The sequence below is a fragment of the Flammeovirga sp. AWQ4_249 genome (assembly GCF_056161045.1).
On record NZ_JBSWYJ010000003.1, the window covers coordinates 230,686 to 324,725 of the forward strand.

Consider the following 94,040-nt stretch of genomic DNA (forward strand, 5'->3'; position numbering starts at 1 on the left):
ACTAAAGTCTATAATTTCATTGATAAATATATTGAGAAATATCTTGGTGCGCCAATGGAAAATATCAAACAAAAAGTCAATGAAAATTTAGGTGATGAAGATGTTATTGCAATCCTTCAGAAAATAGACATGAAGGAAATACCAACTGCTGAAAATGTCATTAATTTCTTGGATCAATACGAAGAGAAAATAGCCGCAGCCAAAGAGCAAGTTTTAATGCTTCTAAAAATGAAATTGGAATTAGGTTTAGAGTATTCGTATCGTAAATCTGTTTCCGAAAGTAGTATGTTAGATGCGTATGTTTCCTCTAAAATATTAGCAAAGCATATCGGTAATATTCTTCGTTTAGATATTAGTACTTTATTGAAAGAAAAGAATATTGAAATCAATCAATTCTTAGCCGGTAAAGGACTTTCAATTCGTAAAACAATCTCGGTAGGTTTAAAAATTGGCAACTGGGGAACAGGACGTTCAATCACTCATAATGAGGAGTTTATCGACATTCAACATGGTACTGATGTCATCAAAAGAGAAGTAGTATATGGCTTAGAGAAAAAAGTCGTAGCAGATATGTTTGGAAAGAAGGATGCTTCATTTGAATTAGTTCTTGATGTAGAAACACCTACACCAAAAGAAGATTTAAATTATAATGACTTAAACTATAGTTTAACTCTCTTAAATACTTTTCGGGATGAAAAAGTAAAAAGCAACATAAAAGAATTACAAGGTATTGAACGTCTGTTATTTGTCGCGATTATTTGGGGTATAATTGAAGAGGAAGAGTACCAACCTACGTTTGATGAAATTATCAAAAAGATAAAAGGAGCGGATTATTACGAGATCGAAACATTATTTCATGTGCCTCCATCAGTTTTGGGTAAGTTATTAGGAATTCTTGGACAAAAGGTAACTCCTGAAGATTTTTCAAAATCACTTGCTGCTGCTATTTTACCAAACGATAAAGTGGAGAAAAGTAAATATATGGATAACCGTAAAGCATATTATGCTCCTCTCCTTTTACAAAAAATGCATTTAAAATCCGTTCAAGAACTATTGAACACACCTTATTATAGAAAGGAGAATAAGACTTGGACCAATAAGGATAGATTTATTCACGCCAACACCATTGAGAAGACTTTCTTTGATTATTATCATGCAGTGGTATCTTCTTTAAAAGGACTATATGTGGATTTTGAAAACAATAAACCCATACCAAAGGAATTAAAAAATTCTCAATTAGATCAAGCTTTTGACCGTATTAAGAAAATCTTTAGCAAAGCGAATTCAGGAAAGAAAAATGGGTATGAACAAAGATGGTTTGGACATCTACTTCATGAAGCCTGTATTCAACATGCACCTGAGTTAGCTGATGAAATTGAAAAGTCCTTTATCGTAAAGTATAAAAAAGGGAATCAGCAAGAAAAGACCATTATCATTGGATAACAAAGAGGAAGAGATAGTATGTATTTGCTATCTCTTTTTTTATATTGCACAAACTAAATAAATATCATATTACGATATACAATCCAAAACAAACAACTAAATCATGAAAACGATTTTACTGGTATTCATTACTTTTTCTCTACACTTCAATTAAATGCTCAGGAAGTAAAGTTTTACACTGAAAATTATTTTCCTACAGATAAAGGAAATGCTAAAATCTATTCTGTAGAAACAGGTGATTCAATTCAATATATCACCAGAAAAGGTACATTATTACTAAAGAAAGAATATTATAATCAAGGAACAAATATTCTAACAGAAGAACATATTTTATTCTCTGATGGGAGTATAAAAGAGAAATTAATTTTTAATGGACAAACAAAAGAATCAGGTACAATAACACGCTTCTTTAAAAATGGGAAAATTCAATATAAAGGTCGATTTGAAAAATATGACACTCTATATGATGAGGCTTTTGACTTAGAGGGAAAACAAATAGTAAAGGATGGAAATGGTCATTTCAAAAGGTTTGATGTAGAAAATAACCTTATTGAAATGGGAAAGTTAAAGCATAGCAAAAAAGATGGAGAATGGATCGGATACAACAGTCAAGGTGAAATTCTCTACAAAGAAGAATTTAAAAATGGGAAGTTCAAAATAGGCTTTAATCGATCAGGAGTTGGCATCAAAAGATATGATCATGTATATACTGTAGCAACTCGACCTGATGGGTTTGAAGGATTATACAAAGGTTTCCAAAAATATGATATTCTTAAAGGTGAAAGAATTGACCCAAATATGAATATGAAAGTACACATTTCATTTACTATTGATAAAGAAGGAAATGTATACAATGTCATACCATTATCAAGAATTGGGAATGGTATCGATGATAAAATACATTATGTCTTTTTTAAAGTAATTGGTACATGGACACCAGCATATTACCACGGAAGACCAATAGAAAGCAATATTGTGTTACCTATTAAATTAATGTAATTTAAGTAGCTACTTTGGTAAACTATCAAGGTAGCTTTTTTCTGTTCCTTCTAGCAAGTTGCTATTGTAAGGATAAAAATTACCATCTACCTCTACTTCTTGGTTTTCTCCATGAAATCCACTTCCTACATACCCAATATTTTTTCCTTTGAGGATAATTCCTTTCCAACCACCACATTGATTTTGCGTAACAAAAATCACTTTTATTGCTTCTTCTTTATGAGGTAAATTTTGATAAATATCATTCAAAAAAGTAAGTACAAAACGATCCTGTTTCTCATCATATTGGTTGACACCATCCAACAATAGATAGGAAAGTAAGTTATCATAATATCGATAATTCTCTTTATCATTCAACTCTATTTCTTCCATTATAAAACTTAACTGACTTTCCTCTAATTGATGGTATTTAGAAACGATTTCTTCAGCAAAAGATTCATCAATCTGAATAACAAATGAAGCTGGAATTATCTCATCAATCACCCCTAGAACAGTTCGCATGAATTCATCTTCTTCTCTATCTTGATCTATATAATAAGCTTTAATATCATCAGGAATAGTAATTTCAATGATTTTTTCAAGTTGATCAAATTGTGATTTTTGGATTTTCATATCATGATATTTTAAAGGTATAAATCTAATTTAAGGGAAAATAATGGATGATGCTATATGGTATAAGTAATATCTTCATAGAGCAACTAATTGAAAGGATATCCCTGTAGAGGCACGATTCATCGTGTCTCACGAACCAATTGCATTTCTAAAAGACTTTCAATTTAAATGGAATATCAAAAACATTAAACTACCTTTTGAAAACGCTCTAAACTAACGTGAGACACGATAAATCGTGCCTCTACAACGGTAGTTTTTCATAATAGAGTTGATACTAAATTAGGATTCTATCATTTCAGGATTAAAGATGTAGAACAAAAAATTGAATGGATACCCCTGTAGAGGCACGATTTATCGTGTCTCACGAACCACATACATTTCCGGAACATATTTTGAGGTTAAAACACTAAAAACTAGCATTAACGATTCAAAAAAATGGATAAATTTAAAGGTAAATATCTTATTTCTTCTCATAGATACAAAAATGCAGATTACACCGAAGAAGGTTCTTACTTCATCACATTTAATACTAAAAATCAAGCTTATTACTTTGGATCTGTCCACAATGGTAAAATGCTTTTGAACCAGCAAGGATACCTACTAAAAAGCCTCATAACTGAAATACATGAACGATTTCCTTACGTTGAATTAAATGCATTTGTTATTATGCCAAACCACATTCACCTTCTTTTAAGTATTTATCAAAGTGATTCTAATAATAATATAGAACCTATGAATAAAAAAGAGTTTATGAATAAAGAAGGGATTCCAAAAATCATTAGATGGTTGAAAGCGCGATACAGTTATGAGGTGAAAAAATTTAATCCTTATTTTTCATGGCAACCTAATTATCATGACCATATAATAAGAGATAAAGATTCTTTCATTAGAATTCAAAATTATATCGAACATAATCCTGAAAAATGGGAAGAAGATAAGTTTTACATTAAAGGCAAAAAGGGAATTCAACTATAATAAGACAAGGTTACATTATTTTACGCTCTATTCTCACGTGAGACACGATGAATCGTGCCTCTACAGCTATAGTTTTTCAAAATAAAGTAGGTACTAAATTTTAATTACATCATTTCATAATCAAAGAAGTAGAACAAAAATTGAAAGGATAACACTTGTAGAGCACGATTCATCGTGTCTCACGAACCACTTACATTTTACAAAAAACTTTCAATTAAAAAGTGAGATTAAACTCATAAAACTACCTCTTGAAAACGCTCTAAACTTACGTGAGACACGATGAATCGTGCCTCTACAGCTATAGTTTTTCAAAATAAAGTAGGTAGTTAATTTTAAATATATCATTTCAGACGCAAAAAAGTAGAACAAAAATTGAAAGAATACCCCTGTAGAGGCACGATTTATCGTGTCTCACGAACCACTTACATTTCACAAAAAAAATCCCCTCCTCGATTGCTCAAGAAAGGGATTTTAGTGTCTAAAAAGGTACTTAAATCAAAATGTAATAATTAAAATTTAAGCTTCTGCTTCAGCTTCTTCGTAATCACTTACAGGAATACATGAGCAGACTAAGTTTCTATCTCCAAAAGCACTGTCGATACGACGTACTGTTGGCCAGAACTTGTTGGCTTTAACATAAGGAAGAGGGTAAACCGCTTTCTCTCTTGAGTACGGTAAAGTCCATTCTTCAGTAATAGTCATTGCCTGTGTATGTGGAGCGTTCTTCATTACGTTCTCAATAGGATCTGCAACGCCATCAATTACCTCTTGGATTTCTTGACGGATAGAGATCATTGCATCACAGAATAAATCGATTTCTGCTTTGCTTTCTGATTCCGTTGGCTCGATCATTAATGTACCTGGTACAGGGAAAGATACTGTTGGCGCATGGTAACCATAATCCATTAAACGCTTTGCAATATCTTCCACTTCGATACCTGCTGGTTTAAACTGACGGCAATCCACGATCATCTCGTGTGCGTTGCGTCCGTTGGTACCTACATACAATACAGGATAGTGCTCTTTTAATCTTGATTGCATATAATTTGCGTTCAAGATGGCAATTTTTGTAGCATTCGTTAATCCTTCTGCTCCCATCATTCGGATGTAAGCATAAGAAATCGGAAGAATACTTGCAGAACCCCAAGGTGCTGCTGAAACTGCTGAAGAAGCTTTTTCTCCTACATTGTTATCAATCACAGCGTGTCCTGGTAAGTAAGGAGCAAGATCAGCTACTACACCGATTGGCCCAACACCTGGTCCACCGCCACCGTGAGGAATACAGAATGTTTTGTGTAAGTTCAAGTGACAAACGTCAGCACCAATGTTTGCAGGAGAAGTTAATCCTACTTGGGCATTCATGTTGGCACCATCCATATATACACGTCCACCATTGTCATGGATAATTTGACAAATCTCAACTACCGACTCTTCAAATACACCGTGAGTAGATGGATAAGTGATCATCAATGAGGATAGGTTTTCGCTGTGTTGCTCTGCTTTCGCTTTCAAGTCTTCCACATCGATGTTACCTGCTTCATCACATTTTACAATCACTACTTTCATACCTGCCATCACTGCTGATGCAGGGTTAGTACCGTGAGCAGAAGAAGGAATAATAGCAATATTTCTATGCCCTTCACCTTGTCCTTCGTGGTAAGCACGGATTGTCAATAGACCTGCATATTCACCGTTTGCACCAGAGTTTGGTTGTAATGACATCGCATCAAAACCAGTGATCTCACACAACCAAGCTTCCAAATCTTTGAAGATTTCTTGGTAACCTTGTGCTTGTTCTTTTGGTGCAAATGGATGTAATTGACCAAATTCTGGCCAAGTTACAGGAATCATTTCCGCTGTTGCATTCAATTTCATTGTACATGATCCTAATGAAATCATGGAGTGTACTAATGAAAGATCTTTGTTCTCTAAACGTTTCAGATAACGTAACATCTCGTGTTCAGCGTGATAAGCACTAAATACAGGATGTGTTAGGAATTCTGAATCACGTTGTAAAGAAGCAGGAACTGCAACTTCTATATTGTTCGCCAACGCTTGAACATCCACAGCTACATTTAATCCCAATGCATCTTGGAAGATATCAATGATATCTGCAATGTGCGTAATATCTGTAGATTGATTCATTGAAAGACCAATATTTCCATTTTCGAAGTAACGGAAGTTAGTCATTCTTTCTTCAGCTAAAAGACGAATTGCTTTCGCTTGAAGAGGCGTTGTGTTGATTTTTACTGTATCAAAGTAATCTTTGTTGACTACTTCTAAACCTAATTGCTCTACTCCTTTTACAAAAAGATTAGCCATACCATGTGTACGGTAAGCAATTGTTTTTAAACCTTCAGGTCCATGATAAATAGCATACGCAGCTGCCATAACACCTAATAATACTTGTGCAGTACAGATGTTTGAAGTTGCTCTTTCACGCTTGATATGTTGCTCACGCGTTTGTAATGCCATACGATAAGCTTCATTACCGTCCTTATCTTTAGAAACACCAATAATACGTCCTGGAATTTGACGTTTGTAAGCATCTCTTGTCGCTAAGAAACCAGCATGAGGTCCACCGTATCCCATTGGAACACCAAAACGTTGTGCTGAACCTACTACGGCATCAGCATCCATTTTACCAGGTTCTTTTAGAATTGTCAGTGCTAGAAGATCTGAAGCCATCGCCACTAAAACACCATTTTCGTGTGCTGCAGCAATAAAATCAGTGTAATCAGAAATACCACCATTTGTATCTGGATATTGAACCAATACACCAAATAATGTAGGGTCTGTTACATCTAATTCTGCAACATCTCCAATGACTAACTCAACGCCAATTGGAGTACAACGTGTTTTAAGAAGATCTAAAGTTTGTGGGTGACAAGCGTTTGAAGCGAAGAATTTGTGGGCTTGCTTCTTTTTAGCTCCCTTTCTTGCTCCGTAGAACATGTGTACGACTTCACCTGCAGCGGTTGCTTCATCCAATAGAGAAGCATTAGCTAATTCCATACCTGTAAGATCAGTCACCATTGTTTGGAAATTCAATAGCATTTCCAGACGACCTTGTGCGATCTCCGCTTGATAAGGAGTATAGGCAGTGTACCATCCTGGGTTTTCCATGATATTACGTAAGATCACAGGAGGTGTAATCGTATTGTAATAGCCCATACCAATGTAAGAACGGAAAATTTTGTTCTTCTCCGCAATTGTTCTGAATTGACGAAGGAATTGGTATTCAGTTAATGGTTCTGGGAGATCCAACCCTTTTTCTAGGCGGATTTTTTCAGGGACAGTTTGTGCGATTAGTTCATCAATATCTGAAACCCCTAACGCTTGCAGCATCTCTTCGATTTGAGTATTGTTGGGCGCGTTGTGCCTTGCCTCAAATCGCTCGAAGTTGTTTAAATCAATCTTCATCGACTATGGTTGTGTTGTGGTAATTAACATCTTGTATTGCAGGTTAATAGAAGAAGTGGTAAATTGAGCCCGCTACTTCCCTGCAATAGCACGGCAAATATAGTTAACTTTATTTACGAAATAAACTTAGACTTACTAATGAAAAGGATTTTACTGACAATAAGTCTCTTATTTTCATATTTTATAACACTTGCTCAAAGTGTTAACCCTTCTGATGGAATTTTGTTTCCTTCAGACGAGGTAAGTCGCGTAAATATTACGATGGACGCTGATGATCTTGCTTTTTTATTAGCACCTGGAAATGAAGAAAATCGTGAATATAAAAACTGTATTTTTGAATTTGAAAACTCAAATCTGACGGATTCTTTACATAATGTCGGTATTCGATTAAGAGGAAATACTTCTCGATATGCCCCCAAAAAGTCCTTTAAGCTATCATTTAACAAGTTTATTAAAGGAAGAGAATTTCATGAAGAGAAAAAATTTAATTTAAGAGCAGAACACAATGACCCTACACTTTCTAGGGAAAAGTCGCTCTTGAAAATGTTTAGAGAAGAAGAAATTCCTGCCGCAAGGTCAAGTCATGTTGCCCTTTATATTAATGGAGAATATTTTGGCTTATATCTTAATACTGAGCAAATTGATGATTTATTTTTGGCGTCAAGATTCCAAAATGAGGAGGGAAAACTATACAAATGTAGTTATGGTGCTGACCTTGTAAACGACCCAAATATCTATCTTGATGACGATATTTATGAGCAAGAGGAAGGTGATGAAGACCATAGAAATGAATTGTCTTCTTTCTTAGATAGCATCAATATTTTGACAAATGAGGAGTTTCATCGCTACATTGACAAAAATTTTGATATAAAAACATATATTAAAACGTTAGCGATTGAGCAACTTTCTGGACATTGGGATAACTATACCTACAATAAGAATAACTTCCTGATTTACTGGGATAATTCTACAAATAAATGGACTTATATTCCTTATGATTTAGACAATACTTTTGGTATCGACTGGATTGGTATTGATTGGGGGACAAGAGATTTGAATCATTGGATGCATCCGATAGAAGCTCGTCCATTAGCTAAGAAAATTTTAAATGACCCCGAGTATAATAATGAGTACAATGCTTATTTGCGTACGTTTATTGATTTGACTTTTAATAATGAAATTTTAGATCCTTATTTCAATACACAACATAATCTACTACGCCCTTATGTTGTCTTTGACACTGAATACACATCCAATTATGGATGGACTGTAGATGATTTTGATATCGCTTTTGATGAAGCAGTAGGTGGACATGTAGAATATGGATTGAAAGACTATATTTCAACAAGAGTTCAATCAGCAAATAATCAAATTATTGTGACTGACTTAGATTCAGAAATTACTCAATCTGAAATTAAAGTTTATCCTAACCCTACAAGTCATCATATGATTGTAGAGTTAGCTGAAATACCATACAAAAGATGTTTGATTACACTAGTAAGTCTTAATGGTCAAACCGTAAAACGTTGGAGTAAGAAATCAGGAAACATCATTGATCTCTCCATTGATAATGTTCAAAAAGGTACTTATGTTCTTTCTGTTGAGATCGAAAATCAACAAAGAAGTTGGATTAAATTACCTGGTAAAAAAGTAGTGATTTTATAATTTGATTCATTTTACTTCTATACCTTATTAGAGATATACACTCTGATTAGCTCTTATTTTTTTGACAGAAAAAATAATTCTGAAGATTGAGAATACAAACATAAAAATCAAAAATAGTTTACCTAGAATATAATCAATATTATTGCTCCTTATTTCCTCCTTCTTATTGAGAATCAATTCATCATTAATCATCAACCCAAACATTCTAATATTCTTTTTCTGAAAGTTATGATCAGATTTCTTAATCCAAACTGTAACTGTATTCTCCTTATTTAAATTTAAATTAGTATCAATGGATTCCAGATAATCTAATCCTTTTATTTCAAAAGATGTCTCATCATATTCATTTAAATTTAGAAGTACATAGTCATCAGTAAATTGATATTTACCTCCGCTTTTTCTCTGCGTTTGAATGTGTTCTTGATAGGTACCGTGTATAGTTTCTAAATCATCATTTTCTAAAAATTCAGTATCTATCAAACAAAACAACGAAATTGAAGCAATCAAAACAGTTGAATTAATCCATAAATTTATTTTCACTAATTTCTTTTGTTTATTGAGATAAGTAGACATCCATTAAATTTTAATGTAATAAATAGTGCAAATGTAGTTGAGAAGAAATGTTATCCATAATATGAAAGACACTTTTTATATCACAAAAAAAGTCAATATCTTATGAGATAAATGACATTACATCTTTCTATGAAAACTATACTACTCTTAATACTAACATTATTCGTAACTAATTTATGTGCACAACAACTTTCTCAGCTGCCTAGTATTCGTAATTTTCAAAAAAATGAATATGGTGCCCTTCCACAAAGTTGGGATATTGTCCAAGACAAAGAGGGTTTAATGTACTTTGGGAACAATCATGGATTATTACAATTTGATGGTGAAGAATGGAATAGATACCCTCTTCCCAATAAAAGTATTGTACGCTCGCTACTCTATACATACGATACCATTTATGTAGGTGGACAAGGTATTATGGGTTACTTTCCTTTGACAGGTGAAAAAAGATTGACATTTCATTCTTTGTCGGATCGATTGCATACCATCGACTTTGAAGATGTGTGGGATATTGTTAAAGAACAAGATGGAAGTATTGTTTTTCATTCTTTTCAAAATGATTACCGATATCATCACAACGTATTTCAAAAAATACCGCATTATCCTGGAGAGTTTTTATTTAATGTGGGAACACAATTAATTTCATCTGCATCCCTAGATTTTCAAAATGAACACCCACCCTATCAATTTATTGGGACTATTCAACCACAAAAGCTTCTTTTATTTACAAAAGACAATGGTATTTTCATCCATCATAAAGACAATACAAAACCTTTTTATCCTGAAAAAACAAAGGAAATCATAGAAGCTAGTATTTACTCTGTGATCTCATTAAATAATTTTGAGAACAATGCTCACTTTGCCATTGGAACGGTACGCAACGGAGTCTATATTTTAGATGAAAAGGGAAACATCAAAGCACATTACAATAAAGAAAATGGATTGGCTAATAATACTGTTTTGGCGCTCTTTCAAGATCAAAACAATGAACTTTGGTGTGCATTAGACAATGGGATCGCAAAGATTGATCTCTTTTCAAATGTCTCTTATTATTCTAGAAATATACATTTCACGCCCTCGGTTTATGATGCTCATTTGTTTAAAAATGAATTTTACATCGGTACTAACCAAGGCATCTACAAAAGGTCTTCGAATGCTCATCAACATGAAAAAGTTGCCGGAATCAATGATCAAGTATGGAATATTTTTGAATGGAATAATCAACTGTTTGTTGCACACAATAAAGGTCTTTCTATCTTAAAAAAGAATACATTCGAACTCCTCTTCGCGGAAGAAGGAATTTGGAATGGACAACCTTTGAGAGTTGCTAAAGGTCAGTTGTTATTAGGAACTTATAAAGGCTTTCGATTAATGAATTTGAACGGTGAAATCTCTCCTCTGATAGAAGGGTTAGATATTACTGCAAGGATTTTCATTCAACTAGCCAATGGAGAAATATGGATGTCTCACGGCTATAAGGGAGTCTACAAGTGCACTTTATCCTCTTCCTTAAAAAGTTTTTCAAATGTGACCTATTATAATCATGAAAATGGCCTTCCTTCTTCTATTTTCAACAATGTTTTTAAGGTCAAGGAGTCCTTGTATGTTGGGACATTAAAAGGCGTCTATACCTACGATGAACAGCAAAACTCCTTTCATCATTCAACCAATGTACAAGAGTTTTTGGTCAATGATACTACCCATATTAAGTACCTTAAAATAGATGCTCGTAATAATTTCTGGTTACTTTCTGAAAAGAACTTCACGACTTCTTCTCACAACTTTTCTTATGTCAATAATAACTTTTTGGGGAGCTTTGTCGCGGGATTTGAGTTTATTTATGAATATGATCAAAATAAATATATCATTGGGTTGGAAGAAGGATATGCACTATTTACCAACTATTTGTATCAACGTCAACACCAACCACTCACCACTTATATTACTTCGGTAAAAGTAGGTGAGCAACGTTCATCGGAAACAATTCACCAACAATACCAACGCAAGAATGATATTGAATTTGAAAACAACAGTTTGCAGTTTTCATTTTCTACACCCTATTTCAAAAATATCGATTACAATCAATATCGTTTTTATTTGGAAGGGTTTGATAAAGGATGGTCCAATTGGTCGAATCAAAGTACTAAGAGTTATTCTTTTCTTAATGAAGGAACGTATACTTTTTTTGTGCAAAGTAAAAATGTAAACAACCAACTTTCAACCCCAACTTCTTATACCTTCCATATCTTACCACCCTGGTATCGAAGTTTTTGGGCGTATAGTATTTACGTCTTTTTGTTTGTCGCTTTCTTCACTTTTTCTATCCTTTTGGTTCGTCATAGAGCGAAAAGAGAAAAGAAGTATTTGATGATCAAACAAGCCAGTGAAATGCAAGAAATGGAATACAAACTGATGAAAGAAGTTGTGGATTCTAAAGAAGAAATTGATAAGCTAAAAAATGAAGCGTTGCAATCTGAAATCAAAAATAAAAACCAAGAACTAGCAGCAGTTACGATGGCCATTATGCAAAAAAATCAAGGTCTTCAATCCATAAAAGAAGCCCTCTCTGACAAGTATTCTACCTCTAAAGATAAAGATCTCAAAAAGATCATCAAGCAGATCGACGAAGCAACGGATGTTGAAAACGATTGGGATGAATTCAGTATTCGTTTTGATCAAGTTTATGACAATTTCTTCGAAAAGCTAAAAGGGAAATATCCAGAACTGACACATCGGGATGTACAAATTTGTGCTTATCTCAAAATGAAATTGAGCAGTAAAGAAATTGCCAATACACTTAATATTTCTGTCCGAAGTGTAGAACAAAGTCGTTACCGTTTAAGAAAGAAAATGAATATCCAACACGGAGAAAACTTGCTGGATAGAATTTTAGGTATTTGATCAAACTTCCAACAGCAACAGAGTAATAAACTACACCCTATTACATCAAAAAAGGTTCTTCTATATCATCGTATAAAAGAACCTTTTTTAATTGATTACACATGTAATGGCTTAGTCATTACACTCGCATGGAGTTTTACCCAAAGTATTAATGAAATCGATAAGATTACAAAGTTGTTTCTCCATCTCTTTCATTTCCTCTTCCGTATAAGGTACTTTTGGAGCAATCGTCATATGGTAAATATTGATATCGAACTTAGTTCCAGAAAAAGCCTTTTGCACATCAAAGGTTTTGAAATCTGAATCATCGAAGAAGTAGATTTTCTTGAACTTGTTCTTCTTTACATAATCCAAAAGAATTTCACCTTTGTTGCCCCCTCTAGTATAGACTACATTGTCCTTTAAGATCACATGTGGCCCTAAAGTAGCAGAATCTGTCTCTAGAAAAGTATAGCCATTTTTTGTCAATTGAAATTCTGTAGAAGCAGCGATATTCGGTGTGAATGACCTTGAAGTCACCGCGATCGTTTTGCTTTTTCCTTTTCCTAATCCATCCACCAACTGAGGTTGTTCATCAAACAAAGCCGTTGCATTGAAAGTAGAATAAAATAATGGCGTTAAAACACCAAAAAGGCAATCATTAGAGATATTTAATTTTAACTCAGGATGTTTTTTCGTTTGTGTATACCACCAATCACTACCAAAACTATTTTCATTTGTAATGATCAGCGTATTGTCCACATCAAAAACAAACAAAGCATCACGCTCTGATTTTATTTCTTTAATGATCTTTTTAAAGGTAATACTATCACTTACCGTCTGTATAGGAATTAGCGTATCATCTTGTGCATAAACAGTACTAATGAGCATTGAAAGCACAAAAGTGATCAATTGTATTTTTAAGAATTTCATAAAATTATAGTTGTACTTTATTCCTAATATATAACACATTAGGTCTTCAAATCTTTCGTATTATAAAGGTATTAATGAAAAGAAAATAATAGAATAAAATAGTAATGTATTAATAATCGCTAACTAAAAATTCAGGAAATGTTATATAACTTTTAGGAATAGTTGAAATTAAACACAATTCACCATCAAGCCGAAAGTGTTAAAACGAAGTCGTCACTTGTGTCTTATATTTTGAAGAAATCTGTTGATTTTAAAAAATATCTAATTCGTTAACCAAAAATAGAATATTAAGATGGATAGAATTACATATAGAAAATCTAATCTGTTTCTTTTTACTACCAAATAAGATAAAATAATGATATGTATACTTGTCACTAATTCATAACTAAATGGTCGTGATTTTGCACTAGCTCCATTCCCAAAAACTAAAAATTGAAACAACACCGATGAATACACCAAAGCAACATAAATACATAAGTTTATAATTACTAAAATTGATGTGTTTAGACATTTATTCTTTGATAGGTTCATGTTGCTTATTGATGAGAAAATTCTACATTAACGACTATCACTGTTCCGTGTATCAGACCGAAAAGTGTCAATCGGAACTAGCTAAAATCGAAGTAAAGTCTATTAGTTTGAAACCACGAATAGTAAGGAAGATTACACCCTAAACTTTCCAAAATAAATGACTTTCAGTGAAAGATGAGAAGTATTTCCTTCCTAAAATTATTTTTTTGAATCAAATTAGAAGAGTAAAAAAGGTTGTAACGGTTCGAATGTGGGGCGTTTGGCATTTTAAATGCTCCGACCTTTCAAACCGTTATATATTTTATTAATTGTACTTATATTCAATTTTAGCACTATCCGCCAAATGACCTATATTTATTGTTAGGTTTTCGTGCTTTATTTTCCTCAGTCTGCCCGTGCGTTGGGGCAGCCATACTCTTTGACATGTTTTGGTTTGTGTGTCAGCTTATTTGAGCGACTTGGCAATGTGTATGGTTGCGTAGGATAGCTATTTCCTACTTTGTTTTCTATAATTCTCTACAGCTTTATTATAATCAGTTTTTCTATCTTTTTTATTCCACTCTGTCCAAAAATCAATAGTACTACTTAAAGGTCTATTCTCCTCTTTTGGCATATCAAGCATAATTCTAGAAGGTAAAAGAACTGCGTCACCAAGTACAATTGTTTCACCAACATCTAAAGTCGGTAAGATATCAGCAAATACTGTTAAATTGTCCGACATAAAAGACTTAACTGTACTTTGATCTTGTTTATTAGACAATCTTAATGACATAATATTATTACATTGGCTAAGAATTGTTTCACTAACATCTGAAGGTCTTTGACTAACAACCAATAAACTAACTCCATATTTTCTACCTTCTTTGGCAATCTTTTCAAAGTTCTCCAATGCTCTTTTTTCATTAGGACTATTTTCACCTTTCTTAGGCAGATACAAATGAGCTTCATCGCAAACAAGAGCAAGAGGGTGCCTTTCTTCTTTCTCAGTCCAGAATTGAATATTGTATAGAATCCTAGCGACCAAACCTATTATTATAGGCATAATATCAGTAGGAACTTCTGAAAAATCAATCACTTTTATTCCTGATTCATCACCTTCAAATTCTATTAGTTGCTGTATTATTTTAGTTAACGCATCATAATCATTAAGTTCGTCAGGATGTTGAAAAAGAAAACCATACCTTTTATCGGTCAGCTTTACACTGAGACGAGTTAACAATCTCCCAAAACTTCCGTTATAATCACCTTTCTTTAGTTTTCCATTTGCACCAGGTACCATTTCTTCATTTAAACGACCTAGTTCACTTACAACAGAGTTTAAGCAATAAGATACTGGGCTATCAATTGTGAATGTACTAATAACTTCTTGTTTATCATTGTCATTTAAGTGCTTTAACTTTTCATCACCAACTATTTTTTGAAACATCATAACTTGGTTATGAGCTGAGAATTCCGAGCGGTCAATGAACATAGCCTGCATTTCCTCCGAGTTTAGTAGCCAATATGGCAAAAACAATACTTCATCATCTTTAGAATCCAAATCGTCAGGACCAGCAACTCTTAATTGTTTTGCAAATTTTAGTGTTGAATATTCACCGTGTAAATCAAAAACAATCATTTTGGTGGTTGGCAATTCTGCTGCCTTTTCTAATATTGAAGCAACTGTCCATGACTTACCAGAACCTGTACTTCCTAGTATAGCTGCATGGCGCTGAAAAAACTTATCTCCATTCAATTGTGCACGAGCCTTTTCACTTAATGAATATTTACCTAAATCAAGTGAAACATCCGATTTTGATTTGGCAGAAAGTAAGCCCATGAAATTTTCTAAGTTTTCACTTTCAATCGAAAATGCCTCGGCATCAATATCTGGGATTTCTTGAATAGAACGTGAGAAGTAATTCGTTTCTGTTCCTTTCTTCCCTTTAAATGTCGCAACAATGGTAATAGTTACAATATTTGAAACTCTTTCAAGAATAGAATCTGCACTTACAGGGCTTGGTTCTTCATCATCATTTGGCTGAACAATGTTTTTTAACTGTTCAGTTGATGGATTTTTAATAACTCTTTCTACGATTGCAATTGCCCATTCTTCTACTGCAGATGAAATTTTTACTGCAACCAACCGACCGACTCTAGCAAGTTTAAGTTCTTTGGGTTTAACATCTAAACTCAATTTAGTTGTATCAACATATACAACTTTACCAACATAGTCTGTTTCTTCATTAAAATTAAAAAGCTTTACCATTATCTATAATATTTCATTTGCAAATTCATCAATTTGCCAAATCGGTTTGTTATGTTCTATTTCAGTTCCTTGGTATCTAATTATAGCACCTCCTTTATAATTATCACTTATTGCAATTATCTCTGGATTTTTATCGATTATTGTTTCTGCATTCCCGATTAAATCTTTAGTTACAATTATAGCCCTACGGCTTACCTGATTAATATTTTGACATATTTTTTTATCTATGTCGATGTCATTAAATCCGTATCCTATGAATAAGTAAGTTTGTGCCTTATCTATTGCGTTATCCATTTCACGATAGAAGTGTCTATTCTCGACAATTCTTTTATGTTTTGTTTCACCAGGAGTTATAATGAACCTTTCATAATCGTCAATACTTTCAAAGTAAGATAAGCTGTCATTCCGATAAACATTTTCATTCTTCACAAAATAGTTAAGTGAACCGTGTACTTTGTGTAACCTGAAATGTGGATATACTTTAGAGTAGATTTTTCCAGTTTTACTATTGTTTTCTAATCGGTTGAATATCTGCTCTGATTCTGCCCAATCAAATTTCTTTTGTATTCCACCATAAAATCCATCGTTATAATCTATACCGCAATGAGACAAGGCATTTTCAATAATCAAATCATAATTTGGTGTAATTAAATCAATTATTGGATTCGTATAAGAAAGTGCATTTTTAAGTCGTTCGAAAAGAGCTATAATTGGTATATTACCAATAGATATCTTTGAAATGTTCTTATAATTAACCCTCGCAACATGTTTACCAGTTTCAACAATTATACTTTCAAGTAAGAAATCTGACTTTACAACATTTAATGAGTTTTCAAAATCAATCTTCTTGTTTAAATTCTCTAGTACTAATTCCCACTCACTTTCAGCTTGTTTATCTCCATTTATTACAACAGGAACAACTGATTTTAAATGAGACTCTAAAGCCCCCATGCCAAAATCAAAGTCAACTGAAATTGAACTTCCTGTACCAATTATCAAAGCAAGTTGTTTTCGAAGTCTTTCTTGTATTTCTTGATATATTTTGTTTAAATCCATTCTATCTTAAAATATGTGTGTGTCGGCAAAAATTTGGCTCTTTTACAAGCTGAAGAATCAGCCTGTGTGTTGGAGCTTGTAAATGTGCCAAATGTACGTTGGCTTGTCGCTCTTTTCATGAAACCTAACGTTTTGTGTATGGTACGTATCCCGAAAGGGATACACTATACATTTTTTTGTTAGGCACAGTTTTTATGTATCATTTAATTCACTCAATAGCTCCTGTCTTGTTACTTCATTCTCCAAACTTTTGATAACCTTAAGAGTAATTTGTCGGAGACGAATAAAAGAGTCATTTAAGAAGCTGTCATCTGGTGTTTCAATACCATGCAGAAGTTGATTTCTGATGCGTCTAAATTTTTGAAGGTCATTTATATCTTGTTTAGAAAGAATCTGTAATTCAAACAATTTTTCCAATCGAGGCACATTGTACTTTCTAGTTCTATCAATTATACCATTTTCATTAAGGACTATTGAATAAGCCTTTTCAAGAACTATCCATGTTTTTACGAATGACTCGAACGCAGAAGTATCTTTATTAGGACCCGTAAACTTTATGAAATAGTTTTTCAGTGATTTGTCCTTCATGTCATCTTTTAAATAGTCCTTTAGGAACATATTTAGAAGTTGATCCGAAATCGTTTCATCTACACTTTGATTGATATTGTTGAGATATTTGGTAAAGGTATCTGTATCATAATTGTAGATATTCTTGAAATAGTTATTAAGTACTTTAGTATCTCCAAGTTTTAATTTGTTGATGTAGTTCTTATTCAGAGAATTTGTGATAAAATTGGTCAGTTCATATTTGTTAGAAATCTCTTTGGTTTCCTTTGTCCTTTTCGTCATTGCGTTTTGCAATCTCTCTAAGGCAATTTCACCAGTTAGTACTAGACCATTGATTTCATCTAAAATGGCCAATTCTTCTTCCCACAAGTTTCCAGATAAAGGTTTATAAACTAAATCATGTTCTACTTCTGACCATGCATGCATTAGAACAGAAGCAACTTGGATTTCAAATAAAGTATTTTGGTACCTTTTATTTGACTTATCAGACTTATCAATTTCTACGCGATAGTGTGTAGCCCAATAACCAGAGAATCTTTTCGTATGCTTAGGTTTATGTGAAGATACAGGAAAGACCTTCTTCTTTTTAACATTGAACAAATCATTTACGATTTCATCTACTATATCTCGATCAGACGGAAAATACAATGCAACTCTAATACCAGCTAAATCAACAATGTCGTTAAATACATCCTGAACTTTCTTGTATTGTTTTTCCTTATTCCTTTGAACAAGTTTGTCTTTTAGTCGATCATTACCTTTAGCCCGATATGAAACAATTGATTTTATTCCTCTTTTTCTTAATTCAGATTCCAACTTAGCATTGCCAATCCTGGCCAATTCCGTGTAGAAATCAAATTGCTTGTTGTATTGATTTAAGAATTCTTCGATTATTTCCATTCGTTCTTAATTGTGTCCAACATTCAATAAACAACATAGTCACTTTATCTCAATAATGTGACTATGTGTATATCCATTAAAAAATCACCTTCAATCTCCTTTCAAAAAAATATAGTTTGCTGTTAGATCATTGAAAGCCCTAACAATTTAAATCTTAAATTATCACAATACAACCAAAACATTACATAAGGCATTTTGAATTACATATTTTACATTATAATTAACAATCATTAATATTTCATTTTTCAACCACTGTGAACAAGAAGATTAAAACACTTCAATCGATTGCTAAAAAATAAATTTCTAAAATCAATTCGTGAGCAAATGCAATTTTTCTCCCTCTTCTACCAAAAATGAAAACAAAGCAGTCCACTAAGAAAATTTGGACATAAAAAAATCCCTAAAAGGGATATCAATTTCAAATAGCCGTAAGAAGTGTGGGGAATTTTTGAGGTGAAGAAGAAAATAAGAAAGCATTACACACACCTCTTCTGTTCCAACTGGGAAGCTGGGTTTTTCCAGAGTGTAAATGTTGTTTCGGTTTTGATAAGGGCACGCATCCAATAATATTTTGGGGTGGATGCTGATCTTTGTTCTTTGAAGAGTTTTAGGTGTTCCATCCAAAGGTCGTAGAGTTCCCAATCGTTGTTGTGATCGAAATACTTTTTACCGAGACGGTAAGCATATCTTTTGGGAACATGGAATTCATCTTTCCTTCTATTGGGTATTTTGAATTTATAATACTTATCAGAATACCAGTAAATAAATCGTCTTTGGGCGTAAAGTTGGTAATTGGTTTTTCTTCTTGGATGATGTTGGAAAGGGTTCTTTTTCTTTGATCCTGCATATTTCTTTCTAGCTAAGAATAGTTTGTGAGCATAGTCCGCATCATACTTTTTAGTTTTAGGATTTGTATTTCGCTTCAACTCACGATAGATCGTAGAAGGAGAAACTTCTAAGCCTTCTGCAATTTCTTTTACAGAATATCTCTTTTCTTCTATTAGACGTTGGATGATTTTTCTATGGTGCAGTTGAAGATTCTTCATTTTTTTATTGTTTACCACTCTTACATGAGACACGATAAATCGTGCCTCTACAAGGGGATATAGAAAGAAACTCCAAGATGTTTATTCCAAAACCTGTATGACTTATTACTTTAAAATACACCTTTGGAATTTCTTTACTATAATCATTTATTATTCTGAATTACGCAGTAATAGGATCAGGAAGTAGGTTATAATGATTGACTGTCCAGCTTTGTGTTTCAGCATAGTCAACAACCACTTTGATACTTTCACGAAGTTCCATTTTATGTGCATTTTCTACAGCTGTTTCGAATTTGTTTTTGATAAACCCGAAACCACATTTTGTTTCATAACGCTTACGAACTTCTCTTTCTCTTACATATGCTTTGTCACGATCAAGTTGTGTATCGTCTTTCAAATTGCCCTCTGATAAGGTAGCAAGAAGTTCATCTAAGCTTACAATTTCACTTTGGATTTTAGTTAACTCATTAAGCAACTCCTGTCGAGTTGTTTCGCCTTGATCGGCTTGATACTCTCCTTTGATGAATTCCATTTGAAGTTTTTTATACTCCTTACTCATCTCATCGATAAAGTATTGTGCTTCTTCTTGAGAGCTTACGAAAATTGAAACATTAGAATCGCTAAGTGTTTCGTTGAAATTTATTGTTTGCATTGTTGCAAATTTAGTTTTTGAAAAGTCATAGCAGTTTTTGGTTGTACAAATCTTGCAAAAAAATCTTTTAAGAATCACAACTACGGATTACTTAAACTTTATTTTCTTGAATAGTAAATAGTTTTTATTGAGATAGTTACATGTATATTAATGAAGAGTGAAAAGTGAAGAATGAAAAACTTAATATGTTGTTTTGGGCTTGGAAGTCTTCAAACTTCTTCAAAAGAATAGTTCCAAGTGACGCCAATCGGCTTAACACTTGAAACAGGTTTAATTTTAGAGAGTCATCTAAAAGAGATATAGTAGTCGATAGAATTATATTTATCACATTACTTCTACCACAAATAAACGAATCCTTTTTTATGATACTTATTGAATATTTTATGCTACTACAATGATGTGATATTTTTCATATTTGATAGAAAAGAAATTGAAATGAAAAGAGATAAACTATTACTGATATTTACAGCTTTATTGTTAAGTGTAAATTCATTCGGTCAAGAAAAAACTCCGAAATGGAGGTTTATAAATATTCCAGATTATCACAATGCAGAAGGATTGACAAGGGTTTGGAATAAGAGTAAAGACCCTGCCTTTAAAAATGCTAGAGAGGAAAGAATTGCGGCACAAACTGCTTCTTTTTTAGCCATGAGAAATGCGCATGGTGGTGAGTTGGTCATCCTTCCGGGGGATACAAATGGTGGTCATTGGTACAAAAGTAAATATCTTGGTCCTTTTAAATCGTATCCTGCCCATGCTGACTTTACGGAAAGAGAGGTAATTCTTGAATCTTCTCGATTGTGTTATCAAGGGTTGAAAGATATCGTTTATGGAGTGGGTTATGAGGAGTTTTTGGTCGCAGTCGGTGATCATGAATTGGGTGATAATCCATGGAAAAAGGGTTCAAAAGTAGTGAAACATTTACCTAATTTCAGAGAAGGTTTTGCAAGCGTTTTCACTTTAGATGAAAAAGGAAATTCTCGTTTTACAAAAAAAATTGGTAAGGCTGAAGCTAGACCTATCGGGACGAAATACGAACATACTTCTAATGCTATTCAATACAAAAACATCTTATTTGTCACGATAGATATGTTCCGTTTTGATGGTGCAAACATCAACTTAGGTGAAGAAGGTACAGTGGAAGGAGACATCACTGGAGAGCATCTAAAATGGTTTGAGTCTGTACTTAGTGAAGCACAAAAAGAAAAGAGCATTAAGCATATTATTGTACAATCTCATTTGCCGATTATCTATCCTGTGAGAAAGTATGCAAGTAGTGGAATGTTGGTTTCTAGACATGCTGAAGAAAAGGTTTTGAATCTGTTACGAAAGTATCATGTTGATCTTTATTTGGCAGGAGAAGTACATATGAATACGGTGACAAAAGATGAAAAATCAGACCTTATTCAATTTGTAGGAAGAGGGAATGATTTAAGCAATGTAACCACTGTGGATGTCGAAGATGACAAATTAAGTTTGGTGACTTATCATAAAAATGGTGATCAATTAGGCACTTTGACGATTGATAAAACGAATAAAAACACAAGCATTTCTTCATCAGGATTGCTTGCTCCTATTTCGCCTAAAAAACTACAAATCCATTGGAGTTTTGATCAAATAGTTCCTGCCGATGCATTTAAATTTAGCGTTACAGGAAACTTCCCGAATAAGGCAAAAGACAAAGTGCATTTCCAAGGTATCTCCTCCCCTGTTGCTTACCTCAACGACGGTGGGTTTGAGTATGATTATTCATTGCTTGGTGCATCTTCTAAAATAGAAAAAGGAATCATTAATAATGCGGTTAGAATTGATGAAAGTTCAAAGCTATTTGTGTTACCGATCGGTCCAATTGCGAAAGGATATGAACGTACTATTTCAGTTTGGTTAAAAACAAAAGCAGACGGTAGAAGAATCATTTTCAATAGTAGCTCATATTGGGGTAAAGGACAGTTTTACAACATCTCTATCAACGATGGACAATTGGAGTTAGCCCTTAAAGCCGACACTTATACGGCTACTACCAACCAAAAACTCAATGATGGACAATGGCATCATGTAGCAGTTGTGGTTCCTCACTATGGAGCACCCCTACAAGAGAATTTATTATATGTAGATGGAAAATTAATTTCGGAAAGAGATACAAAAGGCGGAGCCACTAATGTAAATACAAGTCAAGCCAATTGGATGTCGATTGCCACTCAAATGAAGAAGCATAAATCTAATTTGAAAGAGACTATGAATATGCAAAACTTCAGAGGGCTATTGGATGATATTTCGATGTGGACAAGAGCCTTAAACCATGAAGAGATTCAGCAGATTTACACTTCTGGATTGGAAGGTGTTAGTGCGTTAGAATTGGATCAAAAGCTTACGCAATAAGCTTTCTTTTTAAGGTAAAAGGTCTATATGTAATGGATTGATTTTCATCACATATAGGCCTTTTATTATTCTTGATTTTTAGTCGTTTTAAATTTAAAACTTAAAGAATAAGATAGTTTGTAGTTACGCCATCGCTTGAAACTACGAACAGAAATGCTGTGATTACTTTTTTACAATGTGTGTTACCTCTTTAAACGTAAGCACATCATTAAATACTAAAAGTCAACACTTTAACTAAAATACAACTATTTACTGTGAGGTAAAATAGAGTACTGTTGTGAGGTGATGTAGAGGTGGTTTATTACCCTTATTACCCTATTTCCCCCTAATATTGTGATACCAGTTATAAAACTCTCAAAACACTAACACAATTATTATTTACAACAACAGTATGAAACAGAAATTACTATTATGGAGTGTTACACTTCTCCTACTTTCTTTAGAATCTATTGCACAAATCGTCCCAGTTGGACAAGGAAGTTATACCAAAACTTTCCCGGGGCCTGCTGTACAAGGACGTAGAGAGCAACCTAGAGGTTTGGGTTTTGGCACAACTGCAACGCCTAAAATTTCAGACAATTTGCAAGGAAAACCAATCCCTACGAATGATTGGTGGTCGACTTTACTTTGGACCACTTACAATAGTTCTTCGCATGGATGGGGCTTCTATGCTTATCCTTTAGCGTATCGTTCAAGACCTGATGGTTTGGCCATTGAGTACACTGTTCCAATTTCTAGCCAACGTAACTACAAACAGCCAATGTCGGAAGTGTTTCCAATCGTGGTTGGTGTAGAAGGATTAGGGACTTCTGAATCATTGGTGGATGACTTTTCGGATTGGACAGTGACTGCTGGCTGGTTAGAAGGTAATCATCATTTCAAAGCAACTATCGGTATGGCAATGCCTTTTACTTACTTTGAGAAAGCGCCTAGTGAAGTGGCTAAAGTGAAGTTAAACTTCCCATCTCCTGTGACGGTACAAGGCAATATTTTGATTATTGAAGACAATTATAATGGTGCCGACTATGCTGTATTTGGTCCTGAGGGATCTACTTGGACACAATCGGGCAATGCTTATACTTCTGATTTCAATGGTAAAACGTATTGGAGTATCGCTCATCTTCCTGAAGGTGTAAACATTCAAACGGCAGTCAATGAAATGAAGAAATATGCATATGTATTCCCTGTCAATACTTCTGTGGATTGGTCATACAATGAAAGCAATTCGGTGATGACCACCAATTTTAATGTAGAAGTAGACGTCAAGGAAGGTACAGAAAATCAGGTTTTATTGGGGTTATTACCGCATCAATGGGAACATTTACCTTCGGAAGCACCTACATTGCATCCTTACAGTTATACCTCTGTAAGAGGTGATATTAAGGCAATGGCGGCTAATTCTTTTCAGATTGAACATGGGTTCCAAGGGATTTTACCAACACTTCCGAATTTAGGCAAGTACAGTGATTCTTATTCTCAATCAGAACTCTACAAAATGGTGGATGATGCCAGTGGTGGTTCATTAGCATCTTACACTGACTCATACAATGATGGCAAGAAGATGAATCGTCTAGCTCAATTGGCGCATATCGCTGATCAATTAGGAAATGAAACAGCAAAAGAAAAGTTAGTTAATACCGTTAGAGAGCGTATTGAAGATTGGTTATCTGCTGAACAAGGTGAGACAGATTTTATCATGTATTATGATGAAACTTGGAAAGCGATGTTAGGATACCCTGCCGGTCATGGTCAAGATTACAACTTAAACGATCATCACTTCCACTGGGGATACTTTGTACATATGGCGGCAATGATCGAGCAATACCAACCGGGTTGGGCAGAACAATGGGGTGATATGGTCAACTTACTGGTCCGTGATGCCAACTCTTATGATGCCAATGATCCTTTATTCCCATATTTAAGAAACTTCAGTCCGTATGCAGGGCACTCTTGGGCGAATGGTTCCTCTACAGATCCAAATGGTAATGATCAAGAGTCTAGTTCCGAAAGTATGCAATTCCACTCCGCTTTAATTCACTGGGGTGAAGTGACAGGCAACAAAGAAATCAGAGATTTAGGAATCTATTTATATACAACAGAATTATCAGCCATTGAGGAATATTGGTGGGATGTCAACGACAATACCTTCCAACCTGAATTAGGCTATGAAGCAGTGTCAAGAATTTGGGGTGCAGGATATGATGCTGAAACATTCTGGACCTTGGATATTGGACCGATGTGGGGCATCAACTTCCTTCCTATTCATGGTGGATCATTGTACTTAGGATACCGTCCTGAATTGGTTCAGAAGTTATGGGATGACATCACTGCGAATACAGGTATATTAAACAGAGAACAAAACCCTAATATTTGGTACGATATCTATTGGATGTATTTATCATTTACTGATCCTGAAAAAGCACTAGATTACTTTGAAGGATATCCTGATTATTCCATTGAATTTGGGGAATCAAAAGCACATACCTACTATTGGTTACACAATATGGTTGCTTTGGGACAAGTTGATGTGACGATTACGGCTGATCATCCTATTGCAAGTGTATTCAGCAAAAATGGAAATAAAACGTATGTAGCTCATAACTATTCTGATCAAACAATTTATGTCAACTTCTCAGACGGTTATCAGTTAGAAGTACCAGCAAGACAAACGGCAACCAGTAAGGATGTTCCATTGGATGTAACGATGACAAGCCCTTCTAATGGTCAGAAATTCCCTTCGGAAGCAAGCATTACTTTACAAGCCAATGTCGAAAGAGGTACACCTGATAAAGTAGAATTTTATGATGGAGAAACGTTATTAGGTACAGCAACAACGGCTCCGTATAGCCTTACTTTAGACAATGTTCCTGATTATGTTTACAACTACAATGCAAGAGCATTTTTAGGAGGAGATTATAAACAATCAAAATATGCAACGGTACAAGTTGGTTTGGGGATTCCACAAGATCCTTACAGCGGTTTTCCTGCTACAATTCCTGGTCAGTTGTATTCAGGTCAATATGATATTGGAGGACAAAATGTGGCATATTATGATGTAACGCCTTACAATGAAGGCGATGCAAGACAAGAAGATTATGTAGACGTATCAGCTTCTCAATCAGAAGGACTTTCAGTAGGTTGGATAGATAAAAACGAATGGTTAGAATACACTGTCAATGCCAATGAAACAGGCATGTATGATGTAGAATTTAGAGTAGCATCAGGACTTAATGAAGGAGGCGGTCCATTGCATTTGGAAGTCGATGAAGTGACATTGGGTACTCCAGCTTCGATCAATTATACAGGTGATTGGGGAGCATGGCAAAGTGTTTATATTCGAGATATTCCCATTCAGCAAGGAGAACATATTATACGTTTAGTCGCTGATGGCGGAGGATTTAATCTAGGCCGTTTTACCTTTACAAGAACAGGTGATATTGCCGATCAAGAATCCCCTTCTACTCCTCAAAACTTAGTTACAACAGCCAAAGAAATCGATCAAATTTCCATTGCATGGGATGCTTCTACAGATAATATTGGGATAACAGGTTATCAAGTCTCATTAAACAATGTAGTGGTGGCAACAGTCAATCAATTGAATTATACTTTCTCTGGATTAAACGACAATACGACTTACACAATCGGTGTTGCAGCAGTAGATGGAAGTAATAATATTTCTTCTTCAACAACTATTTCAGAGACCACATTACCGATTATCATTGATAATGAAGCTCCTTCAGCAATCTCTAATTTAAGTACTCTAAATATTGGTTTATCTTCTGCTGAATTATCATGGAATGCAGCCACTGACAATATCGGTGTTGCTGGCTATCGAATTCTTTCAGAAGGTACTCTTTTAGCGACAACCTCTAATTCAACTACAGTTTTAAGTGGTTTATCAGCAGACACTGATTATACAATAGAAGTGATTGCTTTTGATGCTTCCAATAATACATCAGAAAGTGTAAGTACTTCTTTTACAACCTTAGCGGATACAGAAGCACCTACATTTACAGCTCCTGTCACATTGGTAGAAAGTGGACAAGATTTCTTGACGGTAGCATGGAATTCAGCCAATGATAATGTAAGCGTTGCAGGGTATTCAGTGTATGTTGATGGAACGTTTGCAGGAAGTACTGTGGATACGCAATTTAATATCCCAGGCTTAACGGTTGAGACAAGCTATACTATCAGCATCACAGCAGAAGATTTTAGTGGAAACGTTTCTAATGCTATTGAAAATACATTCTCTACATTGCCAGAACAATTAATCTGTGAAGGTGGACCCGAATCAGGGGATTACACTTATGAAGTAGCCAATGAAAATAATGCTCCTACCATCACTTTTGTTCCGGGTAGAACAGGTGTAGGTAATTCTGTGATCATCTTATATTATAAAGTAAATAATGCGGATCGTGGTGGACATATCGTTACGCCAAATACACCTTATGGAATTAGTGCAACAGAAAATGATGAGATTGAATTCTATTTCACTTACAATGTTCCTGAAGGAGGTGAAAGAAATACGGCGGCTAATCCACATCAAGTAACACTGGGTGAATGTGGTGGAAGTAGTGGAGAAACCCCAGATACGGAAGCGCCAACGATCCCTTCTAACCTCACAGCAAGCAATATCACAACCTCTTCATTTGATCTAAATTGGAATGCTTCATCAGACAATGAAGGTGTAGAATACTACGAAATTTATCTTAACGGTACTTTAAATTCAACAACAACTATTACTCAAACTAACTTACTTTCACTGACTGAAAATACTAATTATACTGTTGGTATTATCGCTAAAGATGCGGCAGGTAATGCATCATTATCTGCCAGCATTTCAGTGACTACGTTAGCCGAAGACAATGGCGGTGGAGATAGTAGTATTTGTGGAGGTACAGATCTTAATGGAGATTATACTTATGAAGTGACAGCCAACAACGGAAAGACGTTTATTACTTTTAGTCCTTCAAGAGCAGGTGTAGCCAATTCAACATTGATTGTCTATTATGCAGGAAGTGAAGGTGAAGGTCATCCAGGTTATTTTATGAGCACTGATACTCCTTATGAAACCAACATTAATGCAGGCGATGATATTCATTTCTATTTCACTTATAATATTCCAGAAGGAGGTGAAAGAAACACTGCAAACAATGCTCACTTAGAAAACACTGGAAATTGTGAAGGTGGCGGAGATAATTCGAATCAAGACACAGTTGCTCCTAATGCTCCATCTAACTTATCTGCTAGTAATGTAACAACAAATAGTTTTACCACTACATGGAATGCTTCAACAGATAATGTAGGTGTTACAGGATATGATGTCTTTTTGAATGGTAATTTTGTAAGTACAATCAATACAACATCTTATGCATTTTCTGGTCTTCAAGATGATACACAATACCAAGTAGTTGTTACCGCAAAAGATGCGGCAGGCAATACAAATTCAGCATCAATGTTAGTCACTACTGATACAGAAATCATCAATAATGGTGATAATATTTGTGACGGTGAAGCAGGCTTTACTACTTCAGGTACAACAGATTATTTCTACACAGTAAACTATGAAGGAAATGATGTCATCATTGGTTTTGAACCGCAAAGAAGTGGTGTCGGTAATACATTGAGGTTAGCCATTATTAATGGAGCTGGATATCATATGAATGATGATGGAGATGGTACATATTCGTATAGAATTTCAAATACAAATGCTGTGAATTTCTACTTCGTGTATAACGTACCGGAAGGTGGAGAAAGAAACGGAAGTACTAATATGCATTCATGTGCTAACAGTAATGCAAGAACAATTGCGTTGGAGGATGAATTAAAAGAATTAGAAATCAACCTCTACCCTAACCCAGCACATAACAGTCTTCACTTATCAATTCCGAATACAGTTACAGATTCAGAGTTTACTGTTAGAATCATTAACCTAGGTTCAGGACAAATAAAAGAAGAACGTGTTCAAAAGAGTAATTTCTCAACATTTGACATTCACAACTATAGTTCTGGTATGTATGCCATTGAAGTACAAAGTGTACATTATAAAACAGTTAAAAAGTGGATTAAGCAATAAGCTAAAACCTATTTTTCAGATTCAGCCTCGGTGTAATGACCGGGGCTGATGATGAAATTCCTTACTATTTCTCTTTAAATAAATATAGTGCTGATTGTGGGCCGTGAGACACGATGAATCGTGCCTCTACAATGGTAGCTTTTCAATCATAGGTATCCCCCCCCCCCCGTAGAGACTCGATTTATCGCGTCTAACGAGCCATTTACTGAACTATTAATCCTTCCTACCTGTGAATAATTGTAAAAAGAGCATGTAAAATGTTTATTTAGTTAATGTTTTCAATCTAACTCCTTAATTTTGTAGAACTTTATTGATGGCTAACCGTAATTAGACCTTGATAATTCTATTATTTATTTAATAGTTGAAAAGGTTTTATAACCTTTAGTATATGTATTTAATTTTCGAAATATTTTACATTTGCTTCCTCGTCATTTGCTATTTTGTCCTAAGGAGAAGAGATAAAGAACTAAGAGTTGAAGTGTTTACCTTTGGGTTCATTTTTATGAATTTAGTGGTGGTCAACTATGTGCTTTTAGGTTTAATTATCGAATACTTTGGATTTGATTTCTCTGAACTATTATTGGCGATTATCTTCTCAGTCCTCCCTATTTTACTTTCTGCCCTCTTTTGTTATCTCCTTTGGCAGTTGTATTCTTTCATTTTAAAGAAGGTAAAAAAATTACGTTAGCTCAAAATTAGAAATCGTAATTATACCATAAATTCATAACATTTTACTGCAAAGGTAATAGCATTATGATTACCTTGCGGCTCAATTTGTTTATGAGCTATGGAAGAGAGAATAAGAAAAACAATAACAAGACAATTTAAGGCTATCTTTCCCAACACGTTGAATGCAAACAACACGCTGTTTGGTGGAGAAGCTATGAAGTGGATGGACGAAGTAGCTTACATTACAGCCACAAGATTCACAAGACAACGTATGTTTACGTTGAAAACAGAAGATATCAAATTCCTTAAAGCGGTATCTCCTAATACAATTGTGGAAGTTGTGGGCAAAGTTGAAAAAGCTGACCCTGTCAAATTAAGAGTCATTCTTGAAATGTATGCTGAAGATATGTATTCAGATACCAAAGAAAAGGTTATGGAAAGTGTATTTATTTTCGTTGCTTTAAATGAAAATAATAAACCTATACGTATTGACTACAGTCGATTTGAAAAAGAAGAACTAGTACTTGAATATGTATAATTAATAGATAACTAAAAAAGCCAACATAGATATTAAATTTATGTTGGCTTTTTGCTTTAATATGAATCTTATAGTTCACCTTTTTCTTTGGCTTTCATAGCTTTCATCAGTTTTGGACTAGGAAGAATCATCATAAGATTAATTCCCAATTGCCATTTATTATTTTCTAATACATCAGGTCTGATCGCATTATAATTTCCTACTACACTAAGATTGATTGGCAATTTCCCTCCAACTTTGAAAAGTTGACCTACACCTAATCCAAATGGTACTAACCATTTCTTATCTCCTGGAATTGCTTCATTGTACAACAACAATGGAGAAGAAATAATTTGAAAACCACTTTTGAAATTATACGAAAGCATATATTGAATCAAGGCTGTGTTTACTTCATCGCCCCCTACACCCCATGACGGTGAAGCAGAAATTAATCCCATAAACCCTTTATTTTTGTATACACCTAAAAATGCAAATCCAACTCCCCAATTGTCGTCCCCATAAATTTTATTTTCATAGGTATTTGTATTGAATAATATTGAAGGTCCTAAACCTAGAACCACCTCGCTGTTTGTGCCGACTTTAATCGGTTTTTGACCTGTGAAAATTCCTTGATATTGTAAATTTCCTAAAGCAGTCTCCTTTAAAGCATCTGATGGATTTCTAGTATCTACAGGTAGTAAAACCCTATTGACCATTCTTATTTTTTCTCCAAGTGAACTTGGTACCAATGCATTTATATATAGTGTATTTGAGTTACGATTACTAAAATTTACTACATCTTGGAAAAATACTTTATAAGCATTAGCCATAGGGTTATTGGCTATTTGAGCTAACTTCTGTTTCTCTTCTGCTGACATTTCATCTTGTCCATAAGTAGCAATTGATGAAAAGAGCAATACAATTAATACTAGTTTCTGAATCATATTCTTGAAAATAGAAAGAAAATAATTTTTAATAAAAAGTTACTATTAGGTGTTATATATCTTCTTTTTATATAAACAAAAAACTTTATGCATTCTCTAAAAAACATATCAAAGCCCCCATTTTTTTATGTATTTAAATATTTACATATCAATTCACTTGCATTTTGAAAGTATTTGCTTACATTTGAATACTTGCATTTCACAAGTGAATTAAAATTAACTAAAAAATCATTCTAAAAAGTACTCTTATGGAAACTCTTCAAATCAATTTAGATCACTTAAAAAAAGACTCATGGTCAGACGCAGAACTAGGTAATGCGAGCATTGTAGTGGACTTCATTCAAAATATAATGAACAACCATAATTTTGATTATATCAAAGAGAAATATGGAAGTAATCCCTACAAGCAACACAATCAAAGTATGACAGATGGTCTAGATGGAGTATTGAAAGTGGTATCAGATTTTGCTAAAAAGTATCCTGATTATCAATATGATGTCAAACATATGTATGTAGATGGTGATCATGTAACGGTTCATTCTCATGCAACTAACAATAAGAAAGATCGTGGTAACCCTAAGCGAGGACTAAACATTATTGATGTTTGGAAAGTAGAAGATGGAAAAATTGTAGAACATTGGGATGCCGTTCAACCTATTAATGGTTTTATGCGATTTTTCTTCTGGATGGTAGGTGGAAAATTTATGAATAGTAATACCTATTTTTAATATTCAAATAGAAAAATCTTAGATGAAAGTTTGCAATTGTAGAGGCACGATTCATCTTGTACTTCTAAGTTAGTACACGATGAATCGTACCTCTATAGAGATATCTTGAATATTTAATGAGAAGCTTTTAAATTGCAAGCTTTCTAACTTCTAATTATATAATTATGAGATCTGCTTGTCCTGTTAGTTTTGCACTTGATTTTTTTGGAGATAAATGGACTTTACTGATCATTCGAGATATGATCTTTGATAGGAAACGTTTCTATAAAGAATTCCAGAATTCAGGTGAAGGTATTGCGACCAATATTCTTTCTGATCGACTTAAAAAATTGGAGCAAAACGGGATTATCATTTCGAGAGTGTATGAACAAAAAAAAACACAGAAAGAATACTTTTTAACCGAAAAAGGAAAAGCATTACTTCCCGTGTTATTAGAAATGATGGTATGGTCTTATGATTATAATAATGACCTCAATATCCCTGCTGATTTTGTAGAAAAGATCAAGAATAATCGTGATGCTGTTTTACTTTATTTTGAAGAAAAATTAGCTTGATTAATAATAAGCAATTTCTCTTTCTTCATAAGACCTGGGCACTAAAGTAGGTTGATTATTGAGCAACTTTTTTTCTTTAGAAAGCCTCACTACCCAATTCCCAAAATCGTCATATTCTACATAATCATATTCGATGATTTTGTCTTCATACCAAGTTTTTATGACGTTTTGGATGGGATAGCCGTCTTCATTGTAGACGGTTTTTTGAAGGGAATTATCCTTTTCATTTTTGTTGATGGCTTGATCTAAAATCTTTCGACCTGCTTCATCATACATGTAGATATAAACACCTTCTTCTTGATTATTTTCATTAAAATAAGTCTTTTTTAATTCCCTCCCTTGTGTATCATTTTCACAAGTGATTCGACCGATCAACTTATTCTTTCCATCCAATGCTTTCATTTCAATAAAGAAGCCATTGGAATCATAATAAGAGTATCTTTTTTGTTCTAAAAGACCTCCCTGTCCATAGACTATTGCCTCTATTTCTCTGTTATTTTCATCGTATTTGTAATAAAATCTTCGAACGACTTTATTATTATAATAATCGACCTCCTCTTGCAATAATCCTTTCTCACAATATTTTCTTTCGACTTCATTGGAGTAACCTCCAATCGATTTAATTAGGTTTCCTTTTTTATCAAATACTTCTTCCAACCGTGAAGCTTGAGGTCCTTTGATGAGTTGACCATTTTGATCATCTGCTAAATAGTTTTTTGTGGTTACCGACTTGATATTACCTTTTAGATTCAATGCAGATAAATCGTTGTCTGTTTCAGTTTCTTTGGGTTGACAACTGAATAAAATAAAAAGAAAGGAGATTAAATAAGTAGTTTTCATAGTAGCAACAATTATGGGTTAAGTTTATCTCACCAATCTTTGAGATGGCTTTTATTTTTTTCTTTATGGGTTATTTTTTTTCTAAACTTTCGTAATTGACTTTGTAGTGATGAATGTTCACCTTTTTCCTTTTTTGAAAATAATTGAACAAAGAATTGAGAGAAAGTATCATAAGTAGAAGTGTCTTTGATTTCTTTTGCCGAGGCTGTTATTGAAACCTTGCCTATTGCTGAATGTAACAACCATCGATACACTTCATTGAGATATTCAAAATCATTTTTATACTTACTTTTCTTTTCAACTTTAGAAAAAGCATATTTTTCAGAATTCAAATAGTTTTCTCTCCTACTCTTGTACCACTTTATTAATTTAAGCAACCATTTCTTAACTCTTTTATAGAAAAAGACAATTAAGAAGAAGAGTACAATATTTACTTTCTGTTCTACCAAAAAAGTAATGATTCTTTCTTTCAATGGCACTTTTGGTGCTGCATTAGTATCAACTTTTGGTTGTAAAGATTGAAGGCTATCCGCAATTGATGCTACAATACCTAAGTCGGAAGTAGTATCTACATGAATTTTTGATGCTTTAGATTTAACAGTTTTATATTCCCCTCGGTAAGGATCAAAATAAGTAATCGATGACCCAGGCATCTCATAATCTCCCGGTTTTGCAAAAAGGTAGGAGAACTTTTCGGTACGGGTACTGACTAATGTTTCTTTTTTACTATTAATCTTTTGGTCTGTTAAATTGCTATTGTAGTATCTTTTTGCATAATCTACAGAGTCAATTTTAACGGGAGGGATAAAATTAGCGATAGTCTTTACTGCTGTTACTTTCACTGTTCTTTCGACAACATCACCTACTTTTAATTTTTTAAAATCCTTATTCCAATAATCAGAAATGTACACTCTACTTGCTACAAATGGAATCACATTCTCTTTATTCGGTGGCAAAGGCCGAACTTTAAAAGTTTGTTCTTTTGTCTTTAATGTTGTTGCTTTTCCTTCAAAATCACCTTTTGGAGGAATGTAAGCCACTAAGGACAACGAAGGAAAAGTAAAGGTCCCTTCCTTGTAAGGAAAAACGAGGAAGTAATGCTTTATCACTGCGTAATATTTTCCATTTATGGTTTCATTACCTGATACAGAGTTGGTAAATGGAATGATAAAAGCATCTTTGACTGTGAGGTCTCCAAACTCAACACCTTGCGTAAACCAAGTTGGAGAATACACTTTGATCGTTACTTGTACAGGTTGTTGTACAAAAGTGTATTTACGTTGAAGGTGCACCGATGCAAATCCATTTTGGGCATTACTTTCCATTGAAACAAAAAGCAATGCAATACAGAAGAGTAGATATCTTACCATTGTTTCTCGGGATTTTTCACTTTAGGATAATACTTTTTCTTTTGAAGGATAAACTTCTTTCTCAAGAATTCAGAAGGGTCAGCATTGGTCTTTTCCATCACCATCGTAGCCGCATTGATTTGGGTAGATTGCTTTTTTTTCTTTTTTTCATCAGGCCAATCTTGTTCTTTGTATTTCCTTTTCTTTGGGTCCACTACTTTTTCTTTCTCTCGATCTGCCTGATTTTCTTTTTTCTTATTGTATTTATTATCTGATAGTTTTCTTTCCTTTTCTGTTAATACTTTTATTGCTTGAGAAGTATCTTTTTGAAGGGAATCTTCCCCTTTTTCAGTACCATTTTTCTGTTCAATTAATACTTTTACTTTTGTCAGAGATTGTTGAGCAGCTGCTAATGTTGAATCCTTAGCAAGTGCCACTTTAAATGCTGCTTGTGCCATTTCATAATCACCCATTTCGGCAAAAACTAACCCTAAGTTATATTGAGAGGTGGCTGTTGTGTCTGATTCATAAACTGAGATGGCTTCATCTAAATTTCCACTTTTGTAATAAGCAAAAGCTTTATGTGCCTTGTCTTTATACAATGCAGCAGCGGCGGCGTAATCACCTTTTTGTTCCATCAATTGCCCTTGATAATCTTTGGAATACCATAAATCATTCGCTTTGTCTCCACATCCTCCTAAAAATAAGAGGAGAATAAATCCCCAATTGACCATAAATCCTTTTCTGAACCAAAGCAATACCAAGATTACCAAAGGATAAATCAGATAAATTCCATCATCTTTCCAGTCTTCTTCCTTTCGTTCAGCATTCGTTTTTATTACTCTATGTTTTTTAATATGAGCAGCTAAAACATCAACATCACTATCATCCAATGTCAAAGGAATCACATCTATATTTTCTTCTTTCTTTAATTGATCAAGAATTGATTGATCTGCTTTTGAAAGGACATTTTTACCTTTATAAATCAAATCTCTTCGATCATTATAGGGATTAGGGACAAAACCTCCATTAAATGAACTTGCTACCCAAACTTGTACAAATGCTTTGGATGTATTTTTAAAATTAATGATCTGTTGGGATTGTGAATTTGTCAATTCATCTGTTACAATAATGACTGTTGGCGGTGCGATATCTTCTTTTGTTAGCTGATGCATGTACTCCAACATCAAAGTATAATTAGTCCCTTTTACGGGCATAATTCTAGGTTTTACAGTAGTCATGTAAGGCACCATAATTTCTTTATCCAAACTTGGAGGAAAGATAACATGCGGTGTTCCTGCAAATACCAATAGTCCCACTTTTGTATTTAATTTTTCGGCAAATAAATCTCTTATTTTCAATTTTGAACGCTCCAATCGATTAGGCGATAAGTCTTTTGTCATCATACTTTGAGACAAATCTAAGGCTACCCAAACAACGGCTTTATTGATGACTGTTGGTAATTTCTTTTGTTTGAAAGTTGGTCCTGCTAATCCTAAAATAGACATCCCTACGCAAATGAACATTAAGATGGCGGGAAAGTTCGCTTTACGATTTTTCTGATTGAGAATGACAATACTTCTAAGTTCTTCTTTAATCAATCGTTGCCATGAAAGTGCCTTTTTATTATTAATGATATATTGAACCAAAAACAAAAAAATGAGCACAAAGAACCATAGCATTTTCGGACGTAGAAAATGAAACTGATTGAGGGAATTTATCAATTGTTCGTTATCCATTCTTTCTGGCTTTTAAGAAGGCTAATACATTGAGATAAAAAATCAATAAACAAGCGATGACTACTGTTCCTATGATTGGATAATAATACAAGAGTACTTCAGGTCTAAGCCTTGTAGTTTCATATTTAATCGGTTCTAATTCATCTAGAGTTTTATAAGCTTTTTTGAGTTCTTTCTCGTCCATTGCTCTGAAATATTCACCGCCCGTCGAATGGGCGATAAACTTCATCGTTTTTTCATCAATCTTATCTTTTCCGGTAGGGTCTCCAATACCTAAAGTATAGATTTTAATACTATCTTTTTTGGCAATTGCAGCCGCATCCAAGGGATTGATTCCCCTTCCACTATCTACACCATCCGTGAGAAGTAAAATGACTTTTTCTTTTGTCGTATCGGCTTCAAAAACCTTCATACCATAGCCTATTGCATCGCCGATTCCAGTCATTTGCCCTGCCATTCCCACTTCCGCATCATTAAGCATAAACATAACCGACTCTAGATCTTCTGTCAAAGGTGCTTGTAGATAAGCATGTGTTGCAAAAAGAACTAAGCCCATTCGGTCTGACTTTCTTCCTTTGATAAAATCCGTCATCAGTTTTTGAACGGCATGCCATCTTGTAAGTCTTTGTTTTTCTACCACCCAATCTTTATTGTCCATACTAAAAGACATATCAGCGGTGATTAAAAAGCTTCTTGCTGTTTTGATTTTCTTCTCAGGAGTCCCTACTAATTTTGGTCCTGCAGCACCAATCAGGATACAAATGTAGATCAATAGATAAGCTGCCCATTGTACAAATTTCTTCTGTGAAACTTTTGACTTTTGTCGAGGATTTAAGCCTGATACTTTCACTGCTCTTTGGAAAGAAGGAAAGACCAAAGCTGATGTTTTTGATCGCAACGGAGGTATCAACCAATACACCGCAGGAATCAAGACAATGAATAAAAACACCCAAGGATGTGTCCATTCAAAGTGCATGTTTTCGTATCCAAAATTCGGCATACTGATAATAGGATTTATATTGTTGAGCGGCATTTACAATACTATTTTCATCATAAATACCTTTTAAAATGGTATTAAAATCTTGTTCAGAAAATGAAGTATTTTTGATTTTGGAATCCAGGTACATTTTCCAATCTGAATACATCATTTGTTTAATTTCTTGTTGGTTATATGCAGTAAAAGCTGTTCTTCGTAATAGCTTATCAATAGCATAAATATTGGCAGAAGTAACGTGTCCTGCATTGATTTCAGAAAGGAGTTGTAAAGCTTCTTTACGATACCTATTTTTATTGTAATGCTTTACCCATAGAATGAGTATTACAATACATAATAACACAAGTAGCCCCCCAACGATTTTCCACCCTAAAGTATCCAATGAATAAGCAACAGCACTTGGCGGTATGATCTCCCCTATTTTATCGGCTGTACTGTTCATTGAGCATTGTTTTTACTTGAATTTTGATTGGATCCATTGTATTAAATGTGACCAATGGAATACGATAGTCCAATAATTTCTTTTCCATTACTTTGATATCTTCTTTGTAGCTGGAATGGAATTTTGATTGGTTTTCTTTAGTTATATCCCAATCTATTTGCACTTGTGTATTGGTCATGGGAACTCTTTGGTTGGGTAAGGTTTCATCCAAAGGATCAGAAATGTGAGTGACAATTACATTATTACTTTTCGCCAATGACCCTAAGCGTTCTAGACCCAAGTCTGTGATTTGTGTGATATCTGTAATAATATTGATGATAAAGTCGTGATGAGCGATTTGTAGGACTTTAAATAATGCTTCTTCTAAATGTTGAAAAGATTGGTCTAACTTTACTTTTTGCCCAATTAACTTTTGGTTTAATTGTAAAGCTTGTTCTAACATTGCTTGAAACAGATTTTTACTTCTTGAAGGTCGAAATAATTGGTTTTCATTATTGGTAAAAAGTATACCACCAAAGCGATCTCCCATTTTTAATGCTCTAAAACCATGAATTGCCATTACTTTCAAAGCGACATTGGCTTTCAAGTCGCCTTGACTACCAAATAGCATAGATAAACTTTGATCCAAAACAACTAATTGAGGACGTTCTTTTTCTTCACTAAATACCTTGGTATGTGTCTCTCTTGTCCGAGCAGTCACTTTCCAATCGATATTTCGAATATCATCGCCTAACACATACTTTCTTACTTCAGAAAAGTCCAGTCCACGTCCCCTCAACATAGAAGCATGACGACCAGACAACAAACCTGAAACACGTTGATGTTTAAAGTATTCAGCACTTTCGACGATACTTTCTAATTCTAATAAATCTTGAATATTGAGATGAAGTAAGGGCAATTTCTTGGGTTGAAAAGTGAAAAGTCAATTTATAGGCTTACCGACTTTAGTAATTCATCGATAATATCATCTGCTGTTTTGCGGTCTGCATTTGCTTGGTATGTCAATGCAATTCGATGCCTTAAAATTCTATGAGCTACCTCTCTAACATCATCCGTATCCACAAAATCTTTTCCTTTTAATAATGCTTTGCATCTTGCTGCTTTATCTAGCGAAATACTTCCTCTTGGACTTGCACCTATAGCAATATATTTTTCTAATTCTGGATTATACTTTTTAGGAAAACGAGAAGCATCTATCAATCTTACAATATATTTCGTCACTGCTTCACCTACTTTTATAGTATCCAATTGAGCTCGAAGATCAAGAATTACTTGTCTATCAATAGGTGTTGGAGCTTCTTTAGCTTTAGAAGGACTACTTTCACCTCTTACCAATTCCAACATTTTCTCTTCTTGTTCGATAGTCAAATAATTTATGACAATTTTCATCATAAAACGATCTAATTGGGCCTCTGGTAAAGGGTAAGTTCCTTCCTGTTCTACTGGGTTTTGAGTTGCTATGACCATAAAAAAGGGATCCATTTTATAGGTTTTACTCGCCACAGTCACCTGATGTTCTTCCATCGCTTCCAATAAAGCAGATTGTACTTTTGCTGGTGCTCTGTTAATCTCATCCGCTAATACTAGATTGGTAAATATGGGTCCTTTTTTAAATGAGAAACTACTACCATCTGTGGATTCTGGATTATAAATTTCTGTACCAGTTATATCTGATGGTAATAAGTCTGGTGTAAATTGAATACGGTTCATCTCAATATCCATTACCTTACTTAAGGTATTTACTGCTCTAGTTTTTGCCATTCCCGGCAGCCCTTCTAAAAGTAAATTTCCTTCAGTAATTAACCCTATGATGAGTGATTCTACCAACTCTTCTTGACCGATGATGGAAGCATTAATCCTTGCTTCAAGTTCTTTTATCTTTTCTAACATATTAGATGGTACCGATATATTGAGGATAAGAAGAAGATAACTCCATGACCAATTCTACTATTAATACCTTCTTTTTGGTTTCTACTTTATGTTTAATGACATAAGTACTATTTCCAATTTGACGGTGAGAAACTACTTCTACATTTTTGATTTCATTGGTAAGAATACACTGTTTACCGTTGTATTTTTTTCCTTCTTCATACCCACACCAAAAGTTATCAATATAACCTTCCATTGCCTTTGTATCTTCCTTATACTTTTGGGCTCCTTTCATGTAAGGAGCTATTTTTTTGACATTTCGATTATTTACATTTTCACAAAAAGAAATAACATATTCTTCTAAATGTTCTGGTATTCCATCTACTTCTTCAAATTGATTTCCTCTTATATAAGCAGGTTCTGAAGCCGTTTCTCTTCCATTTTTATTGACTTGTGCTGTAGTTTTCGTTTGAAATTCAGTATTATCTAAATAGACTTGAGCATTTACCAAAAGTGAACTCAAGAGTAGTGAGCATGTAATAAGTAATAGTTTCATGTTTAATAGTAGAAAAACCATGTATGCTAAAGAATAACATACATGGTATTTATTGTTGACTTATTTATTGATTCCTGGTCCTGTAGAACCACCTGGTCCTACACCAATCTTCTCATAAATTTCAAGTGAAGCGTCTCCGACTGTGAAACTAGACGGTCGCTGACTTGGTGGATATTCCTTATATGTTGCCAAATGCTCAAATACAAGAACATTGGCTTTATACATAATGAATGGATGTGTAAGATACCATCCCCAATAGTTATTAGAATTTTGATCTGCTCTTTCAAATGGATCTCTTCTTAAGTTAAAGATTTTTGGAAGACGTAACCATACAAATGGCTCAGCCCAAAGCTCCATTGTTTTTGCTCTTTGTTCTGCATACACTACTTTCCATGCGGTTGTGACATCTCCAGAAGTACCTCTTCCTCCAGCATCGACACCACCACCTGGCTCCCAAGTAGCTTCTCCAACTGCATAATTCGATTGCTCATAGCGAATGGCTACGATTTCTGCATCTGCATTGAAATAAACAAATTCTGTTCTTGGTGATACCTTCGTTTCTCCCTTTAAATAAGGAAGCATATTATAGCCATCAAGATGTACTTTGAATGATTTGCCATTCGCTTTGTAACCACCTTGCATTAATTTCTCTTTAATATCTGGCTCTCCAGCTGCAGCTGCTAAAGTAGGTAACCAATCTAAGTGAGAAATTAGACCGTTCATTACTTTACCACCTTTCAAACCACCGTCACCCCAACGGATGAAAGTAGGAACTCTATAAGCACCTTCCCAGTTCGTTTCTTTTTCTCCGCGGAAATGCGTAATTGCACCGTCAGGCCAAGCATTATAATGTGGTCCATTGTCTGTACCATAAATAATGATTGTATTGTCATACACCCCTTTTTTCTCTAAGAAGTCTAACATTTCACCAATATGACCATCATGTTCCATCATACCATCATTGTAGAAACCTTGCTTAGAAATACCTCTACTTTCTTTTTTCAAGTGTGTTGTAAAGTGCATTCTAGAAGAGTTCCACCAAACAAAGAAAGGCTTATCTTCACCTACAGCTTTATCGATAAATTGCATTGCCATTTTATTGACTTCATCATCGATTGTCCTCATCCTTTCGATCGTCAAAGGACCTGTATCTTTTACGGGACCATCTGATGTACTATGTAATACACCTCTTGGACCAAATTTTTTCAAGAAGTTTGGATCTTGAGCGTAATCTGCATCTTCTGGTTCTTGCATTGCATCCAAATGATATAAGAAACCATAGAACTCATCAAAACCATGCTTAGTAGGTAAATCGGCATCTTTATCGCCTAAGTGATTTTTACCAAACTGACCTGTTGCATAACCTTGATTTTTCAGTACTTCAGCAATGGTAATATCATCCGCTTTTTGTCCTGCGGGAGCTTTGGGAAGACCTACCTTTGTCATACCTGTTCTCAAACCACATTGACCTGTAATAAACGATGATCTACCAGCAGTACAAGATTGTTCACCATAGTAATCAGTAAATGCGATACCATCATTTGCAATTTTATCGATTGCAGGTGTTTGATACCCCATCAAACCACGGTTCCAATAACTGATATTATATAATCCGATATCATCACCCCACATCACCAGGATATTTGGCTTTTTATTTTTTTGTTCCTTTGCCTCTGCTTCCATGGTCATTACACTACCGGCAAGCATTGACAGCGAAAACAATCCAGTTAGGATCTTCTTTTTCATTTAAAAATTGGTTTTAGGTTTTAATCTTAATTTATAAAGCTTCTACTTCATCAGAGAAGAATTTCATGAGCAGTACTCCTTTCTTATTATAAAGTTCTACTCTACAATCATAACACCCTTCTCTTAAACGATAAATTACTTTAGCATTTGAAAATTGTTTTGATTTTTTGATATCAAAAGAAGTGATAATATCATCATTTTCTGCTTCACTACTTTCGTTATCAAATTTGATTTTCACCTGCATTACCGATTTATTTTGTGCAGTATAAAGGCCAATAACATCTCCTTTCACATCCACAAAAGCAATTTCATCAGGATCGATATTCTTCACTTCATCTACAAATGTTTTTGTAGGTTCAACCAACCTATAATAAGGCATTTTTCCATTAATGTTTTTTATACATTGGGCATTACATAAGGTTGAAAAACTGATAAAAATTAAGAGAAAGAGTAAGTAATAGGCTTTTTTAATGTTCTTCATTCTAATAAAATATTATTGTTTCTAAAGGAAGAAAAATAAAATGGATTTATTTCTCTTTTGTTGTACCTCCAGGACCAACAGGACCTATTTGGTAACTTTTATTTTTAATTTCATTCATTTTCCATGAACCTGGTTTTTGAGAAGCAGGATATTCTTTGAAGGTCATCACATACTCTTGCATATGTGCCATAGCACCATACATGTAAGGAATTTGATTAATGTACCAATCCATGTAGGTATTTGAATCAAAATCAGCACGTTCGAAAGGATCCATTTTCAAATCAAAAACTTTAGGCATCCTTAGCCAAGTAAAAGGTTCTTGCCAAAGTTCTCCACTAACTCCTCTTTGTTCACCAAACACCCATTTCAAAGACATCTTCTGCTCTTTTCCCTCTATATCTTGACGAACTGCTACAGGTTCTGCTTCAGAAGTATGATAAACAAACCACTTTCGAGGAGATTCTTTTACTTTACCTTGTAAATAAGGCAACATGTTATAACCATCTAAATGAATTTTGAAGCTTTTTCCATTCGCTTTATATCCTCCTTTCAATAGTTTTTCCTTAATATCAGGATCTCCTGCTGCTGCCAAGAATGTAGGTAACCAATCTAAATGAGCCACCATACCATCAAGTTTTCTACCTCCCGATATTCCTCCAGCTGTCCAACGAATTACAAATGGTACTCTATAAGCACCTTCATACTGTGTTTCTTTTTCCATACGATAAGGAGAGATTGCTCCATCTGGCCAAGAGTTGGTTTGAGGGCCATTATCAGTACCGTAAATTACTATCGTATTATCAGCGATACCTTTCTCTTCTAAATAATCCAATAATTGACCTATATGATTGGAATGTTCTACCATACCATCGTTATAAAATCCTCTTCCAGACAAACCTTTAGATGCATCTTTAATATGAGTTCTAAAGTGCATTTTAGCGGCGTTCCACCAAACAAAGAATGGTTTATCTTGTTCAACAGCTTTGTCCATAAATACCATCGCACGTTTTGTTAGCTCATCATCAATAGTTTTAATACGTTCTATTGTTAAAGGACCTGTATCATTTACAGGACCATCTGAGGTACAATCTAAAACACCTCTAGGGCCAAATTTCCTTAAATATTCTGGGTCTTTAGGATAGTTTGGGTATTCAGGTTCTTCCATTGCATTAAGGTGATATAGGAAGCCATAGAATTCATCAAAACCATGTTTAGTAGGTAACATATGGTCTTGATCTCCTAAGTGATTTTTACCAAATTGCCCTGTCATATAACCATGATTTTTCAATGCTTCAGCAATTGTCAAATCATCATCTGCTTGTCCTTGAGGAAAACCTGGCATTCCGACTTTCGTCATACCTGTTCTTAAACCGGATTGTCCTGTAATGAAGGAAGATCTACCAGCTGTACAAGACTGTTCTCCATAATAATCAGTAAAAAGAACACCTTCATCAGCAATACGATCAATACCTGGAGTTGTATATCCCATTTGACCATAAGAGTAAGCACTGACATTCCATAAACCAATATCATCACCCCACATCACTAGAATATTAGGCTTTTCTGTACCTTTCTTTTTTTTCTTTTGAGCATGTACATTAGCACACATTAAAAGTGAGAGGAATACAATAATTATACTTTTCATTTTTTTATAAAAGGAAATAGTTTGATATCTAAACTTAGACGTTTGTAATGAATATAGTTACCAGACGGTTAGAAAGTGATAAGTGAGTTCATTATTCTAAATAGGAAACAATAAAAAGTTTTATACATACAATTTATACTCATAACATTACAAACACTCCACCTTCAATCAGAAAATGTTTTATAACATCATGATTATGAACTATTTCAAGAATCTGTTTTTGAAATATTTATTCTTATTTATAAAAGATATATTTTAAGTTAAATTGTTGAATCTCACAAAATACTAGCTGTTGAACTCAATAATTTTATGATCAAAAATTAAAGAATTTCACTTTAATGACCATCGTAATATGCAGTATAGGGTTTCAAAAAATTATTAAAAAAATGGACTGTTATTCAGGTCAGTCTAACTATTTGATTTCAAATGGATCTATTAAATATTATCGCGCTATTTATACTTTTCTTTCTCTTTATTTTCCTCGTTTATGTAGTTATTTATATACATGATATTCCTTATGAAATTGCTAAAAAGAGAAACCACCCTCACCAAGATGCTTTACAAGCAGCAGGTTGGGTAAGCTTATTTTTAATGCACTCTATCTGGCCATTCCTTTGGATTTGGGCCTATTATTATCCTAATGAGAAAAATCGAAAAAACTTGGAAGAGGAAATTGATTTACTAAAAAATGAAGTAAAAGAATTGAAGTCCAAAATTAATAATCAATAAGGTATGGAAACACTAATTATGTTAACCTATATAGGTTTGGCTTGGACAGTCTTTAAAGTCTTTAAAGTTCCTGTCAATAAATGGACATTAACGACTACAGGGTTGATAGGTTTCTTTATCATCTTTTTCATTATTGTTTTGATGAATTACAATCACCCATTTACTTCTAATGCTAGAGTATACTTTGTTACAACTCCGATTATTCCTGATGTTTCTGGAGAAGTCATTGAAGTAAAAGTAAAAGGCACCCATCAAAGAGTTGCTAAAGGAGATACATTATTTATTCTCGATCATACAAAATATTATAGTCGAATAAAGGTATTAGAAACAAAATTAAAACTTGCTGAAAAAAGATTGGATGAATATCAAGCTCTTCTTGAATCAAGAGCAGGAAGAAGGTTTGATGTGGAAACAGCAGAAGAAAATGTAGAACAAATAAAAGCTCAACTCATAGAAACAAGACATGAATATATTTCTTGTTTTGTTCGAGCTCCAGCAGATGGGATTGTTCTTCAAAATAGATTAAGAAGAGGGATGAGAGCAGTACAATTTCCATTAAGACCAGTAATGAATTTTATGGAAGATGAAAAAATGTATTTGATTGGTGCCTTTCCACAAAATCCCATGCAAAGAATTGCACTTGGAGATGAATCTGAAATCATATTTGATGCAATCCCAGGAAAAGTAGTGAAAGGAAAAGTAAAAGAGTTGCCCAATGCTATTGCAGAAGGTGAACTTCAGGTGATAGGTAAATTACATAATTTTGATACTAGAGATCATTTTCAAGGTGCTGTTCCGATACTGATTGAAATTGATGATGATATGAAAGAGTATTATTTACCTGGAGGAAGTAAAGCCCAAATTGCGATTTATACACAATATATTGAACCTATGAAACTAGTCCGGAAAGTACTTTTAAGAATGAAAGGGTGGATGAATTATATCGTGGGTGAAGAATGATATTAATTTGGATATACATTCTCAAAGTTAACTTTGTGTAAACTTTATACTTTTCTTATCATAAGCATCTATTTATCCTTAAAATTGTATTATTACTACATTTTTAGCCTATTTAATAATTAATCCTACAAACCATGACAGCCCCAACAACCATTCAAAAAAATAGTATGTACTGGCGATTTAGTATGTATGGATTTCTGAAAAATCTGAGATTCTTTGATCCTTTTATGATCATTTATCTTTCAGAAATTGGGGTAAGCTATACACAAATAGGAACTTTATATGCTATACGTAAATTGGTCGCTTTCTTTTTAGAAATCCCTACTGGTATTGTAGCGGACTATATGGGCAGAAAATTATCTCTAGCAAGTGCATTTTTAGCCTACATAATCTCTTTTATTACAATTTACTATTCCACAAATTTCTTTCTACTAGCTATTGCTTTTTCAATGTTTGGACTTGGAGAAACACTACGTAGTGGTACACACAAAGCGCTCATTGTTAGCTATTTAGAAAATCAAGGATGGATGAATCTTAAAACTGATTACTTTGCCAACACACGCGCTTGGGCACAATTTGGCAGTGGAATTTCCTCATTAATCGCAGGTGGATTAGTACTTTATAGTGGAGAATTTAAAAGTATATTCCTTTACTCTGTGATTCCTTATATCATCAACTTTTTTAACTTAATAACCTATCCAAGTTACTTAGATGCAAAAGATGTAAAAAAGAAGAAAAAGAAGGAAACTAAGTTTTTATCTGAGTTATGGGTTGTACTTAAAAAACCACATTTGATTAAAATAATCAGTAATTCAACAACTTTATCCTCATTTCTAGGAGCCTCTAAAGACTTTATTCAGCCGATGATGGCTGCTTTTGCGATGAGTCTTGCATTCTTGGACTTTCTTCATGACAAAAATGAACGTGTGGGAATTGTAGTAGGTGTATTGTATTTCTGTATATATATGATGACCTCACGTGCAGCTTCTATGTCTAAAAAAGTCAAGAAACAGATTCCTGACCCTGAAAAATTCATTGTAAAAACATTAAGTATTGGTCTTTTACTTGGGATTACTGCAGGTGTACTTTATGAATTCAATCTTACTTTAATTGCGATCATTGTTTTTACCGCTGTATATGTAACTGATAGCCTAAGAAAACCAATTCTTACAGGTTATATGTCGGATGATTGCCCTTCGGAAATGCTGACCACTGTTTTATCCGTAGATTCATTTGTAAGTACAGTGTTTACAGCAATACTTTCCTTTGTATTTGGCTTCTTATGTGATTACCTAAGTATTGGAAGTGCCTTAATGATTATTGGTGTTAGTTTATTCCTTATTTATACAACAGGTCGAATTTATTTTACTCAAAAAGGAATGATTGCTAAAGATTCAAATTAATATTAAATCTTCCCCATTTTGGGTAATATGGAGGAAAAACATTATCCGGTTGATAGGTAATTCTATCCCATGTATATTCAATGGTTCCAAAGTGATAAGAAAGAACAATTCCTAATGATAAACGATGTTGCCATTTGGGAATTTGATCATATGGAATAGTATAAGGTGAAGATTCAAAAGGAATTAAACTACCTTGCATTTCACCATCATAAAGATTTAATATTCCTCCTGAAAGTAATTTAAAATAAACTTGAGTTGGCCTGAAATTCTTTCTCAACCAATCCTTTGTTGCTTTTTCTCTTAATGTAGGATCTTCAGACCACATCGCATTAGGGTACTTCATACGGGCATACCTTTTATCCTTTAAGTTATAAAATGGAGAAAGATCTGTTTTTGTAGAATAAGGTCGATCAGCTTGGATCAAATAGTCATTAAACAAACCAAATCGAACATAAAGAAATCCCATAAACGAAATATCCATCGTACCCACTGTACCAGAACTTCCCAAATAAACATCCACAAAAGGTACTGGCGAAATAAAATTACGCATGATACCTGCTGAATAATTTAGGTATAAACCATTCCCTATCTGATTATCCCAGCCGTCTACAGAGCTATTTCCTATGATTCCATGAAAACCATTTTGAAAGGTTTGTGCTCCAGAAATTTTCCCAACAACACCGACGTCTAAAGAAGTCATAAAAATGATTCCATTGGATGGGTTGATAGATTGATGAGTCAATGTTAAGTAGGTTTCTCCACAATAAGGAATATCTGTCGAATCAACTTCAGATTGATGTATATCTTTTGGAGTATACATTTTATGAACTAAACCAAATTCAAAAAGTTGATGAGAATCGTTTAGTTTTGGTAAAATTGAATTCGTAATATTATTATCAAGATCTTCCCACCCCAAAAGGATTTTAGTACCAAAAGAATAAAATTGATCTGTAGATTTTAATAAAAATAAGTCTTCGTCAATGGTCATGTCAACATAAAAAGGTTTTTCCTCTTCTTGTTCATTGTCTTGAGCAAAGCAAATCGTTAGACTTAAAGTATATGTAAATAAAAAGAATAGTTTCCTTATAGGGCCCATACTAATGATGGATTTATTATTTAGGATAATGAAATAAAAAACTTTAGTGCCTTATTTCATTAATTTTCAATTGAATTATATAGGTCAATACTTAATATAAAAAGGACTTAGGGTAATTATTTTATTCTATCAAAAATTTCAAATTATTAGCCTATATTAAGTTAGAATAGTTAAAATGCTTCATTAAAATTAAAATATAATCCATAGGTATCTGTCCCCCATCCAAAATCAATTCTTACATTCATTCTTGGTTGTAAAGCATATCGATAACCTATTCCAAAATTGGGATACCATTCACTCAAATCAATAACTTCAGGTCCAATACTTCCTGCTCCCGCCCATGCTACTACACCAGATTTTGATAATTTTTGCTTATGTCTCATAAATGTATATCGCCATTCTAAGACTGAAATGACACCTGCATTATCTCTGTATTTTCCTTTTACATATCCACGAATATCATTTGATCCTGCAAAATCTACAAGCTCTGTATAGGGCACAGCCCCCTTTGTGGAGATCAAATTTAGTCTTGCCGCGATTACATTCCCTTCTCTAATGAAAGTCTTATAATATCTAGTATCTATTGTTATTTTCTCAAAATTAAAATCACTCCCTATACCTTGAAAATAGTTTTGATATTCTACCAGTAAATAATAGCCTTTCCAAGCATTGACAGGTATATCTCTTGAATCATATACTCCCCTAATTCCTAATCCATTCAAAAAATATTGATTCCCAAATTCTTGATAATAAGGATCATCCAACATGACAGGATTGATATTCGTATTCTTTGTATAACTAATATCCCAAGTTGGCCCCAAGTAGATATTCTTTAATAGCTTAATTCCATATTGAGAGTACAGACCAATTATGGCCTCATGGTATAATGTAGTGGTGTCTGATTCATAGGTATTATCGATCTCATCCACCCCTTTACCAAAGTAATTATTGTCTTTCGTATTGTAAATAAAATTGGCTCCAATCCTAAGATGATCTTCTTTCCAAAAAGAAGTAAGATTTGCTTTTATTCCAACATCTCCTTTTGAGCTATAATAAATAGTTCCTGGTAAAGAAGAGCGTTGAGAAATAGAATCTGTTTTGCTTCCTTTAAAAGAATAGAGAAATCCTCCTGCAACTAAAAAACCAGTATCTACTGTATATCCAGGACCCACTAAAGGAGAAAACCAGGGTTTGTTATTTTCTATAGCTTCTTTTTTTAATTTTTGTCTCTTTTCAGCATATTTTTTAATTTTTGATTGGCCATAAGAGGTATAAGTAGGTAATTGTAAAATAAGACATAGACCAATGATAAATCTGTTGTAACTATTCATCATTTCTTTTTATTCGCCTTATTCTGCTCATTAATATTATAAGTAAATCCTAAGAAAATACTCATGGTATTCTCTCTAATCTGCATGTTATTTTTTCTATATCCTTGCAAGAATATTTGATCTTCTCCAACATATTCCACTGGGTCACTAAAGTTAGCCAATTGCTCTAAGTTCCTATTAGATGAAAAAGAATATTGGAGTCCTAAAATGATATCAGAGTGTAATAGTTCAAATTGTACTCCTCCAGTAATATGATATTGATTAATTGATGGAGCGACCAAGGTCGTAGGGCTATCATAATCTTTAACGCCATCATATTCATGATAGGTGAAATCCGTTCTAAAACCACCCATCAATTCCAACTTTTCTTTCATAGTACCTCTCCATCCTATCGCAAAGTTGGTTACTTCCTCTGATGACCTTGTAATACTTAACCAATCTTTTGCACTTGTATTTAATTGATCTCCCGATAAAAATGCGGTTGGAGAAGGATTATTTATGGTATTGAATTCTTGAAGATTAGAAAAATACTGTAAAGACATATAAACCGCATTTTTCTTGAATAATCTTCTCACGCCTAGTGCAAGGCTAAATGGAAAACGAAAATTGGTGGGTATTTTTTCCTGATAGTCATTTATTAACATATCCGTGACATCATTGCCATTCTCATCGTGAAGATTCGCCGTAGATAAATCTCTACTTGATTCTGAAGAACCATTGACATGAAGAGAAGGAGAAGTAATTGCTAATCCAAATTGCCAACCTTTCGTTGAATACGTTGTACCTATTTTAAAAATTAAGCGGTTACTGAAAGCATTGATATATTGGTCATAAATATAGGTTACAATCTCTTGATCGGGATTATCTTTATTGATTGCTTTTGTAGAAACAGTATAGTCGTACTTCAAGGAAGAATAAGAATAAAACCCACTAATACCCAACTTCCATTTACTAGATATTTCGTGGGCAATTCCACCTCCAAACCAATAATCATTGTAATCATTTCGGTAATAAAAATCAGCTAAGTAAGTTTCATTACCTGGATATGAAGAAATAACATCAGTTTCTAATTTGTAATGTTCACGTTGTTCTAAGTAATAAGTATCTCTTGTAAAAGAGGCAAATTCAATACTTGTCTTATTCCATTTTTCAGGACGTAATAAGAATGCTACAAAACGAGGCTGAACACGAAACTTTAAATCAGAAGTGGTTTTTCCATCTACTAATGAATTTTTAAAATTAGTATTATAAAAACTAAATATATTGGCTGTAATGGCAAATTTCTTATAAGTAATATCGGCAATTTGAGCAGGGTTATAGTACAAAGCAGTGATACCACTACCACCACCCACTACTGCTCCAGATAGTAAGCTTGCATCGGTATTAAAACTATTACTCCAATATCTATTCGTCTGTGCTTCAACATCTAAAGAAAAAAGGAGAAATGCCATTAGGGCTATATAGTAAGTAATCGGTTTCAAAAGCTAGTAATATTGAGTATAAGTATCTTGAGAATTATTCTACAGCTCCACCTAAAGTAGAACTCAATCTGTAATTGATGACCATTTGAGGTACAGTCCATTTTTTGTAATACAATTCAGACAAATCTTCAATATCGTTAAATGCAATAAAGACTTCTCCATTTTTATCTTGAAAAACCAATAACTTCTGACAGAAAGCATCCAATCCTAATCGAGGAGTTGTATACATCGCTTTTGCGCCAGGAGCGGGAGCACCAAATAAAATGAGATAAGTCGGATTAATATCAATACCCACTGCCTTTGCTCTTGCTTGAAAATCAATATCTCTAAAAAATTGCGTATCTCCCTCTCCTCCAACAGCTTCTTTCAAAGCTTTGATGGTATTCTCAAAGTCTTTATTGGATTTAATTTTTACGATCCCAAATTCAAAATTCATATCTTTATCATGACTTGGAGCATACATTTCTTGAGGAAACTTCCCTACTATTTTATCAATTTTCTGACGGAATTTCTTTAAATCTTCATCCGCTAAATTATGTCTCCTTTTTATAAAATCAGCTGAAGTATACGCAAGGTAAACTCTAGATGTATCTGGCTCTGAATAAAACAATATTTTAAAGGGGAGATCAACACCGATCAACTGATTTTTTTGTAATAACTCTGCATTAATTTTATCATCTGAAAAAATGGTTACTAGAGATGGTGGAGTATATTCACCTTGTTCTGCTGCTAACTTGGAATGATTAATACTTGTCTCAAAAGTATACCTTTTTATATCTTCATTTAATGCACTAGCATTTTGTTCGACAATTTTATGTAATTCTTGGGTTGTAAATTCGGTTACTTCTGTCCCTCCGCATGACATCAAAAATAGAAAAGCACAAAGAATAAGTAATGGGGTTTTCATTGTAATTGGTTTCATAAATAAAAAAAGGATCCATAATCAAGTTAACTATTAGTTTGATTACAAATCCCTTATTATCAGAATAATACCATTTAAAAATTGTTTTTTAGAATGGTAATACCCTTGATACCTCTTTTTTATATTTCTTGAAGGCTTCTGGCCTATTCTTCATCATCTGTTCGTCTTTTAATGGAATAGAAGCAAACATAAACATCATCCACATTCCAATAGAACCTAAAGTTGTATACCAAGGTGCTTGATAAGCAACTCCCATCATGGCTACACCAAACCAAAACATCATCTCACCTAAATAATTGGGGTTTCTAGATTTGGCCCAGATTCCTGTTCTCAAAATATCGGATTTTAGCTTTGGAGTTCTCTGTCTAAATTTATCTAATTCATTATCGGCTAAATACTCAAAAATTGTCCCAATAAATGCTGTCAATGCTCCTAGTCCAAATAACCATTTATATTCCAATGTTCCTCCTTGATAAACCGACTCTAATCCCCACATGCTTACGAAAACGATACATGTTGGATACAAATGAATAGCAAGAAAATTAATAGGTTGGAAAAAGGCTTTGAACTTTTTTCTGAAATTAGCATATCTAAAATCTTCATGGTGCCAACCCGGCCAGCCTCTTGCCCAACTTAATGTCAACCTCCAAGACCAAAAAGAGACCACAAATGCACAAATCCATTGTGCAATAGACCAAGAAGATCCATCAAAAAGATAAAAATATTGTAATATGAAATAGAAAGGTATCACACTCCAATAAGCATCGTATACGCTACTATTTTTTCTTAATAATGAAAATATAAATGTCACGACTGTCATTACTAAATCAGCATAAAACATTCGTAACGTTAGATTATCTTCATTAATATATTGATAGGAGAAAAAACCACTAGCACCAATTATCAAGTACATAATTGTTATTTCTACAAGAGCTTTTTGTTTACTATTCATGATAATTCTTTAATTTCATAATGATCCATTGGTTGATAAGTGTGTTTCAGCCAATCCAATTTTCTTAGATCTTCTGTAGACATCGAACGAATCACTTTGGCTAATTTTGTCACTATTCCTTTTGCATGTTTGTCTTCATCATGAGTAGGCACAATGACATGCGGATGCAATCTTTCATATAAATGTTTTACTCCATTCAAACCTGGAGAAACTAATCCGCCTAAAAATCCTGGCAATTGATAGTAATTAAAAGGAGTCATCAGAAGTTTCATTTCACTGACATTTTGAATCTGCTCCAAATGTTTTTTATCCAATGAAAAACCGTGCGTAGCAAGACAAATTGCTTCTTTCCCATCATCGATGATAAAAGCATCATAAATCGGATCAATCCACCTTGTAGTTGGCAAGAAATGAAATTTAACACCATTCATCTCATGAATTCTCATTGATTTATCAAAAGCATAAAAACGTACATCAGGTAAAATCTTTTTGACTTTACTTTCAATACTTTTAGGACCTAAGATGGTTTTTGGTCTTAACTTTAAAAGTGTATCGGGGTGAAAATGGTCAGGATATTTTTGTGTAATTAAAATGACATCAAATTCAGGTACTTTTTCATAAGGAATTGGTGCCGTTCTGTGCCATTGTGTATTGAACCATGAAAAAAAATCGACCTCATTGCCATGAAGCCATGGATCAACAAGGATATGTAAATGATCTAACCCAATATACCATGAGTTATCCATATTTAAACGTTGAATTTTGATCATTAGAAGAGAGTAAATTTATGTATCCGTAAGTTAAACAGTTTTCGTAATATTTTGTTTAATCTACCAAGAACAAACTGTAAGATTTTTAACATAACTTCCATAATCTAAAAAAATTAGGTAAATTATGCTTATCAATTAATCGGAAAACCTACTTTTCAATACCCAAACCTACTATTTACATGGAACAAGGAATCATCATTTTTTTATGGCTGATGAAAATATATTTCAGTTGTGGCTTTTTATTCGGTATATACTTTTTTTTCAAAGGTGGAGAAAGACTCGACCCTTCTTTAAAAGGCACCTCAAAAAAAACACAGCTTGTGTTTATACCTGGAGCAATTGTATTGTGGCTTTATTTATTACCAAAAGTATTAAAATCATAAGTTATGACTACATCTTTAAGACATAAACATCTGATAATATGGGGGATATTATTAATTCTTATTCCCTTATTTATTTTCTTGTCAAAACAACAAAAGGTCAGTTATCTTGCTTTAAAACCAGATACAATATCTTCTATGCCCTTTCAATTTGAAGTAAAAAATCATCATTTATATATCGATGTGAACACTCCTTTTGTTTCTGCCGCTGCTCTTTTATATATTCATGATGGAAATAAAGAGTATTATTTAGGTGATGTCACGCAAAGGGCACATTATAACTTTTCTATTCCTAGAGGAAGTCAATCCATAAAAGTGATTGATGCAATAAATAAAGAAATCCTTTTTGAATCTCAACTCTAAACCATAAATGTCTCATCAATATCAACCCGTTTTATGGAATTCGCAAAAAAAGAAATATGACCTCTGGATGGGTGGTTTAATTTTGGCATACATTTCAATTTTCGTAACGGTTTCTCTCAAAGTACATCCAACTATTACCGTTGAGACATTAATAATTCGTACAACAGGAACACTTGCACTTACCCTTTTACAAGTAATTTTATTTATTGGGCCTTTAACACGTATCAGTAAGTATTTTATGCCCTTATTATATAATCGTCGTCATCTTGGTGTGACGATGTTTTTTATTGGTTGTATTCATGGAGTATTTTCCTTGATTCAATTTCATGGCTTTGGTAATTTAAATATCTTAGACTCACTTTTCTTAAGTAATCAAGAGTATCTATCCTTAGGAGATTTTCCATTTATGGTATTGGGATTTTTTGCCTTATTGATTTTTGCTACAATGGCATTTACAAGTCATGATTTTTGGAATGCTAATTTAGGACCTGTAGTATGGAAAACATTACATATGATGGTCTACTTTGCATACTTTCTGATTCTTTTGCATGTATTGCTTGGTGCCTATCAACAACAACACAACATTTTCCTTCTTGGCTATGTTATTGGGAGTTCATCTACTGTGATTGGACTTCACATTATCACTGGTTTAATTGAGTTGTATAGAGATAAAAAATCAACAAAGACACTAGGCAAAATTAATGATGAGGGTTTTCAATTTGCTTGTAAAGTTTCAGAGATCTCTAACGATTGTGCAAAAGTCATTCAGTTTGGTTCAGAAAAAGTGGCCTTATTTAAATATGATAAAAAAATATCAGCAGTCTCCAATGTTTGTGAGCATCAAAACGGGCCATTAGGAGAAGGAAAAATTGTAGATGGATGCATTACTTGCCCTTGGCATGGCTATCAATATCTTCCTGAAAATGGACAATCACCACCACCTTTTACAGAGAAAATTCACACCTATAAAGTAATGATATTTCAAGGTAATGTGTTCGTTAATCCCAATCCATTACCAAAAGGAACTCCTACTCCACCTGCTTGCTATTAAAATTATAAGCTATGTACATCGGATATATAAATAAGGTTACTAGAAAATATAAAATACATATACTAATAGGACTCTTCCTATTTACTTTAATGCTGTTGAGTACAGCCTATGTTTCTAGTTATTATCAACGAAATTATACCAATGGTATTTTTGAACTGACACAAAATACAACCTTAGAAGGGACAATTATTCAAAAACCATTTCCTATCCTCAAAATGGAAGTGAGCAAAGGTGTTTATAAAGATATTATGTTGGTCAATCAAGGGAAATTTGGAGTTGAAAATGTATTATCAGAAAAAGGAATTCAAGAAGGTGCTAATGTCAAAATAGACGGTCATCTTATCTATTATAATGGGCAAACCCTATTAGAAGTTGTGGATATTAATGTTGAAAATTCACAAAGTCAAAAGCACATTTTTAATAACTATGTTGAAATTGGTCAAAGCAGTATTAAAGGGGAAATTGTGGATCCTAAATGTTATTTTGGAGCAATGAAACCTGGCTATGGTAAAATTCATAGGTCATGTGCTATTCGATGTATTGAAGGGGGAATCCCTGCAGTATTAGTGAGTAGACAGAATCCGAATAAGGAAGAATACTATGTGATTACTTTTAAAAACAAAGAAGACAACACGAAAAATTTAACACCTTATATCGGAAAAACAGTGATATTAGAAGGCTTATTTAAGAAAGGTAAAAACTGGTCTGTTTTAGAACTATCTCCAGATTTTAAAGGTATTGTTATCAATGAAAATGCACCTTCGTACTATAAAGAGATTACAGAAAAGCCAGTTGATAATGTATTATGTACATCAAAATAATATCCCTTTCATTAAAAGTTATTGAAAGGGATATTATTACTTTTTATTTAAGGACAATTAAAAGTTGTCAAATTGAATTCTCTATTTGAAGTTCCCTCTGTAATTTCAAAAGAACCACCATTAATTGTTGTTGTTTTTCCATCAAAAGAGATTTCTAATTTGCTGGTATAACTACCTACTTTTACATTCTTTGCTGTTAGTTCATGGTCTATTTGGTAATCCCATTGTCTTGTCCATTCAGCATTATATTGTTGATCACTCGTATTTGAAATAAGACTATATTTCACTTTATATTCAAAGTCTGAAGCATTTAACATACAATCATACAAAGCATTTGCAAAATTTACATCTGCTTTAATTTTCAAAATATAATCTACTGTAGGAACACTTGGACTTACGTCCTCATCTGTATCAAAACAACCAGTTAAGAGTAAAGGAAATAAAAAGAGTAAAGATAATTTCAGTAAATTTTTCATGTTTAAACTTTAATTAGAAAAGGCTGAATTGAAAAGAGCCTTAAATTATTAATAACATCTGAATTCCTTAAAAAATGGAGAAGTTTGAGTATGAAATAAGTAGTATCAACAGGTAATAAGTGCTTAATATCAACATATTAAGTAATAGCATTTTCACAACAATAACTCACAGCATTCTTCAAAAACAAACAGAATTTTTCAATTCTAATGGTTAGCATCAAAATAGGATATACTTCTTTAATGAAACACATACTAACCGTTACTAAATTCAAATTGAAATATTTGATATTAAAATAATTCAAAACAAAACAATGTGTACACGCTAAAAAATACCCACTATAGGGGATAAAAAAAGCACGATTATTCATAAAAAATAATCGTGCTTTCTTCTTGATAAAGAATTGATTTCTACCAATCTGGCTTATTTCTATCCCTATTTTTAGACTTTTTCTTTTGTTGTTGGAAGTATTGAACTTCTTTATTTTTTAAGGCATCTAGAATCATTTGAGCTTGATTTGCTGGCATTTTTATATCCTGCATTCTTTGATTAAACTGCTCTTGTTCTTCAGCTTTCTCTCTTTCTTCACGTTCTTGCTCAGTTTCTTCACCTTGCTCACCGTCTTGTTTATCTTGTTGATCAGGATTTCCTTCTTCGGACTTTTGCTCGTCTTGATTATCTTTATTTTCGTCTTTATCTCCGTTATCGCCCTGATCGTTTTTATCTTTATTTTCTTGATCCTCCTTATTCTCGTCTTTATTTTCGTCTTTATCTTTTTGATCTTCCTTATTTTCCTTGTCTTGGTTCTGATCTTGATTTTGTTGATCTTGCTTGTCTTGCTCTTTCTTTTGCTTCAATAACATTTCATAGTCATAACGAGCAGCCATATTTTCAGGATCATGCTTGATGGCAGCTTTCATAAATTTTAAAGCTTCCTCAATTTTTTTCTCTTGTGCTTTGATTATTCCCAATTGCTGATTGGCAATAGAAGCAATTTTCTTATTTCCTGAATTCTGAATACTAGCATATCGTTTCGTTGCATTTTCGGCATCCTCTGATAAAAAATAGGAATGTGCTAAATCTAGCATTGCTGCATCATCTTGAACCCCAAGAGAATCCAACAAGATAGAATATTCCCCTATCGCTGTTTTATAGTCTTTCGCTTTAAAAGCATCTTCAGCAGCAGATTTATGCTTATTGGCAGTCGCAATACTAGTTATGCCATTATTATCTGAAAATATACTTAATACGATTAACAAGCCTAAAATCGCCTTCATATATTTCTTATGTTAAAAAATCTTATACAAATACTTTATGACAATGAAAGACGTAAAAAATGACACTAATAAGCGATTTTTCACGTCTTTCTCAATCTATAGACTATTCTAATTCATTCTCCTCTAAAATTCAAGTTTTTTAGAAATAAAAATAAAGCCTTAAAAATACAAAAGCCCATAACATTGTATGTTATGAGCTTTAATTTGAGATTTCTAAACTATGTATTAGTCTACAATTTCTCCATATAAATCGAATGGTTGTGCACTTGTAATTTTCACATTCGCAAAATCACCTAAACGCACATGGTTTTCTTCAGACACAGGAACTAAAACTTCATTGTCCACCTCAGGTGAATCAAACTCCGTTCTACCCACAAAATATCCACCTTCGATTTTATCAAAAAGTACTTTATATACTTTTCCTACTTTCTCTTGATTCAATGCATCTGAAATTTCCTCCTGCAATTGCATGATTTCATCTGCTCTCTGCTGTTTTACTTCTTCAGGAACATCATCTTCCATATCGTCTCCAGCATGTGTATCTTCTTCATGAGAATAAGTAAATACTCCTACTCTCTCGAATTGCATTCTTTCTACAAAATCGTACATTTCATTGTACTCTTCTTCTGTCTCACCTGGGTGACCTGTGATTAATGTAGTACGAATAGCGATACCAGGAACACGTTCACGAATTTTATTGATTAACTCTTCTTGTTTTTCACGAGAAGTACCTCGACGCATTCTTTTCAACATAGCTGTAGAACCATGTTGTAAAGGAATATCCAAGTAATTCGCCACATTATCTCTTTCTGCCATTACATCCAATACATCCATAGGGAAGCCTGTTGGATAAGCATAATGTAAACGAATCCACTCGATACCTTCTACATCAGATAAAGCTCTCATTAAATCTGCTAATCTTCTCTTCTTATAGATATCTAATCCATAATAAGTAAGATCTTGAGCAATTAATAAAAGTTCTTTTACACCTTTAGAAACCATATCCTCCGCTTGTTTCACCAATTCTTCAATCGGAACTGATACGTGCTTACCTCTCATCAAAGGAATTGCACAAAACGAACATGGACGATCACACCCTTCCGCAATTTTAAGATAGCCAAAATGCTTATCAGTAGTTAAAAGACGTTCGCCTAATAACTCCTTTTTATAATCCGCATTTAAAGCTCTCAAAAGGTTAGGTACCTCTCTTGTACCGAAGAACGCATCAACTTCAGGAATTTCAGTGACTAAATCTTCCTTGTATCTTTCAGATAAACATCCCGATACGTAAACTTTATCCACTAACCCTTCTTTCTTTGCTTCAGCATAACGAAGGATCGTTTCTACCGATTCAGTTTTGGCATGTCCGATAAAACCACACGTATTGATTAATACGATATTGAATTTATCATCTTCAGCTTCGTGTACTACATCGATGCCATTTCCTTTCAATTGAGTCATAATTACCTCAGAGTCTACAATATTTTTAGAACATCCAAGTGTAACGATATTGACTTTATTTTCTTTAAGCGTCTTAGTTTTCAAGAGATTACTTTATTTAAATTCTATGAACAAGTAATACCAATTTCAATTATAGAAAACTGATAATTATAACTTATCAATTCATTCTCAATGAAATAAGTTCTGCAAAAGTATTAGATTATTACAAGCTTAACAACCTATTTTTGAAAGAGATGACATTCATTTAATAACCTTAAGAATTAATTTTTCTTTAATTCTCTCCCAAAGACCTCAAAAGTGATGTAATTTATTTTTAATCTAAATGTCAAATTATAGCAATATTTTAAGAAAAACAGATATTTTTGTGTAGTAACCTAGAATCATCTAAACACTTAAGTAGTAACTTACTTCTATAACCTTTTATATAATGAAGCTCTTCGAGCAAAATAATACACATAAAGAAAAAAAAGAGCGAGTTTCTGAAGCTACCTTTATCCCGGTGATGACACTGTCTGTGATTGCTATAACTTTTTTAGTAGGTATTTGGTCTATTAAAGAATTAGGTGACTACAAATCTGATGTAAAACAATTAGAGAAGGACTTTACGGAACATCAAAAAAGTGTGACTGTAAATGAAGTAGAAAATGCTTTTAAGTACATTGAATACTTAGAACAAAATACGGAAAAAATACTCCGAGAAAATCTTAAAAATAGAGTAGACGAAGCCTATCAGATTGTCAATAATATATATGTAAGGAATCAAGGAAAGTATTCTCATAAACAGATCATTGATCTTATTAAAGATTCATTGCGCCCCATTCGATTTAATAACAATAGAGGTTATTATTTTATTGATCATGTAAGTGGCTATGCTGTTATGAATGCTTCTTCTCCAGAATCTGAAGGAAAAAATATTCTTAAAATTCAAGATGCAAAAGGTGATTATTTTATTCAAAGAGAAATTGAGATTGCAAAAACTAAGGGTGAAGGCTTTTTTGAATATTATTGGAAAAAACCTGATCAAAAAGATGACAAGCAATATCCTAAAACATCTTATCTAAAATATTTTAAACCACTTGGATTGATCATTGGGACTGGAGAATACATGGATAATGTTACTTTAGATATGCAAAAACAAGCATTGGAAAGAATGGCATCTATTCATTTTGGTAAAGATGGCTATTTATTTGTCAACCAAAGAGGAAATCCTTTACTGTTGAATTGGAAGTATTTTGAAGAAGCTAAAAAGCTTACGGATGATCAATTGTATAGCTTACCAATTACAGATGAAAATGGAGATACGACTTACTTCAAAGACCTTCCCTTTAAATTGATGAATGAAGGTAAAAAAGGTGGTTTTTATTATTATGATTATAAAAAACCAAACTCAGAAGAAATCACCAAAAAGTTTTCTTATGTAATCTATTTTAAAGAATGGGATTGGACGATTGGTGCAGGTGTTTATTTAGATGAATTAGAGGATCAGATAAAGGAAAAAAGAAGTTTACTAATTACTGAATTAACTACTGAACTATTCAGAATTTTATCGTTATCAACATTATTGATTGCGATTCTTTGGTGGAGACTTCGCAAGGTAGCCACTGGTATTACAAGTAACATTGAAGAATTTTCTAATTTCTTTGATGAAGCATCTAAAGAACATGTGAAGATCAATAGAGACCGTTTAGCTTATGCAGAGTTTGATCAATTGGCTGAACTCGCCAATAAAATGTTAGATGATCGTGAAGGTGACCGAAAAAAGATTATTGAAGCTTACCATGAAATACAAACTTCTGAGGAAGAATTAAGGCAACAGTCTGATAGTTTGATGTATACCAACCAAAAGTTGGAGGAAGCAATGCAAGAGTTGAAATCTGCCCAAGTTCAATTGATTAATGCAGAAAAAATGGCTTCTTTAGGTCAGTTAACAGCTGGTATTGCACATGAAATCAATAACCCTATTAACTTTGTAAGTTCAAATGTTCAGCCTTTGAAAGATGACATTAATGATCTGATTACACTTTTAGAAAATTGTAATGATTTGACTAAAGAGTTCGAAAGTAAAGAGGCTTTCGATAAAAGAGTCAATGAAATCAATCAATTAGCTGAAGAAATTGAAATCGAAGTTGTTACAGAAGAAATAAAACAATTAATACATGGTATTGAGGAAGGTGCTCAAAGAACAAAAGAAATTGTACTTGGATTACGAACTTTCTCAAGACTAGATGAAGATACTTTTAAAGACGCCAACATTAATGAGGGTATTCAATCTACGATTACTATCCTTAATAATAAAGCACGAAAGAAAAATGTGGAAATGGAGGTAAGCCTACAAGGCGACCTTCCAGAGATACAGTGCTTGCCAGGCCGATTAAACCAAGTATTTATGAATATCATTAATAATGCTATTCAAGCAGTTGATGAAAATACTGGGAAAATAAAAGTAACTTCTTCTTATGCTGAAGGGGATGATTTCATCAATATTTCTGTTAGAGATAATGGAGAAGGTATGCCTCAAGCTGTAATTGATAAGATCTTCGATCCTTTCTTTACTACCAAAGATGTTGGTGAAGGAACAGGTTTAGGTCTTTCTATTTCTTATGGCATCATCAAAAAACATGGAGGAAAAATCATGGTTACCTCAAAACCAATGAGTGAAAAGAGTGACACTTCAGAAGAAACTTTTACTGAATTCACTATTATTCTTCCTATTATTGGAAAAGAAGATTTAAAAAACGAGTATAAATAATGAGCGATTATCACGTTCCAGTAATGCTAAAAGAATGTGTCGATGGTTTACATATCGACCCAACTAAGACATACGTTGATGTTACTTTTGGCGGAGGTGGTCATACAAGAGAAATTCTTAGTCGATTAACAACTGGTAAATTGGTTGTTTTTGATCAAGATCCTGATGCTAAAAAAAATGCAGACGCAATCAATGATGATCGTCTTATTTTCTGTGCTGCCAATTTTAGATATTTAAAACGATATTTAAGGTTAAATGGTATTAAAGAAGTAGCTGGAATATTAGGTGACCTTGGTATTTCGTCTCATCAAATCGACGAAACTGCTCGTGGCTTTTCTACGCGTGGTGATGCTCCATTAGATATGAGAATGTCTCAAAGTGGTGCATTATCAGCAAAAGAAGTGATCAATAATTACGAAGAAATTGAACTTCGTAAGATGTTTAAGTTATATGGTGAACTTACTCACCCCCACAAGGCAGCTAGTTTAATCATTCAAGCAAGATCAGCCTCTCCTATCGAGACAACAGGTCAATTAATGCAGGCATTACAACCTATGGCACCTAGAGGTAAAGAAAATCGTTTCTATGCTCAAGTATTTCAAGCAATAAGAATTGAAGTAAATGAGGAGTTGGTAACTTTAAAGGAAATGATTGAACAAGGTGCTGAAGTACTTGAAGAAGGCGGTTATTTTGTGATCGAATCTTACCATTCTTTAGAAGATCGTCTTGTAAAGAACTTCTTTAAGACAGGTAATTTTGAAGGAGAAACAAACAAAGATTTTTATGGAAATCTATTAAGACCTTTGAAACCTTTGAAAAGTAAACCAATTACTGCAACAGCTGAAGAAATTGCTCAAAACAGACGTGCTAGAAGTGCAAAATTAAGAATTGCAATTAAGCTTCCTGAGCTGAAACAGTAATTTATTCTTTTAGCAAAGAAAAGCCTCAATTCGTCATACAAGACCAATTGAGGCTTTTTTATTTTTAACTAAAACTATTTAGAATGCACATGGCATTTTCCTGTTTTATTTTTTGTCTTATTCTTACATCTATCTCCTTTCTTTGTCTTTGCAGAACATTGAACAGCAGCTTGTGTAGATGATGCTTTTGAAGTCTTCGCCTTTACCTGTGCTTGTACCATTGTAGTAAAGCAGAAAGTTAGACAGATTGCTAAAAATTATCTTAAAGATTTCATTATTAATGTGTTAAAAGTTTGATGATTCGTTTAAAAGAAAAAAGTTGGTCACTTTGTTAAGTGCAACCAACTACATACCTTTTTATGGCATTGGTGGTGGAGGTACACTTCCAAAAATTTTTTGATAATTCTGGAACTGAACCTGCTGGAGCCCATTGAGGCATACCATCTTTCCATACATTGTTTCTTTTGTTATTTGTCCTTGACTCACCATACTTTGTATTTGAGGCATAGCAAAAGGCAATGATCACACATTGATAATTTATGTTTATAGCTTACAATTAACATTTTACAAAAATAACCCGTTCAATAACACATTGAACGAGTTGCTAATTAATTAATCTTGTTCTTCTAATTTTGGAAGTAAATGATTTTCCATATAGAATAATAAAGTTCCATTAATACTATCTGCATGGGTCATAATCGCACCATGTCCTGCATCGTCTACTTTAATAATACCGACACTATTTGGTAAATTTTCGTAGAGAAACAACCCCATTTCAAAAGGTATCCCTTGATCACTATCTCCATGGATGATGAGTGAAGGACACTTTATATCTGGGAGGTAGTTGATAATTTCATCACGGAATATCAGATTATTCATTGCATGATAAATTTCTTCTGATGTCCTTTCATGCCATTTTGGACTCCATTTTTCCCAATAAAATTCATTACCTGCTTTCGGTCCAATTATACCCGTCATCAACCCTTCTTCCAATGGAGGAATCAATCCAACATTTCCCCAAGTATCTCTTACTTCTAGATAGCTATTTTTACCTTTCTCTGTATCCGTATGAGCACTCGTACTAATTAGAATTAATCCTTGAACTCGAGAAGGAAAACGGAGAGCAACTCGTAAAGCAGCATAACCACCTTGTGACATCCCTGCCAAAATCACTTTTTCAATTCCTAAATGATCTAATAAACCCATACAATCATTTACCGTATCATATAAAGTAAATGGATGACCATCCCATTTCGTTTGACCAAAACCTCTAGCATCAAAAGTAACTACTCTATAAGATGAGGAAAAGAATTCAATCTGAGCTGAAAACATCTCAGAACTCATCAAAAAACCATGCATGAACAGTAACACTGGAGCATCTTTATCTCCAAAATCTTGATAGTATAGTGATTGGTTATTTACGTTAATATAAGCCATAGTTTGTTAATTGGTATCGATTTAAAACTTTAATTAATCTTCTAATATAATGAATTATTAAAAGATCTAAAAATTTCAAAATGAGCAACTTATGTTATTAATCTAAAATATAAATATATTGTATTACTGTAGATCATCAATTTTAAACCTTTTTTGTTAAGGGTGAAATATTGATCAAACATCCATCAAAAGCATAATAAATGTCTGAAAATTCGGATAAAATTTCATTAAAAGATGCCGTATCAATTGGTATTGGAGGCATGGTTGGCGGAGGTATCTTCGCCGTTCTTGGGCTATCTGTTGAACTTGCAAAAGGTGGTGTTCCTGTGTCCTTTTTTGTAGCAGGAACCATTGCATTAATGACTGCCTATGCTTATGCAAAATTATCCGTCGCCTATCCTGATGAAGGAGGAACAGTACGATTTATTGATGAAGGATTTGGCTATTCATTATTTAGTGGAGGGTTAAATAATATGCTTTGGGTAAGTTATATTATTATGCTTTCTCTTTATGCATCAGCTTTTGGCTCTTATGCTGCTACTTTGATTCCAATCACCGATAATGTGACTTTGAATAAACATCTATTCATTACGTTTATACTTCTATTTTCTACATTTATTAATTATTACAGTATTAAAGTTGTTGGTGAAGTGGAAGCTTTTGCGGTGATCATTAAACTGATCATTTTAGTAACCTTCGTAATTGTTGGATTTTTTGGTATCACATCTAATCCTAACTTTCATCAATTATCTCCGGAAAATTGGGAAAGTCCTCTCCAACTTATTGCTGGAGGTATGGTTATTTTCGTTGCTTATGAAGGATTTGAATTGATTGCAAATTCAGCTCCCGATATTGTAAAACCAATGATCAATATTCCTAAGTCCTATTATATCTCTGTTATTTTTGTGATCATTCTTTACATTGCTATTGCGATTGTTACTGTTGGATCATTAGATTTTCCTTCTATAGGCAAGGCTTCAGATTATGCTTTAGCAGAAGCGGCAAAACCAAAATTTGGACAAGCAGGATTCACCGTTATTTCAATTGCAGCCATGATTTCCACATTTTCAGCTATTAACGCTACTTTATTAGGTGGAAGCAGAGTGAATTACGAAGTAGCTAAATATAGAGAATTGCCGAAGGCATTCAGTCGAACATTATGGGGTAAACCTTTTGGACTTTTTATCATTTCTATTCTTTCGGTTGTCATCGCTAATAGCATTGATTTAGAAAGCATTTCTACTTCAGGAAGTGCTGGTTTCTTGATTATTTTTGGAATGGTCAATTATATCGCTTTCAAAAAAAGGAAGAAAATCAATGCCAATAAGTTCATTACAATTGCTGGATTTATTGGTTGTATGCTAGCATTCATAATTCTATCTATTCAACAGTTTCAAAATAACGTAGAAGGAATGCTTACTGCTATTTTAATTTTTTCTTTATGTTTTATCGGAGAAGGACTGTATCAACGATTATTAAAGAAAAGAATTGATCATCCAAAAAAATAAATTAATTTTAAAAACACTTATAAACACATACTTTAAACCATTACTAACATGCTTAAAATTATTGAATGCCCAAGAGATGCTATGCAAGGGCTACACGATTTTATACCAACTTCAACAAAAATAGAATACCTTAATCTTCTCTTAGAGGTAGGTTTTGATACTCTTGATTTTGGAAGTTTTGTTTCTCCAAAAGCAATTCCTCAAATGAGGGACACTCAAGAGGTTTTGAATGCTTTAAATTTAGAAAATAAAAAATCCAACCTATTAGCGATTGTTGTAAACCAAAGAGGTGCTCAAGATGCTTGTCAATTTGAGACTATTGATTACTTAGGTTTTCCTTTGTCGGTCTCAGAAAATTTCCAACAAAGAAATACGAAAAAGTCCATTGCTGAAGCAAAACAAGTTTTACAGGAAATTCATGCACATGGTCAATCCCATCAAAAGAAAACTGTAGCTTATCTATCAATGGCTTTTGGAAATCCATATAATGAAGATTTTTCGTTTGAAAAAGTCATTGAAATGGCACATGAATTAGAAGAAATGGGTGTACAAACTATTTCTTTGTCAGATACCATAGGAACATCAAATGCTAAAGATCTTCAACAACTATTTGAAAAAGCTTCAAAAATCTTGTCGAAAGCAGAATTGGGTGTACATTTGCATTGCAATCCTTCAAAAGCGTTTGAATTGGCAAATGCTGCCATTCAAGCAGGCTGTCAACGTATTGATACTGCGATGGGAGGACTTGGTGGATGTCCAATGGCCAAAGATAGCCTAACAGGAAACCTTGCAACCGAATCATTGATAGAAATGCTCCAACAACATCCAAGTCTACTGCCTGATCTCAATTGGGAGGCTTTTGAAAAGGCTAAAATATATAGAAAGAATAATATTCATTAGAAAATGATTAATATAGAGACTTGTCTCACTCCAGAATTATTACCTTTACATCAATTAGAAGGAAAAATTGCAGTTGTAACTGATGTTTTAAGAGCTACATCTTGTATGGTAGCTGGATTAAATGCCGGTGTTAGAAGTGTAATTCCTGTGATGTCTGTAAGAGAAGCATTAGAATATGCTGAAAAAGGATATGTTACAGCTGGTGAGAGAGGAGGTGTGAAAGTGAAAGAGTTCACAATTGGAAATTCTCCTCAAGAACATATGCAAGAAGAGTATCATGGGAAAGATATTTGCATGACAACTACAAACGGTACAGTGGCGATTACAGAAGCAAAGAAAAAAGCGGATCAAATCATCATTGGTGCTTTATTAAATGTCTCTTCAGTGGTAGACTATGTAAAGCAAGCCGAAAAAGATGTTGTTATCATATGTGCGGGGTGGAAAGGAAATCCAAGTCTCGAAGATACATTATTTGCTGGTGCAATGATCGATAGACTAAATGAAGAAGCAAACTTAACCGATGATGCTTCTTATATGGCATTGACAATGTATCAGAACAGTAAAGGTAAAATCGCTGAAGTTATTCAAGGAAATGCTTCTCATGCGAAGAGATTAAGTGGCCTAAAAGCAAAATCTGACTTGGCTTTTTGTTCACAAGAAGACTACTGCGATGTACTTCCTATCCTAAGAAATGGATCTATAACGATTTAATTTAAAATTATGGGAGGAAAGAAATTAGATATAAAACAAAAAGTAAAAATAAAGAACCGTAAGGCTTCTCACGAATACGAATTTATAGATAAATTGGTCGCTGGGATTTCTCTTAAAGGTTCTGAAATCAAATCCATTCGTATGCAAAAAGTAAGTTTGCAAGATGCATTCTGCTTGTTTATTGGTGATGAATTAATCATCAGAAGTATGCATATTGCACCATACGAAATGGGTGGTTTCAACAATCATGAAGCTAAAGCTGATCGTAAACTTTTATTGACGCGAAGAGAATTAGATAAACTAGACCGAAAGGTTAAGGAAACAGGTTTTACTATCGTTCCAACACAATTGTTTATCAATGATCGTGGTCTAGCAAAAGTTGAAATTGCTTTAGCAAGAGGTAAAAAATTATACGACAAGCGTAATGATATGAAAGAAAAAGATCAGAAGCGCGAAATGTCTCGAATGAAATATTAAGAATCTATGGCTTACATATTATTTAATCTAGCAATAGAGAAAGATAATAAGTCAGGAGTAAATTTTTCAGATAGAGGTCTTCAATATGGTGATGGTTTGTTCGAAACAATGATTACACAAGATGGTAGCATTCGTTTTGTTCAGGATCATATTGACAGAATAAAAAAAGGACTAAAAGAACTACAAATAAACTACCCTACTGAACTACAAGATCCATCATTCTTACACGAGCAGTATTTGTTATTGAAAAAGAAAAATAACATTGAAGGTGAGTGCAGAATTAAACTTATGATCTGGAGGAAAGAAGGTGGTTTATACACTCCTTCAAGTAACGATTGCTATTCTTTACTTTCGGCTCAAGAATATAAATCAAAGGGAAGTAGTAAAGGCTTGAAAGTAGGTTTCGCTGAAACAATTAAAGTTCCTTGTACTCCGGTATCTTTCTGTAAAACTTTATCTTCTATGACCTATACTTTCGCTGGTCTTGAAAAGAAAAAAAGAGAATTAGATGACCTTATTCTTTTTAATGCTGAAGGTTATATTACTGAAACAATAAGTGGAAACGTTTTTTGGATCAAAGGAAAAGATATCTTCACTCCAAAAGTGAGTACGGGTTGTGTAGCGGGTATTGCACGAAAAAACATCGTTTCTCAATTGGAGCAAAAAGGCTATAAAGTCAAAAAAGTATGTGCGAGAAAAGCTGATATTATGGAAGCAGACTCGGTTCTTTCTTCCAATGTCACAGGTGTAAGTATGATCAAACAAATTGATGAAAAACAATTCAAAGTAGTTGACGCTTGGCGAAAGTTATTCGAACAAGCCTATCATATATAATAAAAGGAGCAATAGCAGGTTTTTGGTATTGCTCCTTTTCTTTATTACAATAAATCGTTTACATCAAAAGCTAAATTATTGTCATCATCCTTGTCTATTCTCCCTTTGAAATCTTCAGGCATCATTTTTATTGTCTGATCCTTTATTTTGAATTCAATATACTCTATCATTTCATATTTCCCGATATCATTGGTAGACGTTTTGATATCGACATTAGACACTTTATAAACAATATCTAAAGTCGTTTTTTCTTCTGGATAAAGTGTATATTTATATGGTGCAGAAGAAATTGTTGTACTGCTTGAACTCCCCTCTTTCTCTGTCGTTATATTAAATGTAATACTTGTATTGTCTCTTTGTTTAAAATAAAACTCCACTTCGCAAGGAGCATCAGAGGTATTTGAAATGATAATATAATTTTCTTTTTGACACCCAGAAATAAATAGCAATGGAATGAATATAAAGCTATAAATGAATGATTTTAAAAATGTATTCATAATGTTATAGTAATATGTTTTGGGTAATTAAGATTACTATAATTTAGGGTTTAATACTTAAAAAGTGAAAATTAGAAGGGAAGAGTACTATTATTGAATTGATATATGAAAAAAAAGTGGACAGTTTCTGCTTTTTCTAGTAAACTATCCACCACTTCTATTTGAACGACTAAAATCCTTATAGTTTTGATTTCAATTCTTTTACAACATGAAATACTACAGGACAAGTCAATGTATTTCTTGCATGCAAAGCAGGACGTTGATTGAAGCCCTGATTTTGTGTTAAAGGATAATCTCTACACGCTTTAGGTCTAGCTTCATATATAGAGCAATAATTATCACTTCCCAAAAACGGGCACGGTTGAGAATTCATGACGTAATCACCTTCATGATCCACTTTCATATATTCCGAAATTACTTCCGTTTCTTTCATTCGAAAGTGCTTTGCAATTCTTTTTACATCCGTTTGTGTAACTACTGGGCTAATTGTTTTACAACAGTTAGCACATGTCAAACAATCAAAAGTTTCAAATGCCTTTTCATCGGTATCATTGACAATTTGATCAATTTGCTTTCCTTTTTTGACTTTCTTCAGTCGTTTTAGAAACGTTTGATTCTCTTTGTATTTGGATTTGGCATTCTTCTGCCAATCAGCGTATAAATCCATATTTACAATTGATATGCGTACATTTTTGTACCTCTAAAACAATACATAATGTTGGAAGGATGATCATACACAACATAATCAACTTTCTTCATGGGTATCTTTATGTAACGTGTCTTTAAACTATATAATTCCTTGAAATGTAATTCATTTTTCTCTAACCAATACATTTCATTTGCAGTTAAACCAATGTTGCTGGCTCTTTTTACATTATACGGTTCAGAAAGAATATTCCCTAAAAGATCAAAAGTATATACCCCTTTATAAGCATCTAAAACATACAAATTGTTTTGATGTTCTCGCATCCATATTGGACTCCAAGTGGTACTATTAATCAATTGTTCTAAAGGGACATCAAGAGAAAGGTTCGCAACATTTGGAAAGTATTTTTTAAGTCGAAAACTACTTTGATCGTACAGCCAAATACCGCCATCACTGGCATCAGTAGCTACAGAAGCATATTCGACTAAATCAGGGTTAAAAATATACTCTGTTTGTAAAGTAAGTTGTTGCCCTAGTACTCTAATAGCTTGCCAATCCTCAGAGAAAAGCACTGTATTCAACATTGCCCACGCATCGATCTGTATGGATGCAGGTGCTTGAGGAGAATACCACCTTATTTTTTCTCCCTTTGACCACTGACTCACATTTCCTTGTTGATCTACAACATAGACCTCTCCTTTTCTATCAATATCCACAGCAGACACCTCACCTACTTCTTTTTCATAAAGTAGTTCTTGTCCCAAAGTTGGATATGAAAAAAGAAAAAAAAGAAAAAAGAAATTACTCCTCGTAAGTAAGTAATTCGACTTTTTCTCCGTCAAAAGTTGCATATGTATCATAAGAAAGCCATTCTCCTGTGTTGATATACATTCCTCCTTGATCTAATTCTAATTCTAGAGGTAAATGTCTATGACCAAAGATATAATAATCTCTGTATTTTTCAGCTTGTTTTTCTTGACAATACACCCAAATAAACTCCTTTTCCTTGCTTATGAATCCATGTTCTTTTTTAGCACCTGATGCTCTACTATGTTGAGACCAAGTTGTAGCAATCCCAATACCAATGGTGGGATGAAGAAATCCGAACAACCATTGACATAGTTTATTGGCAAAAATTTTCTTTAGAAATTTATAGCTATAATCGCCAGGACCTAAACCATCTCCATGACCGATATGAAACTTCTTTCCATAAATTTCAACATCAATAGGCTCGCGAATAACTTTAATTCCTAATTCTTTTTCAAAGTAATCAAACATCCACATATCATGATTACCAGTAAAAATAGAAATTTGAATACCTTTATCGACAAGCTCAGCTAATTTACCTTGAAAACGTAAAAAGCCCCTTGGTACGGCAAATCTATATTCAAACCAAAAATCAAAAAGATCACCTAATAAGTAAATATGATCTGCATCTTCGGCAGCCATATCCAACCAACGGCAGATCTTCTTTTCTCTCTTTTGACTTTCTTCGAAAGAGGGAGTTCCTAAATGGAAGTCAGAAGCGAAATAAACTTTTCCCATAGGGTAAAATTAAACATTAATGAGTGAACTGTGAACAAGTGAATCCTAAAAGGATGTGAAAAAGTAGCGTAATCTTCAATTTCAATTCGCTTTGTACACAAAAAAACCGACTTCCTTAATAGAAAGTCGGCTTTGTATGTCTTGGTAAAAGTTCAAGATCGAAAGATTAGAATCTTTTCTCTCTAACTTTAGCAGCCTTACCATAACGACCACGTAAGTAGAATAATCTTGCTCTTCTTACTTTACCTCTTCTCAATACTTCGATTTTATCGATGCTTGGTGAGTTTAATGGGAAGATACGCTCTACACCAATTCCACTAGAGATTTTACGTACAGTAAAAGTTTCACCTAAACTACCTTTGTTACGGCGTTGGATAACAGTACCTTGGAACTTTTGAACACGCTCCTTGTTACCTTCCTTAATTTTTACGTATACTTCGATTGTATCTCCTGCGCCGAAAGCGGGATGTCTCTCCATGTTAGATGAGAAATCCTTTTCAACTTTTTTAATTAAATCCATTATAATAAGATTAATTAGTACAAAAATTTTCGAGTTGCAAAGGTAGAAAGAATATTTTGATAAAGAAACTAAGCTTCTCTTTTTTCAGAGATATTCCTTAGAATTTAGGTATATTAATAGAAAAAGCATCTTAATAGACCTTACAATATTACAAAAACTTAAAGTTAAATACTTAATTTCAAGCAATTACAATTTGTTAATTTCTAAAAAGATGCCTTTCAAAACAGATGAATTATTGTCTTTTAAACTTCTAATTCTCTATGTTTTTATCTACTATAACTGTGGTATTTTCGAAGAATAAAGAAGCATCAACTTTTCTTTGATATTTATCTTCATATTTTTCTTTTGCGGCTGCATCAGCAGCTTGTTGTTGCTGAGTTGGTGTAGTACCCATTGTTGAGAGTTCTTTACCCAAATTGATCACAACTCTATCTTGATGATCACGATATAAATCATAGATTTTATCTGAAGTGTAGAATTTCTTAGGATCATAAACATTCCACTTTTCTCCATCAAAATGAACTATTTTATTGTCTGAAATAGCTGCCCAAAATTGATTTTCTTTATCAAAACATGCTTTCATGATAGAAGCAGTAATAAATTCTTTTGGATATTTTTCCTCAAGTGCTTCTCTTAATTTACTAAAGGATACGACTTCAACAGGTTTTCCATCTATCATTTGATAAGCTGCATGAGAGCCAACAAAAATCATTTTATCATTGATGTCTCGAATTACAAAGTTAGAAATCTCTTGTTTTTCCTTACCTTGATGTACTTTAAAACCTTCTTTTGTAAATTCACCTAATCCTTTTTTAGTACTTACCCATAAAACGCTTTTTTCATCAATTGTAAAATCCAACAAACCCCATCCTGTAGCTAAACCAGTCTCTTTTTTGGTAAAATACTTGATTCCTTCCCCACTCATTGGGTAGTATGTAAAACCTTTACTTGTTGACAACCACATAGCATTTGAAGCATTATCATAAGCCAAATTTTTGATGGTTTTACCACCAAGTTTTTTATCTAGCACAAAAGTAAATTGTTCAAATGTCTCATCAAGATTCATCTTGAATGTATATACTCTACTTTGCGTATTAAAATATAAAGCACCTGTTTTCTTGTCGATAGACCAATTTTTAGGATAGATTTTATAATCTTCATACTTGTAGCCTGCTTTCTTTGTAAGCTCTCCTACATCATATTTTTTCATGCTGCCTTCTTTGTCAACTTTAGTGATCGTTTCACCATCTACAGATAAAATGAAAGTATTTCCAAAATCATCCATTAAACGGGATTGTCCAAAAGAGTTCATGAATTCTTCAGCAGGATCATTTGTTGAATTCAGAATTTTAAAAGGCTTCTCAAAATTATCAAAGTTAGGATAGTCAAAGAATACTAGGGCACCTGGAGCAACGAATGTATCTTTCACTACATCTGCATCCAGATCTCTATCTTTTACATAATCTGTTTTGTATAATGATGTTGCGATTACAAAACGGCCCTCTTTGTCTATTTCAATTTCAACTGTTTTTGCATTAGTTACTTTCCCTCCAGTAATTACAGTTTTCGATTTATTTAAAACCAATTCTTCATTACCATTTCTCACATTTAATATCAAGAACTCTGAAGTACCATATTCTACTAGTGCCTTTCCATTATTATTGACAGCAAATTGACCAATTTTTCTTTCTTTTTTATCATCTTCCCTCACAGAAAATTGCTCTTCCAGCTTTCCATCTTTGAATAAAAAGACTTTGCGATATCCAGCAACCCAGACATTTCCTTTTGTATCCTTAAAGATATCACCTACCGAATACTCTTGTTCTTTAGCATAAGCCATTAATGGATTTTTATCATGCTGACCAGGAGCTTTTGGTAATTTGTAAATATCGAATTTAGCACCATTGTAATAGACAAATCTAAATTCTCCTCTTCCTGAATAAGGTTCTTTAGGATTTCTGAGAAAAAGTCTGGCTACGAAACCTTCCTCTAATCCTACAATATTTTGAATTTTCCAATGATGGCTAAATTCATCAGGAAAAGGAACAAAAGTAGTTTCTAAATTATTAATGATATTTACACCTCCATCAAAGGGTACATAGACATTTCCTTTTTTATCTAGATCATCATTACCGTATGATTTAACCTTATAGAAGTTATCATAATCAGGAAATTCTGATATTCCGTAAAACTTTTTGATTCTCTCTTTATGTAACCCTATTGGATTCTGAGTACTAATAAGTTGAAGTTTATTTCCATCAAGCATGTAAAATGACTTATTACTGTTGACGTAGATTGAACCATCAAAATTACGTCTCATATGTAATACTCTTGGTCCTGCTTTGATTTTTTCATCTTTGTATTTACCATCAAGATAAGTAAAGCCTTCACCTATGATATTCCATTGCTTTGAAGATTGTGCAAAAAGAGATTGTGAGGCTATAATAAGCCCCACAAGTAGCATTTTAGATTTCATCTAAATGATATAATAGTTTAGCTTATTGAGCTTGAGCTTCAAGATGATCCTCAATCTCAATCGCTTTATTTAGGTATATAGATTGTAGGCTGACTTTTCTTGTATTGTCATTACCAAACCAATCTTGTTTTGTTAAGCTAGGATCTACTCTCAGATATATATTAATGACGTAATCACCTGTCTCTTTTACTTTAGGTTGATTTACTTGTGTTAATTTTACTTCTTCATTTGGCAAAAGAATAAAATAGTTTTTCTCAACTATTCGTACGGCAGACCCAACACCACATGAAAATTCTTTCACTTTTTCCGTAGAATTTTCTCCTTTCTTACTAATTAAACTCTGTGTTAATACACCGGCTTTATTTGTTTTAAATCCATTGGGTACCAATACTGGAATATTAGCATTGTTTTTAATCATAATATGATATTGAGTAATATCAGATTCATTCGTTACTTTTTCATAACGTACAGCTAAATCTTGATTTGCATTAAAATTAGTATAATCAAAAATCATATTTGTTGATAATGAAGCTGTAGCACTTTCTGCTCCTTCAGGTCTTTTCAATTCACTTATATCAACAGCATAAAATTGTTCAATTGATTTTTCAGGAAAAGTATTATTGATAAGTGTTGGGTTCTTTCTCGCTTTAAAATTCTTAATCGCCCATCTTAATGATGGAATAAATTTCTTATTATGAGATTTGAACTTTGCTGCTAATTCAACGTGTTCTGACGCTTTGTCAAACTCTTCTAAGAAAAGGTAAGCCACAGCAATATTGGTATGAAAATACGCTACATTTTTGTCTGAAACTTTATCTTTTTTAGATCCTGCTTTATGTTCAGCTATTAAACCTTCCCATATTGAAATACCTTCTTTAAATTTCTCTTGAATAGGTTTTAGTGCCTCATAGAATTCGTCCTTATTTGTTAAATAGCATTTTTTCTTATTCTCTTTAAAAATTTCGCTTAGTTCTTCTTGAATTTTCTCAGATGCAGAGTAATCAAATTTTTTCCCTTTACCTGCTGCAATTTCAAATTCATAGTCTTTACAAGCATAACCAAATTGACTATTCAAGTCTGCTTCCAATTTCTTTTCAAAGTCCCATTTTAATTTATCATTTAATGATTTCAACTTTGAAGCACCTTTTTCTTTTCTAATTTTCTCTGCACTTTCCTTTCTCTTGTATGAAATCCCAGAAAGATTAGCAGATTGAATCAATTGTTTTTTTCCAGTATAATCTCTTTCAAATAATACTGTCCCATCTACATGTTTGAATGTATATTTTACTTCAATTACAGCTTTTGCATAAGGTGTATAATCGATAACAACAGAATCACCTTGTTTGTATTCATTTCTTCTTACATCTGCTTCTTTGATGTATTTAGCACCCGAAATTTCAAGAATATAATCATAACCATGGAAGCTATTTTTAGGGATACTTCCAGAAAGTAAGTTCAAGACTTGATTGTTGGATGAGAAACCTGAATAGTTCTTTAAATCGACAATATCAATCTGTTCAAACATCATTTTGATAGCCGCATTTGGCTTCGCTGATACATCTTTAACAATGTATTGAGGTGGCATTAATTCCTTATGATTCTTACGACCGTAAACAAGATCATAAGGTACAGCATGACCGCTCAAAATTTGAAGAGGTGTTTCCAACATTTTGATTTTCATGGCTTTTTCACCTGCTTTTTGAGCAAATAGATTAGAAGATATAGTACATAGTAATAGCACTACTCCGATAAGAGTTTGTTTCATTTTAGTTAGAATATTTAAAGTACACAATTAATTTGCTTGTAATCAAAGTTACATATAAATAACGTAATTCATTACTCTCTATTACACTAATATAAATTTTAACATACTCATTTTCAACACTATTAACATTTACATAATAATGTTCTATACAAGTAAAAAAATAATTTCATCCTTACGATAGCTAAATAATAATTCTATTATTTATCGAATTTTCTTACGTGAAATTTTTATTTATTATATAATTCCAATATATTATATCACTTTTCTATTATTTATCTTCAAATACCTATTGTGATTAACATCTACTTTATACAGGCCTAAGACAATTTATTAGACTATGGAATACGACTTACTTACACCTTATGACAATTTTAATTTGGGCGTAGTTGCATACAAAAGACTTGCTCCAAAACACTACGTTTTTTACTACATTAATAAAATTGGTACTGATATTGACAACTTTGATATCTCTTTTATCAATTCTCCTATACTTGATATTTATCCAGAATTTGAATCATATGGATTAATAGATCATTTAGAAAATGTTTTTCATACAGGAAAAGACGTCATTTTACCATTTACTACTTATGAAACACCATCAGGTCAGGTAATTTTCAGAGCGAATAAAATCAAAAAAATAGGAGAAGATATCATCTTAAATATCTATAATGATGAATCTGATACTTATGCGTATATCTCTGATATGAAATATAATCATAGTCGTTTAAATGATGCACTTAATTTTATTTCACACGACATTAGAGGTGAGGTAACAACTTCATTAGGCATTCTGGAATTATTGAAAACGAAATGTTCAAAGAGTAGTGATACTGAAGTGGAAGCATCGCTGAAGATTGTTCAAAAAAATATGGAAAATATTGATTTCAAGATACATTCTTTGGTCAATATCTTATACCACAAAACGGCAAATCTTGAAGAAGTAGAGTAATCACTACCAAAGTCCAGGAAATAGTATCTTTTTATGAGGGTAATTCTCAAATGTATTAATATACCATTCATGATGATCCCTTGCTCTCGGTACTAAATTGGCTAAAGTCCAAACTAAAAAACTAAGGCTTGCAACATTTGGTACCATCAATACAAATCCAGTCCATTCGACGATTTCACCAAACAAATTAGGGGTACTTACTTTGTTGAATAAAAAACCTTTAGGAATTACATAATGAGTTTCTCCAGGTTTTCTTAAATTCAAAAGAATATTGTCTGATTTTATATTGATATACATCCCAATAACAAAGAAAAAACAGCCAATAATGAAAAGAGGAAGTGAAAAATAATACCACTCATTTCCTAAGAAATAGCCATTTAATGTCCCATTTATGGAATTAAAAAAGATTGCAGAAAACATGATTACAATAGGCATTTTCTTTTTCTTATTGGGCATTCTAAAAGGAAATATAAATGTTCTATTAATATAATGAATAGTCCACGCTGCCATTCCTATGAGAGTAGGATAATGCATTTCTTGTTTTTCAACAATAAGAAAACCTATCCAGAGACCTATCACTGATATAATTTCCATAAAAAACCATCCCCAAGAATTAGGAATTAAAGGTCCCCAATCTGTCCTTGTATGTCGACCAAAAGGAGCGATTACTTTAGCAAAAAATAATACACAAAAAGTAATGATGGCAATTGCTATCCACCCCCATCCAATGAATTCAAAGATTTGTTGTTGCTCAGTCATTCGTTACTATATCTTTACCTTTACCAAGTATAAGTAATACCAATTTTTCCACTTATCCAAAATGGACCTCTATCTGTTTCCTTGTAATAAAATGAAGGAGGAGTAATTTTTTCAGCATTTTCTTTTTCACCAAAGAGTTCTGCTGTATAGTTAAATGTTGGCCCTAAGTTTATAGAAATGCCTTTCCAAATTGGTTGAATATACATGATGCTTGATTTGAAGTAATGATAATCTTGTACATCCTCCTTAAAATTATTATTAGATTGGAAACCTACTTCAATTGACATCCTTTTAAAAGGCATGGTACCAAATCCAAAACCATAGCCTACACCATCAAATTCTGGTAATAAATTAGGTATACCATAACTTGTTCCTAACGTATAATAAGTATATAATTTTCTACTACCCATTCGAAAAGCGAAGTTGACATAAGCAAATTCATCAATATAATATTCCAGTGAATGATATCCATCAACATAGTAATTGAAAAGTCCAATTGGCACACCTTTCTTTCCGATCTTAGCATAATTGAAAAGACCAATTTGAACACCTTTTTGTTCATTGGCCACGTTTACTAAAGCAGCAATTTGTACTCCCTTACTTATACCGTTAACCTGATTAAAAATACTTGAAATCTGAGCACCTACAATTTCATTGGCATAGTTTCCAATTCCAGATAATTGCAATCCTTTTACATCTTCTGGAGTCGTATTGTAAATCCCACTTATCTGTCCTCCCTTTACAGTTTTACTATAATTATAAATGCTACTTACTTGAAGTCCTTTTACAGCTGTTTTGGTTGTATTGACTACGCCACTCACCTGAAAACCTTTCACATTTTCTAAGACGACATTATTTATCCCGGCAACCTGCATTCCCATCACAGAATCAACTACAATATTAGTGACACCAGCTGCTTGAAAACCATAAACTCTTCTCATATTATGATTGACTACGCCTGCTACTTGAAAACCTGTTGTATAACCTCCGACGATATTTGTCAGACCTCCCACTTGAAAACCTTTCATATCAAAACGGTTGATATTCGCCAAACTTCCTATTTCTACACCATTTTCTACTCCGGCAGAATAGCCCATTAATACATTGAGAGACAAACGATTTTTGTAACTACCTCCTAAAAAGTTTGTATTACTTAAAAACGGAATAAATGTAATTTGACCTGTTCTAAACTCCACATATTCAATACTATTAGAAATAATATCTACTTTCTTCGGAACAAATCGCTTTACAATTTTTAGTTGATTAATATTTTGTGACTGAAGCGCTAGATCTGCATCAACAGGATGAGCATCTTCATTTCTTGGCGTCATTGCTACATTGTATGTAATTTCATTTTGATTCTTATCAGGGTTAAACTGAACCATCGTATCATAAAACCCTCTATTTCTGAAATAGACACCTTTTTGCATTCGCTCTAAAGGGACTTCTAAAGAGTAATTGCCCAGACTGTCAGTAAGTGTTATAACTTTCTCTGTTTCATCATATACAACAACATATCGTAACCCAATTCCCGTTTCTCCATCAATCACTCGACCCTTCAAAAGAATATTGTCTTTCAGACGCATTAATTCAGCCCTTGTCTTTCTTTTTCTTTGATCTATGGGCTTGATTGTTAAAGTCAAAGCCTCTCGGATAATGATGTGCGTACCTATTTGCTTAAATTCATAATGATAACCTAAAATGCTTGTTAAAACAGCTCTCACAGTTACATTTTGACCTTTAAAAGAAACGGTTTTTGATAAATCTAAAATGGAGGGATTGTAAGAAAAAGAAAAACCACCTTGAGCTTTTATTTCATCCAGAGCAAATTCTAAAGGTTGCTTTTTTATGTTTATATTGATAATACGCTCAAGCATATCACCTCCTGCATTATTATTCCCATAAGTTGGAAATGATAAGCATAATACAAAAAAGATAAGCAAGAAATTAATTAGTCTCATTATTCTATGATGTAGGTTTTGTCTCCTACTTTTTGCACTTGTATTTTAAAGGTAGCCTGAAGAATTTCGAACACTTCTTCAATACTATTTTTATGAAAATCTACTGTTAACTGTTTATGATTCAAGTTTTCATTTTCAACAGTAATTTTTACTTCATAGGCATTTTCTAAAGTTTCAATAACATCCGAAAATTGATCATTATGGAAATTCAATGCTCCTGTTTTCCAAAAAAGATTATTGAAATTCTTCGTCGCTATTTTTTCTGGGGCATAACTATTTTTGCTTATAGCACCTTCCGTATTTTTTTCTAATAAAACATATTGTGTATCTCCTTTTTGAGTAGAAGATAATTTGACCAAGCCTTCTGTAACAGTCACCACGACATCCTCTTTCGTAGTTTTTACATTAAACTTTGTTCCTAATACTGTAATATCACCTTTTGAAGTATGTACAATAAATGGTTTTGATTCATCATGAGCAATTTCAAAATAAGCCTCACCTTCCAAAGTTACCTCTCTAGTATTTCCTTGAAAAGATTCTACAGCAAGTGTTGCATTAGCATTCATCATGATTTCTGAACCGTCATTTAAAGTTTCCAATTTTGGAATATCTACTTTAAATACTTCAACTGATGATACTTCTTCAATTTGTTGATTTGTTCTATAGAATTTAATCCCAATAGCAATAATCAAGACTGCAGCAACAGCACTAGCAATCCTCTTCCAAGGCGTAAACTGTACAACTTTAGTCGTATCTTCTTGGAGAATAGCATTATTCATTTTATGCCAAGCTTCATCTACATCAACAGTAACTTCAGGTATAAAAGCCTGTTCAGAAGCTTTCCATACTTTTTGAAAAGATTCAAAAGTAGATTTATTCTCATCACTCTCCTTAATCCACTGTTCTACTGTTCGTATTTCCTCTTCATTTGCTTCATGGAGAAGATATTTCGTCAATAAAACTTCATCTATATTTATATTATTATGCTCCATAATCACTGATATGACACTTGATAATTTGTTTACCCCTATTCTCTAATTAAAAAATTTTAAAAAAAATGAAAATAAGGATTGATAAGAAACCAGAAAGCTCTTTTCTAAGGTATTTTAAAGCAGAAGACATTTGATTTTCTACTGTTTTTACACTGATATTCAGTTGTTTTGAAATCTCTGAATATTTTAAACCTTCAAACCTGGATAACTCAAAAATTTCTTTTCTTTTGGCAGGCATACTAGCAACACTTTCTTTGATTTTAAAATCCAATTCAGCTGCTTCCATAGTATCGGAAGATTCTTCTGAAGATGATTGGAGTACATTCTCATTATGTACTTTGTATTGTTCTTTTACATCAATGTGTCGAATTACATTCAATGCTTTATTGCGTACTGCTCGAAAAAGGTAGGCCTCTAATGAAATATCAATGTTTAGGGTTTCTCGATTTTCCCATAATTTGAAAAGGACATCATGAACTACATCTTCAGAGGCTTGAATATCTTTTAAAAACGTATTTGCAAAAGCACATAGTTTTGGATATTGCTCTCTAAACAACGTTTCAAATTGCTCTTTTGTTAAAATCTCCTCTGCCAAAATGAATGCTATTTATTCTAATAAATAATATAGACTTACTTTTTTAGATGTAAAAGTAAAGCATACAAAGATGCAATTAATTCACCTCTAAAATATATAAATAAGAAATTTTGTACTTCAATTTTTATGAAAGAAGACGTGTTGCACTTTTAATAATTGGATATGCTAATGCCACTCCTACACCTTCACCTTGTCTCAAACCTAAATTTAAGATAGGTTTTGTCTCCAATTTTTCTAATAAAATACCATGACCTTTTTCATCTGATAATTGACTGAAAATGGCATTTCTTTTTAACCTAGGTTCCATTTTTTGTGCTAAAGCAAAAGCAACCGTTGGTATAAAACCATCTATGATCATGAGCTTATTTTGCATAAAAGCTTCTAACATTGAAGCCATCATTACACCAATTTCAAATCCTCCGAATGCACTTAATATAGCGATAGGCGAAGTAGGAAGTTGCTGGTAACTATTCAAGATACTTTCTAATAATGTATACTTCTTTTTGAAAGTTTCTAAATCAATACCCGAACCTTTACCAATGCATTCATCAAGTCTTAGTTGATACAAAGTAGACAAAATTAACGCTCCTGCGGCACTATTTCCAACTCCAATATCACCAAAACCAATACAATTACTGTCCTTTATTTCCTTTGATTGAAATAAACGCTTTGCTTGATCAAAACAATTAGAAATATCATCAGGTGACAGTGCCGAAGCTTGCATCATATGGGCTGATCCTCCTTTTATTTTAGCATCTATCAATTTAGATGATGAGATAAGCTTTCCGTTTACGCCACAATCAATTACATGCAATGATAAGTCAGAAGAATCAATTAGCGCATTAATACCTGACCGTCCGTCAAGAACTTTATTGACCATATCTTTTGTAGAAGATAAACAACTGATTTTTTCATTAGAAATACCATGATCTGCTGCGAACAAAAGTAATTTAGGTTGCATCAGTTCAGGGGTAGAAGTTTGTTGAATCAAAGCAATCTGTTTTGCTAATTCTTCAAGATCACCTAACGCACCATTGGCTATACTTCTGTTTTCTAATTTTTGACGAATCTCTTCTTGTAAATTCATGATATTATTGATTTTTCTGATGTCAAAGTAAATAGAAGTTTTTAGAATAATAGGTATTTAAAATTGTAGAATTCTTATTTATGTAAACTGTAATACTTTAATCAACTATAAATGAGCAACTTAAAATATTACAAATGTGAATAACTAGTATTGAACAATGTTAGTAAAATTAGTATAATATAAAGAAAATGAGGTAGTTAATCACTTTTAGATAAACAAAAATGTGAATAAACATTAATTCAATCCGCGATAAACTCTTCATTTAAGATCCATTTGTGAATATCTTGTAAAGAATTGTGAATAACTTTCGGCTTAAAATTGAGTTTATCCACAGCTTTTTGATGCGAAATAGAATTTTTTAGCTCTAAAAGTGTATTAATTGAATATGAGTTGGTCGGTAATGGTTTTTTGGAAAATCCGTCCACAAAGTCAGTAAAAGTTGCTAACATTTTCATGGCTTGTGTTGATAACTTAAGAGGAGTTATTAACTTTTTCGCTACATTTCCGTAAAATTTTGCAATATCTTGTATTTTGAAATAGGTATTACCTAATATAAATTTTCCTTCAATTTGATATTGTGCCGCAAAAATACAACTTTTTGCCACATCTTTGACATCAATTACATCATAACCACCACTTGTCAACATAGGTACACGATTTTTTTCTAATAATTGAAATAGTTGATTGAATCCATTAAAGTAAAAATCCCCTCCACCTATGATAGATGTCGGATTCAAAATCGTAATTTTAATCCCTTCTTGTTCAGCTAAAAAGCGTTCCATTTCAGCTTTAGAAAAATCATAACTTTTATTTTGATCTGTCACTAATGGAGCTTTTTCATCAAAAATATTTCCATCAGGAACTTCCATACTATGAATGGAACTGATAAATATAAAATGCTTTACTCCTGCTTCTTTAGAATATTGGAAAAGACGTTTTGAACATTCAAAATTAATGTAATATACTTGTTTATTTTCCCCATATTTCGGATAAATAATACCTGCACTATGAATGACTGTCTCAGTGTTTTCTACGAGTTGTTTTAATGCTTTATCATCAGAAAGGTCACCATAAATTTTTGCAACGTTGTTTATTCTGTTTGTTTGTTTTCTTAAGAGAACTTTATGCTCAATATTATCTTTAAGGAGATAGCGGTGAATCACATATCCCAAATGACCTGTAGCTCCTGTTAATGCTATCATTTATTCGTTATTTAGTTCAAGCATTACTTTAGGAGACATTCCAAAATGCTTTTTGAAAGCGTCTGAAAATTTAGAAATACCTTTAAAACCTAATGCTTGAGAAACTTCGGTAACTGTCATATTTTGATTCACTAACATACTTCTACCCTCATCCATTCTTAGTTGAGAATAAAATTGGTATACTGGTTTTCCAAATTCGGCTTTAAAATCTCGTATTAATTTAGACCTACTAATCCCAAATTCATCACAAATTATTTCCAAAGAAGGAGGGTTCGATAAATCTTTTGAAATAAATTCTCTTATTTCAAAAAGTCGTTCTGTATCATAGGAATTTAAGCTTTTAACATCTTGAGCATTTCTTTCTCCCAAAAATTCAAATATTTGTCCCAAGATTAAGATAATCTGACTGTAGATAACTGACTTATAAGAAATACGACTTCTTTCTGTCATGAAGATTTTATCTAACGCTGTAGCAATTTCATAATTTAGATTTTCGTAAAAAATCCAAGGTTCACTATTGTTGATGATCTCTTTTACTTTATCAAACTGATCTCCGAAATAATTATTTAGTAATCGCTTTTTTACTATGATAGTTACCCACTGAGAAACAGCACCAATATGACCATAATTAATCACAGGTTTTCGAAGATTTGAAATCATTACTCCTCTTTGTTTTTTAGGTCCAAAGATTTCAATTTTTGAATCTGATTCATAAATATGTGTGATATTACCTGATTTCAAAAGCATGATATAGATAAAGTCACTGTCCTCTTTTGGAAGATGCCTTACACCAACTTCTTTTTCAATACTACAATCATGAACAATTACCTTTAAATCATTTAATAGCGTAAAAAATCGATATGAAATTTCTCCATATTCTGATTTTGAATAAACTCTTTTACCATCGAAAGTTGTTCCGATCAAATCTGCTATTTTATCTGGAAATGAGGTTTCAATATTATGATCAATATTGACTATTTTATCTTCATTTATTGTCATGTAAAAGAAGTAATTTCTAATTTTGAAATTGATTTGAGCTTACCCAAGGGTTTGGTCTATCTTATTTGCCATAAAATAATCACAAAGCATGAAATTAATTTCATTTTCTAAAATCATAAAAGAAAAACCTAAGAAAAAGACTAAAACACCTGAGGATAAATTAACGAAACTATGGTTTGATATTCAAAAGAAAAAAAGAAGAAATAAAGCTTTAGTTCCAGAGATACAACGTATGCTTAATGTTTATCATAAAGAAATTGAAAAGGTAAGTTTGGATCGGTTTACTATTTTACATGCTTTTGTAGAACGTATATTATTCTTAGGTAAAGAGATAAAATTCACCTCCAATCAACATACTATTTATCAGCAAGTAGTACAGTATCACCTTGTAGAAGGCTTACATTCTCCGTTTGCTAAAACATTAAAATTTGATCAACTAATTGCTGATTTTCAAATGGTTTCTGAAAATTCAAGTTCAAAGAATACTAAATCGCAAAAAAGAAAGGAAGCAAATGATTTTGTCCAAAAGCAGTTGTTTTTAATGTCAAAATTAGAAGATGTTGAACGTTTTTTCACCAAAGAAGAATGGGAATCAATGGTAGAAGATACTACTTTAATTCAAACTTTATTTGATGAAAAAGTAGCTCCTTTTTTACTAAAAAAACAACAAGAAAAATTAAGAGCAAAAGCTGAAGAAAATTTTGAGGTAAAAGAAAAAACACAAATCAATTTTACTTCTGTTCATGCATTATATAAAAAACTTGCTAAAAAATTCCATCCTGACTTAAGTGTGGATGAAAAAGAAAAAGAGGAAAGACACTCTTTAATGTCAGTGATTACAGAAGCAAAAAATAAAGATGACATTTCCACCCTCCTTGATTTATATAGCCTTCATTTTAAAGATGAGAAAATCACATTTAAGGTTGAAGAAACAGAAAAATTAATTACCCTTTTTGAAAAACAATTAGAAGACCTTGAAGAAGAAAAGGATGAAATTATTGGTGGACCCAAAGAACAATATATCTATCAATTATTTGTTGGAAAATCGGGAAGTGGTATTGATCGTGAAGCTAATAATATCGTTGTTTCTGAGATGAATAAAGCACAACAAATATCTACTTTATTGGATCAATTACACACAGATGAAGATTTGAAAAAACTTCTTATGCATTAGTACTTTTTATCCTTATCTTAAATAAAGTATTTAACCGATTATATTCCCACATGAGTTGGATAGAAATTATTGCTGTCATATTCAGTATTTCCTATACTGTATTAGCTATTAAAGAAAATATTTGGTGTTGGGCTGCAGCTGTCGTATCTGTAAGCTTGTATTTTTACATTTGTATTGATGCAAATTTATATGCTGAATCAGGGTTGCAAGTATTTTATATGATCATGAATATTTATGGTTTCTATCAATGGAAATATGGAAAAAATAATCATGAACTTCCACTTACTGAATGGTCTTTAAAAAGTCATGGATTATTAATAGGTCTTGGGGCATTAGGGATTTATGGTTTAGGAAGTGGTCTCGTGAAATTTACGGATGCTGCTTTACCTTTCTTAGATTCACTTACAACAGTGTTCAGTATTATTGCCACTTATTTAGTTACTCGAAAAGTGGTTTCAAATTGGGCCTATTGGATCATTATTGACAGTATTTCAATCTATTTATACTATTCAAGAGGATTTACTTTAACTGCTGTATTGTTTTTTGCATATACACTTTTAGCAATTTGGGGATTAATACAATGGAGAAAAGATTATGCAAAAGAATATGCTAAAGCCTAAAAAAATACTGATTACAGGTCCTGAATCCACAGGAAAAAGTACACTTTGTAAAAAATTGGCAGAAGTACTTAATGCAAATTGGATTGATGAATATGCAAGAGATTATCTTGATCAAATTCAACGAAAATATACCTATCAAGATTTAAAAATTATTGGTCAAAAGCAATTTGGTCTTCAAAATGAAGCACTAGCAAAAAGTAATCGTTTTCTCTTTTGTGACACTGGGTTAGAAGTACTGAAAGTTTGGTCTGAAGATAAATTTGGGAAATGCGATTCTTGGATCCTTGATTCTATCAAAAAGCAAAATTTTGACTTTATCTTTTTATTAGACATTGATATTCCATGGGAATACGATCCACAAAGAGAAAATCCTTCAATTGAAGATAGAAAATATTTCTTGGAGCTCTATAAAAAAGAACTCCAAGAAAATTATCTAACATTTTATCTCATCTCAGGAACCTTGGAAGAACGTGTTCAAAAGGCCTTACAAATACTTAAAGCTGATTAGAAAGTAATAGCTACACTTCCATAAAAATTGATTGGAGCTGTCACTAAATATTTATTGGTATTATTATCCCAAGTATCCACATAACCATAATTATAATACTCAGCATTCGTTAAATTATTACCTAATACCGACAATTGTACATGCTCATTAATGATATAACTAGCTCTTGCATTCAGTAAGAAATAGCCATCAATTGTATATTCATTTGCATTATCAATATATGACTCTGATTGATATCTTAAAGTCACACCAATTTCAAATTTCTTTAATTTATAAAGTATATCTTGATTCATGATCCATTCAGGAGTTAGAATATGATGGAATTTCACTCCTTGATCTTCTACTTGCGTATAATTATAAGAAGTAGTATTTCTGAAAGACCATTGATCATTTAATGTAAATGTAACATCCAATTCTGCTCCAGCTCTAAAGCTAGATTCTACATTTCCAGTTATTGGAAGACCATTTGGTCCCAATGGCCCTTGTAGGATATATTCATTTTGGAAATCCATATAGAAACCATTCAATGAACCTTTCCACTTATTTTTATTGACACGAATACCTAATTCTTGATCTACCACGTATTCAGGATCAGTACCACCAATTAAAGGAGCGCCAGTAGAATCTGCTGCTAGATTATCATAACCACCAAACATATCTGTTCTTGTAGGTTCACGACCGGTTCTACCTATTGAATAATAGAATTCAAGGCCCATATCTGTTGCATAGGTCACACCACCTTTTGGATTAAAGAAATTCCACTCGAGTTTATCAAAAGCTACACTTCCATCATAATCAAAAGAGGCATATCGGTATTGCAAATCAACAAAAAGATAAAGGTTTCCAATACCATAAGTTGCTTTTGTAAAAACAGAAGCTTCATTTTTATAGCCTGTGTTTGTGTAAAAAAGAGATGGATCATAATTATTCGTTCCGTTATGGTCTCTAGCATACCAATCTAATAAAACACCTGTTGTCCATTCCAAATTATCCGTTTCTAAAGTGTAATTACTGAAGAAGCCTATAAAATTAGAACGTAAAGCATAATTATCTAATGTATCTGGGTTTGAATCGTAACCCAACCAATTATAATCATAGTTACCATCTACATAACTGTAAAATACACTAGTACTTAAGGTAAAGATATCAGAAATACTCCATTTATGAGATAATTGAGAAAAAGTTTGTGTAAAATTATCTCTTTCGTTGACATTTGCATTTGTTCTCGGGTCTTGGTCTATAAGTTCTTGACTTACACCTGCCCATGCTAAACCATTGCGTTGATTTCCTGCAAAAGTTGTAAAGCGTAAATCATATTTTTCTTTGAATAAACCTGCACTTACATAACCTGAAAAAGATCGATTATCTGCATCATATTTATAATTGTCAGAGCCTAATCCTGATAATCTTACATAAATACCTTTATCGTCTTTTACTCCTGAATTATATTCTCCTGCTACTCTATAAGAATTGAAAGAACCATAACCTAATTCTACTTTTGCATATTGTGGATCATGTAAATTCACTGATGAAAATTGAATACTACCACCATAACTTGCCGTACCATTTTTTGTAGTCCCAACACCTCTTTGAATTTGTAAAGAACTAATTGAATTCATGAAGTCTCCAAAATTGGCAAAATAAAAACCTTGATCTTCAGGTTCATTTAAAGGAACACCATCCAATGTCATATTAATACGAGATTGATCTATACCTCTCATCCTAAAATAAGTATATCCCTGCATACCTCCTCCATCTGAGTATACAGTCATAGAAGGGCTTTCACTTAGTAAAAAAGAAGGTTCTTGCCCTACATTCTTAAAAGATATATCTGAAACGAGTAAGTTTTCATAGGTCACAGGAGTAACTTGTGTTGCTAAAAAAGAAGGTGAAATAACAATTTCTGTTAAAGCAGTAACTGAATCCTCATCAAACATACTTTTTTGAGCAAAAGCATTCTCATAAAATAATCCTGTTATGATAAACAATAGTATTAATAACTTGTTCTTCATGTTTTAGGTTAATTGGTTTTATTTAAATATAAATAATACGTTAGCATATTTATATAATTAAAAAACATTGCCTCTCATAGTCATAATTTTAATTTAATAAATAAAATTTTTAACTTCATTAAAGAGTATAATTAACTTAAAGTCAAACTTTTATTATCAATTCAATTCAAGTATGAACAAGCAACTTTCAATCAAAACAGTCAGACTTCTATTTTGTTTGACATTTTTCATTTTTATCAATGAATTCTCATCAGCTCAAGACAGAGTTACAGGTAAAACATTTGCTACAAGATCTGAAGTTTTGGGTCAAAATGGTATGGTCGCAACTTCACATCCTTTAGCAACACAAGTCGGCCTTGATATTTTAAAAAAAGGAGGAAATGCTATTGATGCAGCCATAGCAGCCAATGCAACATTAGGTCTTATGGAACCGACTGGCTGTGGTATTGGAGGAGATATTTTTGCGATTGTTTGGGATGCAAAAACAAAAAAACTTTACGCATTAAATGGTAGTGGTCGCTCTCCTCAAAACCTAAAACTATCTTATTTTAAAGAAAATAACATGAGCAAAATTCCAGCTTTAGGTCCGTTACCTGTTAGTGTTCCTGGAACTGTAGATGGATGGTTTGAGTTACACAAAAAGTTTGGTTCAAAAGATATGTCTGAACTATTACAACCTGCAATCAATTACGCTGAAAGTGGTTTTCCATTGACTGAACTCATCGCCTGGTATATTCAAAAATCTGTACCAAGATATTTGGACAGAGGTTTTCCTAATATTGAAGATACTTACATTGCCCAAAATAATGGAAAACTTCCCAATGAAGGTGAGATTTATAAAAACCCATATCTAGCTAGTACTTATAAAAAAATTGCATATGGTGGTAGAGATGCATTTTATAAAGGAGATATCGCCAAAACAATAAGTAAATTTATTCAAGACCAAGGTGGTTTCTTATCTAAAAAAGACTTAGCAAATCATCATTCTGAATGGTTAGATCCTGTTTCAATAAATTACAGAGGTTATGATGTTTGGGAATTACCTCCCAACGGACAAGGTATTGCAGCATTACAAATGTTAGAAATACTTGAAGGTTATGACTTTTCAAAAATTGCATTCGGTAGTGCAGAACATCTTCACCTATTTACGGAAGCTAAGAAATTAGCCTTTGAGGATAGAGCAAAATATTATGCTGATATGGATTTCTATAAAGTTCCAGTAGAGACTTTATTATCTGAAAAATATGCAGAAGAAAGAAGAAAGCTTATTACGGACAAAGCTTCAACATACGAAGCAGGCCAAATAAGTGCAGGAGAAACAATCTATATGACTGTGGCAGATAAGGAAGGAAATATGATTTCATTGATCCAAAGTAATTATAGAGGAATGGGGTCTGGAATGGTTCCTCCAAAATTAGGTTTTATGCTACAAGATAGAGGTGAATTATTCTCTCTAAAAGAAGGGCAAGCCAATACATATGAACCAGGTAAAAGACCTTTTCATACGATTATCCCTGCCTTTATTACAAAAGATGGAAAACCTTATGTATCCTTTGGTGTAATGGGTGGAGATTTCCAACCGCAAGGGCATACTCAAATTGTCATGAACTTAATTGATTTTGGGATGAATCTTCAAGAAGCTGGAGATGCACCAAGATGGGATCATACAGGAGGAGCCTCACCTATAGGAGAGACTACAACCAATAAAGGGATGATTCGAGTAGAATCTGGAATATCATATGAAACCATCAGAGGATTAATGGATAGAGGACATAAAGTAGGTTTCGTCAGAGGAGCCTATGGTGGCTATCAAGCAATTCTTTGGGATGATTTGCAAAAAGTATTTCATGGTGCTAGCGAAAGTCGTAAAGACGGTCAAGCAGCAGGTTACTAGAATAAAAAAGGCTAATTCAAGTGATGAATCAGCCTTTTTTATTAATACATTAGAAACCTTTCAGTATAAGTTATACCTTGTTCTTTATAACTCATCTTAAAATGAGATGCTCCTAATTTTGTCAGATCAATGTTCGTGATCGCATTAATTCCTGATAAGAACGTTCCTTCGTATAATAGTTTTTCGGATCCATCTAATGAAGTGAACGTTAAATCTATATTTCCTTTAAGACGATTAGTAGTTTGAATCTTAAAATTTTTACCATTCATTTCTATTACTAATCCTCTATCATGTTGTTTTAAAATATAACCTCTCATAGAGATTCTCTTAGACTTAGATAGTTTGAACTCTTTTTGAAGTATTCTATTTTCAAACTTCATTCTGAATTGATAGCTTCCTTTTTCCAAAGAAGATACATCAAATTCAGTATTTGCTTTGGCAACAACACTCAATTTATGAGAAAGTAGTTGTTCCCCATCTAGACTTAATACTTCCAACTCAACGTGATCTTCTGTAGTAGTAAAGCTTTCGAAGTCGATCTTAATGATAGATTTTTTTACAGTGAGTGTATAAGACAAGTCATTTGCGAAAGTATGAAATGATAGTAAGCTTAATATCACTGTAAACAGTAGTAATGTTAATTTTTTCATTGTAGTAATTTTATATTAGTCCTTTTGTTTGTTGTAATGCGAATATAAAATTTTACTTCAAAATATATTCTGCCAAAATGCAGTTTTTCAAAAAATAATTACTTTTATTTCATAAAAATAAAGAAATAAATATTTACATTTTAATTATTTACAGAATTCAATGGATTATTCATTTATGTATAAATTACACTTCATTAATATAACTATTTTAATAAATGTATTCTTTACACAATAAAAAAGACAAGTAAAAAACTTGTCTTTAATGACTATTTCAAGCCTAATATATATTAGTTTCTAATGAGAATTTTCTATTTATCTTTTTGCTGTTTTTGTTGGAATAATTGTTTTAGGTTTAGGGGTAATTCGAACTACTCCCCAAGTAGATCCATATAAAATTCTACCTTCTTCATCTATGGTAGGTGCTGAATAAAAACCATTATATCTTGCTCCACCAATTTTATAATGGAAGACTGATTCACCTGTATTCGCATCAATTGCTTCAAAAGTAAATTTATTATCTCTAGACCCAATTGTGTAAAACATATTATTATCTAATGACACAAACGGTACACATGTAGGATCTGATACTTCACTATTCACCCAAGCGGTTTCTAAAGTTCTTGTCTTAGTATTCCAAATCATCTTTTCAACGCCTAAAGGAGCGAATTCCGTTTGGCCATTCATATACCCCATAAAAGCCCACATCACTCTGGGATCTTTTTTAGCTTCTTGTTCAATACCTATTGGAACATTCTCTGGGATATTATTGACGACAATCATTCCATAGTTATGAATCGTTACGCCTTGTTCTTGCTGAACATACTTTGCATCTTCATAACCAAATGTTACTGCTTTTGATCCTGCAATTCTATCGTCTAAACCTTTGATTCCTTTCCAATCTTCTGGAATTTCATTTCGCCAAAACAAAGTCATATTCATTACTTTATCACCATCAGTAATCACAACAAACTGATCTTTTCCTTCACCAAAACCCATCAGTGCAGGCGTTGATCCAGATCCTAAACCAAAATTATTTGGATATTCAGCAATCCATGCTCCATCTTCTGTAGATTGAGATAATCTTTTACCATCCCAAACCACTTTGTGCATATGATTAATAGAAACAGCATAAATACCTCCATCTTTATCAATAGCAATACTATTTCTCACGAAAGTAACCTTCTTTGAACGATCAAACTCTTCTTTCCCTTGTAATAAAATGGAAGAAACTAATTCTAATTGGTCATTAATAGCTACTAAAAAACCTTCACTTGTTATGATAATCATTTTCCCATCATAACTCATATTCATTCCCGTAACTTCTCCTTTGATATTATCGGGTAAAGTATATTCACCTATGATTTTAATTCCTGAATCAATATTTCCTTCTTCTACATCACCATAAACTCTAATTCCTCTAGGGACTGCACCTACAAATTGATTATGACTGTTCATCATGATATATACAGAGGACATATCTCCTACAAAACCATTTTTCAAGGCATAACCTACTTTCTCTTTCAACTTAATATCACTATCCATTTTATCTAAGAAAAGCTCATGTTTCCCAGAATGATCAACTGTATTAGATATTCTTAATAGAGATATAATATTATAAGTGTCATAGTCTAACTTAGCCACGAAATTTGAGCCATTACACCAAATTGCTCTTCTTCCATTTTCATATTGTCCAGAAATAACTTGTCCTAATTGGAACTGTCCTAAATCATGATATTGGATTTCATCTTCACGAAGTTGTCTTGTTCTTCCTTCCGGACCTTTTGTTTCCACCGCATTAGTTTGTCCAGTATTTGTATGTCCAATAGGCCAATTCGAATCTGACAGAAAAGGATTCTTTTCTGAATTATTATGTTCCTGAGCCCAAGTATTAATAGCAAGTAAAAGGGTAAGTATGAGAAATAAAGGTTTCATGGATAATAAAATCTATTAGAATTAAGTTTGATTACTAAATCTAACGAATACATGAACTTATACTTTTATCAAAAATCGGTAGTAGACTGTCATAATTTGTTTTTATGGATTAAAAACAAGTCATTATCAATAAAAACTATCATGAAATAAGATATTTCACAAAAGGGGATGAAAAAAATAATCATCCCCTTTTTTACTACGTAAATAATAATATAACCA

General features: G+C 33.0%; 79 protein-coding genes (1 of these 79 running past the window's edge). 29 read left to right on the forward strand and 50 right to left on the reverse strand.

Features of this window, described 5'->3' with window-relative positions:
- Positions 1 to 1,443, forward strand: partial view of a hypothetical protein gene (locus ACXAHM_RS04560; RefSeq protein ID WP_474959223.1) — the 3' portion only. The gene continues 804 nt to the left of window position 1, outside the view; 1,443 of the gene's 2,247 nt are visible here — the last part of the coding sequence; its start codon lies beyond the left edge, outside the window; the stop codon is at positions 1,441 to 1,443.
- Positions 1,444 to 1,998: 555 nt separating this feature from the next.
- A complete protein-coding gene (locus tag ACXAHM_RS04565; protein ID WP_474959224.1) occupies positions 1,999 to 2,442 on the forward strand; it encodes an energy transducer TonB in 444 nt (147 codons plus the stop codon).
- A gap of 9 nt (positions 2,443 to 2,451) precedes the next feature.
- On the opposite strand, the gene ACXAHM_RS04570 is transcribed toward ACXAHM_RS04565, so the two are convergent.
- Positions 2,452 to 3,054 (reverse strand): hypothetical protein, encoded by a 603-nt coding sequence (locus ACXAHM_RS04570; protein ID WP_474959225.1) that lies wholly within the window; start codon positions 3,052 to 3,054, stop codon positions 2,452 to 2,454.
- Between the two features lie 435 nt (positions 3,055 to 3,489).
- Between ACXAHM_RS04570 and ACXAHM_RS04575 the strand changes: the two genes are divergently transcribed.
- Complete coding sequence (locus ACXAHM_RS04575) at positions 3,490 to 4,029, forward strand: transposase (RefSeq protein WP_474959226.1); 540 nt, start codon at positions 3,490 to 3,492, stop codon at positions 4,027 to 4,029.
- A gap of 516 nt (positions 4,030 to 4,545) precedes the next feature.
- Here the strand turns inward: ACXAHM_RS04575 and gcvP are convergent.
- A complete protein-coding gene (gcvP, locus tag ACXAHM_RS04580; protein ID WP_474959227.1) occupies positions 4,546 to 7,452 on the reverse strand; it encodes an aminomethyl-transferring glycine dehydrogenase in 2,907 nt (968 codons plus the stop codon).
- Between the two features lie 138 nt (positions 7,453 to 7,590).
- On the opposite strand from gcvP, the gene ACXAHM_RS04585 reads away from it, so the two are divergent.
- Positions 7,591 to 9,117: a CotH kinase family protein gene (locus ACXAHM_RS04585; RefSeq protein ID WP_474959228.1), complete on the forward strand. Its 1,527-nt coding sequence runs from the start codon at positions 7,591 to 7,593 to the stop codon at positions 9,115 to 9,117.
- 27 nt (positions 9,118 to 9,144) lie between these two features.
- Here ACXAHM_RS04585 and ACXAHM_RS04590 read toward each other — a convergent pair whose 3' ends face one another.
- Positions 9,145 to 9,690 (reverse strand): hypothetical protein, encoded by a 546-nt coding sequence (locus tag ACXAHM_RS04590; RefSeq protein WP_474959229.1) that lies wholly within the window; start codon positions 9,688 to 9,690, stop codon positions 9,145 to 9,147.
- Between the two features lie 129 nt (positions 9,691 to 9,819).
- Here ACXAHM_RS04590 and ACXAHM_RS04595 point away from each other — a divergent pair, with 129 nt between their 5' ends.
- Positions 9,820 to 12,591: a triple tyrosine motif-containing protein gene (locus tag ACXAHM_RS04595; RefSeq protein ID WP_474959230.1), complete on the forward strand. Its 2,772-nt coding sequence runs from the start codon at positions 9,820 to 9,822 to the stop codon at positions 12,589 to 12,591.
- A gap of 111 nt (positions 12,592 to 12,702) precedes the next feature.
- On the opposite strand, the gene ACXAHM_RS04600 is transcribed toward ACXAHM_RS04595, so the two are convergent.
- From ACXAHM_RS04600 to ACXAHM_RS04625, 6 genes are all read right to left on the reverse strand, one after another.
- Positions 12,703 to 13,503 carry a DUF2608 domain-containing protein gene (locus ACXAHM_RS04600; RefSeq protein ID WP_474959231.1) on the reverse strand — a complete coding sequence of 267 codons (801 nt, stop codon included), beginning with the start codon at positions 13,501 to 13,503 and terminating at the stop codon, positions 12,703 to 12,705.
- 1,018 nt (positions 13,504 to 14,521) lie between these two features.
- Positions 14,522 to 16,282: an ATP-binding protein gene (locus tag ACXAHM_RS04605; RefSeq protein WP_474959232.1), complete on the reverse strand. Its 1,761-nt coding sequence runs from the start codon at positions 16,280 to 16,282 to the stop codon at positions 14,522 to 14,524.
- Between the two features lie 3 nt (positions 16,283 to 16,285).
- Positions 16,286 to 17,338 (reverse strand): SIR2 family protein, encoded by a 1,053-nt coding sequence (locus ACXAHM_RS04610; protein WP_474959233.1) that lies wholly within the window; start codon positions 17,336 to 17,338, stop codon positions 16,286 to 16,288.
- Positions 17,339 to 17,530: 192 nt separating this feature from the next.
- Positions 17,531 to 18,805 carry a GTP pyrophosphokinase gene (locus ACXAHM_RS04615; protein WP_474959234.1) on the reverse strand — a complete coding sequence of 425 codons (1,275 nt, stop codon included), beginning with the start codon at positions 18,803 to 18,805 and terminating at the stop codon, positions 17,531 to 17,533.
- A 476-nt stretch (positions 18,806 to 19,281) separates the two neighbouring features.
- Positions 19,282 to 19,851, reverse strand: a complete 570-nt coding sequence (locus tag ACXAHM_RS04620; protein WP_474959235.1) for a helix-turn-helix domain-containing protein — start codon at positions 19,849 to 19,851, stop codon at positions 19,282 to 19,284.
- A gap of 160 nt (positions 19,852 to 20,011) precedes the next feature.
- Complete coding sequence (locus ACXAHM_RS04625) at positions 20,012 to 20,503, reverse strand: hypothetical protein (protein ID WP_474959236.1); 492 nt, start codon at positions 20,501 to 20,503, stop codon at positions 20,012 to 20,014.
- A gap of 435 nt (positions 20,504 to 20,938) precedes the next feature.
- Here ACXAHM_RS04625 and ACXAHM_RS04630 point away from each other — a divergent pair, with 435 nt between their 5' ends.
- The 3 genes from ACXAHM_RS04630 to ACXAHM_RS04640 all read left to right on the forward strand — a co-directional run bounded on the left by ACXAHM_RS04630 (position 20,939) and on the right by ACXAHM_RS04640 (position 30,165).
- Complete coding sequence (locus ACXAHM_RS04630; RefSeq protein ID WP_474959237.1) at positions 20,939 to 22,882, forward strand: LamG-like jellyroll fold domain-containing protein; 1,944 nt, start codon at positions 20,939 to 20,941, stop codon at positions 22,880 to 22,882.
- Positions 22,883 to 23,273: 391 nt separating this feature from the next.
- Positions 23,274 to 28,958, forward strand: coding sequence for a glycosyl hydrolase (locus ACXAHM_RS04635; RefSeq protein ID WP_474959238.1), 5,685 nt, complete (start codon positions 23,274 to 23,276; stop codon positions 28,956 to 28,958).
- 787 nt (positions 28,959 to 29,745) lie between these two features.
- The gene (locus tag ACXAHM_RS04640; protein ID WP_474959239.1) at positions 29,746 to 30,165 is read left to right on the forward strand and encodes an acyl-CoA thioesterase; all 420 of its coding nucleotides are present in this window, start codon (positions 29,746 to 29,748) and stop codon (positions 30,163 to 30,165) included.
- 68 nt (positions 30,166 to 30,233) lie between these two features.
- Here the strand turns inward: ACXAHM_RS04640 and ACXAHM_RS04645 are convergent, their stop codons facing one another.
- Positions 30,234 to 31,088, reverse strand: a complete 855-nt coding sequence (locus tag ACXAHM_RS04645; protein WP_474959240.1) for a hypothetical protein — start codon at positions 31,086 to 31,088, stop codon at positions 30,234 to 30,236.
- A gap of 248 nt (positions 31,089 to 31,336) precedes the next feature.
- Between ACXAHM_RS04645 and ACXAHM_RS04650 the strand changes: the two genes are divergently transcribed.
- Together ACXAHM_RS04650 and ACXAHM_RS04655 are read left to right on the forward strand one after the other, a co-directional pair.
- Complete coding sequence (locus ACXAHM_RS04650) at positions 31,337 to 31,816, forward strand: nuclear transport factor 2 family protein (protein ID WP_474959241.1); 480 nt, start codon at positions 31,337 to 31,339, stop codon at positions 31,814 to 31,816.
- Positions 31,817 to 31,980: 164 nt separating this feature from the next.
- A complete protein-coding gene (locus ACXAHM_RS04655; RefSeq protein ID WP_474959242.1) occupies positions 31,981 to 32,370 on the forward strand; it encodes a winged helix-turn-helix transcriptional regulator in 390 nt (129 codons plus the stop codon).
- Here ACXAHM_RS04655 and ACXAHM_RS04660 read toward each other — a convergent pair whose 3' ends face one another.
- The 11 genes from ACXAHM_RS04660 to ACXAHM_RS04710 are packed head-to-tail and all read right to left on the reverse strand — an operon-like array spanning position 32,371 to position 44,031.
- Positions 32,371 to 33,210, reverse strand: a complete 840-nt coding sequence (locus tag ACXAHM_RS04660) for a hypothetical protein (protein WP_474959243.1) — start codon at positions 33,208 to 33,210, stop codon at positions 32,371 to 32,373.
- A 29-nt stretch (positions 33,211 to 33,239) separates the two neighbouring features.
- Positions 33,240 to 34,580, reverse strand: a complete 1,341-nt coding sequence (locus ACXAHM_RS04665) for a BatD family protein (RefSeq protein WP_474959244.1) — start codon at positions 34,578 to 34,580, stop codon at positions 33,240 to 33,242.
- Entirely contained in the window at positions 34,574 to 36,298 is a 1,725-nt protein-coding gene (locus tag ACXAHM_RS04670; RefSeq protein WP_474959245.1) for a VWA domain-containing protein, read from the reverse strand. The genes ACXAHM_RS04665 and ACXAHM_RS04670 overlap by 7 nt, the downstream gene beginning before the upstream one ends.
- Positions 36,291 to 37,298: a VWA domain-containing protein gene (locus ACXAHM_RS04675; protein WP_474959246.1), complete on the reverse strand. Its 1,008-nt coding sequence runs from the start codon at positions 37,296 to 37,298 to the stop codon at positions 36,291 to 36,293. The genes ACXAHM_RS04670 and ACXAHM_RS04675 overlap by 8 nt, the downstream gene beginning before the upstream one ends.
- Positions 37,264 to 37,734: a DUF4381 domain-containing protein gene (locus ACXAHM_RS04680; RefSeq protein WP_474959247.1), complete on the reverse strand. Its 471-nt coding sequence runs from the start codon at positions 37,732 to 37,734 to the stop codon at positions 37,264 to 37,266. Before ACXAHM_RS04680 ends, ACXAHM_RS04675 begins: the two co-directional genes overlap by 35 nt.
- Positions 37,715 to 38,632, reverse strand: a complete 918-nt coding sequence (locus ACXAHM_RS04685) for a DUF58 domain-containing protein (RefSeq protein WP_474959248.1) — start codon at positions 38,630 to 38,632, stop codon at positions 37,715 to 37,717. Before ACXAHM_RS04685 ends, ACXAHM_RS04680 begins: the two co-directional genes overlap by 20 nt.
- Positions 38,633 to 38,661: 29 nt before the next feature.
- Positions 38,662 to 39,624, reverse strand: coding sequence for an AAA family ATPase (locus tag ACXAHM_RS04690; protein WP_474959249.1), 963 nt, complete (start codon positions 39,622 to 39,624; stop codon positions 38,662 to 38,664).
- A 1-nt stretch (position 39,625) separates the two neighbouring features.
- Positions 39,626 to 40,159, reverse strand: coding sequence for a hypothetical protein (locus tag ACXAHM_RS04695; RefSeq protein ID WP_474959250.1), 534 nt, complete (start codon positions 40,157 to 40,159; stop codon positions 39,626 to 39,628).
- A gap of 60 nt (positions 40,160 to 40,219) precedes the next feature.
- Positions 40,220 to 41,905, reverse strand: coding sequence for an arylsulfatase (locus tag ACXAHM_RS04700; protein WP_474959251.1), 1,686 nt, complete (start codon positions 41,903 to 41,905; stop codon positions 40,220 to 40,222).
- Between the two features lie 31 nt (positions 41,906 to 41,936).
- Complete coding sequence (locus tag ACXAHM_RS04705) at positions 41,937 to 42,386, reverse strand: hypothetical protein (RefSeq protein ID WP_474959252.1); 450 nt, start codon at positions 42,384 to 42,386, stop codon at positions 41,937 to 41,939.
- 46 nt (positions 42,387 to 42,432) lie between these two features.
- The gene (locus tag ACXAHM_RS04710) at positions 42,433 to 44,031 is read right to left on the reverse strand and encodes an arylsulfatase (RefSeq protein ID WP_474959253.1); all 1,599 of its coding nucleotides are present in this window, start codon (positions 44,029 to 44,031) and stop codon (positions 42,433 to 42,435) included.
- A 426-nt stretch (positions 44,032 to 44,457) separates the two neighbouring features.
- Between ACXAHM_RS04710 and ACXAHM_RS04715 the strand changes: the two genes are divergently transcribed.
- From ACXAHM_RS04715 to ACXAHM_RS04725, 3 genes are all read left to right on the forward strand, one after another.
- On the forward strand, positions 44,458 to 44,760 hold the full coding sequence (locus ACXAHM_RS04715) for a DUF3302 domain-containing protein (RefSeq protein ID WP_474959254.1): 303 nt from the start codon (positions 44,458 to 44,460) through the stop codon (positions 44,758 to 44,760).
- Between the two features lie 3 nt (positions 44,761 to 44,763).
- A complete protein-coding gene (locus ACXAHM_RS04720) occupies positions 44,764 to 45,720 on the forward strand; it encodes an HlyD family secretion protein (protein WP_474959255.1) in 957 nt (318 codons plus the stop codon).
- A gap of 134 nt (positions 45,721 to 45,854) precedes the next feature.
- Positions 45,855 to 47,123, forward strand: coding sequence for an MFS transporter (locus tag ACXAHM_RS04725; protein WP_474959256.1), 1,269 nt, complete (start codon positions 45,855 to 45,857; stop codon positions 47,121 to 47,123).
- Here ACXAHM_RS04725 and ACXAHM_RS04730 read toward each other — a convergent pair.
- The 6 genes from ACXAHM_RS04730 to ACXAHM_RS04755 form a co-directional block, all read right to left on the reverse strand.
- Positions 47,107 to 48,219: a lipid A-modifier LpxR family protein gene (locus tag ACXAHM_RS04730; protein ID WP_474959257.1), complete on the reverse strand. Its 1,113-nt coding sequence runs from the start codon at positions 48,217 to 48,219 to the stop codon at positions 47,107 to 47,109. The genes ACXAHM_RS04725 and ACXAHM_RS04730 overlap by 17 nt on opposite strands.
- Positions 48,220 to 48,389: 170 nt before the next feature.
- Positions 48,390 to 49,553, reverse strand: coding sequence for a BamA/TamA family outer membrane protein (locus ACXAHM_RS04735; protein ID WP_474959258.1), 1,164 nt, complete (start codon positions 49,551 to 49,553; stop codon positions 48,390 to 48,392).
- Positions 49,550 to 51,001, reverse strand: a complete 1,452-nt coding sequence (locus ACXAHM_RS04740) for a hypothetical protein (protein WP_474959259.1) — start codon at positions 50,999 to 51,001, stop codon at positions 49,550 to 49,552. Before ACXAHM_RS04740 ends, ACXAHM_RS04735 begins: the two co-directional genes overlap by 4 nt.
- Before the next feature lie 64 nt (positions 51,002 to 51,065).
- A complete protein-coding gene (locus ACXAHM_RS04745) occupies positions 51,066 to 51,938 on the reverse strand; it encodes a DUF302 domain-containing protein (protein ID WP_474959260.1) in 873 nt (290 codons plus the stop codon).
- Positions 51,939 to 52,041: 103 nt separating this feature from the next.
- Positions 52,042 to 52,905, reverse strand: a complete 864-nt coding sequence (locus tag ACXAHM_RS04750) for a DUF1295 domain-containing protein (RefSeq protein WP_474959261.1) — start codon at positions 52,903 to 52,905, stop codon at positions 52,042 to 52,044.
- The gene (locus tag ACXAHM_RS04755) at positions 52,902 to 53,675 is read right to left on the reverse strand and encodes an MBL fold metallo-hydrolase (RefSeq protein ID WP_474959262.1); all 774 of its coding nucleotides are present in this window, start codon (positions 53,673 to 53,675) and stop codon (positions 52,902 to 52,904) included. The genes ACXAHM_RS04750 and ACXAHM_RS04755 overlap by 4 nt, the downstream gene beginning before the upstream one ends.
- Positions 53,676 to 53,854: 179 nt before the next feature.
- Between ACXAHM_RS04755 and ACXAHM_RS04760 the strand changes: the two genes are divergently transcribed.
- The 4 genes from ACXAHM_RS04760 to ACXAHM_RS04775 are packed head-to-tail and all read left to right on the forward strand — an operon-like array spanning position 53,855 to position 56,290.
- Positions 53,855 to 54,058: a hypothetical protein gene (locus ACXAHM_RS04760; protein ID WP_474959263.1), complete on the forward strand. Its 204-nt coding sequence runs from the start codon at positions 53,855 to 53,857 to the stop codon at positions 54,056 to 54,058.
- A 3-nt stretch (positions 54,059 to 54,061) separates the two neighbouring features.
- The gene (locus ACXAHM_RS04765; RefSeq protein WP_474959264.1) at positions 54,062 to 54,418 is read left to right on the forward strand and encodes a hypothetical protein; all 357 of its coding nucleotides are present in this window, start codon (positions 54,062 to 54,064) and stop codon (positions 54,416 to 54,418) included.
- 7 nt (positions 54,419 to 54,425) lie between these two features.
- Positions 54,426 to 55,469, forward strand: coding sequence for a Rieske 2Fe-2S domain-containing protein (locus ACXAHM_RS04770; protein WP_474959265.1), 1,044 nt, complete (start codon positions 54,426 to 54,428; stop codon positions 55,467 to 55,469).
- Positions 55,470 to 55,480: 11 nt separating this feature from the next.
- Positions 55,481 to 56,290, forward strand: a complete 810-nt coding sequence (locus ACXAHM_RS04775; RefSeq protein ID WP_474959266.1) for a hypothetical protein — start codon at positions 55,481 to 55,483, stop codon at positions 56,288 to 56,290.
- A gap of 47 nt (positions 56,291 to 56,337) precedes the next feature.
- On the opposite strand, the gene ACXAHM_RS04780 is transcribed toward ACXAHM_RS04775, so the two are convergent.
- The 3 genes from ACXAHM_RS04780 to rimO form a co-directional block, all read right to left on the reverse strand.
- Positions 56,338 to 56,766 (reverse strand): hypothetical protein, encoded by a 429-nt coding sequence (locus tag ACXAHM_RS04780; protein ID WP_474959267.1) that lies wholly within the window; start codon positions 56,764 to 56,766, stop codon positions 56,338 to 56,340.
- A 408-nt stretch (positions 56,767 to 57,174) separates the two neighbouring features.
- Positions 57,175 to 58,041: a tetratricopeptide repeat protein gene (locus ACXAHM_RS04785; RefSeq protein WP_474959268.1), complete on the reverse strand. Its 867-nt coding sequence runs from the start codon at positions 58,039 to 58,041 to the stop codon at positions 57,175 to 57,177.
- A gap of 225 nt (positions 58,042 to 58,266) precedes the next feature.
- The gene (rimO, locus tag ACXAHM_RS04790) at positions 58,267 to 59,586 is read right to left on the reverse strand and encodes a 30S ribosomal protein S12 methylthiotransferase RimO (RefSeq protein WP_474959269.1); all 1,320 of its coding nucleotides are present in this window, start codon (positions 59,584 to 59,586) and stop codon (positions 58,267 to 58,269) included.
- A 343-nt stretch (positions 59,587 to 59,929) separates the two neighbouring features.
- On the opposite strand from rimO, the gene ACXAHM_RS04795 reads away from it, so the two are divergent.
- Entirely contained in the window at positions 59,930 to 62,251 is a 2,322-nt protein-coding gene (locus ACXAHM_RS04795; RefSeq protein ID WP_474959270.1) for a sensor histidine kinase, read from the forward strand.
- Positions 62,251 to 63,171 (forward strand): 16S rRNA (cytosine(1402)-N(4))-methyltransferase RsmH, encoded by a 921-nt coding sequence (gene rsmH, locus ACXAHM_RS04800; RefSeq protein WP_474959271.1) that lies wholly within the window; start codon positions 62,251 to 62,253, stop codon positions 63,169 to 63,171. The genes ACXAHM_RS04795 and rsmH overlap by 1 nt, the downstream gene beginning before the upstream one ends.
- Positions 63,172 to 63,245: 74 nt before the next feature.
- Here rsmH and ACXAHM_RS04805 read toward each other — a convergent pair whose 3' ends face one another.
- The 3 genes from ACXAHM_RS04805 to ACXAHM_RS04815 form a co-directional block, all read right to left on the reverse strand.
- The gene (locus ACXAHM_RS04805) at positions 63,246 to 63,392 is read right to left on the reverse strand and encodes a hypothetical protein (RefSeq protein ID WP_474959272.1); all 147 of its coding nucleotides are present in this window, start codon (positions 63,390 to 63,392) and stop codon (positions 63,246 to 63,248) included.
- 110 nt (positions 63,393 to 63,502) lie between these two features.
- Positions 63,503 to 63,697 carry a GYF domain-containing protein gene (locus tag ACXAHM_RS04810; protein WP_474959273.1) on the reverse strand — a complete coding sequence of 65 codons (195 nt, stop codon included), beginning with the start codon at positions 63,695 to 63,697 and terminating at the stop codon, positions 63,503 to 63,505.
- 86 nt (positions 63,698 to 63,783) lie between these two features.
- Complete coding sequence (locus ACXAHM_RS04815) at positions 63,784 to 64,608, reverse strand: alpha/beta fold hydrolase (protein ID WP_474959274.1); 825 nt, start codon at positions 64,606 to 64,608, stop codon at positions 63,784 to 63,786.
- A gap of 200 nt (positions 64,609 to 64,808) precedes the next feature.
- On the opposite strand from ACXAHM_RS04815, the gene ACXAHM_RS04820 reads away from it, so the two are divergent.
- From ACXAHM_RS04820 to ACXAHM_RS04840, 5 genes are read left to right on the forward strand one after another with little or no spacing between them, the layout of a single operon-like run.
- On the forward strand, positions 64,809 to 66,116 hold the full coding sequence (locus tag ACXAHM_RS04820) for an APC family permease (protein WP_474959275.1): 1,308 nt from the start codon (positions 64,809 to 64,811) through the stop codon (positions 66,114 to 66,116).
- Positions 66,117 to 66,164: 48 nt separating this feature from the next.
- Positions 66,165 to 67,016, forward strand: coding sequence for a beta/alpha barrel domain-containing protein (locus ACXAHM_RS04825; RefSeq protein ID WP_474959276.1), 852 nt, complete (start codon positions 66,165 to 66,167; stop codon positions 67,014 to 67,016).
- A 3-nt stretch (positions 67,017 to 67,019) separates the two neighbouring features.
- The gene (locus ACXAHM_RS04830; RefSeq protein ID WP_474959277.1) at positions 67,020 to 67,727 is read left to right on the forward strand and encodes a 2-phosphosulfolactate phosphatase; all 708 of its coding nucleotides are present in this window, start codon (positions 67,020 to 67,022) and stop codon (positions 67,725 to 67,727) included.
- A gap of 9 nt (positions 67,728 to 67,736) precedes the next feature.
- The gene (gene smpB, locus ACXAHM_RS04835; RefSeq protein ID WP_474959278.1) at positions 67,737 to 68,204 is read left to right on the forward strand and encodes an SsrA-binding protein SmpB; all 468 of its coding nucleotides are present in this window, start codon (positions 67,737 to 67,739) and stop codon (positions 68,202 to 68,204) included.
- A 6-nt stretch (positions 68,205 to 68,210) separates the two neighbouring features.
- Positions 68,211 to 69,038, forward strand: coding sequence for an aminotransferase class IV (locus ACXAHM_RS04840; RefSeq protein ID WP_474959279.1), 828 nt, complete (start codon positions 68,211 to 68,213; stop codon positions 69,036 to 69,038).
- 44 nt (positions 69,039 to 69,082) lie between these two features.
- On the opposite strand, the gene ACXAHM_RS04845 is transcribed toward ACXAHM_RS04840, so the two are convergent.
- The 7 genes from ACXAHM_RS04845 to ACXAHM_RS04875 all read right to left on the reverse strand — a co-directional run bounded on the left by ACXAHM_RS04845 (position 69,083) and on the right by ACXAHM_RS04875 (position 76,487).
- On the reverse strand, positions 69,083 to 69,535 hold the full coding sequence (locus ACXAHM_RS04845) for a hypothetical protein (RefSeq protein ID WP_474959280.1): 453 nt from the start codon (positions 69,533 to 69,535) through the stop codon (positions 69,083 to 69,085).
- Positions 69,536 to 69,713: 178 nt separating this feature from the next.
- Positions 69,714 to 70,202, reverse strand: a complete 489-nt coding sequence (locus ACXAHM_RS04850; RefSeq protein ID WP_474959281.1) for a YkgJ family cysteine cluster protein — start codon at positions 70,200 to 70,202, stop codon at positions 69,714 to 69,716.
- Between the two features lie 2 nt (positions 70,203 to 70,204).
- Positions 70,205 to 70,945, reverse strand: coding sequence for a hypothetical protein (locus tag ACXAHM_RS04855; RefSeq protein WP_474959282.1), 741 nt, complete (start codon positions 70,943 to 70,945; stop codon positions 70,205 to 70,207).
- Positions 70,946 to 70,982: 37 nt separating this feature from the next.
- Positions 70,983 to 71,726, reverse strand: coding sequence for a UDP-2,3-diacylglucosamine diphosphatase (locus ACXAHM_RS04860; RefSeq protein WP_474959283.1), 744 nt, complete (start codon positions 71,724 to 71,726; stop codon positions 70,983 to 70,985).
- 166 nt (positions 71,727 to 71,892) lie between these two features.
- The gene (gene rplS / locus ACXAHM_RS04865) at positions 71,893 to 72,249 is read right to left on the reverse strand and encodes a 50S ribosomal protein L19 (RefSeq protein WP_474959303.1); all 357 of its coding nucleotides are present in this window, start codon (positions 72,247 to 72,249) and stop codon (positions 71,893 to 71,895) included.
- Between the two features lie 247 nt (positions 72,250 to 72,496).
- On the reverse strand, positions 72,497 to 74,701 hold the full coding sequence (locus tag ACXAHM_RS04870; RefSeq protein ID WP_474959284.1) for a hypothetical protein: 2,205 nt from the start codon (positions 74,699 to 74,701) through the stop codon (positions 72,497 to 72,499).
- Positions 74,702 to 74,744: 43 nt separating this feature from the next.
- Positions 74,745 to 76,487, reverse strand: coding sequence for a hypothetical protein (locus tag ACXAHM_RS04875; RefSeq protein ID WP_474959285.1), 1,743 nt, complete (start codon positions 76,485 to 76,487; stop codon positions 74,745 to 74,747).
- Between the two features lie 337 nt (positions 76,488 to 76,824).
- On the opposite strand from ACXAHM_RS04875, the gene ACXAHM_RS04880 reads away from it, so the two are divergent.
- Positions 76,825 to 77,436, forward strand: a complete 612-nt coding sequence (locus ACXAHM_RS04880; protein WP_474959286.1) for a hypothetical protein — start codon at positions 76,825 to 76,827, stop codon at positions 77,434 to 77,436.
- Between the two features lie 3 nt (positions 77,437 to 77,439).
- Here the strand turns inward: ACXAHM_RS04880 and ACXAHM_RS04885 are convergent, their stop codons facing one another.
- The 7 genes from ACXAHM_RS04885 to ACXAHM_RS04915 form a co-directional block, all read right to left on the reverse strand.
- Complete coding sequence (locus tag ACXAHM_RS04885) at positions 77,440 to 78,195, reverse strand: phosphatidylethanolamine N-methyltransferase family domain-containing protein (protein WP_474959287.1); 756 nt, start codon at positions 78,193 to 78,195, stop codon at positions 77,440 to 77,442.
- A 20-nt stretch (positions 78,196 to 78,215) separates the two neighbouring features.
- On the reverse strand, positions 78,216 to 80,156 hold the full coding sequence (locus ACXAHM_RS04890; protein WP_474959288.1) for an STN domain-containing protein: 1,941 nt from the start codon (positions 80,154 to 80,156) through the stop codon (positions 78,216 to 78,218).
- On the reverse strand, positions 80,156 to 81,148 hold the full coding sequence (locus ACXAHM_RS04895) for a FecR family protein (RefSeq protein ID WP_474959289.1): 993 nt from the start codon (positions 81,146 to 81,148) through the stop codon (positions 80,156 to 80,158). The genes ACXAHM_RS04890 and ACXAHM_RS04895 overlap by 1 nt, the downstream gene beginning before the upstream one ends.
- 46 nt (positions 81,149 to 81,194) lie before the next feature.
- Entirely contained in the window at positions 81,195 to 81,743 is a 549-nt protein-coding gene (locus ACXAHM_RS04900) for an RNA polymerase sigma-70 factor (RefSeq protein ID WP_474959290.1), read from the reverse strand.
- 124 nt (positions 81,744 to 81,867) lie between these two features.
- Positions 81,868 to 82,830: a nicotinate-nucleotide--dimethylbenzimidazole phosphoribosyltransferase gene (locus ACXAHM_RS04905; RefSeq protein WP_474959291.1), complete on the reverse strand. Its 963-nt coding sequence runs from the start codon at positions 82,828 to 82,830 to the stop codon at positions 81,868 to 81,870.
- Between the two features lie 239 nt (positions 82,831 to 83,069).
- A complete protein-coding gene (locus ACXAHM_RS04910) occupies positions 83,070 to 84,032 on the reverse strand; it encodes an NAD-dependent epimerase/dehydratase family protein (RefSeq protein WP_474959292.1) in 963 nt (320 codons plus the stop codon).
- Positions 84,033 to 85,031, reverse strand: coding sequence for a helix-turn-helix transcriptional regulator (locus ACXAHM_RS04915; protein ID WP_474959293.1), 999 nt, complete (start codon positions 85,029 to 85,031; stop codon positions 84,033 to 84,035).
- An 88-nt stretch (positions 85,032 to 85,119) separates the two neighbouring features.
- Here ACXAHM_RS04915 and ACXAHM_RS04920 point away from each other — a divergent pair, with 88 nt between their 5' ends.
- The 3 genes from ACXAHM_RS04920 to ACXAHM_RS04930 are packed head-to-tail and all read left to right on the forward strand — an operon-like array spanning position 85,120 to position 87,333.
- The gene (locus ACXAHM_RS04920) at positions 85,120 to 86,205 is read left to right on the forward strand and encodes a hypothetical protein (protein WP_474959294.1); all 1,086 of its coding nucleotides are present in this window, start codon (positions 85,120 to 85,122) and stop codon (positions 86,203 to 86,205) included.
- A 50-nt stretch (positions 86,206 to 86,255) separates the two neighbouring features.
- Positions 86,256 to 86,825, forward strand: a complete 570-nt coding sequence (gene pnuC / locus ACXAHM_RS04925) for a nicotinamide riboside transporter PnuC (protein ID WP_474959295.1) — start codon at positions 86,256 to 86,258, stop codon at positions 86,823 to 86,825.
- Positions 86,812 to 87,333: an AAA family ATPase gene (locus tag ACXAHM_RS04930; protein ID WP_474959296.1), complete on the forward strand. Its 522-nt coding sequence runs from the start codon at positions 86,812 to 86,814 to the stop codon at positions 87,331 to 87,333. The genes pnuC and ACXAHM_RS04930 overlap by 14 nt, the downstream gene beginning before the upstream one ends.
- Here the strand turns inward: ACXAHM_RS04930 and ACXAHM_RS04935 are convergent.
- The gene (locus tag ACXAHM_RS04935) at positions 87,330 to 89,345 is read right to left on the reverse strand and encodes a TonB-dependent receptor (RefSeq protein ID WP_474959297.1); all 2,016 of its coding nucleotides are present in this window, start codon (positions 89,343 to 89,345) and stop codon (positions 87,330 to 87,332) included. The two genes, ACXAHM_RS04930 and ACXAHM_RS04935, sit on opposite strands and share 4 nt — an antisense overlap.
- Positions 89,346 to 89,517: 172 nt before the next feature.
- On the opposite strand from ACXAHM_RS04935, the gene ggt reads away from it, so the two are divergent.
- Positions 89,518 to 91,239, forward strand: a complete 1,722-nt coding sequence (gene ggt, locus ACXAHM_RS04940) for a gamma-glutamyltransferase (protein WP_474959298.1) — start codon at positions 89,518 to 89,520, stop codon at positions 91,237 to 91,239.
- A 41-nt stretch (positions 91,240 to 91,280) separates the two neighbouring features.
- Here ggt and ACXAHM_RS04945 read toward each other — a convergent pair whose 3' ends face one another.
- Positions 91,281 to 91,889: a hypothetical protein gene (locus ACXAHM_RS04945; RefSeq protein WP_474959299.1), complete on the reverse strand. Its 609-nt coding sequence runs from the start codon at positions 91,887 to 91,889 to the stop codon at positions 91,281 to 91,283.
- A gap of 312 nt (positions 91,890 to 92,201) precedes the next feature.
- The gene (locus ACXAHM_RS04950; RefSeq protein WP_474959300.1) at positions 92,202 to 93,821 is read right to left on the reverse strand and encodes a hypothetical protein; all 1,620 of its coding nucleotides are present in this window, start codon (positions 93,819 to 93,821) and stop codon (positions 92,202 to 92,204) included.
- Positions 93,822 to 94,040: the final 219 nt, after the last annotated feature.

What these genes read in the sequence shown, in the direction of transcription:
- ACXAHM_RS04905 (WP_474959291.1), bottom strand. Translation starts at nt 82,830, where the DNA reads ATGAATTTACAAGAAGAGATTCGTCAAAAATTAGAAAACAGAAGTATA.
- ACXAHM_RS04825 (WP_474959276.1), top strand. Translation starts at nt 66,165, where the DNA reads ATGCTTAAAATTATTGAATGCCCAAGAGATGCTATGCAAGGGCTACAC.
- ACXAHM_RS04920 (WP_474959294.1), top strand. Translation starts at nt 85,120, where the DNA reads ATGAAATTAATTTCATTTTCTAAAATCATAAAAGAAAAACCTAAGAAA.
- ACXAHM_RS04880 (WP_474959286.1), top strand. Translation starts at nt 76,825, where the DNA reads ATGGAATACGACTTACTTACACCTTATGACAATTTTAATTTGGGCGTA.
- ACXAHM_RS04690 (WP_474959249.1), bottom strand. Translation starts at nt 39,624, where the DNA reads ATGTTAGAAAAGATAAAAGAACTTGAAGCAAGGATTAATGCTTCCATC.
- ACXAHM_RS04745 (WP_474959260.1), bottom strand. Translation starts at nt 51,938, where the DNA reads ATGAAAACCCCATTACTTATTCTTTGTGCTTTTCTATTTTTGATGTCA.
- ACXAHM_RS04655 (WP_474959242.1), top strand. Translation starts at nt 31,981, where the DNA reads ATGAGATCTGCTTGTCCTGTTAGTTTTGCACTTGATTTTTTTGGAGAT.
- ACXAHM_RS04755 (WP_474959262.1), bottom strand. Translation starts at nt 53,675, where the DNA reads ATGATCAAAATTCAACGTTTAAATATGGATAACTCATGGTATATTGGG.
- ACXAHM_RS04575 (WP_474959226.1), top strand. Translation starts at nt 3,490, where the DNA reads ATGGATAAATTTAAAGGTAAATATCTTATTTCTTCTCATAGATACAAA.
- ACXAHM_RS04630 (WP_474959237.1), top strand. Translation starts at nt 20,939, where the DNA reads ATGAAAAGAGATAAACTATTACTGATATTTACAGCTTTATTGTTAAGT.
- ACXAHM_RS04725 (WP_474959256.1), top strand. Translation starts at nt 45,855, where the DNA reads ATGACAGCCCCAACAACCATTCAAAAAAATAGTATGTACTGGCGATTT.
- ACXAHM_RS04910 (WP_474959292.1), bottom strand. Translation starts at nt 84,032, where the DNA reads ATGATAGCATTAACAGGAGCTACAGGTCATTTGGGATATGTGATTCAC.
- ACXAHM_RS04635 (WP_474959238.1), top strand. Translation starts at nt 23,274, where the DNA reads ATGAAACAGAAATTACTATTATGGAGTGTTACACTTCTCCTACTTTCT.
- ACXAHM_RS04570 (WP_474959225.1), bottom strand. Translation starts at nt 3,054, where the DNA reads ATGAAAATCCAAAAATCACAATTTGATCAACTTGAAAAAATCATTGAA.
- pnuC (WP_474959295.1), top strand. Translation starts at nt 86,256, where the DNA reads ATGAGTTGGATAGAAATTATTGCTGTCATATTCAGTATTTCCTATACT.
- ACXAHM_RS04590 (WP_474959229.1), bottom strand. Translation starts at nt 9,690, where the DNA reads ATGTCTACTTATCTCAATAAACAAAAGAAATTAGTGAAAATAAATTTA.
- ACXAHM_RS04950 (WP_474959300.1), bottom strand. Translation starts at nt 93,821, where the DNA reads ATGAAACCTTTATTTCTCATACTTACCCTTTTACTTGCTATTAATACT.
- ACXAHM_RS04775 (WP_474959266.1), top strand. Translation starts at nt 55,481, where the DNA reads ATGTACATCGGATATATAAATAAGGTTACTAGAAAATATAAAATACAT.
- ACXAHM_RS04585 (WP_474959228.1), top strand. Translation starts at nt 7,591, where the DNA reads ATGAAAAGGATTTTACTGACAATAAGTCTCTTATTTTCATATTTTATA.
- ACXAHM_RS04595 (WP_474959230.1), top strand. Translation starts at nt 9,820, where the DNA reads ATGAAAACTATACTACTCTTAATACTAACATTATTCGTAACTAATTTA.
- ACXAHM_RS04680 (WP_474959247.1), bottom strand. Translation starts at nt 37,734, where the DNA reads ATGAACAGTACAGCCGATAAAATAGGGGAGATCATACCGCCAAGTGCT.
- ACXAHM_RS04840 (WP_474959279.1), top strand. Translation starts at nt 68,211, where the DNA reads ATGGCTTACATATTATTTAATCTAGCAATAGAGAAAGATAATAAGTCA.
- ACXAHM_RS04650 (WP_474959241.1), top strand. Translation starts at nt 31,337, where the DNA reads ATGGAAACTCTTCAAATCAATTTAGATCACTTAAAAAAAGACTCATGG.
- ACXAHM_RS04670 (WP_474959245.1), bottom strand. Translation starts at nt 36,298, where the DNA reads ATGGATAACGAACAATTGATAAATTCCCTCAATCAGTTTCATTTTCTA.
- ACXAHM_RS04705 (WP_474959252.1), bottom strand. Translation starts at nt 42,386, where the DNA reads ATGAAGAACATTAAAAAAGCCTATTACTTACTCTTTCTCTTAATTTTT.
- ACXAHM_RS04765 (WP_474959264.1), top strand. Translation starts at nt 54,062, where the DNA reads ATGACTACATCTTTAAGACATAAACATCTGATAATATGGGGGATATTA.
- ACXAHM_RS04945 (WP_474959299.1), bottom strand. Translation starts at nt 91,889, where the DNA reads ATGAAAAAATTAACATTACTACTGTTTACAGTGATATTAAGCTTACTA.
- ACXAHM_RS04720 (WP_474959255.1), top strand. Translation starts at nt 44,764, where the DNA reads ATGGAAACACTAATTATGTTAACCTATATAGGTTTGGCTTGGACAGTC.
- ACXAHM_RS04890 (WP_474959288.1), bottom strand. Translation starts at nt 80,156, where the DNA reads ATGAGACTAATTAATTTCTTGCTTATCTTTTTTGTATTATGCTTATCA.
- ACXAHM_RS04740 (WP_474959259.1), bottom strand. Translation starts at nt 51,001, where the DNA reads ATGGCATTTCTCCTTTTTTCTTTAGATGTTGAAGCACAGACGAATAGA.
- ACXAHM_RS04735 (WP_474959258.1), bottom strand. Translation starts at nt 49,553, where the DNA reads ATGATGAATAGTTACAACAGATTTATCATTGGTCTATGTCTTATTTTA.
- ACXAHM_RS04620 (WP_474959235.1), bottom strand. Translation starts at nt 19,851, where the DNA reads ATGAAGAATCTTCAACTGCACCATAGAAAAATCATCCAACGTCTAATA.
- ACXAHM_RS04805 (WP_474959272.1), bottom strand. Translation starts at nt 63,392, where the DNA reads ATGGTACAAGCACAGGTAAAGGCGAAGACTTCAAAAGCATCATCTACA.
- rsmH (WP_474959271.1), top strand. Translation starts at nt 62,251, where the DNA reads ATGAGCGATTATCACGTTCCAGTAATGCTAAAAGAATGTGTCGATGGT.
- ACXAHM_RS04935 (WP_474959297.1), bottom strand. Translation starts at nt 89,345, where the DNA reads ATGAAGAACAAGTTATTAATACTATTGTTTATCATAACAGGATTATTT.
- ACXAHM_RS04750 (WP_474959261.1), bottom strand. Translation starts at nt 52,905, where the DNA reads ATGAATAGTAAACAAAAAGCTCTTGTAGAAATAACAATTATGTACTTG.
- ACXAHM_RS04930 (WP_474959296.1), top strand. Translation starts at nt 86,812, where the DNA reads ATGCTAAAGCCTAAAAAAATACTGATTACAGGTCCTGAATCCACAGGA.
- ACXAHM_RS04885 (WP_474959287.1), bottom strand. Translation starts at nt 78,195, where the DNA reads ATGACTGAGCAACAACAAATCTTTGAATTCATTGGATGGGGGTGGATA.
- ACXAHM_RS04830 (WP_474959277.1), top strand. Translation starts at nt 67,020, where the DNA reads ATGATTAATATAGAGACTTGTCTCACTCCAGAATTATTACCTTTACAT.
- ACXAHM_RS04785 (WP_474959268.1), bottom strand. Translation starts at nt 58,041, where the DNA reads ATGAAGGCGATTTTAGGCTTGTTAATCGTATTAAGTATATTTTCAGAT.
- ACXAHM_RS04915 (WP_474959293.1), bottom strand. Translation starts at nt 85,031, where the DNA reads ATGACAATAAATGAAGATAAAATAGTCAATATTGATCATAATATTGAA.
- ACXAHM_RS04615 (WP_474959234.1), bottom strand. Translation starts at nt 18,805, where the DNA reads ATGGAAATAATCGAAGAATTCTTAAATCAATACAACAAGCAATTTGAT.
- ACXAHM_RS04895 (WP_474959289.1), bottom strand. Translation starts at nt 81,148, where the DNA reads ATGGAGCATAATAATATAAATATAGATGAAGTTTTATTGACGAAATAT.
- smpB (WP_474959278.1), top strand. Translation starts at nt 67,737, where the DNA reads ATGGGAGGAAAGAAATTAGATATAAAACAAAAAGTAAAAATAAAGAAC.
- gcvP (WP_474959227.1), bottom strand. Translation starts at nt 7,452, where the DNA reads ATGAAGATTGATTTAAACAACTTCGAGCGATTTGAGGCAAGGCACAAC.
- ACXAHM_RS04675 (WP_474959246.1), bottom strand. Translation starts at nt 37,298, where the DNA reads ATGCCGAATTTTGGATACGAAAACATGCACTTTGAATGGACACATCCT.
- ACXAHM_RS04610 (WP_474959233.1), bottom strand. Translation starts at nt 17,338, where the DNA reads ATGGATTTAAACAAAATATATCAAGAAATACAAGAAAGACTTCGAAAA.
- ACXAHM_RS04770 (WP_474959265.1), top strand. Translation starts at nt 54,426, where the DNA reads ATGTCTCATCAATATCAACCCGTTTTATGGAATTCGCAAAAAAAGAAA.
- ACXAHM_RS04700 (WP_474959251.1), bottom strand. Translation starts at nt 41,905, where the DNA reads ATGAAAAAGAAGATCCTAACTGGATTGTTTTCGCTGTCAATGCTTGCC.
- ACXAHM_RS04875 (WP_474959285.1), bottom strand. Translation starts at nt 76,487, where the DNA reads ATGAAACAAACTCTTATCGGAGTAGTGCTATTACTATGTACTATATCT.
- ACXAHM_RS04815 (WP_474959274.1), bottom strand. Translation starts at nt 64,608, where the DNA reads ATGGCTTATATTAACGTAAATAACCAATCACTATACTATCAAGATTTT.
- ACXAHM_RS04845 (WP_474959280.1), bottom strand. Translation starts at nt 69,535, where the DNA reads ATGAATACATTTTTAAAATCATTCATTTATAGCTTTATATTCATTCCA.
- ACXAHM_RS04665 (WP_474959244.1), bottom strand. Translation starts at nt 34,580, where the DNA reads ATGGTAAGATATCTACTCTTCTGTATTGCATTGCTTTTTGTTTCAATG.
- ACXAHM_RS04600 (WP_474959231.1), bottom strand. Translation starts at nt 13,503, where the DNA reads ATGAAATTCTTAAAAATACAATTGATCACTTTTGTGCTTTCAATGCTC.
- ACXAHM_RS04730 (WP_474959257.1), bottom strand. Translation starts at nt 48,219, where the DNA reads ATGGGCCCTATAAGGAAACTATTCTTTTTATTTACATATACTTTAAGT.
- ACXAHM_RS04660 (WP_474959243.1), bottom strand. Translation starts at nt 33,210, where the DNA reads ATGAAAACTACTTATTTAATCTCCTTTCTTTTTATTTTATTCAGTTGT.
- ACXAHM_RS04795 (WP_474959270.1), top strand. Translation starts at nt 59,930, where the DNA reads ATGAAGCTCTTCGAGCAAAATAATACACATAAAGAAAAAAAAGAGCGA.
- ACXAHM_RS04645 (WP_474959240.1), bottom strand. Translation starts at nt 31,088, where the DNA reads ATGATTCAGAAACTAGTATTAATTGTATTGCTCTTTTCATCAATTGCT.
- ACXAHM_RS04640 (WP_474959239.1), top strand. Translation starts at nt 29,746, where the DNA reads ATGGAAGAGAGAATAAGAAAAACAATAACAAGACAATTTAAGGCTATC.
- ACXAHM_RS04860 (WP_474959283.1), bottom strand. Translation starts at nt 71,726, where the DNA reads ATGGGAAAAGTTTATTTCGCTTCTGACTTCCATTTAGGAACTCCCTCT.
- ACXAHM_RS04625 (WP_474959236.1), bottom strand. Translation starts at nt 20,503, where the DNA reads ATGCAAACAATAAATTTCAACGAAACACTTAGCGATTCTAATGTTTCA.
- ggt (WP_474959298.1), top strand. Translation starts at nt 89,518, where the DNA reads ATGAACAAGCAACTTTCAATCAAAACAGTCAGACTTCTATTTTGTTTG.
- ACXAHM_RS04565 (WP_474959224.1), top strand. Translation starts at nt 1,999, where the DNA reads ATGGGAAAGTTAAAGCATAGCAAAAAAGATGGAGAATGGATCGGATAC.
- ACXAHM_RS04820 (WP_474959275.1), top strand. Translation starts at nt 64,809, where the DNA reads ATGTCTGAAAATTCGGATAAAATTTCATTAAAAGATGCCGTATCAATT.
- ACXAHM_RS04695 (WP_474959250.1), bottom strand. Translation starts at nt 40,159, where the DNA reads ATGAAACTATTACTTATTACATGCTCACTACTCTTGAGTTCACTTTTG.
- ACXAHM_RS04760 (WP_474959263.1), top strand. Translation starts at nt 53,855, where the DNA reads ATGGAACAAGGAATCATCATTTTTTTATGGCTGATGAAAATATATTTC.
- ACXAHM_RS04710 (WP_474959253.1), bottom strand. Translation starts at nt 44,031, where the DNA reads ATGAAAAGTATAATTATTGTATTCCTCTCACTTTTAATGTGTGCTAAT.
- ACXAHM_RS04780 (WP_474959267.1), bottom strand. Translation starts at nt 56,766, where the DNA reads ATGAAAAATTTACTGAAATTATCTTTACTCTTTTTATTTCCTTTACTC.
- ACXAHM_RS04850 (WP_474959281.1), bottom strand. Translation starts at nt 70,202, where the DNA reads ATGGATTTATACGCTGATTGGCAGAAGAATGCCAAATCCAAATACAAA.
- ACXAHM_RS04605 (WP_474959232.1), bottom strand. Translation starts at nt 16,282, where the DNA reads ATGGTAAAGCTTTTTAATTTTAATGAAGAAACAGACTATGTTGGTAAA.
- ACXAHM_RS04715 (WP_474959254.1), top strand. Translation starts at nt 44,458, where the DNA reads ATGGATCTATTAAATATTATCGCGCTATTTATACTTTTCTTTCTCTTT.